This is a genomic window from Devosia sp. 67-54, from assembly GCF_001899075.1.
In the GTDB taxonomy this organism is placed as follows: Bacteria; Pseudomonadota; Alphaproteobacteria; order Rhizobiales; family Devosiaceae; genus Devosia_A.
In genome coordinates this window covers 172,372-286,514 of sequence record NZ_MKVA01000006.1, presented here as the reverse complement: position 1 = coordinate 286,514, position 114,143 = coordinate 172,372, and the positions used below count along the sequence as shown (strand labels likewise).

Annotated in this window: 106 protein-coding genes and 1 pseudogene (2 of these 107 only partly in view); 69 read left to right on the top strand and 38 right to left on the bottom strand. The window is 62.5% G+C overall.

The window, feature by feature from the left end; all coding sequences use genetic code 11:
* A protein-coding gene (locus BGO82_RS12665; protein ID WP_291305963.1) for a sulfite exporter TauE/SafE family protein crosses the window boundary here: on the top strand, positions 1 to 407 show its final stretch. It extends 526 nt beyond the left edge of the window; the window shows 407 of its 933 coding nt (coding positions 527-933); its start codon lies beyond the left edge, outside the window; it ends in the stop codon at positions 405 to 407.
* A complete protein-coding gene (locus BGO82_RS12660) occupies positions 404 to 1,159 on the top strand; it encodes a TIGR02186 family protein (protein WP_291305962.1) in 756 nt (251 codons plus the stop codon). Before BGO82_RS12665 ends, BGO82_RS12660 begins: the two co-directional genes overlap by 4 nt.
* A 75-nt stretch (positions 1,160 to 1,234) precedes the next feature.
* Here the strand turns inward: BGO82_RS12660 and pdeM are convergent, their stop codons facing one another.
* The 3 genes and pseudogenes from pdeM to BGO82_RS12645 form a co-directional block, all read right to left on the bottom strand.
* Positions 1,235 to 1,912: a ligase-associated DNA damage response endonuclease PdeM gene (gene pdeM, locus BGO82_RS12655; RefSeq protein ID WP_291305961.1), complete on the bottom strand. Its 678-nt coding sequence runs from the start codon at positions 1,910 to 1,912 to the stop codon at positions 1,235 to 1,237.
* Positions 1,913 to 2,030: 118 nt separating this feature from the next.
* A pseudogene (locus tag BGO82_RS12650) lies at positions 2,031 to 4,499 on the bottom strand (ligase-associated DNA damage response DEXH box helicase); the annotation flags it as partial.
* A gap of 79 nt (positions 4,500 to 4,578) precedes the next feature.
* The gene (locus tag BGO82_RS12645; protein ID WP_291305959.1) at positions 4,579 to 5,397 is read right to left on the bottom strand and encodes a sugar phosphate isomerase/epimerase; all 819 of its coding nucleotides are present in this window, start codon (positions 5,395 to 5,397) and stop codon (positions 4,579 to 4,581) included.
* 29 nt (positions 5,398 to 5,426) lie between these two features.
* Here BGO82_RS12645 and BGO82_RS12640 point away from each other — a divergent pair, with 29 nt between their 5' ends.
* Positions 5,427 to 6,089 (top strand): nucleoside/nucleotide kinase family protein, encoded by a 663-nt coding sequence (locus BGO82_RS12640; protein ID WP_291305958.1) that lies wholly within the window; start codon positions 5,427 to 5,429, stop codon positions 6,087 to 6,089.
* Between the two features lies 1 nt (position 6,090).
* Positions 6,091 to 7,428 carry an MATE family efflux transporter gene (locus BGO82_RS12635; RefSeq protein ID WP_291305957.1) on the top strand — a complete coding sequence of 446 codons (1,338 nt, stop codon included), beginning with the start codon at positions 6,091 to 6,093 and terminating at the stop codon, positions 7,426 to 7,428.
* Here BGO82_RS12635 and BGO82_RS12630 read toward each other — a convergent pair.
* Both BGO82_RS12630 and BGO82_RS12625 read right to left on the bottom strand, forming a co-directional pair.
* Positions 7,417 to 8,514, bottom strand: a complete 1,098-nt coding sequence (locus tag BGO82_RS12630; protein WP_291305956.1) for a quinone-dependent dihydroorotate dehydrogenase — start codon at positions 8,512 to 8,514, stop codon at positions 7,417 to 7,419. The two genes, BGO82_RS12635 and BGO82_RS12630, sit on opposite strands and share 12 nt — an antisense overlap.
* Positions 8,511 to 8,864 carry a DUF952 domain-containing protein gene (locus BGO82_RS12625; protein ID WP_291305955.1) on the bottom strand — a complete coding sequence of 118 codons (354 nt, stop codon included), beginning with the start codon at positions 8,862 to 8,864 and terminating at the stop codon, positions 8,511 to 8,513. Before BGO82_RS12625 ends, BGO82_RS12630 begins: the two co-directional genes overlap by 4 nt.
* Before the next feature lie 141 nt (positions 8,865 to 9,005).
* On the opposite strand from BGO82_RS12625, the gene BGO82_RS12620 reads away from it, so the two are divergent.
* From BGO82_RS12620 to BGO82_RS12605, 4 genes are read left to right on the top strand one after another with little or no spacing between them, the layout of a single operon-like run.
* Complete coding sequence (locus BGO82_RS12620; RefSeq protein WP_291305954.1) at positions 9,006 to 9,653, top strand: helix-turn-helix transcriptional regulator; 648 nt, start codon at positions 9,006 to 9,008, stop codon at positions 9,651 to 9,653.
* Positions 9,650 to 10,117 carry an aminoglycoside 6'-N-acetyltransferase gene (gene aac(6') / locus BGO82_RS12615; protein ID WP_291305953.1) on the top strand — a complete coding sequence of 156 codons (468 nt, stop codon included), beginning with the start codon at positions 9,650 to 9,652 and terminating at the stop codon, positions 10,115 to 10,117. The genes BGO82_RS12620 and aac(6') overlap by 4 nt, the downstream gene beginning before the upstream one ends.
* Complete coding sequence (locus BGO82_RS12610; protein ID WP_291305952.1) at positions 10,114 to 10,731, top strand: dienelactone hydrolase family protein; 618 nt, start codon at positions 10,114 to 10,116, stop codon at positions 10,729 to 10,731. The genes aac(6') and BGO82_RS12610 overlap by 4 nt, the downstream gene beginning before the upstream one ends.
* A gap of 39 nt (positions 10,732 to 10,770) precedes the next feature.
* Positions 10,771 to 12,069: a chloride channel protein gene (locus tag BGO82_RS12605; RefSeq protein ID WP_291305951.1), complete on the top strand. Its 1,299-nt coding sequence runs from the start codon at positions 10,771 to 10,773 to the stop codon at positions 12,067 to 12,069.
* Between the two features lie 2 nt (positions 12,070 to 12,071).
* Here the strand turns inward: BGO82_RS12605 and BGO82_RS12600 are convergent, their stop codons facing one another.
* Positions 12,072 to 13,685: a lysine--tRNA ligase gene (locus BGO82_RS12600; RefSeq protein WP_291305950.1), complete on the bottom strand. Its 1,614-nt coding sequence runs from the start codon at positions 13,683 to 13,685 to the stop codon at positions 12,072 to 12,074.
* Positions 13,686 to 13,819: 134 nt separating this feature from the next.
* Between BGO82_RS12600 and BGO82_RS12595 the strand changes: the two genes are divergently transcribed.
* The gene (locus BGO82_RS12595) at positions 13,820 to 14,230 is read left to right on the top strand and encodes a tellurite resistance TerB family protein (protein WP_291305949.1); all 411 of its coding nucleotides are present in this window, start codon (positions 13,820 to 13,822) and stop codon (positions 14,228 to 14,230) included.
* A 25-nt stretch (positions 14,231 to 14,255) separates the two neighbouring features.
* Here BGO82_RS12595 and BGO82_RS12590 read toward each other — a convergent pair whose 3' ends face one another.
* Positions 14,256 to 15,065: a transporter substrate-binding domain-containing protein gene (locus tag BGO82_RS12590; protein WP_291305948.1), complete on the bottom strand. Its 810-nt coding sequence runs from the start codon at positions 15,063 to 15,065 to the stop codon at positions 14,256 to 14,258.
* 254 nt (positions 15,066 to 15,319) lie between these two features.
* Here BGO82_RS12590 and BGO82_RS12585 point away from each other — a divergent pair, with 254 nt between their 5' ends.
* On the top strand, positions 15,320 to 16,741 hold the full coding sequence (locus BGO82_RS12585; protein WP_291305947.1) for a glycosyltransferase family 2 protein: 1,422 nt from the start codon (positions 15,320 to 15,322) through the stop codon (positions 16,739 to 16,741).
* Between the two features lie 285 nt (positions 16,742 to 17,026).
* Here the strand turns inward: BGO82_RS12585 and BGO82_RS12580 are convergent, their stop codons facing one another.
* The 3 genes from BGO82_RS12580 to BGO82_RS12570 all read right to left on the bottom strand — a co-directional run bounded on the left by BGO82_RS12580 (position 17,027) and on the right by BGO82_RS12570 (position 19,595).
* A complete protein-coding gene (locus tag BGO82_RS12580; RefSeq protein WP_291305946.1) occupies positions 17,027 to 17,941 on the bottom strand; it encodes an HNH endonuclease in 915 nt (304 codons plus the stop codon).
* Positions 17,938 to 18,858 carry an HNH endonuclease gene (locus BGO82_RS12575; protein WP_291305945.1) on the bottom strand — a complete coding sequence of 307 codons (921 nt, stop codon included), beginning with the start codon at positions 18,856 to 18,858 and terminating at the stop codon, positions 17,938 to 17,940. The genes BGO82_RS12580 and BGO82_RS12575 overlap by 4 nt, the downstream gene beginning before the upstream one ends.
* Positions 18,859 to 19,010: 152 nt before the next feature.
* Positions 19,011 to 19,595 carry a hypothetical protein gene (locus BGO82_RS12570; RefSeq protein ID WP_291305944.1) on the bottom strand — a complete coding sequence of 195 codons (585 nt, stop codon included), beginning with the start codon at positions 19,593 to 19,595 and terminating at the stop codon, positions 19,011 to 19,013.
* A 61-nt stretch (positions 19,596 to 19,656) separates the two neighbouring features.
* Here BGO82_RS12570 and BGO82_RS12565 point away from each other — a divergent pair, with 61 nt between their 5' ends.
* Positions 19,657 to 20,589, top strand: a complete 933-nt coding sequence (locus BGO82_RS12565) for a DUF4238 domain-containing protein (RefSeq protein ID WP_291305943.1) — start codon at positions 19,657 to 19,659, stop codon at positions 20,587 to 20,589.
* A gap of 526 nt (positions 20,590 to 21,115) precedes the next feature.
* Positions 21,116 to 22,912 carry a hypothetical protein gene (locus BGO82_RS12560; protein ID WP_291305942.1) on the top strand — a complete coding sequence of 599 codons (1,797 nt, stop codon included), beginning with the start codon at positions 21,116 to 21,118 and terminating at the stop codon, positions 22,910 to 22,912.
* A gap of 175 nt (positions 22,913 to 23,087) precedes the next feature.
* Here the strand turns inward: BGO82_RS12560 and BGO82_RS12555 are convergent, their stop codons facing one another.
* The 3 genes from BGO82_RS12555 to BGO82_RS12545 are packed head-to-tail and all read right to left on the bottom strand — an operon-like array spanning position 23,088 to position 28,371.
* Positions 23,088 to 25,331 carry a DEAD/DEAH box helicase gene (locus tag BGO82_RS12555; protein WP_291305941.1) on the bottom strand — a complete coding sequence of 748 codons (2,244 nt, stop codon included), beginning with the start codon at positions 25,329 to 25,331 and terminating at the stop codon, positions 23,088 to 23,090.
* Between the two features lie 38 nt (positions 25,332 to 25,369).
* The gene (locus BGO82_RS12550) at positions 25,370 to 26,647 is read right to left on the bottom strand and encodes a hypothetical protein (protein ID WP_291305940.1); all 1,278 of its coding nucleotides are present in this window, start codon (positions 26,645 to 26,647) and stop codon (positions 25,370 to 25,372) included.
* Positions 26,644 to 28,371: a hypothetical protein gene (locus BGO82_RS12545; RefSeq protein WP_291305939.1), complete on the bottom strand. Its 1,728-nt coding sequence runs from the start codon at positions 28,369 to 28,371 to the stop codon at positions 26,644 to 26,646. The genes BGO82_RS12550 and BGO82_RS12545 overlap by 4 nt, the downstream gene beginning before the upstream one ends.
* A 921-nt stretch (positions 28,372 to 29,292) precedes the next feature.
* Between BGO82_RS12545 and BGO82_RS12540 the strand changes: the two genes are divergently transcribed.
* The 11 genes from BGO82_RS12540 (at position 29,293) to BGO82_RS12490 (ending at position 44,866) form a co-directional block, all read left to right on the top strand.
* The gene (locus BGO82_RS12540; protein WP_291305938.1) at positions 29,293 to 30,087 is read left to right on the top strand and encodes a hypothetical protein; all 795 of its coding nucleotides are present in this window, start codon (positions 29,293 to 29,295) and stop codon (positions 30,085 to 30,087) included.
* Positions 30,084 to 30,719 (top strand): hypothetical protein, encoded by a 636-nt coding sequence (locus tag BGO82_RS12535; protein WP_291305937.1) that lies wholly within the window; start codon positions 30,084 to 30,086, stop codon positions 30,717 to 30,719. Before BGO82_RS12540 ends, BGO82_RS12535 begins: the two co-directional genes overlap by 4 nt.
* Positions 30,716 to 34,060 carry a UvrD-helicase domain-containing protein gene (locus tag BGO82_RS12530; protein WP_291305936.1) on the top strand — a complete coding sequence of 1,115 codons (3,345 nt, stop codon included), beginning with the start codon at positions 30,716 to 30,718 and terminating at the stop codon, positions 34,058 to 34,060. The genes BGO82_RS12535 and BGO82_RS12530 overlap by 4 nt, the downstream gene beginning before the upstream one ends.
* A gap of 157 nt (positions 34,061 to 34,217) precedes the next feature.
* On the top strand, positions 34,218 to 34,715 hold the full coding sequence (locus BGO82_RS12525) for a hypothetical protein (RefSeq protein ID WP_291305935.1): 498 nt from the start codon (positions 34,218 to 34,220) through the stop codon (positions 34,713 to 34,715).
* Positions 34,716 to 34,718: 3 nt separating this feature from the next.
* Positions 34,719 to 35,207, top strand: coding sequence for a hypothetical protein (locus BGO82_RS12520; protein WP_291305934.1), 489 nt, complete (start codon positions 34,719 to 34,721; stop codon positions 35,205 to 35,207).
* A complete protein-coding gene (locus tag BGO82_RS12515) occupies positions 35,200 to 35,682 on the top strand; it encodes a Mov34/MPN/PAD-1 family protein (RefSeq protein ID WP_291305933.1) in 483 nt (160 codons plus the stop codon). Before BGO82_RS12520 ends, BGO82_RS12515 begins: the two co-directional genes overlap by 8 nt.
* Positions 35,679 to 37,043 (top strand): hypothetical protein, encoded by a 1,365-nt coding sequence (locus tag BGO82_RS12510; RefSeq protein ID WP_291305932.1) that lies wholly within the window; start codon positions 35,679 to 35,681, stop codon positions 37,041 to 37,043. Before BGO82_RS12515 ends, BGO82_RS12510 begins: the two co-directional genes overlap by 4 nt.
* Before the next feature lie 393 nt (positions 37,044 to 37,436).
* A complete protein-coding gene (locus tag BGO82_RS12505) occupies positions 37,437 to 40,142 on the top strand; it encodes a TerB N-terminal domain-containing protein (protein ID WP_291305931.1) in 2,706 nt (901 codons plus the stop codon).
* A 17-nt stretch (positions 40,143 to 40,159) separates the two neighbouring features.
* A complete protein-coding gene (locus BGO82_RS12500) occupies positions 40,160 to 41,470 on the top strand; it encodes an ATP-binding protein (protein WP_291305930.1) in 1,311 nt (436 codons plus the stop codon).
* Entirely contained in the window at positions 41,445 to 43,676 is a 2,232-nt protein-coding gene (locus tag BGO82_RS12495; protein ID WP_291305929.1) for a DEAD/DEAH box helicase, read from the top strand. Before BGO82_RS12500 ends, BGO82_RS12495 begins: the two co-directional genes overlap by 26 nt.
* A gap of 191 nt (positions 43,677 to 43,867) precedes the next feature.
* Positions 43,868 to 44,866, top strand: a complete 999-nt coding sequence (locus BGO82_RS12490) for a hypothetical protein (protein ID WP_291305928.1) — start codon at positions 43,868 to 43,870, stop codon at positions 44,864 to 44,866.
* Between the two features lie 18 nt (positions 44,867 to 44,884).
* On the opposite strand, the gene BGO82_RS12485 is transcribed toward BGO82_RS12490, so the two are convergent.
* Genes BGO82_RS12485 through BGO82_RS12470 form a run of 4 tightly spaced genes read right to left on the bottom strand, consistent with a single transcriptional unit; the run spans position 44,885 to position 50,529 of the window.
* A complete protein-coding gene (locus tag BGO82_RS12485; protein ID WP_291305927.1) occupies positions 44,885 to 45,760 on the bottom strand; it encodes a DUF4238 domain-containing protein in 876 nt (291 codons plus the stop codon).
* Positions 45,747 to 47,135 (bottom strand): exonuclease domain-containing protein, encoded by a 1,389-nt coding sequence (locus BGO82_RS12480; RefSeq protein WP_291305926.1) that lies wholly within the window; start codon positions 47,133 to 47,135, stop codon positions 45,747 to 45,749. The genes BGO82_RS12485 and BGO82_RS12480 overlap by 14 nt, the downstream gene beginning before the upstream one ends.
* A complete protein-coding gene (locus BGO82_RS12475) occupies positions 47,132 to 47,353 on the bottom strand; it encodes a hypothetical protein (RefSeq protein WP_291305925.1) in 222 nt (73 codons plus the stop codon). The genes BGO82_RS12480 and BGO82_RS12475 overlap by 4 nt, the downstream gene beginning before the upstream one ends.
* Positions 47,350 to 50,529 (bottom strand): TM0106 family RecB-like putative nuclease, encoded by a 3,180-nt coding sequence (locus BGO82_RS12470; RefSeq protein ID WP_291305924.1) that lies wholly within the window; start codon positions 50,527 to 50,529, stop codon positions 47,350 to 47,352. Before BGO82_RS12470 ends, BGO82_RS12475 begins: the two co-directional genes overlap by 4 nt.
* A 213-nt stretch (positions 50,530 to 50,742) precedes the next feature.
* On the opposite strand from BGO82_RS12470, the gene BGO82_RS12465 reads away from it, so the two are divergent.
* A complete protein-coding gene (locus BGO82_RS12465; RefSeq protein WP_291305923.1) occupies positions 50,743 to 51,798 on the top strand; it encodes a hypothetical protein in 1,056 nt (351 codons plus the stop codon).
* Here BGO82_RS12465 and BGO82_RS12460 read toward each other — a convergent pair.
* A complete protein-coding gene (locus BGO82_RS12460; protein WP_291305922.1) occupies positions 51,776 to 52,960 on the bottom strand; it encodes a hypothetical protein in 1,185 nt (394 codons plus the stop codon). The two genes, BGO82_RS12465 and BGO82_RS12460, sit on opposite strands and share 23 nt — an antisense overlap.
* Before the next feature lie 405 nt (positions 52,961 to 53,365).
* On the opposite strand from BGO82_RS12460, the gene BGO82_RS12455 reads away from it, so the two are divergent.
* The 5 genes from BGO82_RS12455 (at position 53,366) to BGO82_RS12435 (ending at position 59,716) form a co-directional block, all read left to right on the top strand.
* The gene (locus BGO82_RS12455; RefSeq protein WP_291305921.1) at positions 53,366 to 54,562 is read left to right on the top strand and encodes a DUF932 domain-containing protein; all 1,197 of its coding nucleotides are present in this window, start codon (positions 53,366 to 53,368) and stop codon (positions 54,560 to 54,562) included.
* Between the two features lie 145 nt (positions 54,563 to 54,707).
* On the top strand, positions 54,708 to 56,798 hold the full coding sequence (locus BGO82_RS12450) for a ParB/RepB/Spo0J family partition protein (protein ID WP_291305920.1): 2,091 nt from the start codon (positions 54,708 to 54,710) through the stop codon (positions 56,796 to 56,798).
* Between the two features lie 69 nt (positions 56,799 to 56,867).
* Positions 56,868 to 57,908 carry a toprim domain-containing protein gene (locus BGO82_RS12445; protein ID WP_291305919.1) on the top strand — a complete coding sequence of 347 codons (1,041 nt, stop codon included), beginning with the start codon at positions 56,868 to 56,870 and terminating at the stop codon, positions 57,906 to 57,908.
* Between the two features lie 307 nt (positions 57,909 to 58,215).
* Positions 58,216 to 59,148 (top strand): DUF2493 domain-containing protein, encoded by a 933-nt coding sequence (locus tag BGO82_RS12440; RefSeq protein WP_291305918.1) that lies wholly within the window; start codon positions 58,216 to 58,218, stop codon positions 59,146 to 59,148.
* Positions 59,149 to 59,269: 121 nt separating this feature from the next.
* Entirely contained in the window at positions 59,270 to 59,716 is a 447-nt protein-coding gene (locus BGO82_RS12435; RefSeq protein ID WP_291305917.1) for a hypothetical protein, read from the top strand.
* A 513-nt stretch (positions 59,717 to 60,229) separates the two neighbouring features.
* Here BGO82_RS12435 and BGO82_RS12430 read toward each other — a convergent pair.
* The 6 genes from BGO82_RS12430 to BGO82_RS12405 all read right to left on the bottom strand — a co-directional run bounded on the left by BGO82_RS12430 (position 60,230) and on the right by BGO82_RS12405 (position 64,443).
* Positions 60,230 to 61,069 (bottom strand): transporter substrate-binding domain-containing protein, encoded by an 840-nt coding sequence (locus BGO82_RS12430; protein ID WP_291305916.1) that lies wholly within the window; start codon positions 61,067 to 61,069, stop codon positions 60,230 to 60,232.
* Between the two features lie 27 nt (positions 61,070 to 61,096).
* Positions 61,097 to 61,870, bottom strand: a complete 774-nt coding sequence (locus tag BGO82_RS12425) for an ATP-binding cassette domain-containing protein (RefSeq protein WP_291305915.1) — start codon at positions 61,868 to 61,870, stop codon at positions 61,097 to 61,099.
* Positions 61,867 to 62,601 carry an ABC transporter permease subunit gene (locus BGO82_RS12420; protein WP_291305914.1) on the bottom strand — a complete coding sequence of 245 codons (735 nt, stop codon included), beginning with the start codon at positions 62,599 to 62,601 and terminating at the stop codon, positions 61,867 to 61,869. Before BGO82_RS12420 ends, BGO82_RS12425 begins: the two co-directional genes overlap by 4 nt.
* Entirely contained in the window at positions 62,601 to 63,320 is a 720-nt protein-coding gene (locus BGO82_RS12415; protein ID WP_291305913.1) for an ABC transporter permease subunit, read from the bottom strand. Before BGO82_RS12415 ends, BGO82_RS12420 begins: the two co-directional genes overlap by 1 nt.
* Positions 63,321 to 63,486: 166 nt before the next feature.
* Positions 63,487 to 63,900 (bottom strand): DUF3830 family protein, encoded by a 414-nt coding sequence (locus BGO82_RS12410; protein WP_291305912.1) that lies wholly within the window; start codon positions 63,898 to 63,900, stop codon positions 63,487 to 63,489.
* 24 nt (positions 63,901 to 63,924) lie between these two features.
* A complete protein-coding gene (locus tag BGO82_RS12405) occupies positions 63,925 to 64,443 on the bottom strand; it encodes a hypothetical protein (RefSeq protein WP_291305911.1) in 519 nt (172 codons plus the stop codon).
* A gap of 187 nt (positions 64,444 to 64,630) precedes the next feature.
* On the opposite strand from BGO82_RS12405, the gene BGO82_RS12400 reads away from it, so the two are divergent.
* The gene (locus BGO82_RS12400) at positions 64,631 to 65,521 is read left to right on the top strand and encodes a LysR family transcriptional regulator (RefSeq protein ID WP_291305910.1); all 891 of its coding nucleotides are present in this window, start codon (positions 64,631 to 64,633) and stop codon (positions 65,519 to 65,521) included.
* A gap of 8 nt (positions 65,522 to 65,529) precedes the next feature.
* On the opposite strand, the gene hutC is transcribed toward BGO82_RS12400, so the two are convergent.
* Both hutC and BGO82_RS12390 read right to left on the bottom strand, forming a co-directional pair.
* The gene (gene hutC, locus BGO82_RS12395; protein WP_291306049.1) at positions 65,530 to 66,252 is read right to left on the bottom strand and encodes a histidine utilization repressor; all 723 of its coding nucleotides are present in this window, start codon (positions 66,250 to 66,252) and stop codon (positions 65,530 to 65,532) included.
* Between the two features lie 68 nt (positions 66,253 to 66,320).
* On the bottom strand, positions 66,321 to 67,667 hold the full coding sequence (locus tag BGO82_RS12390; protein ID WP_291305909.1) for a formimidoylglutamate deiminase: 1,347 nt from the start codon (positions 67,665 to 67,667) through the stop codon (positions 66,321 to 66,323).
* 168 nt (positions 67,668 to 67,835) lie between these two features.
* Between BGO82_RS12390 and hutI the strand changes: the two genes are divergently transcribed.
* The 6 genes from hutI (at position 67,836) to BGO82_RS12360 (ending at position 74,525) form a co-directional block, all read left to right on the top strand.
* Entirely contained in the window at positions 67,836 to 69,002 is a 1,167-nt protein-coding gene (gene hutI, locus BGO82_RS12385; RefSeq protein WP_291306048.1) for an imidazolonepropionase, read from the top strand.
* A complete protein-coding gene (hutH, locus tag BGO82_RS12380) occupies positions 68,999 to 70,534 on the top strand; it encodes a histidine ammonia-lyase (protein WP_291305908.1) in 1,536 nt (511 codons plus the stop codon). The genes hutI and hutH overlap by 4 nt, the downstream gene beginning before the upstream one ends.
* Before the next feature lies 1 nt (position 70,535).
* The gene (gene hutG, locus BGO82_RS12375; RefSeq protein WP_291305907.1) at positions 70,536 to 71,345 is read left to right on the top strand and encodes an N-formylglutamate deformylase; all 810 of its coding nucleotides are present in this window, start codon (positions 70,536 to 70,538) and stop codon (positions 71,343 to 71,345) included.
* Positions 71,342 to 73,012, top strand: coding sequence for a urocanate hydratase (gene hutU / locus BGO82_RS12370; RefSeq protein ID WP_291305906.1), 1,671 nt, complete (start codon positions 71,342 to 71,344; stop codon positions 73,010 to 73,012). Before hutG ends, hutU begins: the two co-directional genes overlap by 4 nt.
* Before the next feature lie 27 nt (positions 73,013 to 73,039).
* Positions 73,040 to 73,612, top strand: coding sequence for a HutD family protein (locus BGO82_RS12365; protein WP_291305905.1), 573 nt, complete (start codon positions 73,040 to 73,042; stop codon positions 73,610 to 73,612).
* Between the two features lie 586 nt (positions 73,613 to 74,198).
* Entirely contained in the window at positions 74,199 to 74,525 is a 327-nt protein-coding gene (locus tag BGO82_RS12360; RefSeq protein ID WP_291305904.1) for a DUF736 domain-containing protein, read from the top strand.
* Between the two features lie 42 nt (positions 74,526 to 74,567).
* On the opposite strand, the gene BGO82_RS12355 is transcribed toward BGO82_RS12360, so the two are convergent.
* The gene (locus BGO82_RS12355; protein ID WP_291305903.1) at positions 74,568 to 74,789 is read right to left on the bottom strand and encodes a helix-turn-helix transcriptional regulator; all 222 of its coding nucleotides are present in this window, start codon (positions 74,787 to 74,789) and stop codon (positions 74,568 to 74,570) included.
* Between the two features lie 163 nt (positions 74,790 to 74,952).
* On the opposite strand from BGO82_RS12355, the gene BGO82_RS12350 reads away from it, so the two are divergent.
* The 10 genes from BGO82_RS12350 to BGO82_RS12310 all read left to right on the top strand — a co-directional run bounded on the left by BGO82_RS12350 (position 74,953) and on the right by BGO82_RS12310 (position 81,854).
* Positions 74,953 to 75,222, top strand: a complete 270-nt coding sequence (locus BGO82_RS12350) for a DUF2285 domain-containing protein (RefSeq protein ID WP_291305902.1) — start codon at positions 74,953 to 74,955, stop codon at positions 75,220 to 75,222.
* Positions 75,223 to 75,244: 22 nt separating this feature from the next.
* Positions 75,245 to 75,550: a DUF6499 domain-containing protein gene (locus tag BGO82_RS21060; RefSeq protein ID WP_366246948.1), complete on the top strand. Its 306-nt coding sequence runs from the start codon at positions 75,245 to 75,247 to the stop codon at positions 75,548 to 75,550.
* Between the two features lie 142 nt (positions 75,551 to 75,692).
* Positions 75,693 to 76,094, top strand: coding sequence for a DUF2285 domain-containing protein (locus BGO82_RS12345; RefSeq protein ID WP_291305901.1), 402 nt, complete (start codon positions 75,693 to 75,695; stop codon positions 76,092 to 76,094).
* Positions 76,095 to 76,217: 123 nt separating this feature from the next.
* The gene (locus BGO82_RS12340) at positions 76,218 to 76,496 is read left to right on the top strand and encodes a helix-turn-helix domain-containing protein (RefSeq protein WP_291305900.1); all 279 of its coding nucleotides are present in this window, start codon (positions 76,218 to 76,220) and stop codon (positions 76,494 to 76,496) included.
* Positions 76,497 to 76,506: 10 nt separating this feature from the next.
* A complete protein-coding gene (locus BGO82_RS12335; RefSeq protein ID WP_291305899.1) occupies positions 76,507 to 77,379 on the top strand; it encodes a replication initiator protein A in 873 nt (290 codons plus the stop codon).
* 277 nt (positions 77,380 to 77,656) lie between these two features.
* Positions 77,657 to 78,169, top strand: a complete 513-nt coding sequence (locus BGO82_RS12330) for a DUF2840 domain-containing protein (protein ID WP_291305898.1) — start codon at positions 77,657 to 77,659, stop codon at positions 78,167 to 78,169.
* Positions 78,166 to 78,723, top strand: coding sequence for a S26 family signal peptidase (locus BGO82_RS12325; RefSeq protein ID WP_291305897.1), 558 nt, complete (start codon positions 78,166 to 78,168; stop codon positions 78,721 to 78,723). Before BGO82_RS12330 ends, BGO82_RS12325 begins: the two co-directional genes overlap by 4 nt.
* Positions 78,724 to 78,757: 34 nt before the next feature.
* The gene (locus tag BGO82_RS12320; RefSeq protein ID WP_291305896.1) at positions 78,758 to 79,105 is read left to right on the top strand and encodes a DUF736 domain-containing protein; all 348 of its coding nucleotides are present in this window, start codon (positions 78,758 to 78,760) and stop codon (positions 79,103 to 79,105) included.
* Between the two features lie 3 nt (positions 79,106 to 79,108).
* Entirely contained in the window at positions 79,109 to 79,870 is a 762-nt protein-coding gene (locus tag BGO82_RS12315; protein WP_291305895.1) for a lytic transglycosylase domain-containing protein, read from the top strand.
* A gap of 244 nt (positions 79,871 to 80,114) precedes the next feature.
* Complete coding sequence (locus tag BGO82_RS12310; protein WP_291305894.1) at positions 80,115 to 81,854, top strand: VirD2 family relaxase/mobilization nuclease; 1,740 nt, start codon at positions 80,115 to 80,117, stop codon at positions 81,852 to 81,854.
* 78 nt (positions 81,855 to 81,932) lie between these two features.
* Here BGO82_RS12310 and bluB read toward each other — a convergent pair whose 3' ends face one another.
* Complete coding sequence (gene bluB, locus BGO82_RS12305) at positions 81,933 to 82,673, bottom strand: 5,6-dimethylbenzimidazole synthase (RefSeq protein ID WP_291305893.1); 741 nt, start codon at positions 82,671 to 82,673, stop codon at positions 81,933 to 81,935.
* 145 nt (positions 82,674 to 82,818) lie between these two features.
* Here bluB and BGO82_RS12300 point away from each other — a divergent pair, with 145 nt between their 5' ends.
* From BGO82_RS12300 to BGO82_RS12240, 13 genes are all read left to right on the top strand, one after another.
* Positions 82,819 to 84,807 (top strand): conjugal transfer protein TraG, encoded by a 1,989-nt coding sequence (locus tag BGO82_RS12300; protein ID WP_291305892.1) that lies wholly within the window; start codon positions 82,819 to 82,821, stop codon positions 84,805 to 84,807.
* Positions 84,808 to 84,869: 62 nt separating this feature from the next.
* Entirely contained in the window at positions 84,870 to 85,265 is a 396-nt protein-coding gene (locus BGO82_RS12295) for a CopG family transcriptional regulator (RefSeq protein WP_291306047.1), read from the top strand.
* Positions 85,266 to 85,425: 160 nt separating this feature from the next.
* Entirely contained in the window at positions 85,426 to 86,400 is a 975-nt protein-coding gene (gene trbB / locus BGO82_RS12290; RefSeq protein WP_291305891.1) for a P-type conjugative transfer ATPase TrbB, read from the top strand.
* Entirely contained in the window at positions 86,397 to 86,726 is a 330-nt protein-coding gene (locus BGO82_RS12285; protein WP_291305890.1) for a TrbC/VirB2 family protein, read from the top strand. Before trbB ends, BGO82_RS12285 begins: the two co-directional genes overlap by 4 nt.
* Positions 86,726 to 86,989, top strand: coding sequence for a VirB3 family type IV secretion system protein (locus tag BGO82_RS12280; protein WP_291305889.1), 264 nt, complete (start codon positions 86,726 to 86,728; stop codon positions 86,987 to 86,989). The genes BGO82_RS12285 and BGO82_RS12280 overlap by 1 nt, the downstream gene beginning before the upstream one ends.
* A 10-nt stretch (positions 86,990 to 86,999) precedes the next feature.
* Entirely contained in the window at positions 87,000 to 89,474 is a 2,475-nt protein-coding gene (gene trbE, locus BGO82_RS12275; protein ID WP_291305888.1) for a conjugal transfer protein TrbE, read from the top strand.
* Entirely contained in the window at positions 89,471 to 90,241 is a 771-nt protein-coding gene (gene trbJ / locus BGO82_RS12270; protein WP_291305887.1) for a P-type conjugative transfer protein TrbJ, read from the top strand. The genes trbE and trbJ overlap by 4 nt, the downstream gene beginning before the upstream one ends.
* Before the next feature lie 21 nt (positions 90,242 to 90,262).
* Positions 90,263 to 90,529, top strand: coding sequence for a putative entry exclusion protein TrbK-alt (trbK-alt, locus tag BGO82_RS12265; protein WP_291305886.1), 267 nt, complete (start codon positions 90,263 to 90,265; stop codon positions 90,527 to 90,529).
* Positions 90,530 to 90,532: 3 nt separating this feature from the next.
* Entirely contained in the window at positions 90,533 to 91,888 is a 1,356-nt protein-coding gene (trbL, locus tag BGO82_RS12260; RefSeq protein WP_291305885.1) for a P-type conjugative transfer protein TrbL, read from the top strand.
* A complete protein-coding gene (gene trbF / locus BGO82_RS12255) occupies positions 91,885 to 92,574 on the top strand; it encodes a conjugal transfer protein TrbF (RefSeq protein WP_291305884.1) in 690 nt (229 codons plus the stop codon). The genes trbL and trbF overlap by 4 nt, the downstream gene beginning before the upstream one ends.
* Entirely contained in the window at positions 92,571 to 93,548 is a 978-nt protein-coding gene (gene trbG / locus BGO82_RS12250; RefSeq protein ID WP_291305883.1) for a P-type conjugative transfer protein TrbG, read from the top strand. Before trbF ends, trbG begins: the two co-directional genes overlap by 4 nt.
* Positions 93,545 to 94,738 carry a TrbI/VirB10 family protein gene (locus BGO82_RS12245; protein ID WP_291305882.1) on the top strand — a complete coding sequence of 398 codons (1,194 nt, stop codon included), beginning with the start codon at positions 93,545 to 93,547 and terminating at the stop codon, positions 94,736 to 94,738. The genes trbG and BGO82_RS12245 overlap by 4 nt, the downstream gene beginning before the upstream one ends.
* Positions 94,735 to 94,965 (top strand): DUF2274 domain-containing protein, encoded by a 231-nt coding sequence (locus tag BGO82_RS12240; RefSeq protein WP_291305881.1) that lies wholly within the window; start codon positions 94,735 to 94,737, stop codon positions 94,963 to 94,965. The genes BGO82_RS12245 and BGO82_RS12240 overlap by 4 nt, the downstream gene beginning before the upstream one ends.
* A gap of 48 nt (positions 94,966 to 95,013) precedes the next feature.
* On the opposite strand, the gene BGO82_RS12235 is transcribed toward BGO82_RS12240, so the two are convergent.
* The 3 genes from BGO82_RS12235 to BGO82_RS21055 all read right to left on the bottom strand — a co-directional run bounded on the left by BGO82_RS12235 (position 95,014) and on the right by BGO82_RS21055 (position 96,722).
* A complete protein-coding gene (locus BGO82_RS12235; protein WP_291305880.1) occupies positions 95,014 to 95,931 on the bottom strand; it encodes a LysR family transcriptional regulator in 918 nt (305 codons plus the stop codon).
* 139 nt (positions 95,932 to 96,070) lie between these two features.
* Positions 96,071 to 96,571, bottom strand: coding sequence for a hypothetical protein (locus BGO82_RS12230; RefSeq protein WP_291305879.1), 501 nt, complete (start codon positions 96,569 to 96,571; stop codon positions 96,071 to 96,073).
* On the bottom strand, positions 96,492 to 96,722 hold the full coding sequence (locus BGO82_RS21055) for a PhoU domain-containing protein (RefSeq protein WP_366246947.1): 231 nt from the start codon (positions 96,720 to 96,722) through the stop codon (positions 96,492 to 96,494). The genes BGO82_RS12230 and BGO82_RS21055 overlap by 80 nt, the downstream gene beginning before the upstream one ends.
* Positions 96,723 to 97,342: 620 nt before the next feature.
* Between BGO82_RS21055 and BGO82_RS12220 the strand changes: the two genes are divergently transcribed.
* The 9 genes from BGO82_RS12220 (at position 97,343) to BGO82_RS12180 (ending at position 106,300) form a co-directional block, all read left to right on the top strand.
* On the top strand, positions 97,343 to 98,179 hold the full coding sequence (locus tag BGO82_RS12220; RefSeq protein ID WP_291305877.1) for a DeoR/GlpR family DNA-binding transcription regulator: 837 nt from the start codon (positions 97,343 to 97,345) through the stop codon (positions 98,177 to 98,179).
* A 21-nt stretch (positions 98,180 to 98,200) separates the two neighbouring features.
* Positions 98,201 to 99,775 (top strand): ABC transporter substrate-binding protein, encoded by a 1,575-nt coding sequence (locus tag BGO82_RS12215; RefSeq protein WP_291305876.1) that lies wholly within the window; start codon positions 98,201 to 98,203, stop codon positions 99,773 to 99,775.
* A gap of 65 nt (positions 99,776 to 99,840) precedes the next feature.
* A complete protein-coding gene (locus BGO82_RS12210) occupies positions 99,841 to 100,782 on the top strand; it encodes an ABC transporter ATP-binding protein (protein ID WP_291305875.1) in 942 nt (313 codons plus the stop codon).
* The gene (locus BGO82_RS12205; protein WP_291305874.1) at positions 100,779 to 101,777 is read left to right on the top strand and encodes an oligopeptide/dipeptide ABC transporter ATP-binding protein; all 999 of its coding nucleotides are present in this window, start codon (positions 100,779 to 100,781) and stop codon (positions 101,775 to 101,777) included. The genes BGO82_RS12210 and BGO82_RS12205 overlap by 4 nt, the downstream gene beginning before the upstream one ends.
* Positions 101,777 to 102,709, top strand: coding sequence for an ABC transporter permease (locus BGO82_RS12200; protein WP_291305873.1), 933 nt, complete (start codon positions 101,777 to 101,779; stop codon positions 102,707 to 102,709). Before BGO82_RS12205 ends, BGO82_RS12200 begins: the two co-directional genes overlap by 1 nt.
* Entirely contained in the window at positions 102,696 to 103,562 is an 867-nt protein-coding gene (locus BGO82_RS12195; RefSeq protein WP_291305872.1) for an ABC transporter permease, read from the top strand. The genes BGO82_RS12200 and BGO82_RS12195 overlap by 14 nt, the downstream gene beginning before the upstream one ends.
* Before the next feature lie 29 nt (positions 103,563 to 103,591).
* Entirely contained in the window at positions 103,592 to 104,380 is a 789-nt protein-coding gene (locus BGO82_RS12190; RefSeq protein ID WP_366246945.1) for a glycerophosphodiester phosphodiesterase family protein, read from the top strand.
* The gene (locus tag BGO82_RS12185) at positions 104,364 to 105,188 is read left to right on the top strand and encodes an inositol monophosphatase family protein (RefSeq protein ID WP_291305870.1); all 825 of its coding nucleotides are present in this window, start codon (positions 104,364 to 104,366) and stop codon (positions 105,186 to 105,188) included. The genes BGO82_RS12190 and BGO82_RS12185 overlap by 17 nt, the downstream gene beginning before the upstream one ends.
* A gap of 17 nt (positions 105,189 to 105,205) precedes the next feature.
* On the top strand, positions 105,206 to 106,300 hold the full coding sequence (locus BGO82_RS12180; protein WP_291305869.1) for a DUF4432 family protein: 1,095 nt from the start codon (positions 105,206 to 105,208) through the stop codon (positions 106,298 to 106,300).
* Between the two features lie 1,066 nt (positions 106,301 to 107,366).
* Here the strand turns inward: BGO82_RS12180 and BGO82_RS12175 are convergent.
* From BGO82_RS12175 to BGO82_RS12150, 6 genes are read right to left on the bottom strand one after another with little or no spacing between them, the layout of a single operon-like run.
* Entirely contained in the window at positions 107,367 to 108,782 is a 1,416-nt protein-coding gene (locus BGO82_RS12175; RefSeq protein ID WP_291305868.1) for an NAD(P)/FAD-dependent oxidoreductase, read from the bottom strand.
* Entirely contained in the window at positions 108,772 to 109,071 is a 300-nt protein-coding gene (locus tag BGO82_RS12170; RefSeq protein WP_291306046.1) for a (2Fe-2S)-binding protein, read from the bottom strand. The genes BGO82_RS12175 and BGO82_RS12170 overlap by 11 nt, the downstream gene beginning before the upstream one ends.
* Positions 109,072 to 109,075: 4 nt before the next feature.
* Complete coding sequence (locus BGO82_RS12165; RefSeq protein ID WP_291305867.1) at positions 109,076 to 110,185, bottom strand: FAD-binding oxidoreductase; 1,110 nt, start codon at positions 110,183 to 110,185, stop codon at positions 109,076 to 109,078.
* A complete protein-coding gene (locus BGO82_RS12160) occupies positions 110,182 to 110,976 on the bottom strand; it encodes an ABC transporter permease (protein WP_291305866.1) in 795 nt (264 codons plus the stop codon). Before BGO82_RS12160 ends, BGO82_RS12165 begins: the two co-directional genes overlap by 4 nt.
* Positions 110,973 to 111,830 (bottom strand): ABC transporter permease, encoded by an 858-nt coding sequence (locus BGO82_RS12155; protein WP_291305865.1) that lies wholly within the window; start codon positions 111,828 to 111,830, stop codon positions 110,973 to 110,975. The genes BGO82_RS12160 and BGO82_RS12155 overlap by 4 nt, the downstream gene beginning before the upstream one ends.
* Positions 111,827 to 112,867, bottom strand: a complete 1,041-nt coding sequence (locus BGO82_RS12150) for an ABC transporter ATP-binding protein (protein WP_291305864.1) — start codon at positions 112,865 to 112,867, stop codon at positions 111,827 to 111,829. Before BGO82_RS12150 ends, BGO82_RS12155 begins: the two co-directional genes overlap by 4 nt.
* Positions 112,868 to 113,148: 281 nt before the next feature.
* On the opposite strand from BGO82_RS12150, the gene BGO82_RS12145 reads away from it, so the two are divergent.
* A complete protein-coding gene (locus tag BGO82_RS12145) occupies positions 113,149 to 114,072 on the top strand; it encodes a LysR substrate-binding domain-containing protein (protein ID WP_291305863.1) in 924 nt (307 codons plus the stop codon).
* On the opposite strand, the gene BGO82_RS12140 is transcribed toward BGO82_RS12145, so the two are convergent.
* Positions 114,018 to 114,143 carry the end of an amidase gene (locus tag BGO82_RS12140; protein ID WP_291305862.1) on the bottom strand. It continues 1,332 nt past the right edge of the window, so 126 of the gene's 1,458 nt are visible here — the last part of the coding sequence; its start codon lies off the right edge, out of view — the gene reads right to left on this strand; it ends in the stop codon at positions 114,018 to 114,020. The genes BGO82_RS12145 and BGO82_RS12140 overlap by 55 nt on opposite strands.

The following is a 114,143-nucleotide window of genomic DNA, read 5'->3' as shown; positions in this document are numbered from 1 at the left end:
TGCCGGTGCTGGCGATCGGACTGTTCATCGGCATCGTCGGGGCGCTGCTCGGCGTCGGCGGCGGCTTCATCCTGGTGCCGGCGCTGGTCTACCTGCTGCGCGTTCCCGCCAATGTGGTGGTCGGCACCTCGCTGCTGCAGGTGGTGGCGATGATGTGCGTGACCATGGTGCTGCAGATCCTCACCAGCCAGAGCGTCGACATCCTGCTCGCCTTCTGCCTGATGGTGGGCGGCACGGTGGGGGCGCAGTTCGGCGCCTCGGCCGGCAAATATCTGCGCGGGGACCAGCTCCGGGCGCTGCTGGCACTGCTGGTGCTCGCCGTCGCCATCCGCTTCGGGCTGACGCTGGTGCTGACCCCGTCCGATCCGTTCTCGACGGCGGTGCTGACCGCGGGAGGCGCGGGTTGAGACGGCTGCTGCTCGCTTTGCTGCTGATCGCCTTCGCCGCGCCCGCCGGCGCCGAAAAGCTCGCCTCGACGGTCTCCAATTCCAACGTGCAGATCACGTCGAGTTTCGACGGCGCGGTGCTGAGCCTGTTCGGCACCATCGAGCCCGACACGCCGGGCACGGCGCTCAATGGTCCCTACAATATCATCGTCATCGTCACCGGGCCGCTGCAGGACTGGGTGACCCGGCTCAAGACCAACAATTTCGGCATCTGGAGCAATACCGAACAGGTGACGTTCAAGCAGTTCCCCTCGTTCTACAACGTGCTGGCGAGTGGCAAGCTCGACAACATCGCCAGCGCGGAAGTGCTGAGCGCCGAGAACGTGCTGCCGATCTCGCAGGCGCTCGCCACCTCGGCGCAGGGCCCGACCGAGATGGCGACCCGCTTCGGCAGCGAGCTGGTGCGGCTGATGACCGAGGACGGGCATTTCGCGGTGCGCGAGGACGGCGTGCGCTTTCTCAGCAACACCGCCTATGTGGCGCAGATCACGCTGCCCAGCGACGTCGCCAACGGGCCGTTCCTCGCCCACACGCTGGTGCTCAAGGACAAGCAGGTGGTGGCCGAGCGCTCCGAGGGGTTCACCGTGCGCAAGAGCGGGTTCGAGAATTTCGTGTTCGTCGCCAGCCGCCAGCAGCCCCTGCTCTATGCCATCGTCTGCGTGATCCTGGCGCTCGGCACCGGCTGGCTCGCCGGCGTGGTGTTCCGGCGGTAGCGGGCTAGACGTCCGATTGACGCGGGTTCCGGTGGGTGGGGGCCAGAGTCCCGTGACCCCGTTCAAGGCCAGGCGCTATGCGCCGGCGACGAGCCGGCGCGGGCTCACCGGATAGAGCCGGTTGCGGCCGAGCATGGTGACTTCGAGCGCAGCGTGGTCGAACAGGCCGTGAAAGTCCGGGCCGAGGATGTTCATGCTGCCGGTGCCGGCGCCGTAAGCGGGCAAGAGCAGCAGGCGGCCGTCATGCACGAAGCAGGGACGGCGGGTGCCGTGGCCGTTGGCGACGACGGTCGCCGCCGGATGCAGGTGGCCGGCGATGGTGGCGCGGCCGCCACTGCGCTTCGGCTCGTGCACCAGGGTCAGGCCGCGATGCTCCAGCATCTCGACGCAGATGCCGCCCAGCGCATGCGGCAGCGGATCGTGGTTGCCGCTGAGCCAGGTCCAGTGGGCGCGGCCGAGCAGTGCCAACAGCCGCAGCCGGTCGGCATCGAGCAGCGTGTCGACACCGTCGTTGCGATGGAAGCTGTCGCCGAGCGAGACGACGCGCTCGGCGCGGGTGCGCTCGAGGTCGCGCTCGAGGCGCTTCAGCGTTAGCCCGGTGTCGTAGGGCGGCAGCATCTGGCCGCGGCGGGCGAAAGAGGAGAATTTCTCGAGATGCAGATCGGCGACGAGCAGCATCGATTCGGCGCGCCAGAACAGGGCGCCCGACACCAAAGGCTCGAAGGTATGGCCGGCGAAGTGAAGGAGCACCACCGGGTCCTCACTTTGCCACGCGGCGGCGGCTGCCGCGCTGCCTGCGCTCATCGTTCTGCCCGCTCCGTTTGGGCGGCGGCGGCACCGCGATCCGCTTGCCGGACGCCGGCGCCTGGCCCATCGCCTCGCGCATCAATTCGTCGGCGGCATCGGCCATGACGCTTTCGCGGGCCTCGCCGAAGATCGGCGTCTTGCCGATATCGAGCAGGATCGGTACCGCGAGCGGGGAGATTCGGTCGAGAGGCTTGTGCACGATGTGATCGCGGATGCGGCGCAGCATCTGCCCCAGCCGCTCGATGTCGAGCAGGCCGCGGGCGGCGTCGCGGCGGGTCGCCTGGATCAGGATGTGGTCGGGCTCGTGTTCGTAGAGCACGTCGTAGATGACGTCGGACGACACGGTGACCTGCCGGCCGGTCTTTTCCTTGCCCGGATGGCGGCGTTCGATCAGGCCGGAGATGATCGCCGCGTTGCGAAAGGTGCGGCGCATCAACTGGCTCTCGTGCAGCCACTCCTCGAGGTCGTCGCCGAGCATCTCTTCGGCGAACAGCTCGGCGAGCGACAGCCGGCCGGTGCGGATGAGCCCGCCGAAATCACCCAGCCCCCAGATGGCGAGCGAATAATCGGAGGCGACGAAGCCGAGCGGGCGGGCGCGGGCGCGTTCGAGCCGCCGCGTCAGCAGCATGCCCAATGTCTGGTGCGCGAGGCGGCCTTCGAAGGGATAGCAGACCATGTAGTTGACGGTGCCGCGCGGAAACGTCTCGACCAGCATGGAGTCGGGCGGCGGCAGGATTGATGCCTCGTGCTGCAGGCGCAGCCAGTCGCTCACCTGGTCGGGCAGCCGGCGCCAGTTGCCGGGATCGCTGAGCAGCCGTCTCACGCCGTCGGCAAGATAGGTCGAGAGCGGAAACTTGCCGCCCATATAGGACGGGATTTTCGGATCGGTGGCGGTGGAGCGCGAGACGTAGGCCTCGGTTTCGAACATGCCTTCATAGGCCACGATCTCGGAGCCGAAGACGAAAGTGTCGCCGCGCACCAGCTGGTCGATGAAGTACTCTTCCAGCTCGCCGAGCACCCGGCCGTAGCGGCCGATGGGGCCGGTGGCCGAGCCGGTCTTGAAGCCGCGGCCCTTGACCAGCCGCACCCTGACCATCGGGTCTTCGATGATGGTGCCGACGTTCAGCCGGTATTGCTGCGCGATTTGCGGATTGGCGATGCGGAACCGGCCTTCGGGCGTCTGCCTGAGCTTGGCGTAGCGCTCGTAGGCGCGCAGCGCGTAGCCGCCGGTGGCGACGAAATCGAGCACCCGCTCGAAGGTCTCCCAGCTCAGCTCGCGATAGGGCCAGGCGCGGTGCACTTCCTCAAAGAAGGCGACGGGGTCGAGCGGGGCGGCGCAGGCCATGCCGAGCGCATGCTGAGCGAGCACGTCGAGACCGCCGACGCTGGGGTCCTCGCTGTCCTGCGCGCCGCGTTCCACCGCTTCGAGCGCCGCCTCGCATTCGAGCACTTCGAAGCGGTTGGAGGGCACGAAGATGGCCTTGCTCGGCTCGTCCATGCGGTGGTTGGAGCGGCCGATGCGCTGCAGCATGCGGCTCGCGCCCTTGGGGGCGCCGACCTGCACCACGAGATCGACGTCGCCCCAGTCGATGCCGAGATCGAGCGTCGAGGTGCAGACCACCGCCTGCAGCTTGCCGGCGACCATGGCGCTTTCGACCTTGCGCCGCTGCTCGACGGCGAGCGAGCCGTGATGCAGCGCGATGGCGAGGCCGTCGTCGTTGATGGCCCAGAGGTTCTGGAACAGCATCTCGGCCTGCGAGCGGGTGTTGACGAAGAGCAGCGTGGTGCGGTGCTGCTTGATGATCTCGTAGAGCTCAGGGACGGCGTAAAGAGTGGAGTGGCCCGCCCACGGCACATGCTGGCCCGAGGCGAGGATGGAGAGATCGGGCCTCGCGCCGCCGGCGCCGAACAGCAGGTCGGTTTCGGCGCCGGGCAATGGCGCCGCGATCCAGTCGCGCAGGAGGTCGGGGCGCGCCACGGTGGCCGACAGCGCGGTGATCCTCAGACCCGGCGCGTAGGTCGCGATCCGCGCGATGTCGAGCGACAGCAGCTCGCCGCGCTTGTTGGTGACCATCGAGTGCAATTCGTCGAGGACGATGCGGCGCAGCCCGGAAAAGAAACGGGCGCTGTCCTCGTGGCTGAGCAGCAGGGCGAGCTGCTCGGGCGTGGTCAGCAGCACGTTGGGCGGGTCGCGGCGCTGCCGGGTGCGGCGCGACGCCGGGGTGTCGCCGGTGCGCGTCTCGACACTTACCGGCAAATGCATCTCGTCGATGGGCGTGCCGAGGTTGCGGGCGACGTCGACGGCCAGCGCCTTGAGCGGCGATATATAGAGTGTGTGGAGACCCTGCCGCGGCGCGTGCGCGAGGTCGTTGAGGGTGGGCAGGAATCCGGCCAGCGTCTTGCCGGCGCCGGTCGGCGCGATCAGCAGCGCCGAGGCATCGCGGTCCCAGCTCGCCAGCACGTCGAGCTGGTGCCGGCGCGGCGACCAGCCCTTGGCAGCGAACCAGCCGGCGATGGTGGGATGCAGGGACACGCGGAGGCACTCGGTGGAGCGTCAAAGATAGTGCTGCGCGGTGGAAAGGCAAAATCGGCTGGCGCCGGGTCCCTGCCTGCTAGTCCCAGCACGCCCGCGCAATGTCCCGCAGCTGCAGCGATTCTTCCCAGCGATCGGTCAAATCGCGGCCGTCGGCGCCGGCAATGGCGTAAGGCTGCGGGCCGAGCTCGCACAGGAAGGTGAGCTCGGCGTCGGGACCGGAGCGCCGGCGCCAGTCGGCGAAGCCGTGCCGCCACCAGCGGGTAAACTGCTCGGTCCAAGGGCGTGCCCAGGCGAAGCCGAGCGGAATCTGCACCTGCTCGGAACTGGCGACGCGGCCGTGATAGGCCTCGGCGTGCGCCAGTACCGCCTTCACCTGCGTGTCGGCTTCGGCCGAGACCGGCAGCTCGATCTCGCGGCCGACGACATAGTGCGAGATGTCCGCCGTGAGGCGCAGGCCGGGCAGCGCATCGATGAGGTCGAGCGTCACCAGGAGATCGTTGGTGAGGCGGCCGCGATGCGTCTCGAAATTGACCGGGAACGCCACCTGGCCGGCGAGGCGCTGCCAGCCCTCGAGCGTGGCGACGGCATCGCGCAGGGCGCGCGGCCGGGTATTGGGCTGGACGTTGAGATGGTGCAGGCCGAACTCGGCGCCCCAATCCAGCGCCGGCTGCAATTCATCCACCGTGGCCGGCAGCGCCAGCCCCTCGACGATCAGCCCATGGTCGCGGGCGATGGCCGCAACCTCGCGCGCCCCGGCGCGGTCGATCCATAGCGCGCCGATGCCGTCGAAACCGGCCGCGGCAATGCGCGCGACGGCGTCGGCGAGACGCGGCTCGGAGCCCGAGCGCGGGTTCTGCATGGCCCACAGCGACTGGAGGATGAGCAGCTTTTGCATTCCGTGCTGATACCACGTAGTGGAGCGGCATGGAGCAGGAACCGCAATCCCTGTCGCTGACGCCGGACGCCGCGCTGGCGCTGCTGCGGCGCGAGGCCGAGGCGCTGCTGGCGCAGCCCGGCCGGCGCGTGCTCGGCATTGCCGGCGGACCGGGGACCGGCAAGTCGACGATGGCGCAAAGGCTGGCGGCGGAGTTGGGCGGAGTGGCCGCCTATGTGCCGATGGATGGCTTCCACATGAAGCATGCCAAGCTCGAGAGCCTCGGTACCGCCGCCGACAAGGGCATGCCGCACACCTTCGAGGGGGCCGCCTTCGCCGACTTCCTCATGCAATTGAAAGCAGCCACCGCCGACCTCGCCGGCCCCGGCTATTCGCGCAAGATCGAGGACGTGGTGGACGAGGCGTTCGTCGTTCCGGCAACCACGCGGTTGCTGGTGGTCGAGGGCAATTACCTGCTGCTCGCCACCGCGCCGTGGTGGCGGGTGCGGCCGCTGCTCGACCGCGCGATCTTCCTTGCGGTGCCGCGCGAGCTGGTGCGGGCGCGGCTGATGAAGCGGCACGCCGAAGAGGGCCTGTTCACCGAGGCGCGCAACCGCGCCCATATCGAGCGGGTCGACCTCGTCAATTACGACACGGTGATGCGGTCGCGGCCGCGCGCCGACATTGCCATCGACATCGTCACGGCGGACTGAGATGACGCGCCCGACCTTCCCCTTCGAGGTGACCAGCCGCGATGTGTTCCGCATCGCCATCCCCGCCTCGCTCGCCTTCATCACCGAACCGCTGGTCGGCTTCACCGACATCACGGTGATCGGGCGGCTGGGCGACGCCGACCGGCTGGGCGGGCTGGTGCTGGGTGCGCTGGTGTTCGACTTCCTGTTCTCGCTCGCCTATTTCCTCAGGATCGGCACCGCCGGACTCACCGCGCAGGCGATCGGCGCGCGCGACCCGCGCGAGGGCCTGCTGCACGCGGCCCGGGCGCTGGTGCTGGCCGCCATCATCGGCGTGCTGATGATCGCGCTGAGCCCGCTGCTGTTCTGGATTGCCGAGATCTCGCTGGCGCCGCAGGGCGGCGTGCGCGATGCGCTGGCGCTCTATTTCTACATCCGCATCTGGGGCGCGCCGCTGGTGCTCATCAACTACGTGATGCTGGGCTGGTTCTATGGCCGCGCCGCGGCCACCACCGGAATGACCATCCAGATCCTGCTGCACGGGGTGAACATCGTCGCCTGCGTGGTGTTCGTCTATGTATTCCACTGGGGCGTCGCCGGCGCCGGCTTCGGCACGCTGCTGGGCGAGCTGGTGGCGACGGTCGCCGGGCTGGCGCTGTTCGTGCGCAAGTTCGGCGGCGTGCGGCCGCTGCTGGCGCACATCAAGCCGGGCGAGCTGCACGAGGTGCAGGCGCTGAAGCGGCTGGTCGGGCTCAACCGCGACCTGATGATCCGCTCGGCGGCGCTGATGACGGCCTATGCCTGGTTCGCGGCGCAAGGCTCGCGCATGGGCGAGATCCAGCTCTCGGCCAATGCGGTGCTGCTCAACCAGCTGATGATCATCGCCTACTTCCTCGACGGCATCGCGCAGGCGGCCGAGCAGCTCAGCGGCAAGGCGCTCGGCGCGAACTGGCGGCCGGCATTCGAGCGCGCCTACGCCCTCTCCTTCCGCGCCGGCCTGCTGATCTCGGTGGGGCTGGGGCTGCTGTGGTATTTCGGCGGCGACTCCCTCACCGCGCTGATGACCACCAACGAGGAGGTGCGGCACGCGGCGCACCAATATCTCTGGATCGCGGCGCTGGCGACGCTCACCTTCATGCCGGCCATTCTCTATGACGGGCTGCTGATCGGGCTGACGCAGAACGTGCTGATGCGCAACGGCATGGTTGCGTCGCTGGTGGTGTTCATGGTCGCCGCGCTGGTGCTCAAGATGCCGCTGGGCAATCTCGGGCTGTGGCTGTCGCTGCATCTGTGGTTCGTGGCGCGCGGCGCGTTCTACTGGTGGTCGCTGGAGCGGCGGCGGGCGACGCTATTTGCGTGAAGCCCACTCGCCGGTCTTCGTGCCCACCAGTTCGCTGATATTGGTCTTGCCGGCATTGCGCACGGCTGCCGTCAGGCCGCGCTTGATGCGTTCGAGCAAATCGAGGCCGCCGAAGACCAGCGCCGAATAGAGCTGCACGGCGTTGGCGCCCGCCTCGAATTTGGCGAGCGCGCTCTGCGGCGAATGGATGCCGCCGACGCCGATGATGGGCAGGCTGGTGCGCTGCCGCATCTGCGCCAGGCGGACGGTGGCGAGGTCGAACAGCGGCTTGCCGCTGAGCCCGCCGCTCTCGGAGGCGTTCTCGAGTCCGGCGACCATGTCGCGGCGGATGGTGGTGTTGGAGACGATGAGGCCGTCGAGGTCGGTGGTCGCGATCACCCTGGCGATGGCGTCGAGACCGGCCTCATCGAGATCCGGCGCGATCTTGAGGAACACCGGCACGCGCACCGGCGCTTGCGCGCGCACCGTCAGCACCGCATGCAGCAGCCGCTGCAGCGCCTCCTCCTGCTGCAGGTCGCGCAGGCCCGGCGTGTTGGGCGACGAAATGTTGACGGTGAGGTAGTCGGCGATGCCGGCGAAGCGGGCGGCACCCCTGGCGTAGTCGGCGGTGAAATCGGCACTGTCCTTGTTGGCGCCGATGTTGATGCCGAGCGCCGCCGGCACGCGCACGCCGTGCAACCGGCGATACATTTCGTCGTGGCCGGCATTGTTGAAGCCCATGCGGTTGACGACACCCTCGGCGCCGCCGACGCGGAACAGCCGCGGCTTCGGATTGCCCGCCTGCGGGCGTGGCGTGACGGTGCCCACTTCGACCAGCCCGAAGCCCATCAGCGCCAGCGGCCGCGGCACCTCGCCATTCTTGTCGAAGCCGGCCGCCATGCCGACCGGATTTTTGAGCTCGAGGCCGGCGAGCAGCGTCTTCAATTCCGGCGGATCGGGATCGGCCTGCTCCGGCGCGAGCCCGAGGCGCAGCGCGTTGATAGTGGCGCCATGCGCGGTCTCGGGGTCCATCTTCAGCAGGCTGTCGCGGGTGAGGCTCGCGAGCAGCGGCACCCGGAGCAGCGGCGAAAGCGCCGACAGGATCATGCGATCCAATCCGGCAGCGCCAGGGCACCGTCGGCGGCCACCGAGACCGTCACCTGCCGGCCGATGGCCGCGGTGCCGAGCGGCCCGTAATGATGCGGGAACATCTGGCCGCCGCGCGACGCCTCCCAGCGCAGCCCCGGCCCCATGTCGGCAGGGCGGACGGCAAAGACCACGAGGTCGGACTGCCCGGCAAAATGCAGCCGGAGCGTGTCGCGCAGTTGCGCGGCGGTGGAGAAATGGATGAAGCCGTCCTTCAGGTCGACCGGCATCTGCGGAAACGCGCCGGCCGCCGCGGCGGCGTCGAAAGCGGCGCGGGTGACGATCTTGTAGACGAAGTCCGGATTGGGCATCGGCGTGGACGTCCGTGTAGGTTCGGCGGGAGGCTTATCCCGGCCGATGGACGGCGCAAAGCCTTTACAGGACGACAAGCACGGATTAATACATAGGACTTCTGTCTCCTGACGGGACAATTTTCCTCAAACGGTGCAGAAATGCTGTCGCACAGCGCCATTTGGGACGCCATCGATTCGCTTGCCACGCGGCACGGCTTCACGCCGTCGGGGCTGGCGAAGCTTGCCGGGCTCGATGCCACGGCCTTCAACCGCTCCAAGCGCGTCAGCCGCGACGGGCGCGAACGCTGGCCGTCGACCGAAAGCATCGCCAAGCTGCTCGACGCCACCGGGGAGACTTTCGATTCCTTCCTCGCGGCCGGTGGCGCCTACCTGCAGACGGCGACCGCGGGCGGCGTGACCGGCGCCACGGTGCCGCTGCTCGGCCTTGCGCAGGCGGGCGCCGGCGGCTTCTTCGATGCCGCGGGCTTTCCCGCGGGCGACGGCTGGGACGAGGTGCACCTGCCGGCACCGGGCGAGCCGGGCATCTATGCGCTCGAAGTCACCGGCGATTCGATGCTGCCGCTCTATCGCGACGGCGACCGCATCGTGGTGTCGCGCAACGAGCAGGTGCGGCGCGGCGACCGCGTGGTGGTGAAGACGCGCGACGGCGAAGTGATGGCCAAGATCCTGGCGCGACAGACCGCCAATCTCGTCGAATTGCATTCGCTCAACACCAACCACGCCCCGCGGCTCATCGACATGTCCGATGTCGAGTGGATCGCGCGCATCATCTGGGCCAGCCAGTGACGGCGGTCGCCGTGGCGCCGGCCACCGCCGCCGACGCCGGCGAATGGGCCCGCCTGCGGCAGGCCCTGTGGCCGCACGCGCCGTCCGACGAGCATCAGCGGGATATCGCCGAGGCGCTCTCGCATCCGCGCCGCACCCCGGCCTTCATCGCCCGCATCGACGGCGCCGCCGCGGGGTTTGCCGAAGCGAGCCTGCGCAGCGACTACGTCAATGGCTGCGAGACGTCGCCGGTCGGCTTCCTCGAAGGAATCTATGTCGTCCCCGAACATCGCCGCGCCGGCGTGGCGAGCAGCCTCGTGCGCGCCGTCGAGACGTGGGCGCGGGCCGCAGGCTGCACCGAGCTCGCCTCCGACGCCGACATCGCCAATCGCGACAGCCAGGCCCTGCACGGCGCCCTCGGCTTTTCGGAGACCGAGCGCGTCGTGTATTTCCGCAAGCTGCTGCATAGCGAGGAAGGCCAATGATGGAGATCGTGCTGCCGCCGCAAGGCAAGGGTCCGGGTGTGCTGGTGGTGCATCCCTGGTGGGGCCTCAACCAAACGATCCTGAGCTACGGCGCGACACTCGCGCAACAGGGCTTCGTCGTCGCCCTGCCCGACCTGTTCGACGGCGCGGTGACGACCGATCCGGCGGGGGCCGAAAAGCTGGCCGATGCGACCTGGCCGCAAGCGGTGCCCAAGCTCACGGCGGCGCTGGACGAACTCAGCCGGCATCCGGCAGTGACGCAGGCGGAGCTCGGCGCCGTCGGCTTCTCGTTCGGCGGCTTCCAGCTGCTGCGGCTGATCGGGCCAGAGGCGCCGAACCTGCGCGCGGTGGTCGCCTACTACGCCGCGCATGTGGGCAATTTCAACAGCGGATCCACCAAGGTGCTGGCGCATTTCGCCGAGACCGATGCGTTCGACGGCCCCGAGGAGCAGCGCGACATGGCCGAGGCCCTGGCCGCCGCCAATGCCGGCGTGACGCTGCTGCATTCGGGCACCAAGCACTGGTTCGCCGAGGCCGACCGACCGGAATACGACGCGGCTGCCGCCGACCTCGCCTTCGGCGAAACCGTCGCCTTCCTCAAGGCGCATCTGTAGCGCCTTGACCCGGCCGGCAGGGCGGCGCAATTGATCGGCGTGCGACTCCTCTCCCCGCTTGCTTCCCCGGAACTTCGCCAGACCCTGCGACGCCGCGCCGCGACGCTGCTGGGCGCGGTGCTGATCGGCCTCGTGGCGCTGGCTTTCGCGATGCTGTCGGACCAGACGCAGCGCGTGTTCGCCGCCGGGGCGTCGCGGCTGGGGCCGGCGCTGCTGGCGATCACGCCGCTCGGCTTCATGCTGCTGGTCTATCTGACGCGCCGGTTCACTCCGGAGGCGCGCGGCTCCGGCATTCCCCAGGTGATCGCCGCGGCGCGGCTGCCGCAGCCGGAGCACTCGCCGCTGGTGTCGCTGCGGACGGCGCTCGCCAAGACCGTCGTCACCATCGCCGGGCTGATGCTGGGCGCGTCGTCGGGCCGCGAAGGGCCGACGGTGCAGATCAGCGCCGCCATCATGACCGCGATGCACCGCGTGCTGAAGGTGCCGCTCTCCGCCGCCGTGGTGATCGCGGGTGGCGCAGCGGGCGTGTCAGGTGCCTTCAATACGCCGCTGGCCGGCGTGGTGTTCGCCCTCGAGGAGCTGGCGGCGGCCTATGAACAGCGCCTGACCCTGCTGGTGATGGCGGCCGTGGTGATCTCGGGCCTCGTCAGCCTCGGCATCGCCGGCGACTATCTGTATTTCGGATCGCTGCACGATTCGATGACACTCGCCGCCGGCCTCGTCGCGGTGCCGGTGATCGGCGTGGTGGGCGGCATTGCCGGCGGACTGTTCTCGCGGCTGGTGCTGTTCGCCGCCAACGGCGCGGCTCCGGTGCTGACCTGGGTTCGCCGGCATCCGGTGATTTTCGCCGGGGTCTGCGGCCTCGCGGTGGCGCTGATGGGGGTGGGCAGCAGCGGACTGACCTGGGGCACGGGCTACGCCCCGGCACGGGCGCTGATCGAGGGCGGCACGCTGCCGCTGTGGTATGCGCCCGCCAAATTCATTGCGACGCTCGCAACGACGATCAGCGGCATCCCCGGCGGCGTATTCGCACCGTCGCTGTCGGTGGGCGCCGGCCTGGGCGGACTATTGGCGCCGCTGTTCGGCGGCGTGCCGCCCGGCACGATCGCACTGCTGATGATGACGAGCTATTTCGTCGGCGTGGTGCGCGCGCCGTTGACCTCGACCGTCATCGTCATGGAAATGACCGACACCCACTCGCTGCTGCTGGCGCTGATCGCCTGTGCCATCATTGCCGACGGCACGGCGGCGATCGTCTGCAAGGAACGCCTGTACCATGGTCTCGCCAAGGGCTTTGCCGGGCATGCATCGGCCGCTGCGGGCAAGCCCGCCGAATAGGCTCAGGCGGGCGTCAGCAGCTTGCCGGCCAGCGCGTCCTCGATCAGCTTGCGCGTCTCGTTGACGCCGTAGAGGGCGATGAAGGAGCCGAAGCGCGGCCCCTGGTCGGCGCCGAGCAGCACGCCGTAGATGGCGCCGAACCAGTCGCGCAGCGGCTCGAACTGATGTGCCTTGCCCACCTCGTAAACGATGTTCTGCAATTCCTCGGCCGACAGCGCCTCCTTGCCGGCAAGCTGGTCGTGCAGGTCCTGGAGCGCCGCGCGTTCCTTGTCGGTGGGGGCGCGGAAGGTCTTGGTCGGCTTCACGCGGTCGTTGAAATAGCGCACCGCATAGCCGGCGAGCCGGTCGAGCTCGGGGTGGTTCCGGGGCGTCGCGCCGGGCAGATAGCGCGAGATGAAGCCCCACAGCACCGCGGTGTCGTCGGCGTTGCTGGCCGAGACGATGTTGAGCAGGAGGCCGAAGGTGATCGGCGGCGTGTCGGCCGGCGGGTGTCCGCCGTGGATGTGGAACGCCGGATTTTCGAGCCGTTCGGCCGGCGTGCGGTTCTGGAACGCGGCGACGTATTGGTAGTACTCGTCGACCGCGCGCGGAATGACGTCGAAATACAGCCGCTTGGCCTGCCGCGGCTTCTGGAACATGTAGAGCGCGAGGCTTTCCGGTGAGGCGTAAGTCAGCCACTCGTCGATGGTGAGGCCATTGCCCTTGGACTTGGAGATCTTCTGGCCCACATCGTCGAGGAACAGCTCGTAGACGAAATGCTCGGGCGCCTTGCCGCCGAGGATCTCGCAGATCCGGTCGTAGATCGGGGCGTTGGTCTGGTGGTCCTTGCCGAACATCTCGAAATCGACACCGAGCGCCGACCAGCGCATGCCGAAATCGGGCTTCCATTGCAGCTTCACATGGCCGCCGGTGACCGGCAGTGTCGTTTCAGTGCCGTCCTCGTCGTCGAAGGTGACGGTGCCGGCCCTGGCGTCGACATGCTTCATCGGCACGTAGAGCACGCGGCCCGAGAGCGGCGAGATCGGCAGAAAGGGCGAATAGGTCGCCTGCCGCTCGGCGCCCAGCGTGGGCAGCATCACGGCCATGATGGCGTCGTACTTTTCCGCCGCCTTGATGAGCTGCGCATCGAACCGGCCGGACTTGTAGTATTGCGTGGCGCTGGCGAATTCGTAGTTGAAGCCGAAGGTGTCGAGGAAGCGGCGGAGCATGGCGTTGTTGTGATCGCCGAAGCTCGGATAGTGGCCGCCGAACGGGTCGGGCACGCTGGTCAACGGCTTGTGCAGATGCGGCTCGAGGAGGGCCCGGTCCGGCACGTTGTCCGGAATCTTGCGCATACCGTCCATGTCGTCGGAAAAGCACAGCAGCCGCGTCGGGATCTCGTCGCGGGTGAGCAACCGGAAGGCGGTGCGCACCATGGTGGTTCGCGCCACCTCGCCGAAGGTGCCGATATGGGGCAGGCCCGAGGGGCCGTAACCGGTTTCGAACAGCGCTTCGCGTTTGCCCGTCTTCTGCAACCGGGCGACGAGCTTGCGGGCTTCCTCGAAGGGCCAGGCCTTGGCGGTCTGGGCGGCGTCGAAGAAAGCGGGATCGAGCGCAGGAAGCGGGGCGGTAGACACGGAATTCAACCTTTTGTTGAAAGTCGGCCCTCGTTGCCGCATTCGGCGAGGCAAAGTCAATGGCCGCGCCGCTGGACAAGCGCGACCCCGCTCCCTAGGTATGCGGGGCTTTTTCGAGCGGAGACGTATCCAAGATGACGCTGCAGCCCCAGGACGCCCTGATCTATCTGATGGTGGTGGCGGCCACGTCCGACGCCCGGGTGAGCGACCGCGAGCTCGAAATCATCTCCAGCCTGGTCGGCCGGCTGCCGGTGTTCGACGGCTTCAACCGCGACAATCTCGGGCAGGTCGCCGCCGAGGCGATCGACCTGATCAAGGACAGCTCCAACCTCGACAAGGTGCTGGGCATGATCTTCGGCGCCATTCCCGAGCGGCTGCGCGACACCGCCTATGCGCTGGCGGTGGAGGTGGCGACGGTGGATCTGCGCCTCGAGCAGGAGGAATTGCGGCTGCTCGAAATGATCCGCGACGGGTTGCAACTCGACAATCTGGTGGCGGCCGCGATCGAGGCGTCGGCGCGGGCGCGGCTGCGGCGGGCGGAGTAGCGAAGCACCGCGACGTGCCTGCTCGTCAGTAGAATCCTACCGGGAACCAGCGCAGGTACAATTCGTCCAGCGTACCGTCCTTCTTGAGGCGGGCGAGGCTGTAGTCGATCGCCTGGCGGATGGCGTCGTGGCCGATGGCGACCGCGATGGCGAAGCCGTCGCCGAACAGGTCCGGCCTAAAATAGGGCTGGCCGGCGAAGCTGCAGCACTCGGGATTGTCGATGAACCAGAAGCTCGCGCGCATGGCGTCGCCGAAATAGGCGTCGGCCTGCTTGTCGCGCACTGCCTCGAGCGCTGCGGTTTCGCTGTCGAACTCGGCGAGCCTGGCGTCGGGCAGATAGCGGCGCATGAACTCCTCATGCGCCGAGCCCTTGCGGACTGCGACGGTCTTGCCGGCCAGGGCCTTCGGATCGAAATTGGCGGCGCCGTCCTTCAGCGTCACGAAGCGGCCCGGCAGCATCAGATAGATGTCGGAGAAATCGTAGAGAGCACCGTTCTCGCGGGTCATCGCCACGCCGGCGATGAGGGCGTCGCCCTGCCCGTCCTCGAGCGCCTTGCCCGCCTGCTCCCACGGCCAGGCCTGGATGGTGCAGGCGATGGTGAGGTCGGCGCAGATGGCGCGCGCCAGATCGACATTGTAGCCGACCAGCTCGCCCGATTTGTCGCGGTAGTTGAATGGCGGGAAGTCGGCGGTGGTGAGGAAGCGGATGCTGGGCACCGCCGACAGATTGGGCACGATCTCGCGCGCCGTCGGATCGGCGTGGTAGGGCAGCGTCTGGGCGGAGGCGGCGCCGAGGCCGAACGCCAGCACGATCAGGGCAAGTAAGGCGCGCATCATGGTCCGCAACAGGATGTGGGCCGCTTATGGCGCAATTCCGCCCGGCTGGCGAGTGCCGGAGCGCGCCGAAACACTCTTGCAAATGCCGGCGGTCGGCGTACCGATATACGCATTGATACTTAGGCCATTGTTTTACTGAAGAGGCGGACTGCCCGGGAGCGCAGCCCTTGTCTCATCCGGACGAGGCGATCGCATTATTGCGCGCCGTCCTCCGCGAAAATTGCACGACCGACCTCGCGGCGCGACGGCATTTGAACATTGCAGGCCAGATGGGCGTGGACCCGCTGGATTACTGCGCGCATCGCTTCGGGCTGGGCAGCGCCGAAACCTGGCGGCGCGTCGCCGTCTGGCTGGAGGCCCCGTTTGCGAGCGTCACGCCGTCGCGGCTGCCGGTCCCGCCGATCGCGCGGCTCGACCATCTTGGCGGGGCGCGCACGCTGCGCCAGCAGGTGCTGGGCGAGGAGGTGCTGTTCGTCGCGCCATGGTTCGCCGAGGCAATGCATCTGCACGCCGCGCCGGAGCGGCTGAAGCGGCATTTGCGCATCGTGCCGCCGGAGGCGATCGAGGCCGGGCTGACACGGGCCGCGAGCGGACAGCTGATGGACGAGGCGCGGCAGCGGCTCACGCGCCTGTGGCCGCGCGCCAGCGCGTCGCAGGATCTGCCGCGGCATGCCCGCATCGGCTTCGCCCTGCTGCTCGCCGCGGTGATCCTGGTGGTGATGGTGTCGGGCGTGGTGGCGCGCCCGGTGCTGATCCCGCTGGTGACGCCGCTGCTGATGATCCCCGGCGTGCTGCGGCTGGTCGCCGCGGTTCCGCACGCCTCCGGACGGCCCGCGCCACGCCTGCTGTCCGACGCCGAACTGCCGATCTACAGCGTGCTGATCCCATTGCGCGACGAGGCGGCGATGGTGCCGCTGCTGCGGCGCGCCATGGGCGCCCTCGACTATCCGCCGGAGAAGCTCGACATCCGCTTCGTGGTCGAAGAGCGCAGCCGCAAGACGGTCGCCGCGGTCGAGGCGGTGCTGGCCGATCCGATGTTCCGCATGGTTGTGGTGCCCGACGGGCCGCCGCGCACCAAGCCCAAGGCGCTCGACTACGCGCTGCCGCTCGCCCGCGGCAAATATCTCGTGGTGTTCGACGCCGAGGACATGCCGGAACCGCAGCAGCTCCGCCTTGCCGCCAGCCTGTTCGAGGCCGACCCCGGGCTCGCCTGCCTGCAGGCGGAACTGATGCCCGAAAATGCCAGCGAGACCGCGCTGACGGCGCTGTTTGCCGGCGAGTATGCCGGGCTGTTCGGCCGGCTGCTGCCGGCGCTGTCGCGCTGGGGGCTGCCGATGCCGCTGGGTGGCACGAGCAACCATTTCCGCCTGTCGGTGCTGCGCGACATCGGCGGGTGGGACGCCTTCAACGTCACCGAGGACGCCGACCTCGGCGTGCGGCTGGCGCGGCGAGGCCTGCGCACCGAATGTTTCGACAGCCGCACCTACGAGGAAGCGCCGCTGACGCTACGCGCCTGGATGGCGCAACGCACGCGCTGGATGAAGGGCTGGATGCGCCTTTGTCAACACAAGCTAACCTCAAGATTTCCCAGTCTTTCTGCGGATCCACATGGCGCCTCGTCGGCTCATCGCAACTCCATCGCAACAAAATCGACGACCGCTTTGCGCCGCTAATTCCCGGGGTTCGACCTATTAGTTCGCGTGCCCAGGCTGCCCTGGGGCCTTCAACATCTTACGCAGCGCTGGCAGGAGCCGGCTGGCGTCGTCGCGTACGCACCATCTCTTCGCCCCACGTCAGACTCCGGTAATGATCCGTTCCGCCCCGTCGCCAGGCGATCTCCACGAGATCGAGGCTTGCGAGCCCTAGCGTCGTCGACCCATCGCAGCTAGCTCGCGGCTACGCCGAGAGCGCATACATAGCCGTGGGATAAGGGTGTGCGGCCGCCGCTCAGGTCGCGGTTAAGCGACTCGGAGGAACGATTCAAACCGTCGTGCAAGACGATCACGGTCAGGGTGGTCAGATGGGCGCACGGGCAGGCGCAGCTTTCGACCAACGAGGCCCTTCACTCCATGTTCAAACATCGGCCCATCGTTGATCGACAACAATCCCTCGCTAACATGGATGTTGTAGTCGGGGTCGATACCGATGAGGTTAGCGTCGAACGCAGCGTGATGAATCTTGGACAGCGGCAGCCCGTTCGGGACGACTGGCTGGCCTAGGTCCTCGTCTCGATCGACGATGATATGTGCAGCATCGATGAGGCGGGGCTCGGGTAGGCCAGTGAGGGCACAACGGCCACCATACGCCGTAAGTACCGCCTCCCGGAATGTCGCCTGGTGTAACCGTTGCTGCACAAGTCGACTGGCATATCGGCGCTCGGGGGCATCGGGGATAGCGTCCTGCACGCTTTGGCCGAACGCCAGCCTGACCTTCAGGTCACCCGGCACCCAATCAGCAACGTAAGTCGGCCAGATCGGCGTGTAGCGACCAGGCGCGACGCCGAGGAAGTAAAGGAACGGCACCTGTGCGTCGTGCGCCTGCTTCAGCCAGCGATTGTCGGCTGCGTCTGGATTGTCGCCCATGAACGCGTAGTCGATCAGTTCTTGCCCTTGAGTCACCTGAGCATGGACGATGCGTTGGTCGTCATACCAGACCTTCCTCCCGCGGCTCGGAAACACGGTTCGTACCGAAAGCAGGTGTTCCATGCTCTTGGGTTTGAAGATCCCACGCTGAGGGTTGATCAGCGGAACTCGCTCACCCTCGAAGGCGAAGCCAGCGGCGAGCTGTTCGCTGCTGAGCGCGTCGCCGACCGAGATGCGTCGAACATGCTCGGCAGCAGCGAGACGGGCGGCGGTGTCGCGCGTGTCGCTCATCCCAGGAACCTGTTCTCTCGGTGCCACTCGAGCGCCGCAGTAGCCGGGGCCGCTGATACAATGCTCGGAGCGCTCAGTGCCGTGCCGTGGAGGTCGTAGTAGTGCTTACCGTTATCGAAGTCGGCCTTCAGGCGGCGGCTGACGATGAACTTTCGATCTTCGTCGAAACTTACATATCCGAGGTCGAACAGCTTGTGGATGTCGGTGCGAAGCAAGAGGCCATTCGCTCCTTCATGCGCTCCACCGTCGGCATAGGAGCGGATGTGTGCCGCATCGAGGATAGGAAGAGTCTTTTCACCACTCACCGCACAGCGTCGGCCATAGGCGTCAGTGACGAAGACTCGGAACGCTCCCTGTCCCAGCCGCTGTCTGACCAAAACGGGTGCACCGTAGCGCTCAGCAGAGGCCGCAGGCACCATGCCCAGAGCGATGGTCGCCCGCTCCGTTACCGCATCCCAAAGAGCCCGCCCTTCTTCAGCCTCCGTATCATACCCCTTACCCACAACGGTCTGGGATGCGAACGAGTTGGGCACCGGAATCCATTGCTCGCGCGGCCAGAAGAACGGGCTGGTGAGGATCCGGCACCCAATACTGACCTCGCCTACGCGTTTAGTCGCATCATCACGGCGATAGCGATCGATACGTTGCCGCATATCCGTCAGCGACCGCACGCCGTTCTTCGAGCCAAAAGCCTCCCAGGCGAGCGACAGCGGGAGTATCGAGGCATGCGAAAACACCCCGCCGCCTGCGATGAAGTTGTTCGGGGCATGAAGCTTGAAGAGGAAGAGTTCGCCGGGGGCCAGCGCCCGAAAAGTTGTCGTCCCGCTAGGCGACCAGAAATTCACCTCGTCCGGTGCTTGAGCCGAAAGGAGATCGAACCAGTCCTGATCTGTGACGCCGACGAAGATCTTGACCACGTTTGCAAGTTGCGACGGCGATGCAAGTGAAGCAAGCTCTTTGACTACGACCGCCGCACAGATGTCACCTGCGGACGCTATCGCAGGCGCCCGCGTGGAAGATCGCTAGCTGCTACGCGAAGCAAGTCGCGAGGTGCGACGGGGTACCTCGCTCATGGCCACACCTTGACGTTGCACACGCTCACACTATTGGGTGGCAGCACGGCGCCGTTGTTGGATAGAAACTGGAGCCAACCGCGAACTGCGGCAGGAACGTCGCCGAGAAACTTTCGCAAGTCCCCATTGTCCTGATGGACGGCAACTTCGACACCACCCATTTTGCCGACGCCAAACCCGTCGATGCCATAGCCAGGCGCCACCACCAGAACGTCGTCGTTCGACGTGATCGGATGCTGCGGGTTGGAAAGCTCGTCGTGCTTGTAGGCATCGGCCACGGCCCTAACACGTTCAATGCATCCAGCCCGCGGCGAGGATCCAAGGATGCAGAGTGGTCCGACCTGCGCGCGCACGGTGCTGGTCGAAAGCCCTAGTTCGTTGGCCGTTCGATCGACGAGGCCATCAAGGGCAATAGCAGCATTTGCCGCAAGTCTCCTGGCCTTCTTGGCCTCGCGCTCGCAGGCTGGCAACTGCTGGCCACTGGCGGCATAGGCCGCCGAAAGCTCTTGTTCCGCCCCAAAGTAGTCTGCCGCTGCCGGGAGGACATTGTCGAGAAGGTGGGCAGTCACGCGTTGGAGCATGATACAAAGTCGGGGAGAATCGAGTGCTAGTCAAACCTGATCGGCGCAAGGAATCAGAGCCATGAACATCCCTCTCCGCCACCACTACTTGCCTGAGTTTTATCTTTCGCGCTGGTGCGCTGAAGACGGCAAGCTTTGCCAGCTGACCAAGCTCGACGATGGCCGCGTGATCCCCAACCGCCGCTCCCCCAAACAGACCGGCTTTGCAGATCGCCTCTACGAGATCGAGGGGCTGCCGCCCGAGCAAGCTCAACGCGTCGAATCGGGCTTCATGCGCACGCTCGACACCAGGGCTTCCGAAGCGCTGCATGCCCTCGAAAGCGACGATCCGCGGATGACACGAGACTCAAAGCTGCGAAGCTCGTGGTCGCGCTTCATCCTTTCATTGATGCTTCGCGACCCGCACTCGATCCGCGCGCTCAAGGCCGGCGTGGCGACACAATGGAAGAGCGCGATGCTCGACCTTGAGCCGCGCTACTTGGCCGCGCGTCGCCCGACCGATCCCGAAACGCTTGCCGAGTTTCTCGTGCAAGACCGTCGCTCGACGGATAGCCGGGCGATGGAGCTCGCTCCGCGGCTCATTGATCACTCTGGAATAGGGGAAGTGCTCAACAACATGCGTTGGCTGGTAAAACGCATCACGTCGGAGAAAGGAGAGTTCATCACCTCGGACCGACCGGTGTTTTCAACATGGACGATTACCGAGCCGGACGCCTTCATCTTTCTGCCAATTGCACCGAAGACCGTGTTCGTGGCGGTCAACGACATCGAGACGCAGAGGAAGATCGAGGCGCGCGATCCCGCCGAGCTCGTTACGTCGCTCAACATGATGGTGACTGGACGGGCGGTAAAATTCGCCTACGCACGCGACGACACTCTGCTCCCCTTTGTCCAGCAACACATGGGGACACGCCAGCGTCCCACTTTCGTCGAACAGCTCGCCCAACGCTATCAGCGTGCGAGCGACAGCCAGCCCACGGCTGCCGCGCGATGAACAGGTACCAGCAGTATCTCGCCTGATCGTGCTCGACCGGCGCTTGTCTTCAATGAAGGAACGCCAGAGGTGTCTCATCCGGATCAGGCGGCCGCAATAGATGGGAGTGAGGAGCCGATGGTAAAGCGATGGCGCCGGGTCTCGATGGATGCCGGCGTAGTGGACTATGGTGGGGCACCGATCATTCGGATTACGCGGGGATCGAAGGGCGACGCGATGGCCAGTGTCGAGCACATGCAGTGGTTCGAGCCCGATGGCCACGAATACACTGGCTATGCCGAAAGTGTGCAAGATCGACGACGTCCCGCAGGGAGGTGCTCGCAGAATATCGCAAACTGATAGCGGTCGTGGCAATTGAGGATGACACGTTGTGGGACACCGCCTGGGGCGAACTCGGCTAAGCCCTGACTATCCTCGAGCGACGACAAGCGCGCCTCTCACATACTTGCATCCGAGGACTGGAACCTTGACCTTCTCCCCCAGCAGATTAGGGTCATCGGATACTTTGCTCCTTTGACGGTCCACAATGCTCCGCTTTGGAAATACCCGACCCCACGTAACGCTGTCGCTTTTTCATGCCACCGGGGCCGAAGCTCTCGCGCGCGAACTGAATTCAAAACTGCCCGAACTCGCGACGACGCTTCCAACGCGTCCAGTGACGATAGACGACCGGGAAGTCACCGAACTCGAAGAATATGCAAAGGGTGGGGTGACGGCCCTCGGTGGCTGGTATCGCATCGATAGGCCGCCGGCTTGGTATCGTCGGGATGACCTCGCTACCAACGGCTCAGATGGTTCGACCCCCTCAGGTGACCCTATCGATACCCAACATCACCTCTATGTCATTGCGGTACACGGGGAGCACTTGGGAATTTTCGCGAGCCAGGACTCTATGCGACAGAGACTGGTCGAGTTGATCTCCTTCGGTTCGGCAGGCGACGATCGGAAAACGATCTCACTTTCAAGAACAGCGGAACCAATCGATCGTGAAACGCTCGAAAATGCGTTCGTTAAGGGACGGACCAAGAGCGCCTGGCTGGATGGGCTGCACGTGCCGACGGAATTGAAAGCCGATCGGAAAGTGCTCAGTGGCCCGAACCTCAGATACGCGCTCGACCATTTCGATGACCAAACATTCTTGTACTCCGCCGCAATCAGCGAAGTGCCCCAGGCCAGCGGCGAAATTGCTCGCATCGGCGTCTCACATGCGAAGGGGACCCTATGGACCAAGTCGACGAAGACCTTCGACGAGTTTGCCGATGAACTGAAATCATTGGTAAAGGCGATCCGGACGGCAATTGCCGATCCCAAGACGGTTGCGGACCTCGAACGTGCAGGCCTTCCGGTGGTCGCAAAACCGGCTGTAACCGCGAGCCTTCCGCTACTGAGCGACGGATTCGACGTAGGCTATGAGGCTCCGACGACTCAGGAAACGGAGCTTTTGACTGGCGAGATCTCCGAGCCGGTCCTGCTCGACGAATGGCAGAGGCGCGGATCGTTCGTCGTCAACGAGGCAGAGACCGCCAAGGCACGCCCCTCTGAGATTATCGCAGGTGCGTATTTTGACAGCATCCTGCTTGCGACAATTCGGTTTGAGCCTGTCCGACGTACCGACACCTCGGTCGAGATATTGCATCGCGTCCTTAGCTATGAGGTTGACAAGGCCGACGAACGGATGGTTGCGCTCGACAAGTCCCTTATGAAGCGCAACACCAATCTCACGCTTCGTTATGGCTCAGGTCACGTTGTGCAAAACAGCGTTCTATACGCGATGCGCTTCCACGACGTGATTTTTGAGAACTGGCAGTGGAAGAAGTTCGCGCCCGCGGCTGACGGCAAGAAGTACAAGCTGCGGGATGAGAAACCGACCAAGCGCGGCGGCAAGGGCAAGATGGTCTACGCACCCGAGCTGATCGGAAAGAGTGACTCCTTATTCTGCTACGTTCGCAACAACATAGCCGATCTCATCAGCACCGCCTCGCACCCAGTCAATGACTGGCAGCTATTGTGCGACGATGGATCGGGAGAAATCGCCGACTTCATCGCTCTCAGCTCCAACCGCAAGCTTGTGACGTTCATCCACGTCAAAGCAACAAAGACGGGAAGCGCAACGACGATCAGCGTCACGCCATTCTCCGAGGTTGTCAGCCAGGCGACAAAGAACCTGCGCAACTTCGACCACGGTCTCCTCATCCAGGGGATCAACGACCGAACCACCGATCGAAACAAGGACCTAGTGTGGCGTCAGGACGGTACGGCGACTAACCGCGCAAAGTTCTGCACCGAACTCGACAAGCTTCGGCCAATGGACGAAGGAGCGTAATCATCCTGCAACCACGCATAACGGAGGCGACCTGGACAAAGGCAGTCGACAGTCACCGGGCAACCAAGTCAACCGCGCAGGTGGGCCGTATGCGGCAGCTGAGCGCGCTGCTATCTTCCGCTGGCAACAGTTTCAACAAACTCGGGACGACGCTGCAGGTTGTCGGCATCGCCAGCTAGAGTCCCGACCGCTTGATCAATTCCTTCACCAACTCCGCGAATCGATCACCTGAAAGATGGCGGTGCGCGAACGCCAGCCTCTGATGGTAGGGAATGAGGCTGCGGTCAAAACGGTCGCTCCGCAACTGACGAGCTTCCCGGGCGAGCTCGTCAAGCTCAGGTAGTTTTTCCGACTCCAACCGGCCTAGTACTCGGACCACCTCGCCAACGTCAGTTCCCTCGACAAGCACGGCGAAGTTCGAAGCCGACGCCCGCAGCCCCTCCCGGCGCAGCATCAGCGTGAGGGTCGTCAAGGCGCGAGCGCCTCGCCACGGAAAGATTAGGACGTCCTTGCCGGCCACGAGCAATCGCTGCGTGTCTAGTTTGAGATCGCGGAATGCCTGCCGTCCCTCATCAACCAAACTCTGGAACGATGTTTCTTCAGAGAGCGCTGAGACATCCTTGCCCCTGTAGAGTTGCAGCATCCGCTGGTTGACTACGCCGCTAGGCGTTTGTGGAGAGCCTCCAAACCTTGGAGCACCGGCCGTCGGTGCCTTGGTTACGGTGAGCGCTCGTCGCTCGTCGCTGACATTGACAACGCGCCACCGGCCCCGGTTGAGAACAAACGTGTCTCCAACGCGATACGCGACTGTCATCGGCAACCGACCAATCACTACGCCGCCGGCCGAGACGATGTATTCGGGAGGGCTGCTGAAGACCGTAAAAGCATGCCGCTTATTTCTTGGCGTGTCCGCCAGCTGCCAGCTGGTCTCAACAACCTCGATCGCTCGGCTCTCGCCCGTTGCCATGGTTTCGAGGAACCGAGCAAAGAAGCTCGGACTGATCACGTTCCGAGTTGCGCGCCACGGCCCACTCTCGATCAGGCCATCATAGAGCTCGGCGGTGGTCGCAAAGGTCGCCTGCCTCACCCATGAGATTACCTGATGAAAGAGCGTCGATAGTTGAAGGTCGGCAGCGTTCGGCTGCTCAAATTGACCTTCCATCGAAAGTTGGGCAGTCGCCGCCGACTGAAAGGTCCGTAGCCGCAACCGATCCAAGGGGTGCGAGGCCTCAGTCACGCGCCCCTCCCGCAAATACAATAGACCGGTAGGGTGGGAATCGCCGCGTCGTCCGGACCTCCCCACACGCTGGCGTAACGCTGAGACGGTGAAGGTCGGATCGATTTGGACCACTCGTTCGACTCGACCAATGTCTATTCCAAGTTCAAGCGTGTTGGTAGCAACGACGACCATCCGGGCCGGGGCATCGGTGCCCTCCCCGCGCATCCAGTCCTCAACTTTGCGACGATCGGCGGCAGGAATTGACGAGTGGTGCGGTTCAAAGCGGATCCCGGTCGGTCCGGCCTCGGCCTGACAGCGTTCCACGAGGTGCTCAACCGTCGCGCGCGAATTCGCAAAGACCAGCCCTCGCTTGTCTGCGGAAAAGTCCTCGATTAACCGCCGTGCGATGAGGTCGACGATCTCCTCGGCCGGTTCATCGCCTTCGATTCGTTTCTCATCCGGGTCGACAAACGCCCTTAGTCTGATCGTCGCGGGCCTCGCCTCCTCTCCAGATGAACGGATGACCTTGACCGCCGCATAGTCCTCGGGGCGCAGCACGGCCGCCGCACTGCGATCCGCATCGCCCAAAGTCGCCGACAAGCCGATACGTGGAATCTTCCGGCGCGATAGGAGCTCAAGCCTGTGTAGCAAGGACTGCAGGTGCCGCCCGCGGGGGCTGTCAAAAAAGGCATGGAGTTCGTCGATAACAACGCACTCAATACTCGTCAGAGCGTCGAACATGGAGCCTTCTTCACTCGCCCCGATAGCAAACGCTTCAAGTGACTCCGGTGTCGTGAGCAGGACACCACTCCTCGTTGCTCGAGCAGCCTTCTTGCTCGAGATCTTGATGTCCGAGTGCCACCCGTGGGCCTTCAAAGAAACGGCCTCGGCCAGAGGACCAATTCGAGTCATCTGGTCGTTGATCAGCGCTCTCAGGGGACTGACATACAAGATGGCAAAGCCGGATTTTGGCTGCCGATTGTTTTCCAGACGAGCCATAAGTGGCAGAAATGCCGCTTCGGTCTTCCCACTCGAAGTCTCCGCTTCGAGAACTAGGTCTGGAATCGGGCTGTCAGGATCAATCGGAATACTCTCGATCGCCAGGCGCTGAATTTCCCGAAACTTCGTCCAGCGACGTGCATTCACCCAAGCGCGAACAGACTTTGGATAATGGCCATGAAAGGGCTCGAAGCGCTTCACCTATTTGCACCCCTCAGGCGAACGTCGCGTGTCTGATCTCAGACATCAATCGTGAGATCGAAATACAGATCCTCAGCATGGATGTCCTGAGTAGTGTGCAGAGTGCTTTTCTTCTTCAGGGCCGTCACGAGCGTACCGCGTGGGACCGCAGTTTCCTCCGTGTCCCCATACTTGCCTTCCATCGTTGACATGACCGTCGTGAACTCCGCCTTTTTAGAGTTGTCCGATCCGGTCATAAGACCCCAAAGCGTCTTTGGCGTCGCGTTGCGGCTGCCATGGTGGCCGACCTTATAGACATCGACCTTCTTAAGCATCGTCCTGATATTTGGCTTCGACAACGCGTACTCCCAGTTCTCGCCTTGAGCGTCCCCGGGGAACAGGAAGGCCTTCTTGCCAATACGCAGATATAGAATGACGCTCGTGTTGTTTAGAGCATTGTCGAGATTGGTAACGATCGCCTGCATCTGCTCGCCACGCAGTCGCTTGGCGCGATAAATGAGCCATCGAGAATCGATCGGGAAACGGTACTGCTTGCGCCCGACCACGTGGCCAGGAAACAGAGCTCCATCTTCTCCCGTCGGTGTCGTTTGCTCCGAGAACCGCAGCCAATACTCGTCCGGATCCCAGTCCTTTTCCTTAGCCACGGCCGCGTGCTGGTCGACCGTTGGCGGGCCGAGAACTTCGATCTTCGACCCCGGGAGGAGGTCTTGCAACTGAGTGGGCTCGCCGAAGAAGAGATACTCTCGGCCTGACTTGGGGACCATATCTCTAAGGTTGTCGACTGCCGACTGGTTCTTGACGTTCACCTCCGCAACCGCTGTTAGCTCCGCCCTGGTCTCCCTGACCAGCGACCTGCTCGCCTTCGTCTCGGCAAGAATTCGTTCCGCCACTGTCTGCATCGCATCGAGCGACTGCACATGGAGGGCCTGGAGATTCGCGCCGCCCTTCGCGACCTTTGGTCCAGTAGCTTTCGGTGCGAGCGCAGGATCCTCGGTCCAGGGCTGTATGACCAACTCGGGCTTGAGCGCGGCGATGATATCGCCGGCACCAGTCTTGCTCTTATTCGTCGCAAAACCCGAAATGTGATCCTTATGCCGGTGCGTGGCGACCACGGCGGTGAGTTTGCCGCCCGTCGTATCGCGAATGTCCCTGGCGATTGCTGCTAGTCGATTACCCTTCACTCCCGGCGGGAAGCCTGTGCTTCCAAAGTCGACGAGCACGTGCCTTGCGCTTTCGTCGTCGTAGAAGACCGTCAGAAGGAAGCAGTCGCCGAAACCAACTTGGTATGCGCGTATTCTTACCTGAGTTGGCTTCATGACTTGAGCCTTCGAAGCTGACCGATGCGGCTGTGCAGCTGGGCCAGTAGCGGCAGGTCGCCCACGGGGCCGTCGAAGAAACCCAACTCGAAAAGCTGCTTAAGCTTTGCCCCTTGCCGGGTCTTATCTGCCTCCGATTCAACAAGACCCTTTGCGACCTTGTATTTTAGCTGACCGTATTCATCGAAAATGAGCGTGCCCCCGCCTGCCAGCTTGATATTGCGCCATAGTGGAAGGCCCTCAGGGACCGCGATGCCAAAATCGTCGCGAAGTTCTTCGGCGCTCGCGGTGACTGAATGGACGTACTCGGCAACCGTCTCACGCAGGATGAAACCATCGGGCGCGATGCGCATGCTCGGCCGAACCGATCGCACCTCGATGTGTCCGTGCTCGGATAGGTCGAGGTTCGTTCGGTTCTCCCAGATGAAGCGAAACATTTCCTCCTCATCTCTGAGCATCGACTCGAAATGGGTGCGGCTATAGATCATCTCTCGCTCCCATCTCTTCCATGTGCCGTCCGTATCGGCATCTGGGGCAGGCTCTACCCCATAGTCTCGGAAGCTCTTGAGCAGTGCCTCGCGATAGCCGTAACGGTCGTCGGGAACCACCTCTCGATCGATTGTCAAGAGAGCAGACAGGAAGTCAGAGAATGAGAGGTCGACAGGAGGGCAATAGTCGATTGCGCGAATGACGATGGTCAGCAGATGATCAGCGGCCCTGGCGCCCTCCTCGACGACAAGACCTCGATCCTTCTTTCCCGCCGAGATAGTGCCAATCTTCTCGAGCCGCCTGAGCCAAATCTCAAGGAACGAATTCAACACGGCAGCAACGAGAAGCTCGCCGCGACGGTGTTCCTCCTGGAACTCTTTCTTGTCAGCGTAGCGCTTTCCGGGCGGCAGTTCGACCGAACGTCGCAGCGCTTGTCCGCGGACACCCGACAGCTCCTCCCCCATCTGGTTGGCCAAACCAAAAAGGGTTGATTCCTTCAGCTTCTCCTTGGTGAGCAGGTCCGCCCGGATCAAGGGATCTTCTGGCCGCCCGTCCAGAACAGTACTGACGATCTCCGTCAGCGATAGGACCGAGAGGAGCGCGACGATATCCGAGAAGCCTTCGTGAAACGCGGCCTGGTCCAGCGACGAACGGTCGAGGAAACCACGGCGCAACCCATCAAGAAGCGCGTGCGTGGTTTCATGCGCGACGACGTCATGCGCGAGGCAGGAATACACAGTCTCGCCGGAAGGCTGAGACGACGTAAAGTAGCCAAAAAACAGCGAACAATCCTCGCGAGAATAGAACGCGTTGGGCTCGCAGAAGGCGTGTGGCGAAATATAGAGCTGATGGCCCGCGCATCCCCACGGCACCCGACGCCCCAGAGCGAGCTCGAATCTGGCGAGGATTCGCATCACGATCGCGTAGACATTCTGTGCGTGATACCTAGGGTCTGACATCAGCGCCCGGTCAGATCTGACCGCCGCAATAGCATCGCTGGGTTCTTCCAGCCCCGGCCCAAGATCGAGCGGCGTGTAGAGGGCATTGCGCGTAGCATCATAGTCCACCACGCTGACGCGATATCCGGCAGGCCCGGGCAACAACTGCTCAGCCGGTATCGAAACTTTTGCCAGCAGGACTTTGCCATCGGCGGTCCGCACTGACGGATCCTGCGCGACGATCGTGAGCGTTCGAAACGCGCTCAGCCCATGACGAGTCCCCAGGACGTTCCGCATCGAACTTCCGGTGAAATAATCTTACATCAAAGTCTTAATTAGAACCCGCGCGCATCCTGCCGTTAATCGCGCCTAAGTCAAGGCAGACATCGCCCTATTCGATAGTCTTCAAACTAAGGTATGCCGCTCTGATCTGTGTACTTATCCAAAGCGGGCGACAATCCGTTGTCACTGACTTGAAGCTGTTCGTCCCAGTGCGCGCGCCACGGCCTTGCCCAGTCCGGAGTTCCCGATGGCTCGGCGACCAAGCTCTTGAGATGCTCATCTGCGTTGTCCGCCGCGAGCAAAACTGAAATCGGCGTGTGGCATCCTCGACGCGGCGTCGTGCAGCACTGTTTCGCGGTCCTCGCGCGCGACGACATACGCGGCGGCGCTAGCACGAACTCGAGCAAGTCGTAGTTCACTTAGCCCGATCGGAAATAGACGCTCTTATGCCGAGCAACTTGCGACGAGCGCCTCATCGTCGATGGTAAAAAGAGGTGCGTTGATCAGTTCTTCGATCGGCCGGATCGTTTCGTGCCAAGCAGGCACCGCGCTAGCCGGCTTATACTCCCGCCGTGCCCCGGCCACACCGTCGTCGTGCGCCCTGGTCTGGACGAGGGTCCGCCAGCGCGCGTCATCACTGTGTAGGACCGAAGAACCTGCCCCTCGTCCGTCCACTTGCCTAACCTTTCCAAACGACGCCTTCGGATTCGGAGTATTTTCGGCGCCTACTCACGGGACTCGAACTACAAAATCGCTATATTGATTGCTGCGACGGTGCGCCAGTGCCGCAGCAGTTAAGTGCATTTTCGCGCTTTGCGACCGTAGCGCCTCTATTTTCAGACCCGATCAAATCACCGGCAGAATTGCCTGCCGCTACACCCGAAAAAATCTTCCCACGGATTTCCGACTCGCCAAAGCGGCGGCTTGTAAGGGGTTATGAGCGACTTCTCGACATCAGATGACCTCATACTCACCCCGGCGCCATTGACCATGACGCGTGAGGACGGGCGCCCTTACGCCCGCTTCGACGACGTCGAGCGCGCGATCGCCGAGGTGCTCGGCATCGACCCAACCGGCGCCATCCTTCTTGAGGCGCCGGGCAAATGGAAGACCCAGACGTTTGTCTACTTTGCCCGCAACGGCGGCAGGCAGGGCGAACTCAGGGGAAAGCTGGTTCGCGAAATCATGACGCGGGCTGGCGAGATCGTGAAATGGAATAGCCGGGGATTCAGTCCGACCGACGTCGAAGTGATCTCCACAACCGTCATCGTCTATCTCGTGAAACTTCTGTTTCCTGAAAAGCCCACCAGGATGTCGGAGTATCTCGAGGTCGACTTCAAGCGGGTGATCGTCACGCAGACGGTCAAACAACACCCCAAATTCAAAGACAAACCCAAGCCGCATATGGTCGCAACCGCCTCAACGACCATCAGCGGATCGGACCCCCTCGACAAGCTGGTAGACGAAGATGCCGAAAGCGCGCTGGCCGTGATGATCCGCCAGGCCAGCCGCTCCCGGCTGCGAGAACTCCTCGGGGCAGTTAAGGACGAAAGCCATCGAAAGGCATTCATCCTGAGGAAGCTCCGTAGATGGCCGATGACTCACTCAGACCCATCAGTTCCAACTGTGACGGGTTACTTCGGTCTTAGTCCGTCCAAGGCGAGAACGGTCCAGAATTGGATCAACCAAGCAATCAAGGAGATGAGAGAGGCGTTCGGAGAAATACAATGACCCGCCCTGAACCTACTACATTCGATGACGTCCTTGCGCTCATGCTCGAGGACGGCGAGATCGTCCCGTCCTATGAGAGCCTGGAAATTTGGTCGAAGAGATACCCCGCCTTCACCGACGAGCTCGCCGATTTCTTTGCCTCCCTGGCCTTCCAAGCGGAGGAGGATGGCGATGCGCCCAGCCTTGACGTCGAACATTTCGCGAACCTCGCTGTCAGCGAGGCTTTGAACCGTCTTCACTCTCTCGAAGCCACGGCAAACTCCGCTTCGCCGCTGCGCCTTTCTCAAATGGCGCACAACGCGGGCTTGTCCGACGCAGACGTCGCCAGCCGAGTTGGCATCGACGACGAGATGTTCATGAAGCTGGATCGAGGTCGAATTGTTCCTGTTGAGGGCATCCCTCGTTTGCTGGCCCGCAGCTTTGCGGCCGTGCTCGCAGTGGCTATCGATGAAATATGGATGGCGCTCGCTTTGCCGAAGATGGCGTCGTCACGACCAGGACTACTAAAAAGCCGAAAGAAGGCTCAGCTCGCCACCGAGACGTTTGAGGAGGCATTGTCGCGCTCTTCTCTGTCCGACACTGACAAGGCGACGTGGCGCAGAGCAATAGCGGAGGGAACAGGTCCACCGTGAGCAGCTGGCTTCAGATACGCCTCCGTGCCCAGCAGTGGCACGACGAACTCGCAGCAGGCGAGTCCCAGCTCATCTCAGCGAGCGAACTCATCCGCAAAGCTATGGTTGCAACTGGTACCGCGCTGATGCCGCTTGCCCAGGAGAGCACCCTTCTCGACGGAGCTCAGGCGCTCTTTGATCCAGATGGAAACCGGATCCTCTATTCCAAGGACCTCTCAACAGACCTCCAGCACTTTTACATCGCACATGAATTCGCGCATATTCGATTGCACAACGATGCCGCCCGCTGCCACGAAGATGACTTCGACGCTTGGACCCCTGCGGAGCCCGAAGAGTCGGCAGTTGGGGAAGACGACTCCTATAGTCCAAAGCAACGGCGCGAAGCGCAGGCTAATGTGTTTGCCCGCGAGCTGTTGCTGCCGCGCGAGAAGCTGAGTGCGGCGTTCGTCGCATCCGGAGCGACCGCCACCGGCCTCGCCCGTCGGCTGGAGGTGCCGGAGACTTTAGTCCTGCAGCAACTTGCCGACGCGCTTCTCCTTCCGGATGATCCGCCGTCCAAGGAAAAGCGACCCGAACCCAAACCTGACCCGTCACAGGAGCGCGCTATCAAGGCGCCGATTGGTCCCCACCAGGTGCGCGCCGGACCGGGCACGGGCAAGACTCGAACACTCGTCCGTCGGATCGCGCATCTGATCCATAGTGGCGAAGCACCGACCTCAATCCTGGCCCTCACCTATTCCAACGAGTCGGCGCAGGACCTCGCAACACGCGTAAGGGACAACCTTGGGGACGCAAGCACCGGCGTTTGGACGGGGACCTTTCACGCCTTTGGCCTCGAGTTGATGCGCCTCTATTGGGCGGGGCCGAACGATGCACCCTACATTGCCAGCCGCTCGGACCAGCTGTTCCTCCTTGAGGAACTGCTGCCGCAGTTGGATCTCAACTACTACTTCGAGCTCAACGAGCCGCTCCGCTCTCTGAAATCCGTTCTAGGCGCAATCAGTCGTGCCAAAGATGAGCTCTGCGGTCCCGCGCACTATGCCGAACTCGCCGCTGCGATGAAGGATGTCGATCCGGAGGCAAGTGCTCGCGCGGCGGAAGTTGCACGGATCTACGAGATCTATGATCGAGAATTGCGTAAACGTGGCTGGCTCGATTTCGGCGACTTGATCGGCCGCCCCATCGAGATACTGGCGTCAAACCACGAGGTCCAGCAGTCTGTACGGTCACAGTACCGGAACGTCCTCGTTGACGAATACCAGGACACCAATCGGGCCAGCGGGGTCTTTCTCAGTCTCCTCGTCGACCCGCAACGCGGTCCGTGGGTCGTGGGTGACGTCAAACAGTCTATCTATCGCTTCCGCGGTGCCTCGCCCGTCAATTTTGCCCGGTTTCGCGATCGCTTTGCCGGTGCCGGTCATACGGATCTTGAAATCAACTATCGCTCCGGTGGGCAAATCGTCTCGACCTTCGAGACCTTCGGGCGATCAATGAAAGCTGTGGCCCCCGGCGACGAACCGCCGGCTCTACGACCGGATCGCGGCGAAACAACTGGAACTGTCGTCTATAACGTGGCGGCAACGCGAGAGGCAGAGTACGAGGGCATCGCCGGGCGCATCGAGACTCAGCGGACCAGCGGCGGCTCGCTCAAGGATCATGCGGTGCTAGCGCGCGCCCATTCGACTCTGGTGAGGCTTACAGAGCACCTCGAGCGCGCGGGTATCCCGACCCTATACTTCGGCGACTTCTTCGAACGACCCGAGGTCCGCGACATGCTGAGCTTGCTGTCGGTCGCCTCGGAACGTGACGGTCTCGGACTGTTTCGTGTTGGGCAGTGGCCAAGATACGATATCCCGGTCGACGACATTCTCACGCTGTTGCATGCGATCAGGGAGAGCAAAACATCGCTCCTGAAGGCGCTAAGGGACCTCTCGCCCATTGAGGGAATTTCCGCCATCGGTCGGCAACGGCTGGCGCGGTTGGCTGCCGATCTCGCCGGTGTGCATTTCGGCACATCGCCACATTGGCTTCTCTCCGACTATCTGTTCAACAAAGGAGCGGTCCGCGAGGATACCCTCCGTGAGGCGTCCGTCGCCGGTCAGCAGCGCCGGCTCGCGATGTACCAGCTGTTGCAGGTAACGTACGAGCACCGCCGAAAGTCAAAGACCGATCCCAAACGCGACTTTCTCGAACACGTTCGACGCCTTGAGATCCTCGATGAAGAGAAGGAATTTCGTCGGCTACCAGCGGCAGCCGCGGGCATCGATGCTGTCAAACTCATGACCGTTCACGCGAGCAAAGGCCTTGAGTTCAATTCGGTGCACGTACCCTCTTTGAGCCCCAGTTACTTTCCTCTGAAGGGCGGAGCCGTGCCGTGCCCGCCTCCTGATGGGATGATCGAGCCCGATCCGTTGATGTCGCCGGAGATGGAGGAAAAGAGCCTCTTCTTCGTCGCCCTTTCACGAGCCCGCGACCATCTGGGTTTGTCACGATCGATGCGCTACGGGGGCCAACCAAGACCCAATCCATCGTCGCTGCTCGAGTCCCTCCAGGCCAAGATGCCGGAGCCGACGGGTGCCAATTGGATCAGTACTGGGCGCGCTGAGCCTGCCTTCGCCCCCCTGGCTGGCACTCTCGACACCGCCAATGGCGTGGGGGCTGAAGCCATCGAACGCTATCAAAAGTGCCCCAGACGCTTTTACTACCAGGACGTTCTGAGCCTCAGATCAAGCTCCGAGCGGGGGCCATACCTTCGCTTTCTCTCCGTCGTCCGTTCAACTCTCAAATGGATGAACGGCGCCCCGGGTTCGGCGTTGACCAACGAGCTGGACCAACAGTTCAACTCTCGGTGGTCCGAGCAGGGCCCGACCGACCATCCCCACAGCGAGGTCTATCAGACCACCGCCCGTAGGATGCTCGCAGTGGCGGCTGGCGAGATGGCTGGCGAAAACCTCGACGTCACTCGCCACGTCGACGTCGGGACAAGACGTATCCTCTTGCAGGCGGACAATATCCAGCTCCGAGACAACAAAGTGGTGATACAGCGCCTGAAGGCCGGGCGGCTCGCAAAAAAAGAAACCCAGCGCGCTCGCGACAAGCTTCTGTTCAATGCCGTCAGTCGCGATCATTCTTCAAAGTCGGTGATATTCGAACATGTGTCGCTGCTAACCGGCGATCGCGTCGAAGGCGCCAAAAAGCCCGATGCGGAAATCACGACCGAGGTAAGCGAAGCGTTCGCTCAAATCGACGCTGGACGGTTTGACCCAAAGCCGAGCGGGCGCGAATGTCCCACCTGCCCTTACTACTTCATTTGCCCATCGACCGGATTGGCCAGGGCCTGATCGTCCGCACCAGCGCATGCTCGCGACAGGCGTATAGCCGCCCCGGTCTCAGTGTCGCTAGTTCGGCAATGGTCCCGAGGAATTTCCGATTCTCGTTTTAGCCGGCTTGAGGAGGGTAGTTGCGCATCTCAGCGTGACACGCACTCAAGAGGTAGAAATGTCGAGCCTTTCCATTTTCGCGCAGGCCGAGGCATCTCGCCAGATCGAGATCATCGAGGTTGGCGAGCACACGTCCGTCAAGGACATCATCAAGGCCGCGCTCCAGCGTGGCTTGTTCCAGGGTGACGAGAAGGAAGCCCTAGTCTACGTCGAGGATCGCGATGATCCCCTCGACAACGATAAGCCGTTCCTCGCCCAGGGCGGCAAGGACAAAGATCGCGTTATCGTCCACCGATGCCGCCGTGTCGATGTTACCGTCGCTTTCAATGCCCGCCGCGAGCAGGACAAGTTCAGCCCCGCCGCCACCGTCGCGCGCGTCAAGAAGTGGTTCGTCAAGGAAATCGGCATGACGCCGGTCGATGCCAGTGAACACGTCTTGCAACTGGCCGGCACGACGGACCGTCCCGATCCCGACACTCACATTGGCACGCTCGTCGCAAAAGGCCTTTGCTCGATCAGCTTCACGCTGGTCCCGCGCAAGCGCGTCGAAGGCTAAGCGATGGACGCCGCGCTGCTGCTGCCTGATGAACGTGCTTTGAGGAGCTATCTCGAAGCCGCATCATTTCGGCTTGCCGTCCATACTGGCCGGTGGCGCGCTCTTCTCGTCGCCTGGCCCTACGTTATCATCGAGGTCGCGGCTGCGCCGCGGCCTCGTGCCCCCTCGCACTACGCGCTCCGCTTCAACTGCGCGGGCTTTCCTAGTGTCCCGCCCACCGCGCAGCCTTGGAGTGTCGAGACCAATAACCCTCTGCCCTTCGCCAGGTGGCCAAATGGTCGATCCCGTGTGCCGGCAGTTTTTCGGCCCGACTGGAAGAACGGCACTTGCCTTTACTTGCCGTGCGATCGCGAAAGCATCGTAGGCCACGACAACTGGCGCCAGGAGCATCCGGATTTGATTTGGAGGGCTGACCAGGGACTCGCCCTCTACCTGCGCGCCGTCCATGAGCTCCTCAATTCCGACGACTATACAGGAACGCGAAATGGTTGACTCAAAACTGGTATTCGCGCGGCGCCTTTGGCTGGACGGGCTCTCTGAACTCTGGCGTCGCGGTGACGGTAAGCACGAAGCCGGAGCTTTCCTGCTTGGCCAGGACGTCGACGGCGTCAGGACCGTTTCGCGCTGGATCTTTTACGACGAACTGCAGTCCGACGCTTACTCGACCGGCGTCTGCATTCTGGAAGCGGATGCATTTGATCGGCTTTGGCATATCTGCAGGACCAACCAGCTCAACGTTGTCGGCGACGCCCACACGCACCCGGGCTCAGCACGGCAGAGTCAATCAGATCGCGCCAATCCGATGGTCGCGCTCGCCGGTCACATCGCACTGATCGTGCCCGACTTCGCCCGCGGCCCTCACTGGCGCCATCGCCTCGGCATCTACCGTTACGAGGGCTCGCATCAGTGGACGGACTTCAGCGGCTGGCGCGCAAGGAAAGTACTTTCTACGGGGACATTGAGATGAATGACTTTGCCAAACCCGACAATCTGCATCGCGGCGTCAAAATGGCCCTCGACACCGGCGAGGCGGCATCTATCGACGAAGCCTACGAGCTCTTCGCGCGATACAAGATCGGCATTTCGACGGGATCTGTCGTTGCGTCTTCGCGGGCTCATCAGGCGGCACTTCTCACCATGGTCAACGCCGGACGGCGCTCTCTACTCGGCGGCGTCCATGTGTTTGGTCTTCCAGACGCGCCCCTCCTCATCGAGCTACCCGGCGGCCAGAAATCGCTTGCCGATGCCGTCGTTGCCATGGGCGGAACGCTTTCGGACCAACCCACCGACCAGATGCCCATCGTGCTGCTCGGCAAACAGGAAAACGAGCGTCACTCCTCCATCGTCCTCAGCGTGACGTTTGACGGTTGGCGCGCTGCGGTCGGTCCTGTCGATGATCTGCTGCGTCTTGAAGAAGGTGAACTCGAGGTTCTCGGCGCGGTTCTCGCCGGCGCTATGGTCGTGAGCGAAGTCTTTCAGAACCTGCGCGGCCACGTCCTCGCAGCACGCCGTATCGTCGGCCTATCGCTCTGGTCGCCTGAGATCGACTGGCGGGCAGCACAGGGCGGTCCGCACGCATTTGTCCTGCCCAGCCGCCTCTGGCTCGTGGGTTTGGGTCATTTGGGACAAGCCTACCTTTGGACCCTCGCGATGCTTCCTTTCGCAAAACCGAGCGAACTGGAACTCACACTGCAGGATTTTGACCGGCTGACGTCCTCCAACGACAGCACGTCGATGTTGACGCAAGCAAGCCAGGAGCGTCGGCTCAAGACGCGCGAGATGGCCGGCTGGTTGGAAGCACGAGGATTTGTTACCCACATTGTCGAACGCCGGTTCGACGGGAGACTTTTCCTTGGTGAGAGTGATCCCCGCATTGCGCTTTTCGGCGTCGACAACTCTGAGGCGCGAGCAAGAATCGACGAAGCCGGCTTCGATCTCGTGGTCGAAGCAGGGTTGGGTGCGGGTCCCCAGGAATATCTGACCATGCGCATTCACACGTTTCCCGCGACCGTGCCAAGTCTGCAAAAATGGGGTGAGGTCATCGACGAGAAAGAAAGCCCGAAAAGTCCCGCCTATGACTCTCTACTAGAGTCAGGAGCCGTTGACGAATGCGGACTCGTCCAGCTGGCAAGCCGGACCGTCGGTGCACCTTTCGTCGGTGTTATCGCCGCCTGTCTTGTCCTGGCCGAAGTATTTAAGCGCCTTAACGGCATAGGGGGTCTGGAGGTCATTGATCTCAACCTCCGCGCGCCAGACCTTCGGGAGGCCGTTGCCGCGAATAATCTCGACACGTCATGGAACCCGGGGTTCACCACACTGAGCACTTAGCACGGAAGGTGCGCGCTGCGCACGTGATCGGCAGCCACCGACTTGAGCAGTGCTGCAAGCAAGTTGGCCGTCAACCTCCTTGGCGTAGCATCGGCACGTTTTCCCGGCCAATGCCTCGACGTCTACCAAATCGACTGACCATGTCGGCTCGAAATTCCGTCGTCCTCTTTGCCTCTTCAACCATCGAAAACCTCCTCAGTTCGTGGGGTTTGAACGCGCAAGTGGCGAAGGTGGCAAATGCATCGCGGTAGGCGAGCCAAAAGCGCCTTCCATCGTTTCTTCTTAACTTGCTTGGGCGCGTTGCTATATTTTCGCTGCCCGGGGGATAAGAAGATCCAAGACAATCGAGTGGTTGGCAGTCGACGTCTGCTTGCGCTTGCGCTGAGCCTGTTCATGCTGGGCAGCGATGTCGCGCTCGGGCAAACAACTCCCACCACGACCGAAATCCAACAGGCTCTCGCCAATCACGGCTACAACGTCGGAACGGTTGATGGCCTATGGGGCAAGCAGTCCCGTCTTGCCCTTGCCGCCTTCCAGAACGCCAACGGCTTGCCCGCAACAGGAGAGCTTGATCCCAACACGGAACGTCTTCTTATCAAATCGACCCCACCGGAGCCATCACCGACAAAGGGGTCAATCCCACTCACCGACGCTTTGAGCTCGATGGCTGCGCAGACATCGGCGTCGGAGTCGCCCCCCGTCATTCCACCGCAGCGACCGGCAGGCGCCCCGGCTCGCCATCAGGCGCCATCGGCCATTTCATCCACGGAGACCACCTCACCGGTCTCTGCAGGAAGGCTCTCAACTATGACGTCGGACGCTGGTCCCTTCTACCTTGTCCTCTGCGGCCTCGTGGCCGCCGCCGCGGTCGCTGTCTATTTCGTTTCAGCAGCCAGAGACCGACGCCAATCGGGGCGCACGAGGCAACGCAAGCCGGCTCGAGCCCCCGCCGATCAATTGGCCGACACCGGATCATCGCCGTCGCGGCCGGCTCCCAGTCCGATCATTTCGGTGAAGGTTGAGACCCGTCGTGCCGAACCGCCGCGCGTACAAGGGAGTCACGCATCGATCCCCTGGATTCCAAGGGGACAGTCGGTTCAGGTAGGCAAGCACACCATTTCCGGCGGCATGATCTATGTGGGCGAGCACCTCAGGCCCCAGGAAGGCTGGGCCGATCAAGACAATTGCCTCATCATCCCCTCACTCCCCGTCGCCACTCGCGCCGACATCTCCGGACAATACCTCGACTACTGGCCCTCGTATCAGCAGCTCACCCCGTCCTCGCGCAAAGCCTACATCGATTGGCTCGCTAGCGGCCGCAACAACCCAGATACCAACATCGGCTACGTGTTCCTCTACTTCTATGGCCTCGAGCGGAGACTCATGCTCGACGGTGCAGGCGACGCGCACAACGAAATCGTCACGGAGGTAGAGCGCCTCGTCCGCATTTATGGAGGCAACAGGTCATTCCAGCGCTATAGCTCCGAGCTGCTCGCGGCGGCACGCGTCCGTCAGCAGGGCATCACGCCCCTCACAGATCTCACCATCAACATGGACGCCGGCACCATTCCGCTTGCCGTCAAACTTGAGATGGGAAGGGTAGCGGCGGCAGGCCAAATCATTTCAGCGCCGCTTCTGCTCGCTTTCGTCGTCGGCCACCCCGAGACGCGGGTTCGTACTCCCGCGCGCCGCTTGCCGGACCTTCTAGAGCAGGCTTTTGCTGCCGAACTTGCGAAGAAGTATCCGTCCGGGTTGCGGCTTGCGCTCCCAAAAGAGGTGCCTCCTATCGATCTCGTCTATCAAGCCGCCAGTAATAGCTTTCGCGTGAATGTCCTCGCCAACCCCAATGCTATTCCCGACATATCGCAGCTCACGGAACCTATCGGTCTTGCACGCCATATCCTCGATGCAGTGACGGTGGATCTTGAGGGCTACTCCCGCGCGCTCGGACGGGCAGAGTCGCCTGAGACTCCGACGCTCTCAGCCATTGCCCGGCTACCAAAGGAGCTGCGCCTTGAACAGGCGGGCAAGCTGCATCCAGCCAAACTAGCCGAACTCGATCGGCTGTCGGACGCTCATGAGTTGAGCCCGCTGCAAGGTTTGATGGACCTGACTGAGGTCAACGACGATGGTTCTGACCGCACTGACCTCAAACGTCTCGCGCAGTGTCTCGGTGCATTCGGTTTCGGAGTCGTACCCGATCCTGTCTTCGCACCCCGCATTGTAGCGACGCAAAGACAGGTGCTCGTCTTCCGCCAGGATATTGAGGATGAACCTGTCGTTGCCGCGAGTCAGGCATATCGCCAGACCTATCTAGCGCTCGCCCTCGGTACGATCGTCGCCAAAGCCGACGGCGTGGTCAGCGACAGCGAACGAGACCTGCTTCGAACACTCGTCACTCAGACAGAGGGCTTGTCAGGCAACGAACGCTACCGCCTCCAAGCCGATGGCCATTGGCTTGAGTCCAACCCGTTCGCGCTCGGCGACCTCAGACAGCAACTCGCCGACGCGCCCGCTTCGTTCAAAGAGCAGCTTGTCACTAACCTACTGCCGATCGCCACGGCAGACGGCGTACTCGACGCCAGTGAGGTTGCCGTGCTTGAAAAGCTCGCCAAGCTTATCGGGCTCGATCCGAGCTCCCTCTATGGAAAACTCAACGCCGCCCGTGCTCCGGCGGCGCCTCTACCTCAAAAGCCCACCATTTCCGCGGCGGGTCGCCCGCTCATCGCGCCAGCTCCGTCTCCGGCAGCAAAGCCAAGCATCAACCGTGGCAAGCTCGACGATGTGCGAAAGGAAAGCAGCCAGGTCGCAACCTACCTCAGCAATATCTTTGTCGATGATGAACCCCAGCCGGACCCCGAACCACCGCGGGAGGAAGCGGCCGATAGCAGGGGGCTGGATGGGCGGCTTCGCCGGCTACTCGATGAACTGACGTCGCGGCCCGAATGGTCCAAGGCCGACTTTGCGGCCTTGGCAAAGCAGGCCGGGCTCATGCCAGGCGCCGTTTTTGCCCAACTGAACGACTGGGCGCTCGATACAGGAGGCGAGGTCCTGCTTGAAGGTGAAGACCCGATTGTGGTCAATTCGGCCGCTGCTTGAGAATTTAAGAGATTTTGATGGCCGATAAGCCACCCATAAGGGCCAAAGACCGAGACACCATCATCCGCGCGCTGCGCGCCGGCGTCGTTCCCCGCCTTGGTCTCCAACACATACAGGTCGGGCGCAAACGCGAGATCGAGGCCCTGGTCAGCGACATTGATCGGGTCGGCGATGGCGGCTCGACTGTCCGCTTCATCATCGGCACCTATGGCGCCGGCAAGACCTTTTTCCTCTTCCTCGTCCGGCAAATCGCGCTGCAGAAGAAACTCGCCGTCATGCAGGCCGATCTCGGGCCGGACAAGCGCATCCACGCGACCGGTGGTCAGGCACAAACACTCTATTCTGAGCTTGTGAAGAGTCTCGCGACGCGCGCCTTTCCCGATGGTGGCGCGCTGCGGTCAATGATCGAGAGCTTCATCAGCGACACTGCCGACCGAGCCCAGGGCCGCCCTATCGTCGACGCGATCACGGCCCGACTGGCGCCGCTGCGTGAGATGATCTCCGGTCCGGATTTTGCGGCGGTCATCGCCGCCTACGCGCGCGGCTTTGATGAGGGCAACGAGCCGCTCCAGGAAGCCGCGCTCCGTTGGCTCCGCGGCGAATACACGACCAAGACCCAAGCCAGAGAGGACCTTGGCGTTCGCACCATCATTGATGACAGCAGCTTCTATGACGCACTTCGCCTCTGGGCGCGCTTCTCGCGGCTCGCCGGCTATGGCGGCCTACTCGTATGCCTTGATGAGATGGTGAACCTCTACAAGCTACAGAACGCTCAGGCCCGCAAGCTGAACTACGAGCAGATCCTTCACATCCTCAACGATGCGCTCCAGGGCACGACTGAGGGTCTCGGTATCGTCTTTGGTGGCACGCCAGACTTCCTCATGGATACGAGGCGCGGCCTCTACTCATACGAAGCGCTGCAGTCGCGTCTTGCCGAAAATAGCTTCGCGTCATCGACCCTCATCGACCTTGGCGGCCCGGTCATCCATCTCCAGAACCTATCCGTCGAAGAACTGTGGCACCTCCTCGAGAAGCTCCGCGACGTATTCGCGCTAAATGATACTGCCCGATATCTGGTCCCCGACGAAGCTCTTGACGCGTTCCTCGACCATTGCCGCTCCCGCATCGGCGATGCGTACTTTCAGACCCCGCGCAACAGCATAAAGAGCTTTGTCGATCTCCTCGCCATCCTAGAACAGAACCCAGGCAGCTCGTGGCGCGAAATGCTTGGCGCGGTCCAAGTCGACCGAGACGAACAGGGTTTGATCGAGAGCGCGGTTCCCCCCGACGAGGCCGACGGCGATGACCTCGCAACCCTCAGGCTCTGAGCAACCGTTCTCCCAGGCCGGCAAACTCGCTGAGCCTGTCCAGCGTTGGATCTGGCAGCAGAAATGGAAGAGCCTTCGCGACGTGCAGGAAAAGGCGATCGGCCCGATCCTTGCCGGAGGCGACGTCATCCTCTCGGCGCGAACGGCGGCCGGCAAGACAGAAGCCGCGTTTCTGCCGCTCCTAACCCGCGTCCTACAGCAACGCGCACGGGGTCTGAGCGAGGGGTTTGACGTTCTTTATGTAAGCCCCCTCAAGGCCCTCATCAATGATCAGGCGCGGCGTCTTGAGAGCCTGGTAGAAGGTTGCGACCTCGCTCTCCATCGCTGGCATGGCGACGTTGACGCTGGCCAGAAGGCCAAGGCCCGCGCCCGTCCTTCGGGCGTCGTCCTCATCACGCCTGAATCGCTCGAGGCGACGCTTGTCCGGCGCGGGGGCGACGTGCCTCGGCTTTTCAGCAACCTCACCGCCGTCGTGATTGACGAACTTCACGCCTTCATCGGACGAGATCGCGGCATGCAGCTGCAATCGATCCTGGCACGCATCGAAGCTGCGTGCGGCCGGACCCAGCTCGATCGCATTGGCCTTTCCGCAACTCTCGGCGACATGCGCCTCGCTGCCGAATACCTCAGGCCCGACCACGGGGAGGAAGTCACTCTTGTCGAGGGCCTTGACGAAGGCAACGGCGTCAGGCTGCAGGTACGAGGCTATGCCGAGCAGAAGCCCGCTCCGGGATCTGTGGCTTCAGGACTCGCCGCGCCCTCCGTCGTAAATCAGGATGTCGCCAACGATCTCTTCCGTACGCTGCGCGGACATAGCAATCTTTTCTTTGCCGGCTCGCGCCAGCGCGTCGAAGCCTACACCGATGCACTCTCTCAACGTTGCGAGGATGCCGGCGTCCCCAACGAATTCTTTGCCCATCACGGCAATCTCTCGAAGTCGGAGCGAGAGGACGTCGAGTTGCGCCTGCGCGAAGACCCGCGACCAACGACGGCGATCGCGACGACGACCCTCGAACTCGGCATCGATGTCGGCGACGTGGAGAGCGTCGCGCAGCTCGGACCAGGCTTTTCGGTCTCGTCACTGCGCCAGCGCCTCGGTCGTTCGGGGCGCCGTCCCGGCCATCCTGCGATCATGCGCATCTTCGTCACTGAGGAAGCGCCGGAGGCCATCACTCACCCCGTCGACCGGCTTCGCCTCGACCTTGTTCAAAGCATTGCCATGGTAGAGTGCATGCTGGAGCGCTGGTGCGAGCCGCCCGATCCGCTGGGCCTCCACCTATCGACTCTGCTTCACCAGACGCTCGCTCTCATCATTCAACGGGGAGCTCTCAAACCCCTCGAAGCCTATGCTCAGCTATGTGAGATCGGTCCGTTCCGCCGGGTCACCCGCGAACTTTACGCCACGCTCCTAAGGGCAATGGCCGCCGAAAAACTCATCGAGACGTCGACACAGGGTGAATTGATGCTTGCCGAACAGGGCGAGCGCATTGTCGAGAGCCACGAATTTTACGCCGTGTTCGAGACGCCTCCCGACTACCGCGTCATCAATGGCTCGACCACGCTCGGCGTGCTTCCTGCCGACCATGTCGTGGCGCCCGGTCAGACTCTCATCTTTGCAGGGCGCCGGTGGCTTACCCAAGAAGTTGACGATCGGGCCCGTGTCGTCCTCGTCGTCCCAACGCAATCGGCCATGCCCCCAACCTTCGGCGGCGGCTTCGCCGGCATCCACGACCGCATCGTCGCCAAAATGCGTGAGATACTTAGCGACACGTCTGTCCCGCCCTACCTCGATACAATGGCCAAAGATATGCTGGACGATGCCCGCGGGGCCTATTTTGAAATGGGGCTCGACCGGCGCTCAGTTTACGAAGTCGGTCGGGGCGCATTCGTCTTCCCATGGGTCGGGACCAAGCGCCTCGACACCCTGGCACTGGCCCTGATGGAACGTCAGTTCAAAGTTGGAACGGCGCGCCATTGCCTGGAGATTGACAACTGCGATCCGAAGGGCTTGCGGGACGCCATCACCGAGATTGCGGCCGCTCCACCGCCTGACGGTCGCTCTCTCGCTAGCCATATCGGCAAACCCTTTATTGCGAAGTTCGACCGTTATCTTGGCGAGAAGCTGCTGGCCGAAGTCGCTGCAGTCGAGCGGCTCGATCCAGCCTCACTACCAAGAGTGGCGGCTAGATGCCTGCTGAACAGGTGAACGAGACGCCGCCACTAGTGCCAAGGGCAATCCACGAGCGGCACCGCAATCTCGACGATTTCGGTACGGTAGCAGCAGACTCTTCTTCCTGGACCGTCGAGACGGTCCAATGAAATAGCTCGCCACCGTCGGTCGACCCGACGGGGTTTTGCACACTCGCCTGTGGTGCAAGTTTGGTTCAAAATCAAAAGATGAATTTAGAGAACGCCATTTCGATTCATTTTCCGGCTAGGAGCGAGCACGGCGACCGTCTGCGCGCGGCCATTCTAGTGGAATGTCGTCGCTATCTCTCGGCAGGCTACGGCGATGCAAACGCCGAACAGAAACTCAGCTCGACCGATCGCTACACCTTTATGCAGCAACTGTCCGAGGTACTCCTCGCCCGGGAGCTCGAGAATGCAGGGTACGGCATTCTTCACCGCGGCGAAGGCCCCGACTTCCTCATCGAAGATCACGGACGGCGGATCTGGATTGAAGTTATCTGCCCAACCCCAACTGGCGTGCCGGAGGAGTGGACCCGACCCGGTCTCGGCGTGCGCACATTCCCGCATCAGGAGATTCTCTTGCGCTGGCCAGCTGCCATCAAAGAGAAGGCGGAAAAGCTCCTCGGCAATCCAGCGCGGGGCGTCCGCGGATACATGGACAAAGGTATCGTTAACCCTGCAGACGTCTACGTCATTGCAATCAATGCATTCTTGCTCCGCGACGGAAACGGCTTTCCAGGTCTCACAGGCATCAGCCAGTTTCCTCATGCAGCGGAGGCGACATTCGGTGTCGGACCCATACAGCTGCACCTCGACCACGCGACGGGCGCGGTAGTCAGACGCGACCATCAAAACCGGCCGCTCATTCCAAAGGACAACGGCACGTCCGTCCCGGCCGACACGTTTCTCGATCCGCGCTTCGCGCCAATAAGCGCGGTCTGGGCCACAGATATGGACGCTGGCGCTTTACTCGGGCGAGGCCAATCCATGGTTGTCGTTCATAATCCTCGTGCCGCGGTCGCTCTGCCGCGCAATATTCTGCCGGCCGACTCCGAGTACGTCGCCACCGACCTCGGACCGGATTATCGCCTCGATCGTCTCGACGGCCGCCCGGCCAAACCGGCTACGCCGATCAAACCCCTCCACCATCCTTGCTCGATTGCTGCCGGCTTATGGCAGGTGTTTCGCCGGCTATTTCGCGGTTAAAGGCACTAGGGAAGAGGGCTAGGCCGTTTCCTGCCGCCGACCCTGCCATCCCTGGAGGATGTCTGGGGCTTCATACGAAATCCTCGACAGTGACGCGATCTGAGCCCGCGAACGTCCCGCGATCAGGTACGATTTCTTGGTCATTGCCTCATTCATCCGGCGCACACCGGACGCGGTCAGCCTTTCGACCCGAACTGATTTTTTGTCGGCTGAGTACCCAACCGCCATATCACAGGCGATAGGCATGAAGTTCACTCTGTCAGTGCTGATTTGGGCGGAAGCACCGACATCGTCGCCGAGGATGAAGGACGTCCTTGATGGCGCGACATAGATCACAAGTCCACGGGTATGGAGCTCAGCGAGAAGATCTTCTGGAGGCGGATCAACTTGAGCCGCGATGCGCGAATTTCTCATCACGCGCAGCGCCTCTTCCCGGTTCTCCGCCCACATCCGCTCGTGCTCGGCCCACTGCTCCTTAGTAGCGATCGACTTCATGACCATGAACAGGTCGTCCTGCGTCAGGAAACGCTCGTGCCAGGCACTCACGCGCTTTTGTGCGTAGTAGTTGTAGTGATGCCAGAAGTCCCATGAGCCTTCGTCAAGGATCGGTATCATCCCATGCCGCACGACGCGCAGAAGCTTGTCAATGAATGGCGCCGCCACAGACTCCAGCCTGCTGAAGCCCACTTCGATTTCAGCGTCCCGCACCCCTGCGCCGTCGACCATCGAATAGAGATTGTCTTCCACGAATAAGTTTGCGGGCGTTGTGCTGCGCACTTCGCCCACCGCAAACTCTCGGCGCCAGAAATATAGACCGCCATCCTCATTGACGAAGTTCCGTTGCACCATGCGCGGAACGTAGTGGTGGCGATGCGGAGCCTTACCCTTGACCATCAGCTTTGCCCAGGTGCTCGAGATACCCGGAATACCCCTCCAAACCCCGCGCGTCCGGATCACGGACCTCATCCAATTCCCGACGCGCCGCCGCCAGCGTTCGCCATGGCACTTCGCCTTCCGCGAACCTGCGCTCCCTGATTGCCTGGCCAAGTGCGCTCCGGATGGTCGCTGACAAGAGATCCGGACGCTCGAAGTAGATCTGCCGCTGGGCAAGGCGCTTCAAACGGCTGTCCCGCAGCTGGCCGATAAACCCCGGACGCTCCGGCCAATCCGCTTTGTGGAATTCGCCCATGATGTGGCTATCCTGGTCATCAAAAAAGCCCATACCCTCCTGGTAGAGCTGGTCCTCGACGTTGTCCGACCGCGGGTAAACCCTCTCATTTGCTACGGCAGCGGCCATCAGACGTTCAACGAATTCAGTGTCGGCGCGAAGGCTCGCGGCTTTGCGACTAACTTCGTCTTCCGTGAGCGGGCTGAATGCCTTCTCGAGTCCTTCATAGACCGGGAAGAGAACCGGAGCGGCGTTGGCCTTCACCTTCCTTACAATTTTGGAGCCCGCGAGCGCCGCATTGAGCTCCTCCTGCGTCATAGAGCGCAATGCGTCGAGATCATTCGAGAGATCCAGGCAGTAGTGGAAGTTGGCAATCTTCGGGTGCCGGCCGAAGAAGCTCACCACATAGCAACCGCGACCTTCCCCAGTTGGATGGAAGAGCACGAACGCTTCTTCGGTTTGCATGAACTCGACCGTCGCGGCCTTCGTCGTAAACTGTAGAAACCGCGCCCAGACCTCCGGCGCGCGACGCGCGATCTGCTGGCAAACGAACGCCGTCATCTCGACGTCAATCATGGCCTCATGCCCGCGCTCGACTTTGAAGCCCAATGCCGCGGCAACATCCGTAAGCTTTGTCGATGGGACGCCGTCCGGCCCGATCGGCGTCGAGATCAGGTCTGGTCGGAAATGCACCGCGGCGCGGATCAGCCGAAGCGCATCTCCCCGCGTGTTGTTCTCTTTGTTGGTGAGGTAGGGATCGTGGAGCGTCTGATAGAACGCGTGCCGCAGGAACTCTTCGTCGAAGCGCAAGGAGTTGTAGCCGATGAAAACCGAGGCCCCCCAACTGCGCAGGACCCGGTTGATCTCGCGCATCATCTCGAAGTGAGTAGGGTGCGCATCGCCCAAAAGCTCTGCGATTGGTGTGTCGGTTACAGCCAAGGCACCAGGGGACGGGATGATGTGTGGCTGGAGGCGCGACCTAATCTGAAAGCGATCGATGATCTCGAGGCGGGCGTTGAAGCGGACGGCGCCAAACTGGACGACCTGATCGTAGTGCGGATTGAGACCCGTCGTCTCGAGATCGTAAATAGTGAAACTCACAACGGCGGCCACTCCGTCCGGATGGCGAACTCCTGATAGCGGCAATAGCCGTTCGCCAGATGCATCTGAGTAGGGGTCCGACACCCGGGCTCAAAAATCTGCGGGCTCGCCAGCATCACGCAAAGGCACCGCGCGCGCGAGGTCGCGACGTTGAGACGGTTTGGGCTATAGATGAACTCCATCCCATGCAGCGCGTCGGCGGCGCTCGAGCTCGTCACCGAATAGATGACGATCGCCGCCTCTTGGCCCTGGAAGCGATAACTGTACCGCAGATCACGCCAGGCAGCCGTCGCTCGATCTCCGCAACCTGTGCGTTGTACGGAGCGATCACTATGATGTCTTCAAGGGTCAGGTCGTGCTCGTCACCCTTGGCGTCAATCCAATACGCCTTCTGATCGAGCAGCGACCGGATTATCCCTACAGCAACGTCAGCTTCTTCGGGGCTCGTCGTCTGACTGCCAGCATGTTCGACTGGAACGTAGCGAAGGCCCGAACCTGCGAAGGGTCCCTCGACGACGATGCGCTGTTGTCCGCTCTCAGTGCGGGCCTCGAGACGACCTTCATAGAAGAGCTCCGAGGTAAAGGCGGCGATGTCGGGGTGCAGGCGCCAGGTCTTGTCGAGAAACAAGCCTTTATCCTCACCGATCGTCTGGCGACCGTTCAGCACGTAGTCAAGCGCCGAGATTTCGGTGCCCTCCGGATGCGATCCCTGGATCGGTTGCTCCAACTGGCGCGGGTCACCAATCAGAACGAGCCCGCGTGCGCCCTGACTGAGCGCTAAAACATTGGCGAGCGACATCTGGGCCGCTTCGTCGACAAACAAAACGTCGACCGCGCCCGTTGCGGTTGGCGGCGACCAAAACCACGAGGTCCCTGAGATGAGATTCGCCGTCTTGCCGATCGCCGACAACAGCACCTTGTCGTCCGTCGCGAACGTTAGATGCGGCTGCGGGGCCCTCGCCTCGCGCGACTTGTGGATGCACGAGATATCTACGCCTTGCTGGGCGGCGGCGTCGATCGCCGCCTCGACGAGATTCAAGATGACCTTATGGCTATTTGCAGTAACACCAATCGTTTTGCCGGCCTTGATAAGCGCGCCGATCATCTGCGCTCCGACATGTGTCTTGCCAGCGCCAGGCGGTCCTTGAATTGGTAGGACGCCTTGCAACAGCGGGGCGATCCTGACCGCAGAAGCCACCGGCGTTTCGTTGGCCAGACGCAGTGGCGCGTCACCGATATCGGGCACACGACGCATTAGAAGGTCCCGGGCAAGCTTGGCGATTTTCCCGTTATTCCAACCACGCGCAAGCACGAAGTCGGCCGTGCGCATCAGCGACTCTGCTTGCGCCTGCATCGAGATTGCCGTGTTGCCGAACAGGGCCGTCGGGTGGACCGCCGCAGTGTCGCTGCGCTTCTTGATCTCGATGCTGCGGGTCTCGGAATCCCAGTCCTCAAGAGTTCCGAGCTTCCGACCGCCCGGCAGATAAAGGTCATGGTCGCGAATGTCCGCGTCCTGCGCCGGGTAGCTGTAGCGGTGGGTCGGCGCCTTAGGGGTGCCCCCCGTCGCGCCTTCAAACTGAAGACCGACCAGCGCAGCACGCTCGTCGATCAGATCTTCCTCGGGAACATCGCAAAGCCGATAGAACTCCCACCACTTGGCTTTGTTCTCTCGCCGGTGCCAGTCAAGGATATGGGCCAAAACCCAGGCGGCATTCTGCTCGTCGTTCCAACCGGTGGCGTCCGGCGGCAACCCCGCGAGCAGGCGCTGCATAGCGACCTCGACCCGCGCTTGCCACGCTGTAACATTGGCAGGCGCCGCGCCTTCAGATGGAGTCGGCCGCGGGATCGCCTGTCCCTGCGCGATCAGACCGGCGCGAACGCGCTCCAGCCAAACCTGGAGGGCCGCGACGGAGAGGCAATCATCGGCGTTGTATCCTTCGACAACTCCGCGAACATCCTCGGTAACGTCGTTGCGGCCACCCGTTTCGATTGCCGCCTGGACCGCGAAGAGGGCGCGGTTCGCATCGGGCATGCTGACGGCCCGTGCGAACTCGTAAAGGCCCTCTATCTTTTTGATCGAGTAGCTCTCCACACTGGCGCGGACGGCGCGTCGGACGACGGCAAAGAGATCCACAAAGATGCCATGCCGCAGCATGTCATCGATTTCTTCTTCACGCGTCGCGTACCGGCCCATCAGGCGCTTCAGAGCGCCAGGCTCGTAAGGCGCGTAGTGGTAGACATGGAGATCGGGAAATTTCTGCCGGCGCGCCTGAACCATATCCACGAATTGCTGGAACGCCGCCTTCTCATCCGCTGGAGTCAGCGCCCATTGACCTGTGTACTCAAGGACACCGGCCCCGTTTCGCACCGCGTAGCCAAACAGGTATTCGCGGCCGCCTTGCGCTGCGAAGGGATCACCCTCGAGATCGAAATAGATGTCCCCTTGAGATGGCGGAGGCAGCTTGCCGAGACCAAGACCTGTTTCGATCGGCATCGCCTCCCAGACCAGCTCGCCGGCCGCGCGTCCCGCCACCTGTATCCGCGCCTGTTCCCGCAGCCGCTCATAGGAGGGCGCAGCGCCATGGATGGGCTTCCAAGTGAGTGGCAGAGGCTCGGCCGCCAGCCGTGCCGTCGTCTGGATGCCCTGAAGCTCGAACTCGTTGGTGTGCATTGAGCTCATGCCGGCAACCAGCGACAAATGATCGTCGTTGCGCCGCCGCTGGTCGCAGTTGTCGCGCCAGCGGCAATTGTCGCAATGGGCGACTGGCAGCGGATAGGGATCGGAGGGCGCTGCGACCTCATCAACTAGCGCCTGTCTTACCTTCCTTGCGTAGGCAGCGTAGTCGTCGAGCCGAAACGGCTCAGGGACGAAATCCCGATAGGGAGCCACAACATACGCATACTCAGGCCGCTTTCCCTGTATTGCCGCGACCAGGTCCGAGTAGAGGCACAGTTGGAGGACCGTTCCACCCTTGGTCTCACGAGCAAGCTTTGTGTCGATTACCTCATAGGACCATTCGCCGAGACCACTCGGCGTCTCGACGCGCTTCAAAACGTCCGCGCGCCCACCCCAAACGCCGTCGCTCAGGGCCGCCTGAACAATGATCCCAGTTCCATCCCGCATCGCCCTTATCGTGGCGAGCCGCGCCGGCTCGTCGAGATCGCGGCCAGGGATGACAACGATCGTATGACCTGTTGCCCCTAGATGCTCGACATAAGCGGCCTCATGGCGCTCACCGCGTTCGCGCAGCAGCTCTAGCTCAGGATTCCAGCCGCTCGGTTTCGCACGTTCTCCTCTCGCAACAGCAAGATCGAGACCGGTAAGATGCCGGCAGTTGAGGTATCCAATGAGGTCTGACGCCGAAAGATGAAGAATAGAATTGTCAAAGTACATGCTCCATCCTAGCACCTTCCGACGTTGGGAGCAGGGGGTTTCCGGGGAGGGTTGGGCGCGTGGCTAGGCGACCGGGCTCTAGGCGCTTGGCGCCCCCAGGCCGACATGGCGTCCTGGCCATCCGGTGACGGTCCCTCGCGCCTTCAGAACGGCGTTGTATGCGAGGGCAGAGTTCAGTTTGCGCTTCTCAGGCCACGGCGCTATTCCGGACTCATGGACCTCTTCAGCCCCATCGTTCCCGAGGATCGCCAGCATCCGAACTTCAAAAGGATCGGCGTTGAACGCAACGGCTATAACTGCGACGTGCTCAACGACTGGGCTCGCGGCTTTCCGGACCGTGACGGTAAGTTCGTCCGGGAATTCCAAACCACCTTCGATTCCTCGTTCTGGGAGCTGTACCTCTTTGCCGGGCTCAAGCAGTACGGGTTCGCGATGGATTTCAGCCATCCCGCCCCTGACTTCAGCGTGACCGACGGTGGCGGTTTCAATATCGAAGCCACGATCGCTTCCCATGCTCAGGGTTCGCCTCCCGAACACGCCAAAGAGGGTCACCCGGTCCCGGACGATCTCAATGAGTTCAACCGGCAGGCCATCATTCGCCTTCGCAATGCGATCGAGGGCAAGCACAGGAAGTTTGTCGACTCGTATCAACATCTGCCGCACGTCAAAGGCCGACCGTTCGTCCTGGCAATTGCCGGATTTGACAGCCCTTACGCGATGCTCGCCGGGCATCGTCCCATCGAGGCCGCGCTGCTTGGCTACTATGTTGATGAGGAGCGGTTTCTTCGCGAGGGAGGCAAGCTCAAAGGTAAGCACATCGACTGGGTCACCAAAGACAACGGCGCTCCGATCGAAGTGGGTGTGTTCATGGAGCCAGCCTACAGTTGGCTTAGTGCGGTCGTCTGCAATCCATGTGCAACCTGGGGCAAGGTGCGGGCTCTATCGGCTGACCCCAACCCAGCGATCCTGTTTCAGGCGGTGCGGTACAACCCCCATGGCACCACTCCTCACACTGAGAAGGCGCTCAAGGCCACCTATCGGGAGCGATTGCTGGAGGGGCTCAGGGTCTACCACAACCCCGAGGCCCAACATCCCCTCGATCCCGCGACCTTTCGGCACCGGGACGTGTTCCAAACCTACTGGTCTGAGTCCACAGGTAATTGGGTCTATGAGATCCGGGAAGGACACCTACAATTCCGAACTGTCCTCACCACTATGCCTAGAGCAGCCGGAACTGCCGCGGGCCTCACCGATATGGACCGGCCCTAACCGCGAACGGCTCCCGGTCCGCCCAGCCCCAAAAGGCCACCGCGGCATTCATGTACCGCTGGAAATCCTCGTCGCGGATTTCGAGCTTTTCGCTCAGTGTGTACGAAGCCCGCTCGGCCTCGGCATCGCCACTCGTCCATAAAGCCGGCGCAGCCTTGCGTAGCTCGTCGATAGAGCGCCCATCCCCGTGGCGGGTGACATTTCCGACCAAGACCATCTCTTTGAGTGTGTCGACCGCCTTTGGCTCGATCTCTATGTGGCGGAGTGCAACCAAGATGTCGAGGAGTTGGTCGAGAGGCATGGCGCTCACACGATCGGCAGGCAGATCATCTATGTGGACCCGTCCCCAAATCCTCAGTTGCCTCTCAAAGATCGCAACAAGGCTGAGCGCCAGTATGCGGCGCGTCTCGAAAGCTACCCTATTGTCGGTGAGCTTCCTCGCGTCGTCGAGGAACTCATCGATCGTGGCCTTCTCACCAGTTTTGATGCCAACATGTGGTGTCATGTCGGTCAGAAGCGGGCGCGCGGCGCGATCAAAGAAGCGCATGATGTCGGCCTGAAAACTCCTTGGCAGCAGATCCTGCCTGTTCTCCTCGCGCGCGACTACGATGGGATCAGCGGCTAGCGCGGCTCGTAAGGGGGTTTGGACCGCTCCTGGTGCGCGACGAACATACTCGTCGGCCAACAGCCTCGCCTCACCAGGCAGCGCTTTCAGGTAGGCGACCGCTCCCGCAACCGAGAACGGTCTCCCCGTCTTCTTGTTGAAGTTCGAGGTCAGCGCCGTCCAGGTGATGACATCGATTTTCTCTAGCTTCGCCACAGCCTCGATTGCCGCCAGCGTCTCCTTGCTGGCGCCACGTGCCGGTCGCGATCCATCAGCGAAGAAGACGCCAATGTTCTTCAGCGTTGTGCCCTCGCGGCAGCGCAAGTCGCAAATGGCGTCGTCAGGGTCGGCGCGCTTGCTGATTGCAAAAGAGGTCGCGCACGGCATACCGTGTTGTTCATCGATAACGAGCGTCAGAGCGCCCTTCCGCGATTCCGAAATGCGTGAGAACTCCAAAGGCAGCAGCGGTCCGGCTTCGGACCACTGCTCGTGCTGTCCGTCGAAGTCCTTTCGACTGTCCCAGAGAAGCGAACCCCATCCCAATATCGCGATCTTCATTGTTCCCAAGCCCGGTCGAAGATTGTGGAGATCGCCAGCCAACCGAACTCGATCACGACCAGCATCTCGAAGGGATGCAACGATCTTCGCGACCAGGGGCTAGGTCAAGAAGAAGACGTGTGAGTTTCTAAGGGCCCCGCCCTCGCGCGAGCTCAAGCGCAATCAGTAGCGTGGTGGCGTTGAGGTATCGCGAACTCTGCGCCAAATGGCGTCGCCCTTCGGGCCGGGCTCTTGGCGATTGCCGAAGCCCTTCCGGTCTTCGCCCTCCGGGCGTCGATCCCTGACGCGATGGGGTGTCCACAACTGCCACGGCGAGGGGCAATCCAGAGTGAGAGGGCGATCTGAGTCTTCGTGACGGGTTGAGGCCAGGAGAAAGGCTCCCGGTGCCCGTCATGGAGATATCCCATGACCCAGGTCGAAATTCTGGACACCGCTCGCGACGCGCGCGGCGGTTACAAGGTGGACGCGAGCCGCGGCCAGCGCGTTGGCCGCGTTTCGTCGGAATGGTTTTCTCGCCCTGCCGACGAGCGTTATCTTTCCCTGTCAGATATCTTCAACGCTGTTCATCGCCGGACCGAGCACAGCCGCACCCGGACCGTTGAAACAGCGGCGATCCGCGTCGAAGCCTCTCGCGACGATACGGAGCGAATGACGCTCGTCATTCCAGGCGCCGACACGCCCATCGCGCCCACACATTGGAGCTTTGGCCAGCTTGCCACTCTCGTTGGCGCGCCGACGACGTACCTGCGCCAGCTGCCCGCGCCCCTCGCAGCCATCAACCTCCAGTACGGCTTGACCTCGCACCGCGCCGAGCAGGTCAAGACGCTCGAGATCGAAGACGGCCGCGTGGAACTGCGCGCCGTCACCGGGCCTGACTATGGCCGCATCTTTGATCAGGAGCTGGTCGCTGCCGTGCAGCGCGTTGCCGGCAACGGGACTGGCGACACCCGCTGGAAGGTCCCCGGTGTGCTCGACTGGTCGACCGGCATCTACAACCCTCGCGTCGACATCACCCAGGACACAACGACACTCTATGCCTCCGATCGTGACGTCTTTCTTTTTCTCGTCGATGACCTCAACCCGATCGAGGCCGGGCGACTAGCTGATGGTTCTCCGGACCTCTACTTCCGTGGCTTCTACTGCTGGAACAGCGAGGTCGGGGCCAAGACGCTCGGTATAGCGTCGTTCTATCTCCGCGCCGTCTGTCAAAACCGCAATCTCTGGGGCGTGGAGGATTTTGAGGAGATCACAATCCGTCACTCCAAATACGCCGCGTCACGCTTCGCTCATGAGGCGGCGCCAGCGCTGACCCGTTTCGCCAATTCATCGCCAACGCCCTTCATCAACGGCGTCAAGGCTGCCCGTGAACAGATCGTGGCACGTACCGATGACGATCGAAGCGAGTTTCTGCGCAAGCGTAGCTTCTCCAAGGCGGAGACCACCAAGATCATCGAGACGGTGCTGGCCGAGGAAGGGCATCCGCCACGCTCCGTGTTCGACTTTGTTCAGGGCATTACCGCGATCGCGCGTGACAAGCCGCACCAGGATGCCCGCCTCGACCTCGAGGCGCGCGCCAAGAGGCTGCTCGACCGCGCAGCTTAGTCCCAGTTGCTGAGCTATTACCCGCTTCGCCACCTCGATCATCGACTGTCCGGCGCCGTCCTCAGAGTAAGAGGGCGGCGCCGCCCGTCGTGACGGGTTGGAAGTCGGGAGAGAGGCTCTCGGCGCCCGTCACGGAGACTTCATCATGGCCAAGGCCACATCGAAGATCACCCTCAGTGCCTCGCGCGATATTCCCTTCAACAAGCTGGTCCTGAGCCAGGCCAACGTTCGGCGCACCCGTGCTGGGCAGACACTCGAAGACCTCGCTACCTCCATTGCCCGACGCGGTCTGTTGCAGAGCCTCAACGTCCGGCCGGTGCTCGATGCCGATGGAAACGAGACCGACGTGTTCGAAATTCCCGCCGGTGGCCGCCGCTATCGTGCGCTCGAGCTTCTGGTCAAGCAGAAGCGGATGAGCAAGACGCAGCCCGTCCCTTGCATCGTCGTCAACGCTGGAAGTGACATCCCCGCCGAAGAAGACTCGCTCGCCGAAAACATCCACCGTGAGGAGTTGCATCCCCTCGATCAGTTCCGCGCGTTCCAGGATCTTCGCGACAAAGGCATCGGCGATGAAGAGATCGCCGCGCGCTTCTTCGTGCCGGTCAATGTCGTGCACCAGCGCCTCAAGCTCGCTTCGGTCTCGCCGGCACTCCTCGATGTCTATGCCGAGGACGGCATGACCCTCGAGCAGCTCATGGCGTTCAGCGTCAACACCGACCACACGCGCCAGGAACAGGTCTGGGACGCCCTCAAGACCTCTTGGTCCAAGGAGCCGTACCAGATCCGGCGCATGCTCACCGAGAACACAGTGCGCGCTGCCGATCGCCGCGTCCAATTCGTGACGATCGGCGCCTATGAGGCGGCAGGTGGTATCGTGTTGCGTGACCTCTTCGAGAGCGACGACGGCGGATGGATCCAAGATGTCCCGCTGCTCGATCGCCTGGTCACTGAAAAGCTCAAGACCGCCGCGGCGACCATCGCCACCGAGGGCTGGAAGTGGATCGAGGTCGCTGCGAGCTTTCCCTATGGCCACACCTCTGGACTCATGCGGATCGACGGGACGCCCGCAGAACTGACCGAGGAAGAGCGGGCGTCTCTTGACGCGCTGACGACTGAGCAGCAGGCCCTGGAAACCCAGTATGAGGACGCGGACGAACTCCCTGAGGAGGTCGATGCACGCCTCGGCGAGATCGAGGTGGCCCTTGCCGCCTTCGACGAGCGCCCAGCCCTCTATGATCAAGGTCAGGTGGTTCATGCCGGCGCCTTTGTCAGCATCGGCCATGACGGGTCACTCTCGGTCGAACGGGGCTATGTTCGGTCTGAGGACCTCGCCGCGATCCTGCCTCCCGACGGCAACGAGACCTCTGCCGACGACCACGCCGAGACCGATGGTTCGGCACCGGCGACTGTCATCACCGTCGCCGGCCAGAGCACCAGCGAAGAGGAAGAAGAGGACGATTTGGCGCCCCTGCCCGACCGCCTGCTCTTCGAGTTGACGGCGCATCGCACGCTGGCGCTGCGCAATGCCGTGGCGGACAATCCGCAGGTGGCAATGACGTTGCTCCTGCACCGTCTCGTCTCTGAGCGGTTCCATATCGCTGGAAGCGGCTGCCTGCAGGTCTTCGTGCAGGAGAGCCACTTTCCGGTGCAGTCGGTCGAACTCGGCGACAGCGCGTCGGCTGCGGCGATCGCCAGTCGACAGGAGGCCTGGAAGGTCGCTGTCCCCACTGAGGATGGCGCCTTGTGGGAGTGGCTCACTGGCCTCGACGAGGCGAGCCGCCGCGCGCTGCTCGCCCATTGCGTGTCGTTCGGCGTGAACGCGCTGCACGAGAAAGCCGACCGCTACACCTCCGGCCCTTCGGCGCATGCTGTCGAACAACGGATCGCTGAAGCCAATCGCCTGGCCCACGCCGTCGGGCTCGACATGGTCGACGCTGGATGGCGACCGACCGTGGACAACTATCTTGGTCGGGTCACCAAGGCCCGCATCCTGGATGCGGTCCGCGAGGCCAAGGGTGAAGCGCAGGCTCAGCTCATAGACCACCTCAAGAAGGCGGAGATGGCGGAGAAGGCGCAGGCGTTGCTCGCCGATACCGGCTGGCTGCCCCAGCCGCTGCGGACCGTTGAAAGCGTGGAAACGGATACCGCCGGCGGCGCATCGGCCATGGTCGAGCCCGAGGTGCTGGCGGAGGATGATCCGGCGGCGGAGGTCGTCCCGGCCATCGCCGCGGAGTAGCAACCCTACTCTCCTTTGACGCAACTGGCCCGCCGTCGCCGGCGGGCCTTTCTTGTTCTGGAGGACATCATGCTGTTCACTCCCGGCGAGGTCGCCGCACGGCTTGCGCGCAGTGCTGAGGCCGTCTGCGCGTGCTATCTTTCGAACGGTCGACGCCAGGGCCGCTACTGGGTCGTCGGGGACGTCCGCAACGCACCCGGCCGATCGATGTTCGTGAGACTGTCCGGTCCGACCAACGGTCGCGGCGCCGCCGGCAAATGGACCGACGCTGCGACCGGCGAACACGGCGATTTGCTCGATGTCATCCGTGGGTCTCTCGGCCTTGTCGAATTCAAGGACGTGATTGATGAGGCGCGGCACTTCCTCGCACTACCGCAACCAGAACGGCCTTCTGCCTCACGTAGTGCACGCGATTCAGTTCCGACCGGTTCGCCAGAGGCCGCGAGACGGCTGCTGGCGATATCTGCGCCCATAGCTGGCACCCTCGCAGAGACGTACCTGCGCAACCGTGGCGTTGCGCATTTGCACGACGTTGCGTCTCTGCGATTTCACCCGCGCTGCTACTACGTCCCCGATGATCACCATGCGACCGAGACCTGGCCAGCAATGATTGCCGCGGTGACCAATCTCGCGGGTATCGTCACCGGCGTCCAAAGGACCTGGCTCTCACCGGATGGTCAGGGCAAGGCACCAGTCGACACCCCACGACGGGCGATGGGCGAGCTGCTTGGTCATGCAGTTCGGTTCGGCACGGCCGAGGGTGTGATGGCCGCGGGCGAAGGCATTGAGACCATGCTGTCGCTTAGACAGGTCCTAACCGATATGCCGATGGCCGCCGGGCTGTCGGCCGCGCATCTCGCCGCCATGCAACTGCCGACTTCGCTTCACCGCCTCTACATCGTTCGCGACGACGATGCAGCCGGCGACGTGGCACGAGATGCCCTTATCCAGCGGGCACAGGCGAACAGCATCGAACCGATTGTGCTGTCGCCCACGCTCCAAGACTTTAATGACGATCTCACCCTCGTGGGTGTCGACGCTCTTCGCGCATCCGTCCGAGTTCAACTCGCACCAGTTGACGTCACCCGGTTTCTCGACCGCGCAACATGACGTCGACGAATGGGAGCAGTGTGGTGGCGCCGCCGCTTGGCTGTCGGCACCCCGCCGGTAAAGGCCACGACCCGCCTTCAAGAGGGCGATCGGCCCACAAGCAGGACGTCCAGGCAATGGCGCCGGCCGACTATTTTCCGGCGGCGGCTGTGCCGCCTTTCCATCGCGAGGCAAAATAGCCGGCCTCTGCCATCCTTCTCTGTCGCTTCGGCCCTCCGCTTTGCTCCGGATGCCAGGAGGTCCCGCCCGTGGGCTTTCGTCGCCATGAAGGCCGCGAGGGTCGCGGTCAGAACCGACGGGAGCTCTCATGAGCGAGCACGACGACACCGAACCGAACCACGCTTCGTCCCCGACCGATCGCGTCCTCACCGAACTGCAGCCCTATGGCTGGCGACCGTTCGTCGACGAAGCAGATCCGCGACCATTGCCCGAAGCCGAGCACATCGTCGGTGCGGTCACCGACATCTTCGATGTCCTCGTCGGCAGCCTCAGCGACACCCGCCTCGAGCCCGACCTCGATGACCTCCTCTGGTCGGTCGTCAATGTCTTCCACCGTGCAGTCTTCAGGATCGAGCGGCAGCTCGACGACAACGAGCAGGCCCAGCGTCGCCTGCAGCAGGAGCAGGACGGCACGGAGATCAAATCGGTCGAACTCGAGAACCTCACCGCCCAGGGCATCACGATGATCGAACGCCGCGACGCCTTCGAGCTCATGCGAGACCAGGCCGCCGATCGGTACGAACAGCACACCGGCTCAGCCTGGCACCCGCGCACGGGATCGCAGGTCAACCACCGGCACCTCACGGCCGCTCTCATCGACAGCCGTGACTTCCTCGCCGCTAAGCGCAAGGCCGACACCGAGGTCATGCTGCCACCCGGACCCAAGATCGCTCTCACGGGTGGGCTCGACTTCAACGATCACCAGCTCATCTGGGACACGCTCGACAAGGTGCACGCCAAGCACGCCGACATGGTGCTGATCCACGGCAAGTCGCCCAAGGGCGCCGAACTCATCGCTTCCAAGTGGGCTGACGCCCGAAAAGTCCCCCAGATCGGCTTCGCCCCGAACTGGGACAAGCACGGTCGAGCCGCACCCTTCAAGCGCAACGACGCGATACTCGACATCGTCCCCATCGGGGTCATCGTCTTCCCCGGCACCGGCATTCAGGACAACTTCGCCGACAAGGCGAGAAAGCTCGGCATCAGCACTTACGACTTCCGAAAGCGAGGCGGCGCATGAGCGCCGTTCACACCATCGCCACGCCGATTTGCTCATCGCCGTCATCGGCGTATACTCACGCCTGCGCCGCGGATGGTGGTGGAGGCGCAACCGTTCGACCATGTCCACGGAGTCCACCATCATGATCATTCTCGCTATCGTCGCATCGCTCGCCGGCATCGCCGTGTTGTGCTGGCTGCTGTTCACGCTTGCGGTGTTCGCTCTTCCCTTCTTCGCCGCCATGGCGGTGGGTGGTTGGGCTTACGCCACCGGTGCTGGCATCGCCGGTGCAATCTTGCTCGCCGCAATCGCCACTGCCGCGACTTTCGCGCTGTTCCAGTTGCTGCTGCTGGTTCTGCGGCGCAACTGGCTCAAACTGATCGTGGCGCTCGCCTTCGCCGCACCTTCCACAGTTGCCGGCTATCACGCCACCCTCGGTATCGTTCGTCTGACTATGCCGTCCGAGCCCTGGCAGATTATCTTTGCGGTCGTCGGCGCGGTGGCCGTCGGCATCACCGCAGTCACGCGGTTGACAATGATGACGGCGCCGTCCGAACCAGCTAGAGGGCGCATCCCGCAAGCGCCATAGTGCCTCGCGGGCTGCGAAAGCTGCCCAGAAAAGCGGCCTTCCACCAGCGCACAGAAGATCACGATGACGCGGAATGCCGCCCGCAATCGGTGTCTGAGTCAATTCTAGTCAATCGCACTGCCTTGACTACCGGCCGGGATGGTCAGGCGGCTCTCGATGCCAGAGGCGCCTTAAGGCGAGAACCCAACGTTGTCGAAGGTACCGCACCATCGATGCGAAGGTCCTTGCGATGTGGTCGCTATCGCTCCTTCGATCGGGCCTGAAAGACAGTGGCACTCTCGAGCCAAAAGGGTCCAGAGATGACATCTATGCGTCTCCATCGTTGAGGTTGACCATAGAAGGCGTGTACGAGCAGGCGTGCGATCATTCGTCCTTGCCGGTGAGCCTGCGGCGTGAGGCAAGATGCTCAGCAGAATAGCCGCCGAGCATCTCGCGAGTTCCCGGAAATTACCTACGCACCGCGTTGCAGAGAAGGGTCTACCGCTCCTCTCTGCCGCAACCGGTCAGCGTAGATCATTGGGGTGTCAGGTCGACGCCGAATACGGGGGTCGAGAGCTTCTTGATCGTCCCATCCGCTTTGGCCTCGGCGATGGCTTTGTCGAAGAGAGCTTTGAGATCGGTGTCAGCTTTACGCAGGCCGACGCCGACGCCCTGCCCGAGGATGCCACCCTGGAAACATGGACCGACGACCTTGATGGAGTCATTGCCGGGCTTCTTGGCCAGGTCGGTCAGTTGGTCCTTCGTTCCGATGATCACATCCAGCCGACCGGCGGTGAAGTCGAGGTCGCGTGCGTCCGGGGTCTTGTACTGGCGGAGCAGTGTGGTTCCCTGGAGGTACGTGTTGACGAACGCAACTGATCCGCCGCCGGCGAGCGTCCCGATCGTCTTGTCGGTGAGGGCCGCCTTGATCTTGTCGAGGGCAGCATTCGTTGCTGCCTCGTTGTCGAGGGAAATGATCGTGTCATCGGGCGGCAGCTTGGTCTCGATGTCGCCGTCCGACGTGGCGAACGTGTAGCACAGGGTTCCATAGGGGATCGAGAAGTCGATCACCTCCTTGCGCTTGTCCGTTATGGTGAGCGAGTCGACGATGGCGTCGAACTTACCAGCGTTGAGAGCCGGAATCATGCTGTCGAAGTCCTGCGCCATGAAGGTGCACTTGACTCCCATGCGCTGGCAGAGGTCGTTGAACAGGTCAACCTCGAAGCCGGCGATCGTACCGTCGGGCTTGGTGAAGTTCCAGGGTGCGTAGTCACCCTCGGTGCCGATCCGCACCTCGGTCCATTTCTTGTCTTCAGCGAACGCCGGGTTCGCGGCCAAGATCGCAACCAACGCGGTTGCGACGATCGTCGTCATCTTCATCGATATTCCCCTTCTGGTTGACTATTCAGTTCTCGCCTCCCGCCCCAAAAACTGCTGGAAGTGCGGTGAGCTGCTGTTGGTAAAGACGTCCTCCGGCGGGCCGTCGGCTTCGACTTCGCCCTTGTGCAGAAAGATGACCCGACTGGAGACGTCACGGGCGAAGGCCATTTCGTGGGTGACGACGAGCATCGTCCGTCCTTCCTCTGCCAGGGAGCGAATGACGCGGAGCACGCCGCCCACGAGTTCGGGATCGAGAGCCGAGGTCGGCTCATCGAACAACATGAGGTTGGGATGCATTGCCAGGGCGCGCGCGATAGCGGCGCGCTGCTGCTGGCCCCCGGAAAGATGGGCTGGATAGTACTGCGCCTTGTCACCGATGCCGACGCGTTCGAGCAGATCCCGCGCTTCCTGGATGCACTCGGATCGGGGTCGCTTGAGAACGTGAATTGGCGCCTCGATGACGTTCTCAAGGATGGTCAGGTGCGGCCACAAGTTGAAGCTTTGGAAGACCATTCCAATGCGGGATCGGAGCCGGTCGATCTGCGCGGTGTCGACTGTCCTGCTTTGACCCTGCCGACCAGCGCGAAACTTGACGGCCTCGCCGGCCACCCAGACGTCGCCGTCGTTTGGAATCTCGAGCATGTTGATGCATCTGAGAAGCGTCGATTTTCCCGAGCCGGACGATCCGAGCAGTGAGAGGACCTCGCCCTCCTGAGCCTCGAGCGTGATGCCGCGCAGTACTTCGAGGGCACCAAACCGCTTGTGGATGTTTTGCAGGCGCACAGCCGTCGTCATGTCGGGGTAACACCAGCTTCGGTCACGGCTGACGCTGTTGCGTACTGCGCCGGCCGCAGGTGCGGCGTCAGGCGATACTCGAGCGCCCTCACGGCGCGAGTCAGCAGTGTGTTGATGAGGAGATAGATCGCACCAGCCGCAACGAAGACCGGGATCGGTTGATAGGTGCTCGAGGCAATCGAAGCGGCAATGCCTGTGACGTCCATAAGCGTGACGAGGGAGGCAAGCGAAGTCGCCTTCACCATCGCGACCATTTCGTTGCTGTAGGCAGGTAGCGCCTGGCGGATGGCGAGCGGGAACACAATCCGTCGATAGAGGAGTATTCCGGACATGCCGCAGGCACGCGCGGCTTCGACCTCCTTGCGACCAACGGAAAGCAGACCACCGCGGAAGATCTCAGCCGCGAAGGCGGACCCGTTGATGACAAGAGCGATGACGGCGCACCAGTAAGCCTGTTTCAATACTGGCCATAGAAAACTGGATCGGAGAGCGCTGAACTGACCAAGGCCGTAGTAGATCAGGAAAAGGAGCACGAGAAGCGGCGTGCTCCGGATGATCTGCACATAGAGCCAGGCGCTCACATAGAGGAACGGATGCTGCGACAGGCGCATGAGCGCGATCGCAAAGCCCAGCAGCGCGCCTCCCGCTATGGCAAGAGCCGCGAGTTCCAGCGTGATTGGAATGCCGGCAAGAAGCGTGACAAGCGTTTGGCCGATGAATTCGAGGTTCATCATGGCCTCGCAACGCCGCGCGAGTAGTGTCGTTCGGCCAGCTGGAAGACCACACCGGAACTGACCGTTATGACGATGTAGATCGCGCCGGCCGCCACATAGAAATCGAAGGGCAATCTGGTTGAGCCGGCGGCAACCTGGGTCTGTCTCATCAGCTCGGCGACGCCAGTTGCCGATAGAAGTGACGAGCCCTTCAACAGGCCAATCCAGACGTTTCCAATGCCCGGCAGGGCGTGACGAAGAGTCAGCGGTGCGATGATGCGACGAAAGCGCAGGAAGGTGTTCATGCCGCAGGCCTTCGCGGCTTCGATCTCTCCGGGTTTCACGGCAAGAAAGGCGCCACGTAGCACCTCGACCATCACCGCGCCTTCAACCACGCCGATGGCGAGCACGCCGGCGAGAAACCCCGGCAGAGCGATGAATCCCTGGTATTGGAAAAGCGCGGCGATGGCGCCAAGGACTGAGCTGCTGCCGAAGTAGAACAGGAAGATGACGAGCAGTTCCGGCACGCCACGCAGGATCGTCGTGTAAGTCTCCGCGGCGGCGCGCGCTGCGGGACCGCCAGCGACTTTCGCGCTGGCTCCCAAGGCTCCAAGGACGAAGGAAAGCAGAAGTCCACAGAATGCGGCGGCAAGGGTGGTTGCCGTCCCGGCCAAGAGGATCGCGCCCCACCCATCGGGGCCGAAGCCAACGAGTTCGAACGTCCTGGCGAGATCCAATTCAACCCCCCTCTATCGCTGGTGAAGAGGGCGAGACGATTTCGACCGGGATGACCGGGGAGTGGACGCTCTATCTCGAAGCACTTCAGGCCAGTCGTCCATCCGTTCACCACCCAAGTTTCGTTAGCTGGCCGTACTGTAACGGTTGTGCCTCATCTTGTTCGCGTCACTCGACGACGCTGACGTCGGCGAAAATCGGGCGGCCGGGCCCGTTGCGGAAGAACTCGGCGACGGTCTGGCCGGCTTTCGTCACGTCGGCCATGTCTTTCTCATCGATACGGCCGAAGGTGTTGACGTCGCCCGGCTCGGAGAAGTCCCCATAGGGGACGATGCCGAGCTGCCCGTTCGCGTAGATGTACATATTGCCCCGCGTGCGCGGCTGCGGGTTTTCGAAAGTCGTGCACACGACGGGGAGAGCGAAACCGATATTGTCGCCCGAGATCACCGAGTGCCAGCTGATCGAGCGGAGCGGCAGACAGTCAACGACGGCCTGGCAGAGTTTCGGCGCCTTGTCCCAAAGCAGCTGGATATGCGCCTTGCACCCCAACTCTTTCCATTCAATGAGCAGTGTCTTGGCCATGGCTCTGAATTCCTTGTTCGAGTCTTAGTTCTTGATGAGGCGCTGCAGCGTGGCGACGCGCGTGGCGTCGACCTGCTCGAAAACGGCACCCAGCGACCAAGGGAAATAGACGTGCAGCCACCAGTGAAGGATGTTCTGGTAGGTGAAGTAGCTACCCAGAAGAGCCTTGAAGTCCTCGCGCGTCGTGACGCCGTCGAGAGCCGCGACGATTTCGTCGGCAAAGGTTTCGGCTTTGGGCGCGAGGACATAGCCGACGAACATCGGCGCGCGGAACCCAACGACGAAGTGTTCCCTCGTAAGTTCCTTCAAAGCCTCCAGCGATACTTTCTCATTGTCGGCGCCCTTCACAAGTCCATAAACGACGTGTTCGCCAAGGGCGAGGGTATAGGTCAGAGCAAAAACCAGCGTCGAGAAGTACTGTCCGAAGGAACCGGCCTGCGCGTGAGCAATTCCCATGCGAAGTCGTGTTATATCTTCGCTCTCGTCCGACCAGATATGTTTGACCTCCGCGTCGATGGTCTTCTTTATTTCCGACCAGTGCATCAATAGCGCTCCGCAATTCTATCCGGTCTTCGCCGGACGACACATTTATGCCGCAAACGTTAGGGTCGGCGGCAATCCATTGTCCAAGACTTTTGAAAACTGCTATCTATCGCGATAGAGAATGGATGGGCGCTGCCCGGGTCGCGGCCCGGCAACTGTGAACCGGTGCCGCTGCTGGGGAGAATCGATGGAGCTCTTTCAATTGCGCTATTTTCTCGCGGTGGCGGAGCAGTTGAGCTTCACGCGAGCCGCAAAGACGCTGCATCTTTCGCAGCCGCCGCTTTCGCATCAGATCAAGCGACTTGAGGATGAGTTGGGTGGCGAGCTCTTTCAGAGGAGCAGTCGACTCGTTCGGCTGACTGATCTCGGCGAGGCTTTCCTGCCGAGAGCGCGCAGCATCCTGCTTCAGACAGACGATGCGGCCAAAGAGATCCGGGCTCGAACAGGCCTCGAGAAGGGCGTGGTAAGGGTGGGCGCCTCAGGATCTCTTGCCTACCACCTTTTGCCGCTCCTAGTCGTGAAGTATCGGGAACTCTACCCCAATATCGATCTTCAGATCGTTGAGCACCGGACACCGCAATTGCTGGATGCCGCCGAGCGCCATGAGATCGACGTGGCGCTAATCCGTTTGCCACACGACAAGACGAAGCTATCGATCACAGTCCTGCGGGACGAAGCGCTCATGGCGGCAGTCCCAGGGTCGCATCCGCTTGCAAGCGAGGCCATGGTCAGCCTGAGACAACTCGCCGACGAGCCATTCATCCTCATCAGCAATCGCGGCGAACCATTTCACAATCTGGTGCTCCACCTTTGTGCGAGGCAATCGTTCCAGCCCAACATCATCTGTTCTGGAACCGAGTACGCGACCGCGTGCCGGCTGGTCGGTCTGGGCGTTGGCGTGAGCATCCTCGCGGAGATGGGGACCAAACATCATGTCGATCCCGCCCCCGTCTTCGTTCGAATAGACGACGAAAAGGCGGTTAGTCCCATCGGTCTGCTAAGCCGTCCGTTCGAAGAGCTGTCGCAGCCTGCAAGAGCCTTCTTTTCCCTGGCGACAAGCCTTGGAAAGCAGCTCTAGCTCTCAAGCTAAGATGATGGCGTGAAGGTTGCCACCAGCGTGTGGCTATCACCGGGGTAGGTCAGGCGGACATGCGTTACCGAACCGGGCGTACCCCAGGTACGGCGCTCCACAATGAGACATGCCATTCCTTCATCGATCTTAAGGAGTTTGGCGTCCGTGGCGGACGCGGGCGCGGCGTGGATACTGTGCTGTGCTGACGTCCAAGGGATGTGGCTGAGCAGCCATTGCGAAGGTGACGTGTGTTCGAAATCGGCAGAAACCGCTTCCGGAACGGCGCTAAGGTTAATCACCCGCTGTTCGAGGCAGAATGGCTTGCCCGCGGCCGTGTGAACGCATGTTACGTTCAGGATCGGCGTTCCAACATCAATGTCCAGCAGCATAGTATCGGTGCGGCTCGCCTTCCGGCGTTCGCGCGTTAGAACGGCAAAGCCATAGGGCACATTCAGCGATTCGACCTCGCGTCGAATATCGCCAATTTCGAGAACTGCCGATTGGGTGTGCGGTTGGGTTACAAAGCTCCCGCCGCGCCTGATACGCTCGATAAGGCCGGCTCGAGCGAGCTGAGTGAGAACTTTGTTGACCGTGGCTCGCGAGACGCCGTACTGGCTGGCAAAGTCCACCTCGTTGGGGATCCGGTGGCCGACTGGCCATTCGCCGCTGACGATCTTGCGCTCAAGTTCCCCGACGATCTTTTCGTGCAATGTGGTTGCGCTGCGCTGGCGCCGCATTGCTTCAACCTTGGTCACGCCTCGCCAGGCTCCGCTAGCTCTCCGATCAAGAACTGATAGAGCGAAGTTCACCGCCGGACCAGACCGAGCATCACCTTGTCGAAGCGGCTGCGAATGATGTCCCGGTTCACGTGGCGCCCGCCTGATACCCGCTTGCGGCCGGCAACCCAAACCTCGGCGATCTCGACCCCGGAACCAAAAACGAAAGCATCCAGCAGGCTCTCGTGTGGAAGGTATTCGGCCCCGGTGCGGTTGAGCGCAACGAGATCGGCAGGCATGCCCTCGGCAATCCCCGTTGCGACGCCGAGAGCCTGTCCTGCGCCGGCCGACGCGTCATCCAATAGTGCTTGCCCCGTCGACCCCCCGGCTGGTGCAAGGACGTTGCGGGCCCGCTGCGCCAGGCGCTGGCTGTATTCCAGAAGCCGCAGCTCCCCAGCCAGGGAAATCTCGACATTGGAATCGCTGCCGACCCCATATCGGCCGCCCGCCCGGCGAAAGTCGGCGCCTCGAAAAATGCCATCACCCAGATTGGCCTCGGTGATGGGGCAGAGACCAGCAACAGCGCCGGTCGCGGCAAGTGCGTTCAGTTCGATGTCGCTCAGGTGCGTGGCGTGGATCAGGCACCAATTGCTGGTCACGTCGACATTGGAGAGGAGCAATTCGACAGGGCGTGCGCCCGTTGCATGAAGGCAATCCTCCACCTCGAGCATTTGCTCAGCGACATGAATGTGGATTGGCCCGTCTTGAGCGAGGGCGACCACATCCCGAATCTCGGGAATGGTCGCGGCTCGGAGACTGTGTGGTGCAACGCCAATGCAGGCACTTGGGGTTCGGTCGACGATTTGGCGGCTCGCATCCATGAGGGAAGAAAAGCGATCGCGATCATTGACAAACCGGCGCTGGCCGTCTGTTGGCGGCGTCGGCCCAAATCCCGAATGTGCATAGAAGACGGGGAGCAAGGTCAACCCGATGCCAGCCTCGACGCTCGCGGCGGCGATCCGCTCGGCCATCTCGGCGATATTGGCGTAAGGGACGCCGGCCTCGTTGTGATGCAGGTAGTGAAACTCCCCGACACGCGTGAATCCCGCCTCGAGCATCTCGATGTAAAGTTGCGCGGCAACCGCCTCAACATCGTCCGGGGTCATCGAGAGCGCGAACTTGTACATGGTCGACCGCCAGCTCCAGAAGCTGTCGTCGCTTGAGCCCTTTTGCTCAGCCAGGCCGGCCATTGCCCGTTGGAAAGCGTGGCTGTGGAGGTTCCCCACGCCCGCCGCAATCAAAGCGTGTCGCTCATCCGCACCGGCGGCGGTCGCACCGACGTCGACCTTGTTGATCCGCGGCCCATCGATCTCGATCATGACATCGCGAGCGAGGCCGCGCGGCAAGAGCGCAGCTGAAGCGAAGAGCTTAGTCATGGTGGGCTCCATTGGTCGATGAGGTTTCCCGACAAGATTCAGTCTTGTCATCGGCCCAAATATGTCTAGACATATTCGCCGAGGATTGGAAGGAGGCCCGACGTGTTGCAAAGCGCGCCCGATGCTAGCGAAGCGTCGGTGCTATTGCGAAACGGTCGCCTGGCGACGATGGCCGGTGGCCAGACCCCGCTGATCGAGGACGGCGCCTTGCTGATCCGTTCAGGGCGGATCGCCTACTCCGGGGCGATCGCCGACATGCCGTCGCCAGACCTAGACACTCAAGTCGTTGACCTCGAAGGTCGTCTAGTGACGCCGGCGCTGATCGATTGCCACACGCACATTGTGCATGGCGGGAACCGAGCTCGCGAGTTCGAGATGCGGCTCAACGGGGCGACCTACGTCGAGATCGCAAGAGCTGGTGGTGGCATCGTCTCGACCGTCAGGGCAACGCGCGCGCTGTCGGTTGCCGAGTTGGTGAGTGCTGCTCTGCCACGACTCGACGCATTGCTTGCTGAAGGCGTCTCGACCATCGAGATCAAGTCCGGGTACGGCCTGACTATCGAAGCGGAGCTCGCCATGTTGCGGGCTGCGCGCGAGCTCGAACGGGCGCGAGCCGTCCGCGTGAGGGCGACGTATCTCGGCGCGCATGCCGTGCCGGAAGAATACAAGGGGCGCAGCCAGTCCTATCTCGATGAGGTCGTGCTGCCCGGGCTGCGCCGCGCTCATGCGGATGGGCTGGTCGATGCGGTCGACGGCTTTTGCGAGAGCATCGCGTTTTCGCCCGACGAAATTGCGCAGGTCTTCAGGCTCGCGAAAGAGTTGGGCCTGCCCGTCAAGCTGCATGCCGAGCAGCTGGGCTGGCTCGGCGGCGCTCGCCGTGCCGCCAGCTTCGACGCCCTCTCCGCCGACCATCTCGAATATCTGGACGACGACGATGCCAAAGCGATGGCGGCGTCCGGCACCGCGGCCGTGCTGCTGCCTGGCGCATTTTATGCGATCCGCGAAACCAGAAAACCCGACGTCGCGGCCTTGCGGCGGCACCGGGTACCCATCGCGGTCGCAACCGACTGCAATCCCGGCACATCCCCGCTCACGTCGCTGCTCCTGGCCATGAACATGGCCGCCACCCTCTTCGGACTAACGGTCGAGGAGTGCCTCGCGGGCACCACGCGTGTCGCGGCGCGAGCGCTCGGCCTGTCGAGCGAGACGGGTACGTTGGAAGTGGGAAAATCGGCCGACATTGCGGTCTGGGACTGCGAGTCCACCGCGGAACTCGTCTACCGGATCGGCTTCAATCCTCTAAACACACGGATCTTCAAAGGCATAACGCAATGAGTGTCACGCTCACTCCAGGTGCAGTCTCGCTTGAGACCCTATCAAGAATCTATTGGGATGGCGTTCCAGCAGTGTTGGACCCCGTGGCAAACGACGCCGTCCAACGGGGAGCTGAACGGATCGCGGCAATTGCCTTTGGAGATGTTCCCGTCTACGGCGTGAACACCGGATTTGGCAAACTCGCCTCGATCAGGATCGACGCTGCAGACGTCGTAACGCTGCAGCGAAACCTCATCCTTTCTCACTGCTGCGGCGTCGGTCAGTCACTGCCCGAGAATATCGTTCGCCTCATCATGTCGTTGAAGTTGGTCTCTCTGGGTCGAGGGGCATCCGGCGTTCGGGTTGAATTGATCCGGTTGATCGAGGATATGCTCGCTTGGGGCGTGCTGCCGGTGATCCCCGAAAAGGGATCCGTGGGCGCTTCGGGGGATCTTGCTCCGTTGGCGCACATGGCGGCCGTGCTCATGGGCGCGGGCGAGGCGACGTTCGGAGGAAAACGTCTGAGCGGCGCGGACGCACTCAAGAGTGCGGGACTGCGTCCAGTGGTATTGGCAGCTAAGGAAGGGCTGGCGCTGATCAATGGCACCCAGGCGTCAACCGCGTTGGCGCTTGCCGGTTTGTTTCGCGCGCACCGCGCGGCGCAGGCGGCGTTGGTCACCGGCGCGATGTCGACCGATGCCGCGATGGGTTCGCCAACGCCGTTCCATCCTGACATCCATATCCTACGCGGGCATAAGGGCCAGATTGACGCTGCTGCTGCGCTGCGCGTTCTGCTCGAAGGCTCGGCCATCCGTCAGAGCCATATCGAGGGCGACGAAAGGGTGCAGGATCCGTATTGCATCCGGTGTCAGCCACAAGTCGACGGCGCCTGCCTCGATCTGTTGCGGAGCGCAGCGCACACTCTCGAAATCGAGGCCAACGCGGTCACGGATAATCCCCTGGTGTTGCCTGACGACAGCGTGGTGTCCGGCGGAAACTTCCACGCCGAGCCCGTAGCTTTTGCGGCGGATCAGATCGCCATCGCGATCTGCGAGATCGGGGCGATTGCTCAGCGCAGGATCGCACTTCTCGTTGACCCGGCGCTGTCGTTCGGCCTGCCGGCATTCCTGGCCAAGAAACCAGGGCTCAACTCTGGCTTGATGATCGCGGAGGTCACCTCGGCGGCGCTGATGAGCGAGAATAAGCAGATGGCGCATCCGGCTTCGGTCGACTCGACGCCAACGTCGGCCAATCAGGAAGATCACGTTTCGATGGCCTGCCACGGCGCCCGCCGCTTGCTGCAGATGACCGACAACCTCTTCGGCATCATCGGCATCGAGGCGCTGACCGCAACGCAGGGTATCGACTGCAGAGCGCCCCTCGAGACCGGGCGTGAATTGGAGAAAGCGCGGAGGGCGGTGCGTTCTGTGGTCCGGGAGCTCGACGTCGATCGTTACATGGCGACGGACATCGAAACGGCGGTTGGCCTTGTTGCCGACGGTTCGTTGGTTCGTTCGGTGAGCGCGGGCATCTTGCCAGGACTGGTGCGCTGAGATGGCCTTCTTCGAGCTTCATCGCGGCACCTCCCCAGTGATCCTCGGCTTCCCGCACACTGGGACATATGTCCCCGATGAGCTGGCGGAGCGGTTGAATGACACCGGGCGGCTGCTGGCCGACACGGACTGGCACATCCATGAGCTCTACGCGGATCTCTTGCCCGGCGCCTCGACCCTCCGCGCACTCACTCACCGCTACGTCATTGACGTAAACCGCGGTTCGGACGATGTGAGCCTCTATCCGGGCCAAAACACCACCGGTCTCGTGCCCAAGACGGATTTCGACGGCAAGCCGATCTGGAAAGAGGGCCAGGAACCCGACGCGGCGGAAACCGCGCGCCGGTTGAAGCTCTTCCATGCGCCCTATCACGCCGCCTTGTCGGACGAGATTGCGCGGGTGAAGGCGGAGCATGGCGTCGCCATCGTCTTCGATTGCCACTCCATCCGCTCCAACATCCCGTTCCTCTTCGCCGGCAAGCTTCCGGACCTCAACATCGGGACCGTCGGCGGCGTCTCCTCCTCGCTGTCGATCGAGGCGGCGGCCGTAGCGGTCGCGATGGCCGCCGCCGGCTATACCTTTGTCCTCAACGGCCGCTTCAAGGGCGGCTGGACGACCCGCGAATACGGGCATCCGGAGCAAGGCGTGCACGCGATCCAGCTGGAGCTGGCGCAGGACACCCACCTCGTCGCGGAAGCGCCGCCCTTCGCGCTCGACCGCGCCAAGGCCGACCGCCTCCGCGTTCACCTGGGCGACATGCTCCGGCGCATCGAGAACCTCGCCCCCACATTAGCGAAAGCCGCATCATGACCGATCCCCGCCGCAACATGCGCGAGGTCCGCGCACCACGTGGCACGGAGCTCCGCGCGAAAAGCTGGCTCACCGAAGCGCCGTTGCGCATGCTGATGAACAATCTCGATCCCGATGTCGCCGAGAACCCGCATGAGCTGGTGGTCTATGGCGGCATTGGCCGGGCCGCGCGCACCTGGCAGGATTTCGACCGTATCGTCTCTGCGCTCGAACAGCTCGAGGGCGACGAGACGCTTCTGGTACAGTCCGGCAAGCCGGTCGGCGTGTTCCGCACCCATGCCGACGCGCCGCGTGTGCTCATCGCCAATTCCAACTTGGTACCGCACTGGGCGACCTGGGACCATTTCAACGAGCTCGATAAAAAGGGGCTGGCCATGTATGGCCAGATGACCGCAGGCTCATGGATCTACATCGGCACCCAGGGCATCGTGCAGGGCACCTACGAAACCTTCGTCGAGGCGGGCCGGCAGCACTACGACGGCAACCTCAAGGGCCGATGGATTTTGACCGGTGGCCTTGGCGGCATGGGCGGCGCCCAGCCGCTCGCCGCCGTCATGGCCGGCGCCTCTTGCCTCGCCATTGAATGCAATCAGGACTCGATCGATTTCCGGCTTCGCACCCGCTATCTGGACGAAAAGGCCGAGACGCTCGACGAGGCAATGGCGATGATCGAGCGCTGGACGAAAGCCCGCGAGGCGAAATCTGTCGGCCTGCTCGGCAACGCTGCCGAGCTCGTGCCCGAGATGTTCCGACGCGGCATCAGGCCCGACCTCCTCACCGACCAGACCTCGGCGCATGACCCGATCAATGGCTATTTGCCCAAGGGCTGGACTCTCGCCCAGTGGCGCGACAGGCGCGTCTCCGATCCGAAGGCCGTCGAAAAGGCCGCCCGCGCCTCCATGCGCGAGCATGTTGAAGCTATGGTGGCGTTCTGTAACGCTGGTGTACCCACGCTCGACTACGGCAACAACATCCGTCAGGTCGCCAAGGACGAGGGCTTCGAAAACGCCTTCGCCTTCCCCGGCTTTGTGCCGGCCTATATCCGCCCGCTCTTCTGTCGCGGGATCGGTCCGTTCCGCTGGGCGGCGCTATCCGGCGATCCTGAGGACATCTACCGGACCGATGCCAAGGTGAAGGAACTGACGCCCGGCAACCGTCACCTCCACAACTGGTTGGACATGGCACGCGAGCGCATCTCGTTTCAGGGCTTGCCCGCCCGCATCTGCTGGGTCGGCCTCGGCGATCGCCATCGGCTCGGCCTCGCCTTCAATGAGATGGTCCGCAGCGGCGAGCTCAAGGCGCCCATCGTCATCGGCCGCGACCATCTGGATTCGGGATCGGTCGCCTCGCCCAACCGCGAGACCGAGGCGATGCGGGACGGTTCAGACGCGGTATCGGACTGGCCGCTTCTCAACGCGCTGCTCAACACGGCGTCGGGCGCCACCTGGGTGTCGCTGCATCACGGCGGCGGTGTCGGCATGGGCTTCTCTCAGCATGCAGGCATGGTCATCTGCGCCGATGGCACCGACGATGCAGCCCGGCGTCTGCAGCGGGTGCTGTGGAATGATCCAGCGACGGGCGTCATGCGGCATGCCGATGCCGGCTACGACATCGCCATTGAGTGTGCACGAGAGGGAGGTCTGAACCTGCCAGCAATTCTCGGATGAGGCTGATGGTCCTGGCGGTCAAGTGAGATGAAGGTATTGCGTGCGGACCAGTATGCCACCGTTCCCTGGAGGAACGGTGGCGGAATGACACGAGAGATTGCGGCATATCGCGATCCGAATCTGGACGACGATTTTCTTTGGCGCCTCAGCATCGCTATCGTGGCGGCCCCTGGGCCATTTTCGCGGTTTGACGGCGTCGACCGGACAATCGCTCTGATGGCAGGCCAGGGGATGCTGCTGCGCGCGACAGAGGGAAGCTTCAGCGTTACGGCGAAGACGGCGCCCTTTTCGTTCGATGGCGAAGCGGCGATCTCGTGCGAACTGATCGACGGGCCGACCGTCGACCTGAACGCAATGACGCGCCGAGGTTTTTTCCGTCACACCCTGCGCCGAGAAGAGTTTATCGGTTGGATCACGGTCAACGGCGCGGCCGATCACACCATGATCGTGTCGAACGGCATCCTGGAGTTCTCTTGGTGCGGCCGCGGCACCCTGGGGCGGCACGACGCGGTGGCCGAGATCCAGAGAGGAGAGGCGTGCCTGTTCTATTCGGAGCGCCCTACTGAGATCTTCATAGTAGAGTTTATGGCCGACCGCTGAGGTTTGCGGCGCGTACGTGGCAAACAGCGGCTCAAAAGCGGTCAGTCCAGCTGCCTGCCATCACAGCTGTGGCGATACCATCGAGCCGCGTTCCAGTCACTCGAGCAGCACTGAGTTCATGGCCTCCCGATGAGCACCTACCGCAGCGTGCGCTGCTCCGACACCGTAAAAACAAGCCACCGGGCCAGAGGCTACATCTCTCATCGGGTGCAAGATGGTGCGGACGCGCTCGAAGGTATTGCGTGACGACTTTGCCAGGGTCCAACGTTACCGCTCACTCGGACCAAAGTGACCTCGCTTCCTTGGTTGCTGGCGGCTTCAAGACCGCTCCAATACGTCCTCTCTTCATGGCGTGATCTGGCCGAAGACCGGCTGCGCCTCGATCGCCTATGCCGCAATGGCGCCGGTCAACTTTCTTCCCCTGCCGGCTGCGCCAGCATTCCTCGCGCAACAACAAAGTCTCCCGGCTGCCATCCTCCGCTGCGCTTCGGCCAGCAAGCCGGTGCGGCGTCGATCGCCTTCGGCCGGACGATCGCCATCGAGGCCGCAATGGTGCGGGCTCGAACCAGAAACCAAGGAGACTAAAATGACCACCATCGGCACCTTCAAGAAGTCCGGCAACGAGTTCAACGGCGAGATCGTCACCCTCTCGCTCCAGGCCAAGAACGTCCGCATCGCTCCCGACACCCGCGCCAGCGGCGACAACGCGCCCACTCATCGGGTCTTCGTGGGCCGTGTCGAGATCGGCGCCGCGTGGAGCAAGAAGTCCAACGAGGGTCGCGAGTACCTGGGCCTCAAGCTCGACGATCCGAGCTTCACCGCTCCGATCTACGCCAATCTCTTCGACGACGAGGAAGGCGATGGCTTCAGCCTCATCTGGTCTCGCCCGACCGGCCGCCGCAACGCCGACTAAGACGGATCACAGCATCCCGCCCGGCAGGTCCGGGCGGGACCTTCATTCGGTGCGGGTCGTTGCCTTCACGAGTCTGCCGGGTTCGACGCCAAGCGCTTCGGCGATTTGTCCAAGCACGGTGACACTGGCGGCGACATCGGCTCGCTCAATCGCTCCGACATAGCGCGCGCTCAATCCAGCACGCTCGGCCAGGTCCTCCTGCGTCATTTGCTTGTCATGGCGTATGCGTCGCAGGTTTACGGCCATGATCTCTTTGAGATCCATGGCCAAACGAGACCAGCGTCGGAACGATCGTTCTAGGAACGATAGTTCCTATTCGTTGCTGCACATGCTATCTGGCTGTGCTGAAATTCAAGGCCCGCCGTTAACAGCGGCCTCGTTTTCCCTTATTCGCACATACACGTATCATCACGTATCCCAGTCCGGCATGCCGAAACTCACCTTCGTTGACGAACCGCTTGGCGGTGACAACGCTACCGACTACGACCGGCAGCATGCGAGCCTCTACCTCCGTCTGCTCGATGCTGAGGCCCAGCGTGCCAATTGGCGGGACGTCGTGAAGGTCGTCTTCGGCATCGATCCAGGCTCCGACTTTGCGCGAGCGCGGCGCGTCTACGACAACCACCTTGCCCGCGCGCACGTCATCGCGGCTGGGGCCCACAAGAACCTCCTGCGCAAGGGCGCGCCACCGAGGTGATGCAGCTTTTGCATCACCCGTGATGCACTTCGTGCTTCCCGCAAGCGGTCTGGGATTCGATGATCCAGTCGATATTTCGATCGTTTCGGTAAGGCGTTGTTCGGGAGCGTTTTTGATGTCGCAGCCCAGCGACTGGCGGGATGCATCTGCCTATGACTATGTCGTCGACCTCAATCCATCGCAGCTGGCCTGGGAATTTCTGCGACGGAACACGTCCTATCAGGACGACTTCCAACGACTAGGAACTTCAGCGAACACGCAGGAGGTCTCCGCTTTCCTCGACAAGTGGGGGCTCTGCTTTCGCGGTCGACCCGACGCTTGGAGCTGACCACACGAATGTCTTCTGGTCGCCCGCGATCGACCCGTCCGTCATCGTCATTGGGTCAAGCCCAATCGCGGCCGAAACATCAGCGTCACTCCGAGCCGCAATCGTTCGCGCAGAGATCATCTCAGCTGACGCGCCCTACCGGATGCTGCGCATCAGTGCCGCCCTGTTCCCCTTGCTTGTATCGCCGGACCTGACTCCCGACGATACGCTGTCCACGATTGCAATTCTCGATGCGTTGTTGCCCGACCGGCTAGAGGCGATCTCTAGGCTCTGGAATGCACTCGGTCGATCGCCCCCTTCACCGCCAAGTCTGACGGCGCAGCGTCGCTCTCGCGTCCGGCAGATGCTGCGTGTCTTCGACGCACGAAGGGGCGGCGCTAGCTATCGCGCCATCGCCGAGGTTCTCTTCCCGCAACATCGCATTGATGCCATGTCCTGGGCCGGCAACGCACTGCGGGAGACGACCATTCGGCTCGCCCGCGACGGCGCCAAGCTTGCCGCCGGCGGCTATCGGACCCTGCTTCGCCGACCGCGCAAGCGTTGACGCCTAGGGTGTCGATTCGAGCGCCACAATCTTCGACATCGCAACGATCGATCGCGTTCTCCACCCTGCTCTCCACGCGCCGCGAATGTCCCGCGGCATCCGAACCGAGCAGAGAGTTCGACGATGGCCGATACGCCGACCGGAATGCCGCCGCGGTACCTCAGGACGCCCGAAGCCGCACGGTTTCTTGGGCTGTCCGACCGCACGCTCGAGAAGCACCGCACCTATGGCACCGGACCTGCCTATCGAAAGCTGGGTGGCCGCGTCGTCTACTCACTCGACGACCTGAAGGCCTGGGCTGATCGCGGGACCAAAGTATCCACCTCCGATCCCGGCATTGGAACGGTGTTGCCGGCGAAGCGGCACACACCAATTCCGTACGCCGGCCGCGGTACACGCTGAGACCCGCCCAATGTCGCGTCATCACCATCCCGAACAACTGCAGCTCTTCCGCGCGCTCCCCGGCGACCTGGCCCCGCGTGACGCGCAGGACCTCATGTCCTATCCGTTCTTTTCTCTCGCCAAATCAAAACGCCTGGTGCCGATCGACTACCGCGTCGGCTCGATCGTCATCCGCGTCGAGGCCGTGCCCGAACACGGCATGGCGACTATCTGGGATGCCGACGTCCTGATCTGGGCGGCGTCACAGGTCGTTGAAGCGCGCGACCTCGGATTTCAGCCGTCGCGCCTGATGGCGGCAACGCCCTACGAGATCCTCAACTTCATCGGCCGCGGTGTCAGCTTGCGCGACTATAACCGTCTGAAAGCTGCGCTCGACCGCTTGCAGTCGACCACCATCGCGACGTCGATCCGACAGCCGACCGAACGACGCCTGCACCGGTTCTCCTGGATCAACGAGTGGAAAGAGCGCGCCGACGGTAACGGCCGAGCACTTGGGCTCGAGCTGATCCTGCCGGACTGGTTCTACAGTGCGGTCCTTCAAGACGCGCTGATCCTCACCATAGATCGGGCATACTTCAGTCTCACCGGCGGGCTAGAACGGTGGCTCTACCGCCTGGTGCGCAAGCATGGTGGCCGTCAGCATTTCGGGTGGACCTTCGAGCTCACGCATCTGCATGCAAAGTCCGGGAGCCTCTCGCCGCTCAAGCACTTCGCCTACGATCTGCGCGAGATCGTCCGCAGACAGTCGCTTCCTGGCTATCGCCTGGCGCTCGAAGAGCAGCCGCGACGTGGCGCCGTGCTGTGCTTCGCGCCGATCGACGGAACGACGTTCGCTGGCTCCAGTCCAACTCATGGCAAACCGACGACTGGGGAAAAGCTGTGAGTCCCATCGTGCTATCGGGGACCCAGCGTATCGTGCCATCGAGGACGCGTTCCTCGTGCCATCGGGGACCGCGAGCGTCGCATTGTCCTGTTCGCTCAAGCGCTTGCGCTGCAGCTAACTCTTCTAACCAGAATTGCTTCGCAATTCTTCTAACGGCCGCCGCTGCAAGCACGCCTGGGGATAACCTGCACGTTGTACCTGCCACTCCAGCTCCGCTTGACGCGCTGCGCTCGCAGAGCCGAGGGGCCCTTACGTCAGTCGCGCCTGGGAGGAGCGAGTGACCCTTCCTGTGCAGCACGCCAGCGTCCTCACGTCCGAAGGCGAACATGACGCACTCACGCTCGTTGAGCTGACCTGGCGCGAGAAGCGGATCGAATACTGGATCCGTTTCGGACAGCCGAGCTACGAGCAGGTGCTCGACCGCCATCGCCGTCTCGTCGGCTTCGCCCCCGGTGCGATCTTCGCCTTTGTCCGCTGGGCCGCCAACGATCACGGCACCGTGCTGTCACGCATCGACATCGTTCGAGCGGTCGGACGCGGCGGACCGTTCCAAACGCTGCCCTTCGTTCGACCCGGCGGCGACATCCTGCTGCGCGCCGATAGTTGGCCAAAGGTCGCCCACGTGCTCGAGATCATCGACGCGGTAGAAGCACCGGGCACCGCTCCAGAGCTCGCTTCGCCGGACTATTGGCGGCACGTCCATCACCGTATTGCCGCCAGCATGGAGCCACACGCCTACACGGCGGAGCGACACGCCGCCTGGCTCAAACGGCGGAGCATCGACCGATGAGCCGGCGCCAGGTCACCCTCTCAGCTGCCACTGGCCTCAGCCTTCTTGCCGTATCGGCCTGCCTTCATTTCACACCGCTCTTCATTTGGAACGCTTCCGCCAGCGCGCCGATCGGCCTCTATCGGCTGGTATTATCGACACCGATCTCGATCGGCGACCTTGTCGTCGTCACGCCGCCGGCGCCGCTCGACAGCTTCCTTGCCGATCGCGGCTACCTGCCGCGTAGCGTTCCATTGCTCAAACGCATCGTAGCGCTCGGCGGGACCACCGTCTGCCGCATCGGCCTGACCATGGTGGTCGACGGCCACATCACTGGGACGGCGCTCGCACGTGACAGCCACGATCGACCGCTGCCTGTCTGGCAAGGCTGTCGGACGCTCGCCGATGACGACGTGTTCCTCATGAACTCCGACGTCGCCGATAGCCTGGACGGCCGCTACTTCGGCCCGCTCCCCGTTAGCGCAATCGTCGCGCGCGCGCTTCCCATGTGGACCAACGACGGCCGCAACGGCCGCTTTGAGTGGCACCTCGCCGATCCGTCGGTCGTCCCGTGATTCCCACTTCCACCCGCCAGCAACGGAGTTTTCCATGGCACAGATCGGTCAATTCACCCGCACCCAGACGGGCTATTCCGGACGCGTCCGCACGCTGTCGCTTGACCTCGCTGTCGTCCTCCTGCCGGTTGACAGTACGGATGTCGAGAATGCACCGGACTATCGCATTCGCGTCAGCGACGAAGACGGCGTCGAGATCGGTGCCGGCTGGCTCCAGACCGGCGACCGCGCGGGCGCGTACATTTCGATCGTTCTCGATGATCCCACTTTCACACAGCCGATCCGCGCTCGCCTGTTCCAGTCCGACGAGAGCGGCCGCGACTGGGGACTGCACTGGACGCGCCAGAAGAAGCGCGACGACCAGGACAAACCTGCGGAGTGACCCGTGCACTTCGGCCGTATCATTCGCGCGGCGCGGCGAGAAAGCGTTCGTCGTCGCGCTGCCGTGCTTCTCCTTTCCGGCCTGTCGCTGCTCGCGCCCGTCACGCCGGCATTCGCGCAGGATGCACACCCTGCCCCCGTCAATCGAGACCAGGCATTTGCGGCGTTCATCACCGCAGCCTCACAGCGCTTTCGCATTCCCGAGGTGTGGATACGGGCCGTGATGCATGCCGAGAGCGAGAACGCGGACGACGTTTCGTCCGCCGGCGCGATGGGCCTCATGCAGATAATGCCTGACACATGGGCGGTGCTTCGGGCGCAGTATCGCCTCGGCAGCGATCCGTTCGACCCGCACGACAACATCTTCGTGGGGGCGGCCTACCTGCGGGCGATGCTCGATCGGTACGGCAACATCGGCGCCATGCTTGCGGCCTACAACGCGGGCCCAAGCCGTTACGACGACTATCTTGCGACGGGTCGTGTGCTGCCCGCTGAAACTCGTGACTACGTCGCAAAGCTTGCGCCAATCCTCGGCGGCACGCCGCTGCAAAGCAGCACCGGGGCGGTGCCATCGACGCCCGTTGATTGGCGTGATGCACCGCTGTTCGTGGTGTCCGCCAACGGCCCCACCGCCGCAAGATCAGTGCAACCTGATCGTCCATCGGCCGCGATGGAACTGTCGACGCCAGCAAGCCGCGACGCACCAGACGGCACGTCCATGGGTGGAATTTTCGTCACCATTTCGGGAAGTAGTTCTACCCCGTGACAGCATTCCTCATCATTCGTCTCATAGCGAGCCATGGGGAACTCTGGGTGGTGTTCAGGGGAAAACCAGAAAGAACAACCGAGGGATGGCAGGATAAAGGGGCGCGAGGTGCGCTGCGGTCGGTTGGTTGTTTTTCAATGACTTACATGGCCCTTCCGCGACGCACGCTTCGAGCGGGGACATCGCGCAAAGGGCGATTGGTCAGCGATGCACGTGCTTTGGCGCGATGTGCGGGCCCGCTGCGATGAGCGATGAGCACGAATTTCGTATCCGTCCTGGCCGTATCCGCTCCGGCAAGGCGCAGCGCGCCCGCCCCTTCATCGCCCAGGTGCTCGCCGCCGCACAGAAAGCGGGCGGCTCGGTCTCTCGTAGCGGCAGGGTTGGACCCAGACATCGCTCTCATTTTGGACGCGGCAAGAGAGCGTCGGTTCAGGCCAACCGGCTGTTGACCGCGCGCTCTCGCGGCGCTGTCATCAAAGCGCGCGTTGTGCGGATGAACCTCCGCGGCGGCAATCTCCCGACCCACCTAGCTTATCTGCGCCGCGAGGGGGTCACCCGGGATGGGGAGAAGGCCAGGCTGTTCGGTCGCGACGGCGACAACATCGACGCCCGAGAGTTTACCGACCGCTGCAAAGACGATCGGCATCACTTCCGCTTTATCGTCTCGCCCGACGACGCGATCGAAATGGCAGACCTGCGCGCCTTCACCCGCGACTTGGTCAGCCAGATGGAAAAGGATCTCGGCACCCGTCTCGACTGGGCAGCGGTGGATCACTGGAACACCGAGCATCCGCATATCCATCTCATCGTGCGTGGCGTTCGCGACGACGGCGAGAACCTCGTCATCTCACGCGAGTACATCCGCGAGGGCATGCGCGATCGGGCGCGCGATCTTATCACCCAGGAACTCGGGCCACGTACCGACCAGGACATCCGCCGCGAAATCGAGCGTCAGGTCGGGGCCGAACGATGGACGAGGCTCGACCGCCAGCTCCGACGTGACGGCGGGGAGACCGGCATCGTCGATCTAGCGCCGCGGGCGGGAATCCAGCCGGACGAATTTCAGGTTTTGAAAGTCGGACGCCTGCGCATGCTCGAATCCATGGGACTCGCCCAGCAGGTCGGTACGGGACAATGGTACATCGCCGACGAGGCGGAACCGACGCTGCGCGAGCTCGGTGAGCGTGGCGACGTCATCAAACGCATGCACCGGGCGCTGACCGACCGAGGTATCGAGCGAGGCGCGTCAAGCTTCGTCCTCGCCGGCGAGATCCTTGACCAGCCCATCGTTGGCCGCCTGATCGATCGCGGACTGGATGACGAACTCAAGGGTACTGCCTACGCCGTCATTGACGGCGTCGATGGGCGCGCCCATCACATTCGCTTGCCTGATCTGGACGCCGCGAGCGATGGACCGGCTGGCTCGATCGTCGAACTGCGCAAGTTCGATGACGCACAAGGTCGACGGCGCGTGGCAATCGCGGTGCGCTCGGACCTGTCTCTTGAACAGCAGGTCACTGCCAGTGGCGCCACGTGGCTGGACCGTCAGGCGGTCGCCCACACGCGCATCGCCCTTAGTGAGGCAGGGTTCGGTCGAGATGTCGCCGATGCGATGCACCAGCGCGCGGAGCACCTCATCCGGGAAGGCTTAGCCCAGCGTCAGGGAAGCCGAGTTGTACTCGGGCGGCAATTGCTGGAGACCCTGCGCCGCCGCGAGCTCGACGCGGTCGGCGAGAAGCTGGCGACCCAATTGGCACGGCCATTCAACAAGCCCGCTGACGGAGATCAGATTGCGGGAACCTATCGGCAGCGTCTCGCTCTCGCTTCCGGTCGCTTCGCAATGATCGACGACGGTCTGGGGTTCAAACTCGTCCCTTGGACCCCGTCGCTCGAGCAGAAGTTAGGTCAACACGTTACCGGCATCGCTCGAGGCGACACGGGCGTGGACTGGAGCTTTGCTCGAAAGCGAGGGATCGGGCTGTGACCTTTGAACGGCTTGTTCGGTCCGCGAGAAAGCCGTTTCGATCTGCACTCAAGCGCCCTCTCGCACCGATACCACCAACTATCTGTGTAGCACCCGACGGGCCTCATCGTTCCGCTGCTCCCAGCCGACGCGACGCAACTCCGGTTGAGCGGATACGGCCTTTGGATAGCCAAGGCATAGATACGCGGTGAACACCCATCTGGGATCGACGTCGAGGCTGGAGCAAAGCTCCTGGGGGTCAAGGATCGATACCCACCCGACCCCGATTCCCAGGACGCGCGCCGACAGCCAAAGATTCTGTATCGCCATAACGGTCGAATAGACGAGAGTCTCGGGCATCGTGCGACGTCCGAGCCGATGGCCGACCGAGGTCGCCACGTCGGTGAAGACCGCGAACTGCACCGGCGCTTCGCGCAACCCTTCGAGTTTTAGCTCGGCGTATTTCTGCGCTTTCTCGCCCTCGTAGGTCGCCAATGCTTCCGCGTTGCATTTGGCAAAGTTGGCCCGCACGGCCTCGCGGGCGGTCTCGCTGTCAATGCTCACGAAGCGCCAGGGCTGGCTGTATCCCACGGACGGAGCAAGACACGCGGCGTCGAGCAATCGATCGACGACGTACGCATCGATTGAAGTGGTCTCGAAACGACGCACGTCGCGTCGCCATCTGAGCAACGCCTGGAATTGTTCGTCGAACGCGGCGGAGAACGTCGGCCCTTCGGGAACTTCGGTAGCTGGTTCCTGTTTGTGCGAAATTTGCCGGCTCCCGGGTCTCGTCGGATCGAGGTCCTCTTTACCCCACCCTTGCAGATTTGCGACGTTCACAGCTCTCGTTTTTCGCATCTCGGGCGAGACGTCCGAAACATCCGCTTTCCTACCCTATTGCCCGATAACACCCGACCTCTCCCCGATCAGTCTTGAAGTCGGCGCGCGAAGGCTCCGACCTCCCTCCTTTTTCGGAGCGTTGAAGATGTCGGGAACGAAAATCCTTTGGGGCCAGATGGCCGTCGTGGGCCTGATCGTGGTCATCGCCATCTGGGGCGCGACCCAATGGGTCGCGTGGCGCCTCGGCTTCCAGGGCCAACTCGGGAGACCGTGGTTCGAACTTGGCGGCATGCCGATCTATTTTCCACCGTCCTTCTTCTGGTGGTGGTTCTCATACGATGCGTATGCGCGATCCACTTTTCAGGAGGGCGCGATCGTCGCCGCGTCTGGCGGCTTCCTTTCAGTTGCTGCTGCCACCCTGATGTCGCTCCTGCGGGCCCGCGAAGCCGAGAACGTCCACACATATGGTTCGGCGCGCTGGGCCAAACCTGCAGAGATACAAGCCGCCGGCCTTCTCGGATCGGATGGCGTGGTCCTGGGAAGTGTCGAGCGCAACTATCTGCGCCATGACGAACCGGAGCACATCCTATGTTTCGCGCCGACACGCAGTGGCAAGGGCGTCGGGCTCGTCATCCCGACCTTGCTCACCTGGCCAGGGTCGGCGCTCGTCCACGACATCAAGGGCGAGAATTGGCAACTGACCGCAGGCTTCCGCGCACGCCACGACCGCGTCCTTTTGTTCGACCCGACCAACGCATCATCCTCTGCCTACAATCCGCTGCTTGAGGTGCGGCGCGGCGAGTGGGAAGTCCGCGACGTCCAGAACATCGCCGACATCCTGGTCGACCCCGAAGGCTCTCTCGAGCGGCGCAACCACTGGGAGAAGACCAGCCACGCCCTGCTCGTCGGCGCGATCCTTCACGTGCTCTATGCCGAGGAGGACAAGACCCTGGCCGGCGTTGCCAATATCCTGTCCGACCCGGCGCGTCCGATCGAGACGACGCTCGCCGCAATGATGCGAACCCCGCACCTCGGCGACGCCGGTCCGCACCCCGTCGTCGCATCGGCCGCGCGCGAACTCCTTAACAAGTCCGACAATGAGCGATCCGGTGTCCTGAGCACCGCGATGAGCTTCCTCGGACTCTATCGCGATCCGGTGGTGGCAACCGTCACGTCGCGTTGCGACTGGCGCATCTCGGACATCGTGGACGGCGAGCGACCGGCGACTCTTTATCTGGTTGTCCCTCCGTCCGACATAAATCGAACGAAGCCGCTCGTTCGCCTCCTGCTCAACCAGATCGGCCGCCGCCTGACCGAAGATCTCAACGCCAAGACGAAGAGGCATCGCCTACTGTTGATGCTCGACGAGTTCCCGGCGCTCGGACGGCTCGACTTCTTCGAGTCCGCCCTAGCTTTCATGGCGGGGTACGGCCTCAAGGCATTCCTGATTGCGCAATCGCTTAACCAGATCGAGCGCGCTTATGGACCGAACAATTCGATCCTCGACAACTGCCACGTCCGCGTGAGCTTTGCGACCAACGACGAACGCACCGCCAAGCGCGTATCGGATGCCCTGGGGACCGCGACGGAACTGCGCGCGATGAAGAACTACGCCGGCCACCGGCTCTCGCCATGGCTTGGGCATTTGATGATCTCGCGTCAGGAAACCGCGCGACCTCTACTCACGCCCGGCGAAGTCATGCAGCTGCCACCAACGGATGAGGTCGTGATGGTCGCGGGCGTGCCGCCTATTCGCGCACAGAAGGCGCGGTACTACGAGGACGCGCGCTTCACCGAGCGCATCCTGCCCCCGCCTACCCTCGAACACGGCACCTACAGCCCGAGCGAGTGGAGTGGAATGGTCATGCCCGACGCTCGAACATCTATAGACAGCGTGAGGCCGGCTGACGCCACTCCCACGACCGACGACGAAGACCTTACCGAGTCCGAGAAGCGCCGCCAGCACGAGCTCAGTAGCAAGATCGCGACCGAGGTCGAGCCCGCAGTCGTCGATGAATTCGACACCGATCGCGACAGCGATGAGCACCCCGCGGTTATGGCCCGCGCCCTCGATAAGACGATGCAACGGGTCGCGCGCCAAGCCGATCTCGATCCGGGCGACGGTCTGCTTTGAGCCAGCCAAAGACCAGGCCCGGCAAGAAGCAGCGCCTTTCGATCTATCTCGACCCACCGGTCATGAAGGCGCTCGTCGAGTATGCCGCCCGACGCGAGCACTCGCGGTCGCTCGTCGCAGAGGCGGCGATTGCTTCATTTCTGTCGCCGGACGCAGCCGAGCGGCAAGAAGCAGCCACGACAAAGCGACTTGATCAGATTGATCGGCGCCTCAACCGTCTCGAGCGGGATCTCGGTATCTCGGTCGAAACCCTCGCCGTCTTTATTCGCTTCTGGCTGACGACTACTCCGCAGCTGCCCGAACCGGCACTCGCTGCCGCGCGTGCACAATCGGGCAAGCGCTACGACGCCTTCGTCGCGGCGCTTGGGCGGCGGCTGGCCCAAGGTCCAAGATTGCGCAGCGAGATCCCCGAGGACGTTCACCCGGATGCCGATTCGCCGTCGTCCAGCGATCAGTGACCGGTTGCCGCTTACGAAAGTGAGCTTCGCCGAACCCGCGTAATCGTACGCCGGGGCACGATCGCTGCGCCCGGCTTGTTGCCGACGCCCGTTTGCTGCCCTCTCTACTCGTCCCCGATCCGGGCAGCGCGTTCCGCGCGCCGCAACAGACGGGGACGATATGTCGACTTCCTGGGATGCCACCGCGCACGAGCGCGGGGCGCGCATGCTTCGCACCGCAATGGGGCCGGCCATCGCGGGGTTGCTCGAAGACTCAGCCGTCCTCGAGGTCATGCTCAACCCTGACGGGTGTCTTTGGGTCGACCGCGCTGGCGAGGGCCTCGCCGACACCGGCGAGCGCGTGACGCCATCCGATGGTGAACGGATCATCCGCTTAGTCGCGCATCATATCGGTGCCGAGGTCCATGCAGGCGCGCCTCGCGTGTCCGCGGAGCTGCCCGGAACGGGCGAGCGCTTCGAGGGCCTCCTGCCCCCTGTCGTTGCGGCACCCACCTTCGCGATCCGGCGTCCCGCGGTCGCCGTGTTCTCGCTCGACGACTATGTCGCCGGCGGGATCATGACCGACCGCGAGGCAGCGGTGCTCCGCCTTGCGATCGACAATCGCCGCAACATCCTCGTCGCCGGCGGCACGTCGACCGGCAAGACCACGCTCGTCAATGCCTTGCTCGCCGAGGTCGCCAAGACCTCTGATCGCGTCGTTCTCATCGAGGACACCCGCGAGCTGCAGTGCCTCTCACCCAATCTCGTGGCATTGCGGACCAAGGACGGCGTCGCGACCCTTTCCGATCTCGTTCGATCGTCCCTGCGCCTGCGTCCCGACCGCATTCCGATCGGCGAGGTGCGTGGTCCGGAGGCGCTCGATCTGTTGAAGGCCTGGGGTACCGGCCACCCTGGTGGCATCGGCACCATCCACGCCGGCACCGCCATCGGCGCTCTGCGCCGTCTCGAGCAGCTCATTCAGGAAGCCGTGGTCACGGTGCCCCGCGCTCTCGTCGCCGAGACCATCAACCTCATTGTCGTGCTCGGCGGCCGTGGCCCCGCGCGCCGCGTGATCGAACTCGCCGGCGTCAACGGCCTCGGCGAGTCCGGCGACTACAGTCTCATCACCACCCAACTCGAAAGCCCTCAGTCATGATCCACCCTCTGCGCAACCTGCGCCGTCTTGCCCTCGCCGCGCTCGCCGTTGCCGCAATGCTGGCGACTGTTCCAGCAGCCCAGGCTGCCGGCTCTAACATGCCTTGGGAAGCGCCGCTGCAGCAGGTCCTGGAGTCGATCGAGGGCCCGGTCGCCAAGATCATCGCGGTGATCGTCATCATCACAACCGGTCTCACCCTCGCCTTCGGCGACTCGTCAGGCGGCTTCCGCCGCTTGGTCCAGATCGTCTTCGGACTTTCTATCGCCTTCGCCGCCTCGAGCTTCTTCTTGAGCTTCTTCTCCTTCGGCGGCGGAGCCCTGGTCTGATGGACGAGCCGATCCCAGGGTTCACCGCGCCGGTCCACCGAGCCTTGACCGAGCCGATCCTGCTCGGTGGCGCGCCCCGGGCGGTCGCCATCCTCAACGGCACCCTCGCGGCCGCGCTCGCCCTTGGCCTCCGCCTCTGGGTGGTAGGCGTCATCCTCTGGGCGATCGGCCATCTCTCAGCGGTCTGGGCGGCGCGGCGCGATCCCCTCTTCGTCGATGTGGTCCGCCGGCACCTGCAGATCCCCAGCCACCTCGACGTGTGAACTGCCAACCATGATGAACCTCTCCGAATATCGCCGCACCGGTGCCCGTCTCGCCGACTTCCTGCCTTGGGCGGCCCTGGTCGGCCGCGGAGTCATCCTCAACAAGGATGGCAGCCTGCAGCGCAGCGCTCGATTCCGGGGACCGGATCTCGATAGCGCTGTCCCTGCCGAACTCGTTGGTGTCGCTGGCCGCCTGAACAACGCCTTCCGCCGTCTGGGCTCAGGCTGGTCGATCTTCGTTGAGGCGCAGCGCCATGAAGCCGCGACTTATCCGCGAAGCAGGTTCGCCGATTCCGCGTCGGCCCTGATCGATGCCGAGCGCAAGGCCGACTTCGAAGAAACTGGAACACATTTCGAGTCGAGCTATCTCCTCACCTTCGCCTATCTGCCGCCGGCCGAAGACTCGGCGCGTGCCGAGGGATGGCTGTTCGAGGGCCGTGATCAGAACGGTGTCAACCCGCGCGAGATCGTGCGGGGCTTCACGGATCGCACCGATCGTGTCCTCGCCTTGCTCGACGGCTTCATGCCCGAGTGCCGGTGGCTCGATGATGCCGACACCCTGAGCTACCTCCACTCGACGGTCTCGACCAATCGGCATCGCGTCCGCGTCCCCGAAACACCGATGTATCTCGACGCGCTGCTCGCCGATCAACCCCTCACCGGAGGGTTGGCCCCAAGACTCGGCGACGACCATCTACGCGTCCTGACCATTGTCGGATTCCCGACCGCGACCACGCCCGGGATCCTCGACGAGCTCAATCGCCTGGCCTTCCCTTATCGGTGGTCGACGCGCGCCATCCTCCTCGACAAGACAGACGCCACCAAGCTGGTGACAAGACTCCGGCGGCAGTGGTTCAGCAAGCGCAAGAGCATCGCGGCGATCCTCAAGGAGGTGCTGACCAACGAGGCCTCGGCGCTGGTCGATACCGATGCGGCAAACAAGGCCGCCGATGCAGACCTCGCTTTGCAGGAACTCGGCGCCGACTACGCAGGTGAAGCCTATGTCACGGCGACCATCACCGTGTGGGACGACGACTCCAGCCGTGCCGACGAAAAGCTGCGACTGGTCGAGAAAGTCATCCAGGGCCGCGACTTCACCGCCATGCTCGAGACCATCAATGCGGTCGACGCCTGGCTCGGCACCCTGCCCGGCCACCTCTACGCCAATGTGCGTCAGCCGCCGATCAGCACACTCAATCTCGCCCACATCGTTCCCCTCTCGGCGGTGTGGGCGGGGCCGGAACGGGACGAGCACTTCCGGAGTCCCCCACTGCTCTACGGCAGAACGGAAGGTTCGACCCCGTTCCGGTGGTCCCTGCATGTCGGCGACGTCGGTCACACCTTGGTAGTTGGCCCCACGGGCTCGGGCAAATCAGTCCTGCTGGCGCTCATCGCGCTGCAGTTTCGGCGCTACTTCGGAAGTCAGGTCTTCGCTTTCGACTTCGGCGGCTCGATCCGCGTCGCCACCTTGGCGATGGGCGGCGACTGGCACGACCTCGGTGGCGAGCTCACCGCCGGCGGCGACAGCAGTGTCGCGCTGCAACCGCTCGCGGGGATCCACGAGACCCCCGAGCGCGCCTGGGCGGCCGACTGGATCGTCGCCATCCTTACGCGCGAGGGCGTCGAGATCACGCCTGAGGTCAAGGAACATATCTGGACGGCACTTACCTCGCTGGCGTCTGCACCCGTGGGCGAACGGACGATCACCGGCTTCACGGTGCTGCTGCAGTCGCAGGATCTGAAGCGCGCCCTGCAACCCTTTTGCGTTGGTGGGCCCCATGGGCGGCTGCTGGACGCCGAGCAGGAAAGCGTTGGCGAGGCATCGGTGCTCGCCTTCGAGACCGAGGGCCTGCTCGGCACCGGCGCCGCACCGGCGACACTTTCGTATCTCTTCCACCGGATCGCGAGCCGTCTCGATGGTCGGCCGACGCTGGTCATCGTCGACGAAGGCTGGCTTGCGCTGAGCGATCCTGGCTTCTCCAAGCAGTTGGCCGAATGGCTGGTGACGCTCCGCAAGAAGAACGCCAGCGTCGTCTTCGCCACGCAGTCGCTCGCCCAGCTCGAGAAGAGCCCGATTGCGGCCGAGATCATCGACTCCTGCCCAACCCGCATCCTGCTGCCCAACGACCGGGCGATCGAGCCGCAGATCACCGAGATCTATCGACGTTTCGGTCTCAACGATCGGCAGATCGATATCATCGCGCGCGCGACACCCAAGCGTGACTACTACGCGCAGTCGCGGCGGGGCAACCGGCTCTTCGAACTCGGCCTCGGCGAGATCGCATTGTCCCTCTGCGCCGCCTCGGCGAAGGCCGATCACACCCTGATCGACGAGGTCCTCGACGGCCACGGTCGCGATGGATTTCTCGAGACCTGGCTGCGGATCCACAACCTCGACTGGGCCGCGGCGCTCATCCCTGAGCTCAACGTCCTACCGCCACCGTCACCTTCCACTCCCGACCAACCCACGGAGGTCTCCCCATGACCCGCCTTCGCTTGTCCCTGCGTGCCACTTTGATCGGCGCCGCAATGTTGTCCGCGCCAGTTGCGCTCTCGACCGTCGTGGTCACACCCGCCTATGCACTCTTCGGTTTCGGCGACGTGGTGTTCGATCCCAGCAACTATGCCGAAGCCCTCGTGCAGTCGGCGCACGAGATCGACCAGATCAACAACCAGATCCAGAGCCTGCAGAACGAATCTCAGCAGCTGATCAACGAGGCGCGCAATCTCGCGAGCCTCCCCTACTCGGCGCTGCAGCAACTGCAGCAGTCGATCGCTCAGACCCAGCAGCTCCTCGGCCAGGCGCAGCGTATTGCCTTCAATGTGCAGCAGATCGATCAGGTCTTCTCGCAGCAATACTCCAATATCGACCTGTCACAGTCCGACCAGCAGCTGATCGGACAGGCCCGCACCCGCTGGCAGAACACCGTAGGCGCGCTGCAGGATGCGATGCGCGTACAGGCGGGTGCGGTCGGCAATATCGACGACCAGAAGGCGCAACTCGCGGCGCTGGTTGGCCAGAGCCAAGGTGCCACCGGCGCGCTGCAGGCGACGCAGGCGGGCAACCAGCTCCTCGCATTGCAGTCGGCGCAGCTCTCCGATCTCGTCGCTGTCCTCTCCGCCAATGGCCGCGCCGATGCGCTTGCCGAAGGCGAGCGCGCGGCTGCCGCCACCGAAGGCCAGGAACTGCGCAAGCGCTTCATTGCGCCCGGTGCCGGCTACCAGCCCGTTGGCGCGCAGATGTTCCACTGAGCCGAGCGGAATCCAAATCCCATGGACGGCAGAACCCTCACCCGCGTGGCGGCGATCATCATCGTCGCAGTCGCCGGCACGGCTGCGGCGATCTTCGTCGCGCGCGACAACGGGCCATCGACGTCTGTCGCCGCGCCCCGCGCGGCTCCGACCCCGCCCTTGGACTCGCTGCACGCGACGCTGCTGCACTGCGCGGAGGTTGGCGAGGCTGCCATTCACGACAGCGACTGCCTTGCAGCCTGGGCCGAGAACCGCCGCCGCTTCCTCGGCGCGGACGAGGCGCACTGAGCCATGCAGAGCACCGGGGTCATCGATCACTTCCTTGACGTCTTCACGTCGTACATCGACAGCGGGTTCGGTCTGCTCGGTGGCGAGGTCGGCTTCATCGCCTCGACATTGATCGTCATCGACGTGACCCTCGCCGGCCTGTTCTGGGCCTGGGGCGCCGACGAGGACATCATCGCGCGCCTAGTGAAGAAGACGCTTTTCGTCGGGGTCTTCGCCTATCTGATTTCCAGCTGGAACAGCCTCGCCCAGATCGTCTTCCAGAGCTTTGCCGGCCTAGGCCTAAAGGCCTCCGGCACCAGCTTCTCCGTCGCCGACCTGATGCGTCCTGGCCGCGTGGCGCAGACCGGTCTCGATGCTGGACGTCCACTGCTCCAAGCGATCTCGGATCTCAGCGGCTACTGGGCCTTCTTCGAAAACTTCCTGCAGATCGTTTGCCTGCTCATCGCCTGGGTGCTGGTGCTGCTCGCCTTCTTCATCCTCGCCGTGCAGCTCTTCGTCACGCTGATCGAGTTCAAGCTCTCGACCCTCGCCGGCTTCGTGCTGATCCCATTCGGCCTCTTCGGTCAGTCGGCCTTCATGGCCGAGCGGGTGCTGGGCAACGTCATCTCCTCAGGCATCAAGATTCTCGTTCTCGCCGTCATCATCGGCATCGGCTCGACGCTGTTCGGGGAGTTCACCTCTGGCTTCAACGGCCAGCAGCCGACCATCGACGACGCCATGTCGATCGTCTTGGCCGCGCTCTCGCTACTCGGACTGGGCATCTTTGGACCCGGCATCGCCGCGGGTCTCGTCTCCGGCGGACCTCAGCTCGGCGCAGGCGCTGCGGTCGGCACCGGCCTCGCGGCTGGTGGTGCAGCCCTCGCCGTCGGCGGCGCCGGCATGCTGGCCGCAAGGGGTGGACGAGCGGCGATCTCGGCTGGCGCCGCAGGTGTTCGTGGTGGCGCCGCGCTCGCGATTGGCGCCTCGACCGCCTACACGCTGGCCTCTGCCGGTCAGTCTGGCCCGGCCAGTGTTGCGGCCGGTCTTGGTGGCGTCGCGCGTGCTGCTGCATCTGCCTCGGCGTCGCCACTCAGACGGGCCGCGCAGCGCGCCTCATCCAGCCTCAGTGCCGCGTCAGATGCGGGAACGAGAGCGGCTTTCGAAGTGACAGGCGGCCGGTCGTCCATGGGCACGATCGGCACCACTCCGGACCACCCCTCCAGCGCACCTGCCCAAGATGCTGCACCGGCGTGGGCACGCCGACTGCGCCACAGCCAATCCATCAGTCACGGCGTCACCGCCGCCGCGCATGCCGTTCGGTCCGGTGACAGCCATGGCGGCGGCAGCTCCATCAGCCTTTCCCAGGGGGACAAGATATGAATCCGTTCAAGCGATCGGCCACGCACTACGGCAAGGCACCCGAACCGGAGACACCCTACAAGCGTGCGGCGCAGGTGTGGGACGACCGCATCGGCTCATCGCGAGTCCAGGCCCGCAACTGGCGGTTGATGGCCTTCGGCTGCCTCGTCCTTTCCGCCGGCTTCGCCAGTGCCCTCGTCTGGCAGTCAGTGCGAGGCACCGTGGTGCCTTGGGTGGTCGAGGTCGACCATACCGGTGCGGCGACCGCCGTCGCCCCGGCGAACGCCGACTATCAGCCGACCGATCCGCAGATCGCCTTCCACCTGGCGCGTTTCATCGAGCAGGTAAGAAGCCTTCCCGATGATCCGATCGTGGTGCGGCAGAACTGGCTGCGGGCCTACGACTTCACCACCAGTGCCGGCGCGACGGCGCTCAACGACTACGCCCGTACTGCCGACCCTTTCGGCCACGTCGGCAAGCAGCAGGTTGCCGTCGATGTCTCGAGCGTCATCCGCGCCTCGCCGGACTCGTTCCGGGTCGCGTGGACAGAGCGAAGCTATGCCAACGGTCAGCTCGCCGGCACGGCACGATGGACAGCCATCCTCACCGTGCTGATTGAGACGCCACACGACGCCGACAGCCTGCGCCGCAATCCGCTCGGCGTCTTCGTCAATGCCATCAACTGGTCGCGGGAGCTTGGCCAATGAACCATTCGACATTCCAGATTGCGAACGCGTCTTTCCGCAAATCCGCATCGACAGCTGTCATGCTGATCGCTGCGCTAGCACTGGCCGGCTGTGCAACGACTTCGCCGCAGATCAGCTACGACGCGACCGTGCCGCCGCTGCCGGCAATCCATGCGAGCGCTGTCGACGCAACGCCCAAGGCCATTCTGGTGCCGCCGACGTGGACACCAGCCAAGGGCGGTGATCCAGCAACCACGCCAGCCGGTCGCGTCGAGAACGCCAACAAGGCCGCCCGGGTCGAGCCACGCAAGGAGGGCTATTTCAACGCCATCCAGATCTATCCCTGGAGCGACGGTGCCCTTTATCAGGTCTATGCGGCGCCTGGGCAGATCACCGACATCGCCCTCGAGCCCGGCGAGACCCTCACAGGCGACGGTCCGATTGCGGCCGGCGACACGACGCGCTGGATCATCGGCAATACCCAGAGCGGCAGTGGGCCGACGCACCAAGTCCATGTGCTGGTGAAACCGACCCGGCCGGAAATCACCACCAATCTAGTCATCACCACGGACCGGCGCACCTACATGATGGAGCTACGCGCCGATACCAGCCCTTACATGCCGGCGGTGGCCTGGTCGTATCCGCAGGTCGACACACAGCGTCTTACCCTTCCCGCGACGCCGGCCCTACCAGGCGCGGCGGCGCGCCACTATCGCTATGGCCTCGGCGGCGGCAATCCACCCTGGCGGCCGCTCGCGGTCTATGACGACGGCCGGCATGTCTATGTCGAGTTCCCGCGGGGCATCGTTCAGGGCGAGATGCCGCCGATCTTTGTGATTGGCTCGGACGGTCAGGCCCAGATCGTCAACACGCGCATCCTCAATAACGTGCTGATCGTTGACCAGCTCTTCGCCGCGGCGGAACTCCGCTTGGGCAGCGGCAGTCATCAGCAGACCGTTCGGATCGTCCGTACCGATGGGAGGCATGGGTCATGACCGACACATCGATCGGTAGCGACAAGCGCGCATCGGGTTCGGCGTCCGAAACAAGCGCAAACATGCGTCTGCGCGCAGAGCCGCCGCGAGTCACACGGATCTCGCGCCGCGTACTCATTGGGCTCGGGGTCGTGGCCGGCATTGGCATTGGTGGCGCCCTGATCTACGCGCTTCAGACAGGCAACCGCCAAGCGGCACCAGCCGAACTCATCACCACGGACCACCGCCAGACGGCCGACGGTCTGCACAACCTGCCGACCGACTACACCGGTGTTCCACAGCTCGGCCCACCATTGCCCGGAGACCTCGGGGGCCCCATCGTCCGGGCCCAGGAGCACGGTGCGTCTGTTCCTCTCGAGCCGATGCCACTCGCACAGCCGGATCCCGAAGAGCAGAAGCGACTTGCCGAGGTGGAAGCGGCACGCACGAGCCAGGTGTTTTTCCAGACGAGACTTTCAACCACGCCAGAGGTGGCCAACCCCCGCGTCGCGACAATCAACGGTGGATTGTCGTTCGAATCAGCTCAGACGCCTCCTCCCACAGCGCAAGAGAAGCAGGTCGCATTTCTCAACGCCGACGTCGACCGCCGGACCGTAGCACCCGATCGCGTAACGGCGCCGGCATCACCGTTTGTGCTGCAAGCCGGCTCGGTCATTCCGGCGGCCCTGATCACCGGGATACGTTCTGATCTGCCCGGGCAGGTCACCGCTCAGGTCACCCAGAGCATTTACGACAGCCCAACGGGCAGCATCCTACTTATCCCGCAGGGGACGCGGATCGTCGGTGAGTACGACAACAATGTCGGCTTCGGACAGAGCCGCGTCCTGCTGGTTTGGGACAGGCTGATCTTTCCAAATGGCCGCTCCATCGTCCTCGAGCGCCAGCCGGGCGCAGATACCCAGGGCTATGCCGGTCTCGAGGACGGTGTCGATTATCACTGGTGGGACTTGATGAGGGCCGCGGGTCTCTCGACCCTGCTCGCCGGTGGCGCCGAGCTGACCACCAGCGATACGGATCGATTGATCCGGGCCATCAAGGGTGGTGCCGCAAACACGATCGCCGATGTGGCTCAGCAGATCATTCAGCGGCAGTTGCAGGTCTCGCCGACCTTGACTGTTCGACCCGGTTTTTCGGTGCGAGTCATCGTCACGCGGGACCTGGTGCTCGAACCCTATGGAGCGACCCGATGACCAAGCTGAAGCTGGGGGCAATTCTTGATGACAAGCCGGTCAAGGTAACGGTGGAACTATCAGCTGCGCTGCATCGGGACCTTCTCGCTTACGCGGAGGCGTTGTCCCGTGAGTCCGGCCGGCAAATTGCCGACCCCACCCGCCTTATTGGCCCCATGCTTGAGCGTTTCATCGCCAGTGACCGAGGTTTCTCACGGTCGCGCCGATCGGCCAGCTCCCGATGTTGATGACCACGACACCATGATGCAACCCGGGCATAAGGCATAGGTCGACGGTCAAGCTTTGCTCTGATACGGACCGTTTCGCAATTGCTGGGCGAGAGCGATCAAAGGGCGAAGTGCAGGATTGGTATTCGACGTCAACCAGACAGCGCTCGCTTCGACCCTGCAGTCGGGTCCGAGGAGCGCCGAGAAGCTGAGGGCGTCAGTCCGCTGCGCCATCGCCCCCTCGCTGACCACCGCGTCGCCAAAGCCGAGCTCGACCATATGCAGCAACGTCTCGAAGCTGACGTCGTGGACCTGGATGTTCGGGCGGAAGCCAGGCGATGAGAGACGCGCCACAAGGAAGTCCTCGATCTCCGGACCCCGCCCCCCTTTGGTCACGATGAACCGACGGTCACGCAGGCTCGATAGTTCGACCGCGCCCACCGACAGACTTGCCGCCGTTCGTTGCTGAGCCACAAAGAGCCCCTCATCTCCAAGTCTCGTAGTCTCGCAGCGTGGAGCGACCGGCCGTCCGGTGACAAAGGCAATGTCAAGACGTCCATCGAGCACACCACCGACCGCAGCCTGCGTGGTGCTCTCCGAGAAGTGACACTCCACATCCGGGTGTCGCTCGCGGTACTGTCCCACCAATGCCCGCAAGAATCCATTGCGGAGCGAGGTGAACATCCCAATTCGCAACGATCCCATCTTGCTCGAGCGCGTCGCGTGCATGGCGCCAACAGCATTGGTGAAGTGCTGAGCTCCGACCACGGCCTCGTCGATGAACCTCTCTCCCGCCGATGTCAGTCGCACGCCGCGGTGGTCGCGATCGAAGATCGAAATACCCAGCCGTCCCTCGAGCTGTGCCACTCGCCGGCTGACGGTCGACTGGGGAATATCAAGCTTGGCTGCAGCCTGCCGGAAACTCCCCTGCTCTACGACCGCGAGCACGTACCGAAGATGACGTAGATCGAGTGATAGGTCGGGCAATTACTGTCTTTCTGAAAAAGTCGTTGGAGTTGTTCGTGGGGTGATCGCCGATCGGGCCCTCGACGCACATGCAGTTGGTCACGAGGGCATTGGGTTGCAGGATCGATCGAGCATTGCTCTAAAGAGAGGTAGTAAACGATCATGAGTTGCTTGACTTCGCCCCAGATCGAACATGGCTTTCGCGCAGCATGCCGACGTCCTCGACGATCGGGCTGCGACCGTCATCAAGTGGCCCTTGATACGCTTGAGATCGCGCATCACGTCCATGTGCGGGAAAGTCGTCTGCAGTGTGTCCGGGCCGCCGATCCTGAAGCCAGGCCCTATGGCGCTCGACCGAAACACGTTCCTTTAGCCGGACCGCAACCTTACCTTCCATCAGTCTCCGCGCGATCTGGGCGTCGCGATTGATGAACACCCGTTGGGCGAGGCGCAGGTTCTCGATCGTGTCGTGGACCAAGTCCTCGATCTCGGCCATTCCATCGGGGGAGTATTGGAGCTGGTTATCGATCTTCTTCATCGTGAGGCGCGACAGGCTGCGCTCGACGATGTCCCCTACGCGCTCAACGTTGATGGCGTAGTCGAGGACCGCGCTGACCCGCCCGCCCTGCCTCGTCGAGGTTCGTCCGGTCGATCCTTGCAAGGTAGAGTCTGATCGCCTCTTGGATCGCATCGACCTCATCGTCCAGACGGAAGACGCCTTGGCAGAGCAGCTCGTCATTGCTCTTGAGCGCAACGAGTGTGGTGTCGAGCACCCGTTCGACGAGGTCGTCAACGCGAAGAGTCTCGCGCATTGCAGCTGCTATCGCCGCGGGTGGATCGGCCAGTGCCGTCTCGTCTAATTGTCAAGGTGATGTACCTCCTGCAGTCGATGACCTATCGGGAAGAACAAGCGTCAGGAGGCGCGTCATCGGACCGACGATCGGCAGGAGGCCGCGGCCCCGACGAGGTCGATAGGCAGGAGAGTGGATGCCACCCGCGGCTTCACATCAACGACGCATGTTCGACTGCAACCGCATTTTCAAAAACGCGTCCTTCGCTCTCTCCCATCCATGGGAGAAGTGCCGGTGGGCGATCCGGGAGGACCGATGCCCACCGGCGTCCTGCCCGCGCGCCTCTGCACGGCCAGGAAGAGAAATTGCGAGCGCGGTGCGGAGTTAGCCTGAATAACGACTTAGGCATTGCCGGCGGTGCCCATTGAATTGGCGTCACTGTCATACTCGGACACCCCCTGCCCTTCCTAAGACCGGCAGTCATTTCCATTCGATCGAAATCGCTCATAGGATAGCAGATTGGCTGTTGTCAGCTGTCTCATCCCGATATCTCAAAGGCAGTAACTGCTTCGCAACGCCATATAGTATCGTCATAAAACTGTCATCCGCAATTCACTTGACAACGACGCATATCGCTCTTCATGATCGATATGGGTCATAAGAGCGACGAGGGGAAGGCCTTGCTCAATGCCGCCGAAGATCGCCAGGGGAAGATCGTTGAACTCCTGCGTGGTGAGACCTTTCTCGACATCCGCGGCCTGACCGAACGCTTTGGAATTTCGGTGGCGACCGCGAGGCGGGATCTCGCCGAGCTCGAAGAGGCTGGCCGTCTGCGGCGGACGCACGGCGGTGCGGTTCCCCTCAATCAGGTCGCTCAAGACTCGACGCATGCCGCCCGAGCTGTTGCTCATCAGACTGAGAAGGCGATCATCGCGGCGACGGCCGCAGGGATGATCGCCGATGGCGACGCTGTGTTGCTCGATGCCGGTACGACTGCTTTGGAAGTCGCCAAGCTGCTGGTGACGCGCCAGGGCCTAACGCTCATTTCGAACGGGGTCGACATCGTCGCCGAGTTGATCCGCGCCGAGATGCCGGATGTCTATTCGGTCGGGGGGGAATACACTGACTCTAATAGATCCTTCCGCGGGCCGCTGGCGGAACAGTTCATTCGTCAGTTCAACGCAGACAAGCTCATTCTCAACGCCAGCTCAATCGACCTCGATCGCGGACTGATCTTCACGGCATCGCCGATGAACGCAGCCGTGCAACGAGCCATGATCGAGGTGTCGAGCCGGGTGATCGTTGTAGCGGACCACTCGAAATTTGCGAAATCGAGCCTGTCGGTCACGGCGAAGATCGAGGACGTCGGTGCGATTGTGACCGATATCGGCGCCAAGAGCATCATCGATAACGCGCCAGAAGAACTGCGCAAGAAGCTTGTCATAGCGAACGCGGGCTCAAAGGCCCTCGCTAAGTAGTCTCAACCACAGAGCAGGGAGGTGAACCAAGTGCTCAAAACAACACGCAGGTCCTTTTTGATCGGTGCAGGCGCCGTCGCGCTAGCATCGACGTCGGGCGTCAATCTGGCCCTTGGGCAAGACCATCGCGAACTTCGGTTGGGTGTTAACGGATTGCCCAGAACGCTCGAGCCGATCAATGCCATCAGCAACGCTGGTCCTCGTATCATCGACCAGTTGTTCGACAAGCTCATCGTGCGTGACTACTTCGGCGACGGGGCATCGGGTGACGGCCACGGGCTGGTTGCCGGCCTTGCTGAAAGTTGGGAGCGCATTGACGGTAGTTCAGTGCGCTTCAAGCTTCGCAAAGGCGTCAAGTTCCATAACGGCGTGGAAATGACCGCTGACGATGTCGCCTACACGTTCTCCTCGGAACGGCTTTGGGGCGACGAAGCGATCAAGTCGATACCCAATGGTCGGGCCTTCTCGCCCAATTGGGACGAACCTGTGGTCGAGGATCAATACACGGTCGTCCTGCGCACGAAGACGCCGTCCGGGTTGATCGAAAAGTATGCTGCGTCATGGCTTGGGCCAATCGTTCCTAAGGAATACTACAAGGGACTTGGAGCGGATGGGTTCGGCAACAAGCCTGTCGGCACGGGCCCCTATAAGTTCGTCGATTTTCTCTCCAACGACCACGTCACGCTCGAGGCAAACAACAATTTCTGGGGCGACGCGCCAACGGCATCGAAGATCACCTACCAGGTCGTCGGCGAACCCGCCACGCGTGTTGCAGGCTTGATCAGCGGCGAGTACGACGTCGTCACGACGTTGACGCCCGATGACATGAAGCTGGTCGACGGCTACCCAGATCTGGAGACGCGTGGAACAGTGATCGAGAACATCCACATGTTCACGTTCAACTTCCACAAGCCGGAGCTGCAGTCCAAGGAACTGCGGCGAGCCATGTCGCTGTCCATCAATCGTCCGCTGATCGTCGAGGCGTTATGGCAAAACAAGGCAGTCATTCCGAACGGGTTCAACTTCCCGCACTACGGCGCGAGCTATGACCCCAAGTTGCCTACCTTCGAATACAACGTCGAAAAGGCGAAGCAACTTGTAGCCGCGAGCGGCTATGACGGCTCCCCCATCACCTATCGCACCGGCAGCTACTACGCCAACTCCATCCCTGCGATGACGATGATGATCGAAATGTGGAAGGACGTCGGCATCAACATCGTTCCTGAGATCGTAGCACCTGGGACCTCGGTGCCGGATGAGCAGGTGTGGATCAGAACCTGGTCCAACGGACAGTGGCTGACCGATGCTGTCACTACCCTTGTTTCCGAGTTTGGACCTCGGCGCGGCATTCAGACCCGGTGGGGTTGGCAGGCCCCGGCGGAGTTCAATGAGCTCTGTGACAAGGTCGAGCAGATGCCCGACGGCCCTGACAGGTTGGCTGCCTTCGATCGCTTACGCGAAATCTTTGATGAGGAGGCGCCGGCTGTTCTGCTCTATCAGCCCTTTGACGTCTATGGCGCGCGTAAGGACGTCAAATGGCGACCGGTGACTTTTGAGACGATGGATCTGCGGGCCGATAATCTCAGCTTTAGCTGAGATCGATCTGTCAAATTTGGCGGCGGCGCGCCTTTGTGCGCGCCGCATTCTTTGGGAGCACTCTGGTGTCTCGTCTCTTGACGGTTAGCGATCTGGTGATCCGGACGAGGGCGCTAAAAATCATCGACGGCATCAACCTTTCGCTTGAAGCAGGTGAAACGCTCGGTCTGGTTGGTGAATCTGGCTGCGGTAAGAGCATGACTTGCTATGCCATTGCCCGGATTCTGCCGCGCGGCGTCGCCCAGACCGGTGGCACGGTCGCATTCAACTGGGAGCCGCAAGGTCCCGCCAAAGAGGCACAGCCGCGGACCGCGATGATCTTTCAGGACTCAACCAGCAGCCTCAATCCAGTTCACACGATTGGCCACTACCTGGAATCGAGCCTCTACCGTCATCAGGGACTAAGGGGCAATGATGCTCGGTTGGAAGCCATGCGCCTTCTTGAGCGGGTGGGTATCGACCAGGCAAAAAGCCGGCTGCGGTGCTATCCGCACCAGTTTTCCGGCGGCATGAACCAGCGCGTCATGATCGCGCACGCGCTTTCAGTAAAGCCTGCTTTGCTCATTGCCGACGAACCCACGACGGCGCTCGATGTCACGACACAGGCTCAGATCCTCTACCTGTTGGAGGAGCTGAAGTCGGAAACAGGCATGGCCCTTCTGATCGTGTCGCATGACCTGGGTGTGATCTCGCGATTGGCGGACCGCGCGGCCGTGATGTACTGCGGCAAAATCGTCGAGACCGCGCCGATCGATGTCCTGGTTGAGAGAGCGGCGCATCCGTATGCGCATGCCCTCATTGACTGCATGCCGACTGTCGATCCGAAAGACATGGAACCGCCGACGCCAATCCCTGGGTCGGTTCCACTGCTCAACAATCTTCCGTCGGGATGCCATTTCCATCCACGCTGCCCTCGCGCGACGCAAGAATGCGAGGCGCGCTTTCCCGAAGTGGCCAGCATCAGTGCTGACCATCAGGCAGCTTGTTACCATCCGGTGCACGCATGACGCCGCCGCTCCTCGAGGCAACCGATCTCACGAAGGTCTTTCGGTTGAAATCTGGCCTATTCGGCAAGAGAGCCAGCCATACGGCGGTCAACGCCGTCAATCTGGAGCTGGCGCATCGGGAACGCATCGGAGTGGTCGGCGAGTCCGGCAGTGGGAAATCGACCCTTGGTCGCCTCCTGCTCGGCCTCACACCTCCGACGCTGGGCGAGGTGCGCTACAAGGGCAAGTCGCACGCGCAGAGGCGGTCGCGAGACTGGATGGCGTTTCGCAAGCAGACGTCCCTGGTGCAGCAGAGTCCCCAGGCGGCGCTCAATCCTCAGATGAGTGTTGGCAACCAAGTCGCCGAGCCGGTTTTGGTACACAAGGTCGGCAACCGAAATGAGGCCTTGGCGCGCGCAGCAGCGATACTCGAACGTGTCGGGCTGTCGAGCGGACTCATGAACCGCTTCCCCCATCAGTTGTCTGGCGGGCAGAGGCAGCGGGTCGTCATGGCACGGGCGCTGATCCTCGAGCCTGAACTGGTTATCTTCGACGAGGCCGTTTCTGCACTGGATGTTTCGGTGCAGGCCCAGGTGGTCGCGCAATTGCGTTCGCTGTGGCAGGAACTGGACCTTGCCTATGTGTTTATCACCCACGATCTGCGGATCGTCCGACACGTGGTCGATCGGATCGCCGTCATGTATTTGGGGCGCATTCTCGAGACCGGGGACATCAAGTCGGTCTATGAGTGGCCGCGCCATCCCTACACGAGGGCCTTGCTGGCCTCAGTGCCGACGATGGACCCGCGCATCCGCAACGTACGGCCGCCGATACAGGGTGAGCTCGACATCGCAAAGCTGTCGCAGGGTTGCGCCTTCCGCTCACGCTGTCCCTTCGCCATCGACAAGTGTGCCGCAGAGATACCGCCTCTGCGTGAGGTCGGGAATCAACAGGTGGCGTGTCATCGGGCCGAAGAGATGACCCCGGCGGCCACTGCGCAAATGGAGACCGCTTGATGGCGTCCTTTGTCATAGGGCGGCTCGTACGGGCCATTGTCGTGCTCATTCTCACCGTCACGTTTGTGTTTGTGGTTCTGCGCGTGAGCGGCGATCCAGCAGAGCAGATGCTGGGAGACCAATCGACGCCCGAAGCCTTGGCCGCCGTCCGGGCAAGCTGGGGCTTGGACAAGCCGATCCTTGAGCAATATGTGCTATATGTCGCTCACGTGGTTACCGGCGATTTCGGAAGGTCTTTTGCCGATAACCGGGACGCCTTTGCGGTCATCGTCGAACGCGCCCCGAAGACGCTTCTGGTGACCGTTCCGGCATTTGTCCTCAGCATACTCCTTGGGATTCCGGCCGGCGTCCTAGCGGCTATCCGACGCGATACGCCAATGGACAAGGCCGTCATGTCAGGCGCCGTGCTGGGGTACAGCGTTCCCAATTTCCTGCTGGGGCTCGCCTTCATCTTCATGTTCGCCGTCTGGTTGCGGGTATTGCCTAGCTCGGGCAGCTCCTCATGGCAGCATGCGATCCTGCCCATCGTCACTTTTGCGCTGACCAGCGCAGCGGCTATTTCGCGATTTGCGCGCGCCGCGCTGATCGAAGTGCTCGATCAGCCATACATCATCGCCGCCCGTGCAGACGGCATCGCTGACTGGGAAATCATCATCCGGCACGCGCTTCCGAACGCTGCGATTCCCATGGTGACGATGCTTGGCTTCGTTGCCGGCGGCCTGTTGGGCGGAGCGGTATTCGTGGAACAGGTATTTGCCTGGCCGGGCTTGGGAAGCGGTTTCGTGCGCGCCGTTACATTGGGTGATCTGAACGTGGTGCAGGCAGTGATCATCACGTTCACCGCCTTCATGGTCACCGTCAATCTGACCGTGGATGTTCTCTATGCGGTCCTCAATCCGAAAATTAGGCTTCAGAACAATGATCCAGGCTGAAGTGCTCACTTTGCCCAAGTCGAAGGTCTGGGATTTTGCCCGCCAAATTCCAGTCAGCATCTGGCTTTGCATCGTGTGGATCGCCGCTATCGTTCTTGTGGGTGCCGCCGCGAAGTGGATCGCACCCTACGACTACCTGCACCAGGCGCCGCTCTCCCGTTTCGCGGCGCCCGGTGCGCTGCCGGGTCACCTGCTGGGGACCGACTATCTGGGTAGAGACCTTCTCAGCAACATGCTGGTTGCAACTCAGACGTCATTGATGATTGCCCTGATCGGTTCGTTGATTTGCGCGTTCATCGGTACGACCCTTGGCTTCATAGCCGCACATTTTGGCGGTGCGATCGACAATGTGATCATGGGCTTTGCAGATGCCAAGGCCTCCGTCCCCTTCATTATCATCGCGCTCTTCGTCCTCGCGTTCTTTGGGTCCAATCCGGTATTTTTCGTTCTCCTGATCGGTTTTGCGGCTTTTGAACGCTATGCCCGCCTTACACGGGGCCTGGTCCTGGCCGCCAACCAGGAAGGCTATGCTGAAGCGGCGCGTATCGTAGGTGTTCCGTCGGTGCGCATTTACCTCCGTCACATTCTGCCAAACATCGCTGGTCCTCTTATCGTCCAGTTCACGGTGAACTTCCCCGACATCATCTTGTTGGAGAGCGGCCTGAGCTTTTTGGGACTGGGTATCCGGCCGCCGGCGACAAGCCTCGGGCTTATGGTCGCCGATGGCAGGCAATACATCGCGATCGCCTGGTGGCTCACAGCCTTGCCGGGCGTGATCATCGTGCTCACCACGCTGTCCATCAGTCTACTCGGCGACTATCTGCGTGATCGCGTCGACGCCCGCCTGCGCTAACAAGAGAAAGAAGAATGAACTCGCTACGAATGACACCGCAGACCATGCGGATTGCCGGCCACAGAGGTCACAGCGCCGGCGCGCCCGAGAACACGATGGCCGCTTTTCGGCTGGCCCGCGAACTCGGAGGAACAGGGGTAACCTGCGAAACCGACCTCTCGATGACGAGTGACGGAGAGTTCGTCCTCATCCATGACGAAACGGTGGATCGAACGACCAACTGGCACGGCCTAGTGCGCAACATGACCTATGCCGAGATTGCCGCACTTGATGCCGGCAGCTGGTTCGACGCCAAGTTTGCTGGCGAGCGCATTCCCCGACTGCGCGACGCGCTGCTCTATGCGCGAGACGCAGGGATCATCTACCAACTCGAGCTCAAGATATACGATCAGAACGACGTGATATTTCCCAAGCTGCGGGCTCTTATCGATGAACTCGATTGCGCCGACCTGCTGCAGTTCTCGTCTTTCGACTTTGTCCAGCTGCGAGCGGTCAAGAACCTCATTCCCGAGGTGCCGACTGTCGGCCTTTCGCACTCCAGGTTGATAGATCCGGCCGCCCTAGCGCGCGAGGCAAACGTCGATGCGATCAATCTCGAAATCCAGCATTTTCCTAGCGGAGAATCGTATCAGCTTCATGACGGCGGCTTCGCGGTCTTCTTGCATGTGCCACGCCCCGATCGGCTCGATAAGCTGAAACGCTACGGCGTGGATGTCGAGGCCCAAGTGGTTCAGTGGATCCGCGCGGGCCAGCTCGATCACATCATCAGTGACGACGTCGCCCAGATGGCCAGGATTAGGAATGAAGCTCGTGGCTGATTGGAACGGATCGGGCTTGTCTGGCCGGGGCAAGGAGTCCATCGTCGAGGACATCGCCCGGCAAGCCGGGGACATTGCACTCACCCACTTTCACTCGCTCGCAACAGTGCCAGTCGATAGCAAGGGGCATCTTGACCTGGTGACAGAGGCGGACAGGGAAGTGGAGAGATTCGTCATCGAGAGCCTGGGCCGAGCGTTTCCAGATGACGGTGTATTCGGGGAGGAAGGCGGTAATGTGCGTGGCGTGTCGGGTCGGGTTTGGGTAATCGATCCGATAGATGGCACGTTCAATTTCGTGCGTGGAGGCCAGAACTGGGCGATCTCGATTGGGCTCTATGAAGATCGACGACCGGCCTTCGGCGTCATCCATGCCCCTGTACGTGGCCTCACGCTAACGGGGGGTCAGGCGATCGAAACGCGCCTCAATGGCAAACCCATGCCACCGCTGCCCGACCTCGATCTGTCGCGGGCCGCCATGGGCATCGGCCTACATCCTTCGGTCGCGACCGACGACCGGCTGGAAGTAATCCGCTTCATTTCCGATGATCTGCGCATCAGTTTCCGGTGCTGCGGATCGGCTACATTGTCGCTGATCGAGGTCGCGATGGGCGAAACCGACGGCTACATCTCCCTGGGGGATTCGACCTGGGACGTTATGGCTGCCTTGCCCATTTTGAGTAGTCTTGGAGCCAAAGACACGATCGACTGGGACCATACCGAACTTGCTGACAAGCTGCGGTTCGCGTGCGGCAGCGAGGAGTTCGTAGAAAGGGTGCGCCCTTTGCTGGCGAGAGTGTCGCATGCGTAAGATCGGGCAAGCTGGGAATGCCAATTGAGACGAGAGGCGAATACCGCGCCGCCCACACATTGCCTTTAGCCGAGTTACGACGTCGCACAGTCGACGGTCGGGGAATTGCCGACATTCGCCTGCTGCAGGTCGAAGATGGGCCGGGCCGCGGTCAACGACTGTTGGTTGTGCGCAACGCCAACGGCATCGGATTCGAGATCGCTGTCGACCGTGGATTCGATATCTCAAGCGCGACCTGGCGCGGGATGAACATCGGCTGGAACAGTGCGAACAGCCTGCCGTGGCCATCCAATCCGGTCGATGCCGAAGACGGCATCGGGTTCTACCGCAACTTCGACGGTTTCATCGTGACGTGCGGTCTGGATCACATCGGCGGCGCCCACAGGGAGAATGCCAGCCGCTACATGCACAAGCACCGAAAAGAGATCTTCCATCCGCTGCACGGCCGGATTTCCAGCCAGCGTGCTTCGTTATCCGGGTATGGCATCGACTGGAGCAGAGATCGGCCAGTCATTTGGGCGGAGGCAGTCGTCCGGCAGAGCGCTGTATTCGGTGAGAACCTGGTCCTCCGTCGCTGCATCCATCTCGAGGTCTTCGGTAACGCAATCCATGTCGACGACGCTGTCGAGAACTGCGGCTACCGGCCGACGCCCCACGCGATCCTCTACCATGTCAACTTCGGCTATCCGTTCGTCGATCAATCCATCAAGATCGCGGGCGACATAGGTGCTGAAATGGCGTCCTCGTTCAATGCCGAAGACAAGCGCCCACGAGACGACTTCGTCGACTATTTCCAGGAGATGCCGGTCGACTCGGGGACGTCTACAGCCGAAATCGAGCTGCGAAACCCCAATCTGCTCGGTGGTGTACGAGCGTGCCTCTCGTTTTCGCAGATCGCGCTTCCAAATTTTGGAGTGTGGCGCGCATTTCAATCGGGTGTCTACGCGTTCGCCTTGGAGCCGACGCGACAATTTGATCCAGAAGGGACGGATTTGAATTCAACGGCACTGAGCCCAGGACAAAGGGCAACGTACTGCATCTCGATTGAGCTTGGACCGATACCGGCGCGGAGCGACGCTGCGATGGCAGCGTTTGGGGACTCTGAGAAGTGAGTTGTCGCCGCCATTCCGTTCGACCTCGATGCTCTGACCCTCACGCTTCACGTTCCGCCTAGAAACCGCCGATCACTTCCCGCCGGGGCACGCGGCGTCAACAAGGCTTGAGGCATGGCACTTGCTCAACTGGGACGACTGAGTCCCCAAGATCTCAACTCTCGTAGAGGCTTACTTTCCTGAACTGGCCGTCACTTCCCTTGCTGGTTCTCGGAACTTCGGGAGTCGCCAGCCGGGCGGTGGCGACCCAAAAGAATGCGGGGCCATAGCCCTAGGTTCGGGGGCCTCGATGTGAGTGCGTGTCCGCGCCAACGACGCCTCCGTCACAGCATGACGAAGGTCGATCAGCGAACCTCGAGCAACGCCTCGATGTCGTTGTCGTAGGCGGCGTCGGCGACGGAGCTGACCTTGGTATGGGTCCCCGCCCCGCTCAGCATGGCGAGCAGGTTAGCCTTGCCGCGCTGTTATTGGCCGTGTGCCGGGCGCCCCGGAGGTAGCAGCACCCGTGTCCCCCGACAGACAATGATCATCTCTGTCTCCCAGTAGGTCCTGCCCTCGGCGATTCATAACGGGCCCTCGCGCTCGCTCCGCGAATAGTTCGCATGCTCGAGCGGCTGACCGCCCGGCGAGGCGCGGAATCGCATGATGCAAGTGCAGCGCCAGCAACTGTATTCGAGGCGCAACCGCGCCAAACCCGATCGTCAGCGATCACTGGTGATCGAGAGCAACACGCGATCGCGGTGGCGGTCGTGGTCAGGCATGAACGCCATTCGGCGCACGTTCTGGCACGAGTCCAGTCACTGACAAGGTTCTGGATCCTAGGCGATTTCGCCGACCTAAGGCGTGGCGCCGTGGACATGGCCTGCACCATGTGGCTGCGGGAGGAGGCGGCCGACAGCAAGAGCTGCGCAACGCGCGCGGGGCATGTCTGGGTTTGCTCGCCGATAGTCACCCTCCCCGCCTGGCCGCGGAGATAATACCCCTCTCAAGCAGGTGCCGATTTCGAGGCGTTCAATCACGCAATCTTCCTAAGGTTATCTTGACGAACCGCGATCCGCCCAAAAAACTATTCAGCAGTCTGTTGGGTGACCTGCATGTGCGGCGTATGAAATGGTTCCAGTAGCGCCATCGATGCGAGGGGAATGGGCTTGAGCGGTGCGCGAATGTGGTACGCGCCAATATCGGCCGGCGACCTTCCGAGTTCCCTTGCCATGATGCCTGTCACCGGCAATCCGCATATCCGTCCCTGGCAAGGACCCATGCCACATCGGCTGAAGAATTTGGTCTGGTTCGGACCCAGGCTGCCCAACTGGGTGGTCTGCGCAATCTCGCCAGCTGTGACTTCTTCGCACCTGCAAACGATCGTCTCGCCTGCTGGAGCGGTGATCCACCCTGGCGGGCGGTACAGCATATCGAGGAACGGCCGAATACGGTGTTGCGCCCTGAGGGCCCTGCGCAGAGGATAGACACGCTGATCCCGCTGGCTTGCCGAAAGTCGACCCAGAGCGTGGGCGGCTCCGATGGCCGCCAAACGCCCCTCCAGCTCGGCCGCGACCGCGCCGGCTATCCCGCCTCCATCCCCGGCCACCCGCAATCCTGAAAGGCTTGTCTGGCAAGATTCGTCACGGCGCGGATGCCATGCCTGCTGGCGACTATTCCAGTCGTGATCCACGCGAAGCAGCCGGGATATCTGCGTATTAGGGACCACGCCATGGTGCAGCAACACAGTATCGGCTTCGAGGCGGCGGCCGCGCGATCCCTCTTTGAAAGACACAGCGTTCACCCGATCCGTCCCCTCGATGAGAAGGTCGCTTGCAGCACTGTACCAAGGTATCCCCGCCTGCCTTATGCACCGCATCATGCCGAGCCCCTTCAGGAGCATCTTTGGCGCCAGCAACGCCCCCGGCAGAAACGGGACGGCGCCGATCACATTTCCACGCGGCGAGGTTTCGACGATCCCGGTGATCGTGGCGCCTGCAGAAAGGAGCTGGCAGGCGACCAGTAAAAGCAGTGGCCCCCCTCCAATAAGGACGATCCGACCCGAGGGCACAGACCCACCGGATTTGAGCGCTATCTGGGCGGCGCCAGCGTTGAGCACACCCGGCAAGGTCCAACCCGGAAAGGGCGAGGCGCGCTCCATCGCGCCAGTCGCAACAATGAGCTGTGCGGACTTGATCTGCAGACTGCGCCCCCGATGCAACGCCGTGACCGTTAGGTCCGGCGCAACATCCCAGACCGTAGCTCCCAAGAACTTCTCACACGACGACGCAACAAAAGCCCCCGCCAAGTCCCGACCACGAACATAGTCTGGTCCCAATATCGTAGACAGCTCCGGCCCCACTTTCTCGATATTGCGGTAGATTTGCCCGCCGGGCAGGCGCTGCTCTTCGAGAACCGCGACATTCAACCCAAGCTCAGCGCCCGCAATGGCCGCAGCCATACCCGCCGGACCAGCACCAATCACAACCAGATCATGCGTCATGCTGGGCCTCTGCGCGGCGTGCGCCTTCGGGTAGGTGGACGTTCATTCCGTCAACCACCTCGATCATGCAGGATTGCACGTTCTGCCGGCCGTCAACCTCGACAAGGCATTCGAAACACACGCCCATCAGGCAAAGGGGGGAGCGTGGAGCACCAGAAACCGCAGACCGCCGTATCGGCACGACACCGGCCTCCATGAGCGCGAGGGCCAGGGATAGGCCCGCACGAACACTCACGTTGCGACGATCGACCCGAATGGTGACGGTCTCAGACTGTGGCAGTGCCGCCATGTGCCTAAACATGGAAGCGCTCCGCCTTGAAATCTTGAATTGCGGGCGGCTCCGAGCCACCGTGTATCCACGCCGCGATCGAGCCCATGTGGTGTGGCACCAGGGTGATGCCCGAATGGCAGGTGACCACGAACGCGCCGGGGTACTCCCGAGATTGCTGATAGATGGGATAGCCATCGGGCGTCATCACCCTCAGCGCACCCCAAGTTCGAACGATGTTCAGATCGGCGAGGATCGGAAACGAGCGCAGCGCCCGCTCCGCGATGCCGGACAGGACATCCGTCGTCGATCGGTCATCAAAGCCGACGTCCTCCTTGGAGTCGCCGATCTGCACCCCTCCGTCGCCCGTCTGACGTACCGTTGCCAACGGCAAATCGAGGAACGGCAACACTCTTTCCGTGATCAATATCTGGCCGCGCATTGGCGCGACAGGCACGTCGAGCCCAACCATCGGCCCCAAACGCGCGCTACCCAGGCCCGCGGCAAGAACCACTTTGGGAGCAAGGTGGGCGGCAGTGCCGCTCCGGACACAAAAGACGCCATCGCAGTACTCGATCGCGTCAACATGCTGGCCTGGGAGAATTTCCGTCTGGAGAGAGTTCAAACCCTCAGCCAGCGCCCGCAACAGCCTGATAGGACTAACGTGGCCATCCGTGGAGCTGTAGGAAGCACCTACGACCTTCGTCCCAATATACGGGCACAGCTCGCGCAGCTCGACAGCGTCGAGCATTTCAAATGAGTAGTCGGGGCCTACGTCGCGGGCGAGGCCGCTCAAGGTCCGAGACCGCTGTTCTAGTTCCGAGTCGCTGAGGCACAGCGACAAACCGCCCGGCTGGGAAAGCTGGAGGTCGATCCCAGTGCGTGCAGTCAACTCATCCCGCACTCCTGCCCATAAACGCGCGGCTTCCATCGACCATCGCGCGTAGGCAGGCTTGCCCACTCCCTTCCCCTGCACCCAGACGAGACCGAAATTGCCACGTGCCGCACGGAAAGCATCATCACCTTCGTCGAGCACGCGCACGCGCTCTCCTGCACGCGCAAGCCCATAAGCAACGGACATGCCGACAACGCCGCCACCAATAACCACCGTGTCGATGGGCTTTCCTACGCTCATGCTTTGCCACCGAGAATGCGATCCAGCCCGAACAGCCGGTCGAGGACGATCATAAGCACCAGCGTCAGAGCGATCAGGACGGTGGAGATTGCAGCGAGCAAGGGATCGATCGTGTTGGCGATGTAGTTGTACATCCGGACCGGGAGCGTCGTCGTGCCGGCGCTAGACACGAAGATCGACATCGTGAGTTCGTCGAAACTGGTGACGAAAGCGATTATCCAACCACCTGCTATGCCGGGTACGAGCTGCGGAAGCTCTATGCGTCGAAAAGCCGCCCAAGCAGAGGCCCCCAGCGATCTGGCGGCCTGACTAAGCGCGTGGTCGTATCCAGCCGCCGCTGCGATGACGAGGCGAAGCACATAGGGCAACACAACGACCATATGTGCAGCAACCAGCCCCGCAAGGGAACCAGTCATCCCCAGGTGAGACAGAAGTCGCAAAATCGCGATACCCAAAACGATAGCCGGTAGCATGAGCGGCGACATCAGCAACGCGAGAGCAAGATCGCGGGCAGGGAAGCGATGCCAAGCGATCGCCATGGCCGCTGGAACAGCAAGCACGACCGCCAACGTGGCAGCGGTCGCGCCCAAGGCGAGACTAAGCCAAAACGAGTCGATGAAGCTCTTCTGGTTCCAGATGGCCTGAAACCAGCGCAGCGAAGCACCGTCAAATGGAAAGGAGATGTAACCCTTGTCCGTGAAGGAGACGAGGACAACAACTGCCAGCGGCGCCACCATGAACAGAACGAACAGCCAGTGGAAAATGTGAAGGGCAATGGGCGTCCGGCTCATTGAAACGCCTGCTTGTAACGGCGCTCGACGAAGCGGCTGACGCCGACGGAGATCACCAGGACGATCACGAGCAACACCAGCGCCAGTGCGGCACCAAGCGGCCAGTTCAGGTAGTTCAGGAACTCGTCATAGATCGTCGTGGATACGACCTTGAGACGCCGGCCGCCGATAATGGCAGGGGTGGCGAAAGCGCTGGAAGCCAGTGCGAAGACGATCAGTCCGCCTGACAGAACACCCGGAAGAACTTGGGGCAAAACGATTCTTGTCAGCGTGGTGAGCGGGCCGGCGCCGAGCGACTCCGCCGCCTGCTCCGTCGCCGGATCGAGCTTTTGCAGCGAGGTCCAAACGGCCAGCACTACAAACGGAACGAGCACATGCACCAAGGCGATGGCCATGCCGGTAAAAGTGTACATCAGTCGTATCGGCTCAGAGATTAGGCCAATGGACAACAGCACACGGTTTATGACGCCCTCGTTGCCAAGCAGGATCGTCCAGCCAAGCGTTCGCACAACGACTGAAATGAGCAGCGGGCCAAGGACCACCACGAAGGCGATGGCGCGCATGAAAGGGGACAAACGGGCCAGGATATACGCCTCGGGCGCGCCGATCAGGATCGATACGCCCGTGACGATGAGCGCCAACAAGAAGGTGCGTAAGAAAATTTCCTGGTAGTAGCCGTCCGTCGCGATCTCGACGTAATTGGCCATGGTAAACCCGTCCCCGATGCCATCGGCATAGGTGAACGGCAGAAAACTCAGCGAGAGCGTCAGGAGCAGCGGTAGCGCCACGAGCGCAAGCGCAGCCAGCAGACCAGGCCCAACAAGCCCATAGGGAAGAAGCAATCGCTTGGTCATGACGCCGCTCCCCGCGCGACGACACGGGCATTCTCCGCTGCCCATACCAAGCCGACTGCATCACCTTCGACTGCTTTTGGCAGACCCACATTGGTGTCAATCACCTGCATTGGTCCAACCGGGGTATCGAGCTGATACAGCCAGCGATCTCCGAGGAAGACCCGCGCCGTGACCTGGCCACGCACGAGACCACCTGCTGCAGCAAAGGTAATTTTTTCGGGCCGGATGATGTAGTCGACCGCGCCGCTCATGCCCGCCAGGTCCGCAGGAAGTTCCTGATCGCCAACCAGCACGCTCGCGCCGGACACGTCGCCCGCCAGGACGTTGGACTTACCCAGGAAAGTCGATGCGAAGCGTCCGCTCGGATGCTCATACATCGCGAAGGGTTCGGCTACCTGTTCGACGCTGCCGTTGTTGAGCAGGACAACGCGGTCGGCCAGAGACATAGCCTCCACTTGATCATGCGTTACCATGATAGTTGTGATGCCGAGCCTTTTCTGCAGTGCGCGGAGTTCGATCTGCATCTCCTCACGCAGCAGGGCGTCGAGGGCGCCCATGGGCTCGTCCAAGAGCAGCACGGAAGGCTCGATGACTAGGGCGCGGGCCAATGCAACGCGCTGGCGCTGGCCGCCTGAAAGTTGGCGCGGATAGCGATCGGCAAATCCGTCGAGTCGAACCAGATCCAGCATGTGCGCGACACGCTCCCGACGTTCGCGCTTCGCTATTGCGCGCATTTCCAGGCCAAAGGCAACATTCGCCGCGACCGTCATGTGGGGAAACAGCGCATAGCTCTGAAAGACGATTCCCAGGCCGCGCTTGCTAGGCCCCAAGCGGGTGATGTCGGCGCCGTTGAGAATAATGCGCCCCTCGGTCGGCTCGACGAACCCGGCGATCATCTGGAGTGTGGTTGTCTTGCCGCAACCGGAAGGGCCAAGCAGACAAACGAATTCCCCCTCCCCGATGGACAGGCTGCATTCCTTTACGGCGACGAACTCACCGTAGGCCTTCCTCAGGCTCTCTAGTTTCAGAAAAGCCATATTGTTTCCCAGTCCTGCGGCTTTGACACCGCACGTTTCTTCTTTGGTCGGGCGAACGTCGCATCGCTGTGTCGGCCACATCATGCCTTAAGCAGCAATGTTTGCGCCCACCCGCTAGGGGTCAGATGACAAAAAGGCATACAATGCCTCCAGGTCCATCGGTAAGCGTGAAGTTCCTTGCGCAGCAGTGCTACCAGCTGATATCGATGTCACTATAAGGACCAGCTGTCGTCAAGGAAAAGAAAAACAATGTCACTGTATATGCGCAGATGTTATGTATCATGTCGCTGCTGAGCCTACGTCAAATCGAGATGTTCCGCGCCGTGATGATCTGCGGCAGCATTACTGGCGCGGCCAACCTTATGAACCTGACCCAACCCGGCGTCAGTCGTACCATCGCGATGCTCGAAGGACGGCTGGGCTACGCACTATTCGTCAGGAAGGGCCGTAGAATCATCCCAACGGTCGAGGCCGAAGCACTCTACCGAGAAGTAGAGAAGAGCTATCGCAGCATCGAATATGTTGGGCAGATCGCGGCAGATATAGGCCTGCAGCGGGCGGGGGCACTCCGCATCGCCACTTTGCCAGCGCTTGCCCAATGGCTCGTTCCGCAGGCGTTGGGACATTTCCTGTCGTCGCGTCCCAAAGTCAGCGCGTTTATTGAGAGCATGTCATCCCGCCAAATTGCCGAACTAGTTTCGACGCGACAGTTCGACGTAGGAATCGTCGAAATGCCGACATTCCGTGAGGCGATTCAAGTGCGACCATTGCCGCCTATCCCCTATGTGGCGGTGATCCCGACGATTCATCGCCTGGCGGGCCAGAGCCTGATTTCCCTCAAAGACCTGCATGGTGAGCGTATGGTTTTGCTGTCGCAGCACAGTTTCGTGCGACATCAGATTGACAGTATGTTGTCTGGATTGGGCGTCGTGCCACAGGTCGTCGTGGAGACGCCCAGTGCTTCGATTGCCTGCGGCCTGGCGGCGGCGGGCATCGGGATAACGCTGGTCGGGTGGTCGACCGCCAAGCCGACCGACGGCCTTGGGGTGTCCGTAAAACCGCTTCTTGAGCCCTTCGGAGTTAATCTCGCTGTCATCTTTCCAGAGATGGACAGGGCCTCCCAGTTGGCAGCAGCTTTTGCGGAAGACCTTCAGGCGTTTGTGGAGGGAGCATCGCGTCCGGGCCGCAATAACCCTGCCTGCTGAGGCTGAACCGACGGGCCTGTTGGGACGCTCGGCCGAGCTACGTCCATGTCTGCTGCGCGTTCGAAGGCATG

Bases quoted from the DNA above. Each gene is read 5' to 3' on its own strand.
- trbJ (WP_291305887.1), top strand. From the start codon at position 89,471: ATGACCCGCCTTCGCTTGTCCCTGCGTGCCACTTTGATCGGCGCCGCA.
- BGO82_RS12465 (WP_291305923.1), top strand. From the start codon at position 50,743: ATGGACCTCTTCAGCCCCATCGTTCCCGAGGATCGCCAGCATCCGAAC.
- BGO82_RS21060 (WP_366246948.1), top strand. From the start codon at position 75,245: ATGCACTTCGTGCTTCCCGCAAGCGGTCTGGGATTCGATGATCCAGTC.
- trbL (WP_291305885.1), top strand. From the start codon at position 90,533: ATGCAGAGCACCGGGGTCATCGATCACTTCCTTGACGTCTTCACGTCG.
- trbF (WP_291305884.1), top strand. From the start codon at position 91,885: ATGAATCCGTTCAAGCGATCGGCCACGCACTACGGCAAGGCACCCGAA.
- BGO82_RS12155 (WP_291305865.1), bottom strand. From the start codon at position 111,830: ATGACCAAGCGATTGCTTCTTCCCTATGGGCTTGTTGGGCCTGGTCTG.
- BGO82_RS12350 (WP_291305902.1), top strand. From the start codon at position 74,953: ATGCCGAAACTCACCTTCGTTGACGAACCGCTTGGCGGTGACAACGCT.
- BGO82_RS12365 (WP_291305905.1), top strand. From the start codon at position 73,040: ATGAAGGTATTGCGTGCGGACCAGTATGCCACCGTTCCCTGGAGGAAC.
- trbG (WP_291305883.1), top strand. From the start codon at position 92,571: ATGAACCATTCGACATTCCAGATTGCGAACGCGTCTTTCCGCAAATCC.
- BGO82_RS12200 (WP_291305873.1), top strand. From the start codon at position 101,777: ATGGCGTCCTTTGTCATAGGGCGGCTCGTACGGGCCATTGTCGTGCTC.
- BGO82_RS12625 (WP_291305955.1), bottom strand. From the start codon at position 8,864: ATGCCCAATCCGGACTTCGTCTACAAGATCGTCACCCGCGCCGCTTTC.
- BGO82_RS12570 (WP_291305944.1), bottom strand. From the start codon at position 19,595: ATGCTCCAACGCGTGACTGCCCACCTTCTCGACAATGTCCTCCCGGCA.
- trbK-alt (WP_291305886.1), top strand. From the start codon at position 90,263: ATGGACGGCAGAACCCTCACCCGCGTGGCGGCGATCATCATCGTCGCA.
- BGO82_RS12325 (WP_291305897.1), top strand. From the start codon at position 78,166: ATGAGCCGGCGCCAGGTCACCCTCTCAGCTGCCACTGGCCTCAGCCTT.
- BGO82_RS12340 (WP_291305900.1), top strand. From the start codon at position 76,218: ATGGCCGATACGCCGACCGGAATGCCGCCGCGGTACCTCAGGACGCCC.
- BGO82_RS12505 (WP_291305931.1), top strand. From the start codon at position 37,437: ATGCTGGGCAGCGATGTCGCGCTCGGGCAAACAACTCCCACCACGACC.
- BGO82_RS21055 (WP_366246947.1), bottom strand. From the start codon at position 96,722: ATGCGCGAGACTCTTCGCGTTGACGACCTCGTCGAACGGGTGCTCGAC.
- BGO82_RS12165 (WP_291305867.1), bottom strand. From the start codon at position 110,185: ATGAGCGTAGGAAAGCCCATCGACACGGTGGTTATTGGTGGCGGCGTT.
- BGO82_RS12450 (WP_291305920.1), top strand. From the start codon at position 54,708: ATGGCCAAGGCCACATCGAAGATCACCCTCAGTGCCTCGCGCGATATT.
- trbB (WP_291305891.1), top strand. From the start codon at position 85,426: ATGTCGACTTCCTGGGATGCCACCGCGCACGAGCGCGGGGCGCGCATG.
- BGO82_RS12310 (WP_291305894.1), top strand. From the start codon at position 80,115: ATGAGCGATGAGCACGAATTTCGTATCCGTCCTGGCCGTATCCGCTCC.
- BGO82_RS12590 (WP_291305948.1), bottom strand. From the start codon at position 15,065: ATGCGCGCCTTACTTGCCCTGATCGTGCTGGCGTTCGGCCTCGGCGCC.
- BGO82_RS12240 (WP_291305881.1), top strand. From the start codon at position 94,735: ATGACCAAGCTGAAGCTGGGGGCAATTCTTGATGACAAGCCGGTCAAG.
- BGO82_RS12560 (WP_291305942.1), top strand. From the start codon at position 21,116: ATGCTCCGCTTTGGAAATACCCGACCCCACGTAACGCTGTCGCTTTTT.
- BGO82_RS12405 (WP_291305911.1), bottom strand. From the start codon at position 64,443: ATGCACTGGTCGGAAATAAAGAAGACCATCGACGCGGAGGTCAAACAT.
- BGO82_RS12430 (WP_291305916.1), bottom strand. From the start codon at position 61,069: ATGACGACGATCGTCGCAACCGCGTTGGTTGCGATCTTGGCCGCGAAC.
- BGO82_RS12300 (WP_291305892.1), top strand. From the start codon at position 82,819: ATGTCGGGAACGAAAATCCTTTGGGGCCAGATGGCCGTCGTGGGCCTG.
- BGO82_RS12635 (WP_291305957.1), top strand. From the start codon at position 6,091: ATGACGCGCCCGACCTTCCCCTTCGAGGTGACCAGCCGCGATGTGTTC.
- BGO82_RS12355 (WP_291305903.1), bottom strand. From the start codon at position 74,789: ATGGATCTCAAAGAGATCATGGCCGTAAACCTGCGACGCATACGCCAT.
- BGO82_RS12440 (WP_291305918.1), top strand. From the start codon at position 58,216: ATGAGCGAGCACGACGACACCGAACCGAACCACGCTTCGTCCCCGACC.
- BGO82_RS12640 (WP_291305958.1), top strand. From the start codon at position 5,427: ATGGAGCAGGAACCGCAATCCCTGTCGCTGACGCCGGACGCCGCGCTG.
- BGO82_RS12420 (WP_291305914.1), bottom strand. From the start codon at position 62,601: ATGAACCTCGAATTCATCGGCCAAACGCTTGTCACGCTTCTTGCCGGC.
- hutG (WP_291305907.1), top strand. From the start codon at position 70,536: ATGGCCTTCTTCGAGCTTCATCGCGGCACCTCCCCAGTGATCCTCGGC.
- hutH (WP_291305908.1), top strand. From the start codon at position 68,999: ATGAGTGTCACGCTCACTCCAGGTGCAGTCTCGCTTGAGACCCTATCA.
- hutI (WP_291306048.1), top strand. From the start codon at position 67,836: ATGGCCGGTGGCCAGACCCCGCTGATCGAGGACGGCGCCTTGCTGATC.
- BGO82_RS12510 (WP_291305932.1), top strand. From the start codon at position 35,679: ATGAATGACTTTGCCAAACCCGACAATCTGCATCGCGGCGTCAAAATG.
- BGO82_RS12540 (WP_291305938.1), top strand. From the start codon at position 29,293: ATGAGCGACTTCTCGACATCAGATGACCTCATACTCACCCCGGCGCCA.
- BGO82_RS12490 (WP_291305928.1), top strand. From the start codon at position 43,868: ATGAATTTAGAGAACGCCATTTCGATTCATTTTCCGGCTAGGAGCGAG.
- BGO82_RS12460 (WP_291305922.1), bottom strand. From the start codon at position 52,960: ATGAAGATCGCGATATTGGGATGGGGTTCGCTTCTCTGGGACAGTCGA.
- BGO82_RS12195 (WP_291305872.1), top strand. From the start codon at position 102,696: ATGATCCAGGCTGAAGTGCTCACTTTGCCCAAGTCGAAGGTCTGGGAT.
- BGO82_RS12525 (WP_291305935.1), top strand. From the start codon at position 34,218: ATGTCGAGCCTTTCCATTTTCGCGCAGGCCGAGGCATCTCGCCAGATC.
- BGO82_RS12470 (WP_291305924.1), bottom strand. From the start codon at position 50,529: ATGTACTTTGACAATTCTATTCTTCATCTTTCGGCGTCAGACCTCATT.
- BGO82_RS12360 (WP_291305904.1), top strand. From the start codon at position 74,199: ATGACCACCATCGGCACCTTCAAGAAGTCCGGCAACGAGTTCAACGGC.
- BGO82_RS12515 (WP_291305933.1), top strand. From the start codon at position 35,200: ATGGTTGACTCAAAACTGGTATTCGCGCGGCGCCTTTGGCTGGACGGG.
- BGO82_RS12335 (WP_291305899.1), top strand. From the start codon at position 76,507: ATGTCGCGTCATCACCATCCCGAACAACTGCAGCTCTTCCGCGCGCTC.
- BGO82_RS12485 (WP_291305927.1), bottom strand. From the start codon at position 45,760: ATGGTCAAGGGTAAGGCTCCGCATCGCCACCACTACGTTCCGCGCATG.
- BGO82_RS12280 (WP_291305889.1), top strand. From the start codon at position 86,726: ATGGACGAGCCGATCCCAGGGTTCACCGCGCCGGTCCACCGAGCCTTG.
- BGO82_RS12190 (WP_366246945.1), top strand. From the start codon at position 103,592: ATGACACCGCAGACCATGCGGATTGCCGGCCACAGAGGTCACAGCGCC.
- BGO82_RS12245 (WP_291305882.1), top strand. From the start codon at position 93,545: ATGACCGACACATCGATCGGTAGCGACAAGCGCGCATCGGGTTCGGCG.
- BGO82_RS12150 (WP_291305864.1), bottom strand. From the start codon at position 112,867: ATGGCTTTTCTGAAACTAGAGAGCCTGAGGAAGGCCTACGGTGAGTTC.
- BGO82_RS12550 (WP_291305940.1), bottom strand. From the start codon at position 26,647: ATGAAGCCAACTCAGGTAAGAATACGCGCATACCAAGTTGGTTTCGGC.
- BGO82_RS12520 (WP_291305934.1), top strand. From the start codon at position 34,719: ATGGACGCCGCGCTGCTGCTGCCTGATGAACGTGCTTTGAGGAGCTAT.
- BGO82_RS12445 (WP_291305919.1), top strand. From the start codon at position 56,868: ATGCTGTTCACTCCCGGCGAGGTCGCCGCACGGCTTGCGCGCAGTGCT.
- BGO82_RS12285 (WP_291305890.1), top strand. From the start codon at position 86,397: ATGATCCACCCTCTGCGCAACCTGCGCCGTCTTGCCCTCGCCGCGCTC.
- hutC (WP_291306049.1), bottom strand. From the start codon at position 66,252: ATGCGGCGCCAGCGCAGCGCAACCACATTGCACGAAAAGATCGTCGGG.
- BGO82_RS12495 (WP_291305929.1), top strand. From the start codon at position 41,445: ATGACCTCGCAACCCTCAGGCTCTGAGCAACCGTTCTCCCAGGCCGGC.
- BGO82_RS12425 (WP_291305915.1), bottom strand. From the start codon at position 61,870: ATGACGACGGCTGTGCGCCTGCAAAACATCCACAAGCGGTTTGGTGCC.
- BGO82_RS12320 (WP_291305896.1), top strand. From the start codon at position 78,758: ATGGCACAGATCGGTCAATTCACCCGCACCCAGACGGGCTATTCCGGA.
- BGO82_RS12435 (WP_291305917.1), top strand. From the start codon at position 59,270: ATGATCATTCTCGCTATCGTCGCATCGCTCGCCGGCATCGCCGTGTTG.
- BGO82_RS12345 (WP_291305901.1), top strand. From the start codon at position 75,693: ATGCTGCGCATCAGTGCCGCCCTGTTCCCCTTGCTTGTATCGCCGGAC.
- BGO82_RS12295 (WP_291306047.1), top strand. From the start codon at position 84,870: ATGAAGGCGCTCGTCGAGTATGCCGCCCGACGCGAGCACTCGCGGTCG.
- hutU (WP_291305906.1), top strand. From the start codon at position 71,342: ATGACCGATCCCCGCCGCAACATGCGCGAGGTCCGCGCACCACGTGGC.
- BGO82_RS12205 (WP_291305874.1), top strand. From the start codon at position 100,779: ATGACGCCGCCGCTCCTCGAGGCAACCGATCTCACGAAGGTCTTTCGG.
- BGO82_RS12580 (WP_291305946.1), bottom strand. From the start codon at position 17,941: ATGAGCGACACGCGCGACACCGCCGCCCGTCTCGCTGCTGCCGAGCAT.
- trbE (WP_291305888.1), top strand. From the start codon at position 87,000: ATGATGAACCTCTCCGAATATCGCCGCACCGGTGCCCGTCTCGCCGAC.
- BGO82_RS12220 (WP_291305877.1), top strand. From the start codon at position 97,343: ATGATCGATATGGGTCATAAGAGCGACGAGGGGAAGGCCTTGCTCAAT.
- BGO82_RS12610 (WP_291305952.1), top strand. From the start codon at position 10,114: ATGATGGAGATCGTGCTGCCGCCGCAAGGCAAGGGTCCGGGTGTGCTG.
- BGO82_RS12145 (WP_291305863.1), top strand. From the start codon at position 113,149: ATGTCGCTGCTGAGCCTACGTCAAATCGAGATGTTCCGCGCCGTGATG.
- BGO82_RS12630 (WP_291305956.1), bottom strand. From the start codon at position 8,514: ATGATCCTGTCGGCGCTTTCGCCGCTGCTCCGGGTGCCGCTGCTCGCG.
- BGO82_RS12410 (WP_291305912.1), bottom strand. From the start codon at position 63,900: ATGGCCAAGACACTGCTCATTGAATGGAAAGAGTTGGGGTGCAAGGCG.
- BGO82_RS12455 (WP_291305921.1), top strand. From the start codon at position 53,366: ATGACCCAGGTCGAAATTCTGGACACCGCTCGCGACGCGCGCGGCGGT.
- BGO82_RS12170 (WP_291306046.1), bottom strand. From the start codon at position 109,071: ATGGCGGCACTGCCACAGTCTGAGACCGTCACCATTCGGGTCGATCGT.
- BGO82_RS12175 (WP_291305868.1), bottom strand. From the start codon at position 108,782: ATGACGCATGATCTGGTTGTGATTGGTGCTGGTCCGGCGGGTATGGCT.
- BGO82_RS12595 (WP_291305949.1), top strand. From the start codon at position 13,820: ATGACGCTGCAGCCCCAGGACGCCCTGATCTATCTGATGGTGGTGGCG.
- BGO82_RS12645 (WP_291305959.1), bottom strand. From the start codon at position 5,397: ATGCAAAAGCTGCTCATCCTCCAGTCGCTGTGGGCCATGCAGAACCCG.
- BGO82_RS12390 (WP_291305909.1), bottom strand. From the start codon at position 67,667: ATGACTAAGCTCTTCGCTTCAGCTGCGCTCTTGCCGCGCGGCCTCGCT.
- BGO82_RS12620 (WP_291305954.1), top strand. From the start codon at position 9,006: ATGCTGTCGCACAGCGCCATTTGGGACGCCATCGATTCGCTTGCCACG.
- BGO82_RS12180 (WP_291305869.1), top strand. From the start codon at position 105,206: ATGCCAATTGAGACGAGAGGCGAATACCGCGCCGCCCACACATTGCCT.
- BGO82_RS12400 (WP_291305910.1), top strand. From the start codon at position 64,631: ATGGAGCTCTTTCAATTGCGCTATTTTCTCGCGGTGGCGGAGCAGTTG.
- BGO82_RS12545 (WP_291305939.1), bottom strand. From the start codon at position 28,371: ATGCGGAACGTCCTGGGGACTCGTCATGGGCTGAGCGCGTTTCGAACG.
- BGO82_RS12160 (WP_291305866.1), bottom strand. From the start codon at position 110,976: ATGAGCCGGACGCCCATTGCCCTTCACATTTTCCACTGGCTGTTCGTT.
- BGO82_RS12185 (WP_291305870.1), top strand. From the start codon at position 104,364: ATGAAGCTCGTGGCTGATTGGAACGGATCGGGCTTGTCTGGCCGGGGC.
- BGO82_RS12500 (WP_291305930.1), top strand. From the start codon at position 40,160: ATGGCCGATAAGCCACCCATAAGGGCCAAAGACCGAGACACCATCATC.
- BGO82_RS12565 (WP_291305943.1), top strand. From the start codon at position 19,657: ATGAACATCCCTCTCCGCCACCACTACTTGCCTGAGTTTTATCTTTCG.
- BGO82_RS12535 (WP_291305937.1), top strand. From the start codon at position 30,084: ATGACCCGCCCTGAACCTACTACATTCGATGACGTCCTTGCGCTCATG.